Here is a 99,468-nt window from a genome sequence, read left to right on the forward strand (position 1 = left end):
CCCCGCCGCAATGCGGCGGGGCTTCTGCGTGCCACTGGATGGGGTGTCAGGCGGAGGCATTGCTGTACTCCGGCTCCCCGGTGTCGAGGACGCGGAGCAGGGACGCGGTGACGACGCGTGTGCTGCGGCCGATGCGGAGCACTCGGCAGGGGAACTCTCCGCGGCGAACCAGGTCGTAGCCCTTCGCCCTGGAGAACCCGAAGGCCCGGGAAGCATCCTCGACACTGCCGGTTCCGGACCAGGTGGCGCGGATGTGCGAGGGGCTGTACTGGGCGTCCGCGTCCGGTATCACTTTGTTCTGGCTATGCATGTGTGGTTCTTCGGTTCCCTTCGAGATTGGCTTCGGTCGCGGAAATATCCCCGAACGCAGTGACGTTCCCCTCGGGCAACGTGATCACTGAGGGGGAGTGGTGAGCCTGAAGCTGTTCAACACAGTGGGCGGCGTGAGTGAGGTCATTCCGCGGCTGGCTGTGGTCGAGGCGGATGTGCAGGACCTCGTCGAGGCGCACATGGAGGCGATGCTGGGCGTGAGGTTCCTGGCGAGCGAGTTCGTCATCGACTGTGTCGAGGGCGGGCGGATCGACTCGTTGGGCCTTGACGAGAACGGGGCGCCGGTGATCGTCGAGTACAAGCGCGGCACCGATGCCGGTGTGATCAACCAGGGCCTCTACTACATGGCCTGGCTCGTGGCCCATAAGGACGCTTTCCGGAATCTGGTCCGCGACCGGCTCGGGGCCGAGGCTGCGTCCCAGATCTTGTGGAGCGCGCCCAGGCTGATCTGCGTAGCCGGCGACTTCACCCGCTACGACGCGCACGCCGTACGCGAGCACCGGCGCAGCATCGACCTGGTCCGCTACCGGTACTTCGGCAGCGACCACTTCGGCCTGGAGACCGTGGCCTCGGTCACGGGGCACCCGGCCAAGGCTCAGCGGGTACGCCGACGCGCGCCTGGGGTGCCGCCCGTCCGGCAGCAGGGCAGTGCCATGGCCGAGCTGGCCAAGGCGGTCGACGAGGCACTGGTCGGGCTCGGGGACGGCGTCACTCGGGTGCAGCGCAAGCAGTACCGCGCCTACCGACGGCTGCGGAACTTCGCCAGCGTCTGCCCGCCGCAGCAGACCAAGGTCCTCGCCTATCTCAAGGCAGACCCGAAGGAAGTCGACCTTGTCCCCGGCTTCACCCGGGACGTGACGGGGCTCGGCCACCACGGTACGGGTGATCTGGAGCTGCAGCTGCGTACGGAGCGGGACCTGGAGCGTGCCCAGGACCTGTTCCGCCTCAGCTACACGGCGGCATAGAGATCTCTTGCAGGAGCACCGACGGAGTGTGGAGTTGTGGTGTGTCGTCGTGACGCGGCCTTTCGACGTGACGGGCAGGGAATGGCGGTGGACCACTAATGGTCCGGACGATCCCCGGTTTTGCTAACCGGGGATCGTCTGCTATGTATCGCCCTGCACCCCGGCGGGCGCTTCGCGCGGCGCGATTTGGACGGGCAGCGCCTTGCGCTCTGTGCGTTCTGGCGCAAGGGGAGAGCAGGCGACCGCTGAGAGGAGTCCGCGTGCTGAGCCCCCCCGCGTCAAGGACCACGCTTCCCGCCGCAATAGGTCCGTCGGCGCGTATCGTTTGATCGACGTCTGAGTCGAGAACACGAAGTCAGGTACATGGTGGTGACCGAACGCCTGCGCTGGGCCGATCTACCGGGAGCGGCGGTCCGGGCCATCGAGGAGAAGATCGGGCCGATTGTCGACGTGACACCTGTTGAAGGAGGGTTCAACAGCGAGATCGCCGTGCGTGTGGATACCGCCAGCGGACCGGTGTTCGTCAAAGGGCTGCGCCTGGAGCACCCCCGGGGCTGGACGCAGCGCCTGGAGGCTCAGATCGCCCCACTGACAGACGGCCTGGCACCCCGGCTGCGCTGGCGCCTGGAGATAGCCGGTTGGGATCTCCTTGGCTTCGAATTCGTCAGCGCGCGACCCGCGGACTTCTCCCAAGGATCACCGGACCTGCTCCTGCTCGCTGACGCGCTTACTGCCCTCGGCCGCCTCCGGGCGCCAGATCTCGATCTCAAGCGGGCCGAGGACCGGTGGCGGCCGTATGTCGAGGAGGTGGATGTACTCCGATTCTTCGCCGGAAACTCGCTGTGCCACACCGACTTCAACCCGGAAAACGTGTTGGTTGCTGATGGCCGGGTACGGCTGGCCGACTGGGCATGGGCCACAGTAGGCGCACCTTGGATCGACCCTGCCGTCTGTGCGATCTGGCTGATCGCGACCGGCAACCAGTCCCCGCGTGAGGTTGAGGAGTGGGCCGCGCGAATTCCGGCTTGGCGCACCGCGCCGGCAGAAGTCATCGCCGCCTTCACGGCAGCCAACGCCCGGATGTGGCAGGAGATCGCCGAGGGCACATTGGGCGACTGGGTATCGAGCTTGGCTGCAGCGGCGACGCAGTGGGCGCACCATCACCGCACGGCCTGAGCCCGGGAGTTGCCGAGGGCCCGCGCTGGTTCGGAGGGCCCTGTCTCGCCCGCTCGGTCAGGGGCGAGGGCGCCTACGGGGGTGATGCTCAGCACGACGAACAGCGCGCCCAAAGCCGTGAAGGTGCCGGAGATCAGGATGCTGAAGAGGCTTCCGCATAGGGGCGACCAGGTCCCGCCGGGGCCCATGGTGGTCGTGGTTCGGGCGGGGTTGCTGAGATGGTAGCGAACGGCGACGATGTCGCCTTGGGCGAGGAGTAAGGCGTCCTTCTCGAATTCAATGTTCTGGCCGTCGAGGCCGTGAAGCTGTGAACGTGGTGCCAGTACGTGTTGTCTTCGCTGCCTGCCTACGAGTATCTGCGTATGCAGCGGCCTTCCACGGCGATGCGGCTCACGATAGAGCGGAGGCGGCCGAGTAGCTGTCGCGACAGGAATAAGCGCAGTGTCCCGAAGGCAGCCAGGATGCCGAGGTCGACCCAGAACATCGTCATCTGCGCAGGGTAAGGGCTCACCTGCCTCGCCTGGGAAGCTGCGCGGCCACGGGAAACGCCGCTACCGGAGCGGTTGTCGGCGTGGTGCGGAGCGCCGGGCCATCAGCCGTTGCAGGGCGAACGAGGCGGGTACCTTGGCCCTCGGCCATTTCGAAGGTGATGTACTGCACCAGGGCTGCCGGGGCGTTCGCGGACAGCTGCAGTGCCCAGGTCGGCTGGTGGACGGCGTGTCCGCCCCAGATGGTCCATGCGGGAAGAGGGCTGTCGGCTTTCTGGGCGGCGAAGGCGTCGAACTGTACGCCGCCTTTCTGGGGGCCGGGAGCCTGCCAGGTGATGTAGCGCCCGTCGATGGTGTGCTTCCACTCCGCGTCGGTGAGGGGACTGGTCGCCTCGGTGATGGCGGTCTCTGTGGCGCTAGTGGAGAGATTGCGGCCCCATGCGTTCTCGGTAGCCACGGCATCGAGCAGGGCGCTCACGATCGCGGTCGGCGTGGAGGCGGTGGCCGTGCCGTGCCAGAGGCGGTCACTGACGGGGGTGTCGTAGGCCGCGAAGGTCCACTTGGTCTCTCGGCCTACGGCGACGTGGTCGAAGATCGCGCGAAGGGTCAGTGACTCGTGATTCGCGACGGTCGTGGAGTCCTCCCAAGTTCTGTACTTCTCCCACTCGCCCTGTTCCTCGAGGAACTTGTCCAGCAGCCCTTCATGGTCGCCGGGGTCGGCCGCGTACACCGGCACCAACTCCGTCTTAGACTCCGGCGGTTCCACCGGTGAGTCAGCGATGGTTGACTCTGAAGTCGATATGGCGGCGAGAGCCTGGGCGGCCTGCTGTTCCGTGTCGGTGGGCGGCGGCGGGCCGGGGCGGACGGCATCGCCGTACAGACGCTCGAAGTCGGCGATGGCCTCGCCGGGGGTGTCGTAGGAGCCGCTGACGACCCGCAGGTGGTTCTCGCCGTGGAGGTGGACGCTCTCGGCGTGCTGGTAGGTGCCGACGGCGACGGTGGTGTGGCCGTCGTGGGCGTGCAGGTGGATGGTGAGGCGGCCGGACTGGATGTCGTCGTGGATCTTCTGGGCGTCCGCGGACACGAGCCGGATCTCGTCACGGTCCAGCCAGGTCATCGGGTGGTTGGCCCAGGTCCACCCGGTGTCGATCTCCTCCTGCAGTTGGTCGCTGATGTCCACGGTGATGCCGGTGTCGCGCAGGAGGTTGGCGGTGATGTTGGCGTAGTGGGGCTCCTCGTGGTCGATACGGACGAGGAGCATCGTGTCGTCGCTGGCTGGCCTGAAGCCTTCCGAGGCGAGGGTGGCGCGGGCGGTGTGCAGCGTGCTGCCGGTGAGGGTGGCGACGACGGCGCTGGGGTGCTCAGGGTGCAGGGCGAGATGAACGTGTGCGTCGGGCGCGGTGTCGGGCATAGCGGGCTCGTTTCGCCGGTCCGGGCCGACGCGGAGGTCGGCCCGGACCGGGGGTTCTAGCGGGTGGCTCGGACAGGGACGGGAGCGGTCCGCGGCGGCGGCCCGGCCCGAGGGGCAGCCGGGGTTCGGGCCGGGCGGGCGGTACGCGGTACTGCTGGGCTGGTGGCCTGCTGCCAGCGGGAGCGCACGGCAGTGAGGTCGGCCAGGGCCCGCCGGCTGCCGGTGATCAGCTGGTGGGGGCTGTTGGCCGGATCGTCGGTGAAGGCGGCGATGCTGACGGCGACGGTCTGCGCTCGGGTGAGCAGAGCGCGCTGCAGGACCTTCTCGCCCCAGTGTTCGGGTGAGCCGACGGGCGTGGAGAGCAGGGCCAGCAGGTCGGCGGGGGCGATGTCGTGTGCGAGGAGGCCGCGGTGCTGGGCTTCCCAGAGCACGGTGATCGGGTCGACGGCATCGCCGCGGTGCGTGAGCGCGGTGAGGCACTGCCACAGCGCCGCGTGCAGGGGGAGGGCGAAGTCTTCGGAAACGAGCCAGCGCATCTGACGGGTCTCGGCGGGGTACGCGGTCGCGGTGGCGATCAGGAGGCGTTCCTCGTCGAGGGCCTCCTCGCTCGTGTCCCTGGCGGGTGCCGGCGGCAGCGCGGTGCGCGGCAGGGAGCCGGGGTGCGAGGCGAAGCGGCCGGAGAGGTCGTCGAGGAACCGGGCGAGGGCGTCGGCCTGCTGGACGGTGGTCTTCGCGCGGTGGGGCAGGGTGGTGTCCACGGCGGTCTGGGCCAGGCGTTCGGCGTGGATGCGCAGGCTGCGGCGGGCGTGGTCGGCGCGGATCATCCGGGCGTAGGTGGCCGCGTGCTGGGGCCAGGGGCAGACCTGGATGAGGGTGTGCAGATAGGAGGCGGTCAGCCCGGGAGCGTGAGGGCGGGCCGCGTCCAGGACGGTGTTCAGCCAGGCCGGGCTGGTGCGGTGCTGCTCGGCGTCGGGGGTCGGCGCCGTGCGCATGGGGCGGAACAGCTCGCCGTGCGTGTGGTTGGAGAAGTGGTCCGGATCCAGCGGGCCGATCTCGTCGAGGCGGTGGGGCTCCAGCAGGAGGGCGCCGAGCAGGGATTGTTCGGCGTAGTGCACGGGTGGGGGCGGCGGAAGGCCGTCCAGGTCGTCGTTGTCGTCGGAGGGGGAATGGGGCATCAGGCGGCCAGGGTGAAGTCGTCGGAGGTGAGGGACTTGCCGAGGTGCGGCGCGAGCAGGTGGGCGGCGAGGCGGGGCGGGACCGCGTTGCCGACCTGGCTGAAGATCTGGCCCTTGTTGCCTTGCCAGGGATAGTCGGCGGGGAAGGTCTGCAGGATGCCGGCCTCGGCGGCGGTGATCCGGATCGGATCGGGGGCCGGGTCGGTGCCCGGTGGTGTGGGGGCGAGCGGCTCGGCCTGCCACACGCACTCGTTGGCCCGGTGGCCGAAGAACAGGGTCCCGGCTGGCTCGTCGATGGTGCGGACGGTGGCGTTGGCCTGGTTGTTGTTGCGCAGGGTCCAGCGCCACGCCGTAGGTATCGCTCGGGCGGTGGGGTTCTCGGAGTGGACGGCCTTCTCCGCCCGGCCATCCGCTGCAGCGGCGGCCGAGTTGGCGGGCGGGTGTGGTTTCCAGGTGCCGCGGTCGCGGGCGTCGCTGAGGGTCTTGCGGGCGCCGGAGGGGAAGGGTTCGGGCCCGCCGCCGGGTCCGCCTCCGGCGCAGACGGTGGGTACGGGGCGGTCGGTGGCGCCCCAGCCCAGGGCTTCGGCCATGGATATCCAGCGGGCGCGGCCCGGACCGAACAGCGAGTCGGGCTCGGCGAGTTTGGCGTGGGTGGGGGGTGGTGGCGCGGCGGTCCGTGTGCGTGAGGCGAGCAGGATCGCCCGCCTCCTGGTCTGCGGCACTCCGTAGTCGGCGGCGTTCAAGACGCCCGTCCAGGCCGAGTACCCCCAGGTCCGCAGGATCGCGGCGTACTGTCGCCACAGGGGCAGCACGTCGGGGACCTCTTCCATCGCGACCCACTCCGGCTGGCCGTTCTGGTGCAGGGCGTGCAGGTAGCGCATGGGTTCGGCGGCGAGCAGGGAGCGTTCGTCACGGCAGGCGGCGAGCAGCTTGGCGCGGGTGTCCAGACCTTGAGCGAGGTCGGCGACGGCCTGGTGGACCAGGGGCTGGTCGACGAGCCCGAGGCGTTTGCCGGCCATCGACCATGCCTGGCACGGCGGGCTCGCGATCAGCCCGGTGATCCTGCCGAGGAACGGCCAGAGGGGATAGGTGGCGACGTCGGTGCGAATCGTCAACTGCCCTGCCGCGGCTCGGGTTTTGCATGCCCACTCGTCCCATTCCAGGCCCACGTCCCGTACGCCGAGCACGGTCAGGGCCTGGCTCCATCCCCCGGGGCCGGCGAACAGGTCGAGTATCAAGAGGTCAGCCCGAAGTCGTCCTGGACCGGCTCGGCTTCACCGCGGCAGGCCCACGGGGAGCAGCCGTCGATAACGCCCTCTTCCAACTCCTGGGCGTCTGCTTCACTGTCGCCGAGTTCCTGCTGCAGGGCGGCCCATTCGGCGGCGGTCACGTGGTCGATCGGCGCCTGGTCGAGCGGCACGCGCGAGCGGTGGAGGAACGCCTCGCCCAGCAGCCGGTTGCCGGTGGCATTGGCGCGTGCATTCCCCTTCCGGATGGCCGCATCGAAGGCCACCACATCCGCCCACTCCTGCGGCGAGGAGTCCCGGATGGATCTCCACTGAGCGTTTCCGTGAAATGGGCACCCAAGGCAGCTTGATTTCGGTGTGTCCGCCAGTCCGAGTGACGTCAAGTACCTTACGCAGTCGGCTCTTGACCAGCCTATATCGATGAGTGGATGGCGGTTGCGCATGTATTTGACGTCTGAGTCCTTGGCTCGGTGGAATTCGTCGGTCGAAATGCCGACCCACTGCTCCACGTAGACGTCTCTCGGGATGCGTGCCGGATAGGGGTACCCGAGGAGTTCGCGCACCTTCTTCTTCAGTGGCTTAATTTTGTACTCACCAGTACTTCTCTGCACTTCACTCTCACGGGTGAACGGGGGTATGTGGGTCGGCAAAGGGCCTCCGAGATGGATGAGTTGAGGGGGCGGGGTGGTGGTGGCGTCCGCGACCGCCTGACGCGTCGCGGGGCGCCGGTAAGATCGGCGCCCTCATGGGAAGTGCGATGCGAACTTCAAGGCGGGGTGGCGAGGGGCAGAAGTACGCGCTGACCTCGGACGAGGACGACACTGACTTCTGGGGGTCGGCTCACGAGGCCGAGGGGTTGTTCACGCCGCTGGCGGATGAAGAGGGAGCACGCCTAGTGCGCCTCGTGGGTTGCCTGCCGCAGGGCGGCCTACTGAAGAGCGTTGACCACGTCGGCGCTCGTCGTGCCGTGGCGGGGAACGCCTGGTTCGACCTCCTCGACGGCGACGGCGCCACCATGGGGTCCTACTTCGTCAATGAGGTCACGGTCGTCAGAGTCAAGCGATCCGCCCGTGGAGCCGGCCTCGTAGACCTCACGGTGACGCTGTGGTGCGAGAACGCCTTGCCTGGAGCGGAGCGGGTGTGGGACTTGATCCGTGCGGGGCACCTGACTCGCACTGGCATGTGGCACGATCTTGCGCCCGAAGACCGCCATGCGTGGCTGTCGGTGGCGCTGTGGTCTCGGGAGTACCAACGTCAGGGACGGCCCGACACTCCTGCAGGCCAGGTGTTCACCTTGGACGGCCGGCACATCGTCGACAGGGACAGCTTCTACTGCGCGATCGGCGAGGCCATCAATGGGCCGGGCGGCTACTTCGGCTGGAACCTTGATGCTCTGGACGACTGTCTGACAGGCGGCTGGGGCGCCACCGCTCCGTTCACCTTGCACTGGGATTTCTCGGCCGAGGCCAGAGCGCAGTTGACAGAGCGCGTGCCCACCGGCGATGGCGAGGTTTCGCTGTTCGAGCTGATCCTGGAGATCTTGGAGGAACGGGGCGTGAACGTCATCCTTCGGTGAGCGATGGTCCGTTCCAGGCGTCGGCATGAGGAGGGTCATTCCGACTCCTTCGGGCGGCGGCGTGCAGGAATGCCGAGGTCGACAGCGGGGCGCCGTGCCATGCGCTGGGACTCGTCGCGCTTGGAGTGGAGGAGGGCGAGGGTGAGGTTCAGTCCTTCGATCTCACCGGCCCAGCCCTCCCGCTCGGCCCTGACCCGGCGGGCGAGGAGGTCCTTCTCGAGTTCGTCGAGACGGGCCAGCATCTTGGGGTTGACGTGCAGCATCGGGCAGCGGATGCAGGCGTGTTCGTGCTGGCAGGGGGTTCCGTAGGGGCGTCCGCAGGAGCCGAGTTCGACCTTGCGCTTGTCGAAGTGCTCGGTGAATTCGTCCCACTCTTCGGTGCTGGCGGGGCGGTATTCGTCGCTGGGGCGGATCTTGCGTCGGTTGTCGAGGTGGGTGACGTAGTGGCGGATGACGTCTTCGTCGAAGACCGCGACATATCCGCGGGTGGTTTGGATGTTGAGGTGTCCGAGCAGGGCCGCTCCGATGTGGATGGGCAGTCCGCTGTTGACGAGTTCGGTGGCGAAGATCCGGCGGAAGTCGTGCGGGGTGAAGTGCAGGTCCCGGAAGCCGGGGTGCGTCTCGCCGAGCGACTCGCAGCGGCGCCGGATCATGTTGAGGACGGTGTTGGTGCCGATCACCCCGCGGTTGGCGCCGATGCGGCGCTGGAACAGAAACGGCAGAGGGGTGCTCCAGAGCTTGTCGTGCGGGTCGTAGCGGCTGACCAGCGGGATCGGTTGTCCGTCGCGGGTGTGGCGGCGGATGAGGCAGGCGATGACGTGGAACAGCTCGGGCGACATGGGGATGACGCGCTCGCGGTCGGTCTTGGACGGTGCGATCACGAGCAGGCCGACGACTTCGCCGCTGGGACGCTGGTATTGGCGGATGCTGAGGTGGCTGAGCTCGCACATCTCCTCGATGCGGATGCCGGAGTGCCGCAGCACCTCAATGCTGGCCCAGTCCCAGAACGCCGTCTCCTCATCGGTCGTGATGTGGATAAGCCGGCCGGTTGCCTCGTCGGTGACCTTGACGGGCGGTGTCTCGTGGCGTGCGATCTTTCGGTCGGACTCGGTCACGGTCCGCCGGTAGCTCGTGCCGTCCAGGACGAAGCGGATGCCGTCAGGTGTGCTGGTCGCCTGCTCCAGCAACCTGCGGGCGTGGTCGTAGCGGTTCTCGACGTGCTCGGCGAGGACTGGCAGAAGGGGCTGTCGCTGGCGGGTTCGGTCAGCAGTGCGCTCGTCGTGGCGGCGTCGGCGCTTGCCGACTCCTCGTAGTTCTCCGGGCGGGATGGGGCAGGGGACGACCCAGTGGGCCCATCGTTCGGGTTCCTGCGCGGCCCAGGTGTGCAGGTCGAGGTAGAGGCTGCGGACGGTGATGATGATGTCGTCCTGTTGCCGGCGGGGCTTGCCGTCGTCCCGGATGGTGATCGCTTGGCGCCAGGCCGCATAGGTCTCGGGGGTGAGGCGCAGGTCGGCTTGGTCGGGGTTGATCTGCTCGACCTTGCGCCAGAACATCGATCCCAGCAGGTAGCAGATGTGCGACAAGGTGGCGTAGTCGGTCTCGACCATGCGGCGGCTGCAGTAGTCGATCAGGAGTTGGCGGATGCCCTGGTTGCGGATCGGGTAGCGATCGATCAGGTCCTCGACGCTGAGCTGGCCGCGGGTGAGCGCTGCCCGCAGCGTGGTTGGGGTGTCGGGTGGGAAGTGCCCCATGGCGTGCAGGACGTTCCAGGCGCCGATCCCAGGGAAGACGACTTTCCGTGCCTCGCCCAGCCCGAGAGCGACTGCGGCCCGTCGGCTCTCGTGTCCGTGGTGCAGCATGGCTGCCGGAGTGACATCGGAGAGAGACACGCCCTGGACGGCGAGCAGGGCGCAGATGTCGTTGAGCGCGTTGCGCTTGTGCTGCCAGGACATGTCATGTGCCTGGACGCGGTCATGGAAGGCGTCGAGCAGCGGGTCGTTCTGCGCCTCGTGGAACGGAATGGCGAAGCTGGGGAAGGTCTGGCTGCGGAAGGCCCTCAGCGACGGCTGGATCACCCGCAGGCAGATCAGTGAGCGCAGGCCGGTGTTCAGGTCCCGGCCGTAGCCGAGCTCCTGGCTGAGGTCGCTGGAGTTGACGCCGCCGGGCGCGATCGGGCAGGCGTCCCATCGTTCCTGCCAGGTGGCCCCCGGGAAGTCGCCCAGGTAGTCGAGCATCGTCCGTGTCACCTGGACCCGCTTGCTGCGGGTGTTGGCTGACATCTGCCCGATGTCGCGTACCACTTCAGCGATGGTCTGCGCGGACGCCGTGCTCAGATCCCCGTGGGGCCGCGGGAGGGTGGCCGCGACTGCGGGTGCCGCTTCCAGGGAGCCGGAGATGAAGCGGCTGGGAAAGCTCAGTTCCTTGTCGGCGTATTCGTGCCGACGGGTGCGGCCCGTGGCCGGCAGGGAGGTCGTGGTCTCAGGCACCAAACACCGCCGCGATGTCGGTCGGGTCGTAGCCGACCGCGTAATGGGTGGGTGTGCGCGGCTTGGCGTAGTGCGCGGCCATCACGTCGAAGAGTTCCTCGACGCGAACGGTCAGGTAGCGGTTGGTGGTCTGGATGTTCGCGTGCCGAAGGACGGCCTGGACCTCCTCGAGCTTGAGTGTGCCGCCGTTGGCCATGCGGTAGGCGGCGGTGTGCCGCATGTCGTGGAGCGACCAGTTCGTCCCGAGCTTGGTGTTGGCCCGCTGGATGACTCGGCGCATCGCCCAGTAGCTCAGTGGGCGGTCCTGTCCGTGCCGGGTCCGCCAGACCGGCTCGTCTGGGGGAGGAGTTCCGCACTGATCGAGGTAGCTGGCCAGCCTCAGGAACGCGGCCGGGGAAGCGGGCACCGCCTCGCGGGCACGGGTGCCCTTGGAGATGACGTAGATCTTCTGGCCGGACCAGTCGATGTCCTTCAGGCCCACCCCGAGGAGTTCTTCCGCCCTTGCGCCGCTGGAGACGTAGAAGTCGAGCAGAGCTCGGTCGCGCTCGCAGCCCATGGCGGCGAACAGATCGTCCCAGAGCAGATCTGGGATGGACCGCGGCGGCCGGTCGGCAACCTTCTGCCGCAGCCGTGCCCTGCCCAGCACGGGCGCCGGTTCCAGAGGACTGCGATGCCCGAGCACCCGCCGACGCTGCGGCGAGGCCGGCACTGGGTTCACGACCGGCCCGCGGCCCTGATGGCCGTGGAACTCGTAGAACCCGCTGACGACCGACAACGCATGGTTGATCGTTCGCGGCGCGTACCCCGGGCCCAGACTGGCCTTGCCTGTACGGATATTCACGGCTCCGGCTGCGCTGCTCTGGGGCGAGCGCCGCTGACGCTGCGGATTACGGGCCGATCGAAGCCATCCCGTAAGGACCGCGACTTCGGCCTCCGTCGCCTTCTCCCATGCCGTGCCCAGCAGCCACAACAGCCGGAACCAGCGCAGGAGACCGTAGGCGTAGCTCCGACCGGTCAGCGGGCTACAGTCGCCCAGGGCCAGGTCTCGCAAGTACACGGTCACCGGCTCCACTTCGCTACCAAAGCCGTTGACGACGATATACGGAGGGTGCTGCCCCTCGGCTGGAGCAACTGCCCCGGCCGAGGGGACGACAGCACGTCCCTCCATCAGTTCCTGTCGGATATCCACTCCACACTCCTTGATCGCGTGAGTCGGTCACGCGATCAACGAGCCTGAGGAGGTGCAGATAACGGAGCATTGGCGCCTGGTCATCCCGGGCTTGCCGTCCTTGTTCAGGATGTAAAGGGGCATTGAAGCGAAGCGGTGTTGCGGGTCGAGGGCGTCTTTTCTGATGTTTCCGGAGGAGACGCGCAGGATGGGGATTCCGGCTGGTGCGGCTATGTCCCGCTCCAGTCGGTCGAGGTGCCGATAAACGGCCTGCGGCTCCCATCCGGTATCGGCGAATATCGCGTAATCGACCTTGGGGAGAACGCCCTTGGCGGACAGGGCGAGCATGACACTGGATTGAACTCCAGCACCTAGAGAAATGCACTTGAAGGCGGGGGGTTCGGAGTCGGGAATGGTGCGTCCTTGAGGGGTGAGGCAGGGGATGGGGGAGGGTCAGCGCCGTGGGGGTGCCGGAGACGGCGCGGTGGGCGGCACGAGCACGGCCGTCGCCGACAGGGCGGCGCCAGGAGGCGCGGGGATCCTGCTGATGCCGCCGGCGAGTTCGTGCACCGCGGTGGCGGCGCTGCCCAGTTGGGCGTGAACGTCGCGGGGCAGCTGGCGCCAGTGGGACCAGTGCTGGGCCCAGGTGAGGATGTCGGCCGCGCTGTGCAGCTGGCCGGAGAGCCGGACGAGGGCTGCTGCCTGGTGGCCGGCTGCGGCGCGCGGGGACCGGTTCAGCTCCTCCCACGGCTGCGGTCGGGTGGCTGCTGCGGCTTCCAGGCCGTGAAGCCGGGCGTGCAGCAGTGAGCCGAAGGCCGTCGCGGTCGCCTCCCGCGCGGTGAAGCGCCCGCCGGTGCGCGGGTGCGGGCGAAAGCTCAGCAGGACGTCGTCCGGCGCGATGTCCGGCGAGATGAAGTCGGCGAGGGCGCGGGTGATGTCCTGCGGGGCAGGGTCGGGGCCAGGCACCGCCGTGGTCGGGGACGTCTGCTCCGCCGGGGTGTGGGGCAGGGCGAAGACGGGGCTCACGCGGTGGATCTGGTCGGCGAGTTGACGCAGTGATCCGTCGGCGTCCTGCAGCCAGGTGCGGGCGGGTGCCGGAACAGCGGACTCGGGCAGCGGGTGCTTCAGGAGCTGGGCTGTATGAGGCAACTGGGCGGCGAGGCCGTCGAGGACCGCCTTCTGTTGATGCTCACCGGCCTGGGCGAGGGCCCACAGTCGCAGCTCGTCCAGGTCGGTCGGTAGCGGACCGTGATCCGCCGTCGGGCCGTAGAACCGGGGGTGCAGGGTTGCGAGGTAGTGGTGGATGGACCCGCCGCCACTGCGGTGGCCGAAACGGGAGGCGACCCGCGGGCGGGCTCGGTAGCCGATGAGGACATCTCGGATCGCGATGTCGGGCGTGACCATGTCGGCCAGAGCACGGGCCAGTTGGTACGGGGTCGGGTGAGCGGGGAGCGTATGGATCTCCAGCGGGAGCGAGAAGGCGGGACTGCACGACCGGGGCGCGGCAGGCAGCGGTAGGGCCGCGCGTCAGCGGGAGCGCGCGGGTGCGGAGGCGGCCTTGACCTGTGCCGGGCGGGCGGTCGTCAGGGCGGGGGGCCGTACATGGCCGAAGCTGGCCGCCAGGGTGCGGCAGCCGTCGGCGGTCAGGTGAACGCGTTCGTCGTGCAGGATCCGTGGGGTCTCCTCGCGGCCGGCGAGTCCGCGTGTTTCCAGGGAGCGGATGGTGCTGATGCTGATCCGCAGATCGTCGCGGCTGACCCTGGGCTTGTCGTCGTGGCGGTCGATCGTCACGAAGCCCTGGGCGACGGCACGCAGGGCGGTGTGCTGCGCGGGCGAGAGGTCGAGCAGCTGGTCGGCGGGCAGGAGGCGTTGGCGCCGCATCTCGGTGACCAGGAGTTCCGCGGTGGCCAGGGCGTCATCGGCGCCGAGGGCGGTCAGGTCGCGCACGAGGGCGAGGCGGTCTCGCACCTCGGATCGGGCTTCCTTCGGTGTCAGGGGCGGGCCGTCCTCGCTGGGGGCGCCCACGCGGGCGTCGTCGAGGATGTCCTCGGCGTCCAGGAGGTGATCGGCCGCGTCCAGGGCGAGATGGGCGAGCTGCCGGATGCGCGCGTAGGCGGAGCGGATGCCGGGGCTGTGGTACATCCGCTGGTGGTTCAGCGCGTCGACGATGTGGAGCGCTGAGTGGGCCAGGTGCTGGGTTCGGGGGATCTGCTTGCCGACCGCGGTCGCGGGGCTGGTGCCGTTGATCTCCATGATGGCCAGGGAGTTGAGGGCATCGTTGTGCCGGTTGTAGTCGCCGGCGAGTGCCAGCAGCGCCTCGGGCGCGGAGAGTTGGGCGGTCATCGGGGCGGCTCGGGATTCCAATCGGTGCGGGGCGCCTTCAGCGCGCAGGTGGGTGGGAGCTGCTCGGGGTGTGTCTTGCTAGTTGCGGAGGTACGGGTGCCTGGAGCGGATCCAGGTCCGCAGGGGCGGTGTCCGTCATCGCCGTGATGCATGCACCGCAGGCGGATTGGGCGTCGGCACCGCCGTCGTGGTGGACAGAGCGGCTGGGTGGTGCTGGGCCAGGGCGCGCTGTCCCTGGTCGGTGACCGCGATCTCCTGTCCGACGAGCAAGGACTTGCTCGTGTCGGTGGTGACGAGGCCGCGCTTGGCAAGGGCCCGGAAGGTGGCGATGGAGATGCGGGCGCTGTCCTTCGCCGCGACCCGGGTCACGCTCAGTCCCCGCTGCTGAACCCTCTCGTAGAGGCGTCCCTCTCCCTGGGCCAGTGACTTCAGCGCCTTGTACTGGGTGTCGTTCAGCCGGGGCCCGGCCTGGTGCTGGGCGGCGTGTGGAGGGCGGGGTGCGGCGGCCGGGAGGCTGCGGCTGATGCTGGTGGCGAGGTAGTGGCAGGCGGTCGCCCCCACGTCGAGCTGCAGGGCGGCGTCCTTGAGGTGACTGTTCATGCGGGGGATGGCCTCGGCATGGCGAGCCGCGCGGACCTGGGCGTCGTCGGCCGGATACCGGTCGAAGGGCGCCCCTTCGTACGGGTTGGCGGAGAGGGCCTCAGCAAGGTCGGTGCAGGCCAGGGAAGCGCCGGCGACGGTGGCGGACAGGGCCTCCAGCCCGGCGCGGCTGCCGGTGACGCTCGTGTACGTGCTGTTGTCCAGCGCCGTCAGGTGCCCGAGTGCGGTGGCGGTCAGTTCCTGGGCCTTGAGCAGGAGCGGCGTGATCTGGTGCAGTGCATCCGTACCCGGGGAGTAGGAGAGGTCGCGCACGCGGTCGTGCAGTTCCTCGAATCCCTGGGCCAGGGTGCGCAGTTGCTGCATCTGTTCGCTCAGGTCGAGCGGGGGCATGGTGCTCCGGAAGGGGGTCAGCGGCTTCGGGCGGCCGTCTGCGTGCTGGTCACGGGGCGGGGCGCGGGGCCCGGCGGGGCGGCCGGGGGCAGGGTGAGGACGGTGGCGAGGACCGTGGCTCCGGTGGGGGTGAGGCGCACGCGGTCCTGGGGCGGCCCCCCGATATAGGCGGGCGCTGCGGAGTTGGCCTTGCGAGCGATGAGGTCCTTGGCTTCCAGGGACCGCAGCGTGCTGATCAGCACGCGTGCCGTGCGGTGATGGACGTACTGCCGGTCGGCCGAGCCAGTGACCACGACGTGGCCGCGGGCGATCTCGTGCAGAGCCGTGTGCTGCGCGGCGGAGAACGATTCCTCGGGCGGTGGGGCGTTCCTCAAGCGCCTTCGCCGTATCTCCCCGGCCACGCGCGTCGCGCTGTCCAGGACGGCTTCGGGGGCCAGAGCGGTCAGCTCGCGGGCCAACTGGGGGCCATGGTCGGCGGAGGCCGTGCTCAGGTAGGCGAGCTGTTTGAGCCGGACGACGGCGTCGGACAACTCGGCGCTCTCATAGAGCCGTTCCTCGTGAATGGCCTGGATGACCGCGAGGGTCTCAGCGGCCAGGTTCTGCGCGGCAGCGACGTGTGTCGCCGGATCGGGCTCGGCGCTGGCGGCGAGCAGCAGGTCGAGCATGTCGTTGTGCTGGGTGTAGTGGTCGGCGAGGGCGAGCAGACGCTCGACGGGTGTCGGCGGTGGGGGCACCTCGAACAGCAGCGCGTCGGCGGGTGGCTCGGTCATGTCCGGGAGCGGTGTCGAGGGGCGGATGCGGCGGACGGCGCCGGCGCGGTGGTGAGCAGCGGCGGTTCCGCCGGAGGTTGCGGCGCGGACGCGAAGGAATCGAGGACGGCGTCGACCTCCGCGATGTGTCTGGTGCAGGCGAGGGCCTGCTGGTTCGTTGCGGGGTGGGTGATGGCCCGCAGCGTGACCTCGGGGTCACTGTTGCCGCACTCCAGGCAGCAGCGATGGCGGGGGTTCCAGTCGTCGGGGACGTCGTGGATCTGTGGCATAGGCGGTTCCAGGTGTGCTGACGGGCGGTGCGCAGATCGGGATGGACGGCACGTGAAGCCGAGCGGTTGAGGGAGAAGGGCGAGGTCTACGCGGCGGTGTCGAAGTCGGACTGCTTGGGGGCGGCCTTGGCGACGGCCCGGTCGGTGATGCCCTTTGAGGCGCGTGCGGAGGCGGCGGACAGTTCGTCGGCGCCGGGCTCGAGGTACCAGGGGCGCAGGTCGAGCATGGCTGCGCGCATGCCGGTGGCGAAGCACAGGGCGGTGCCCTTGGGCAGGGCGCGGATGGCGTCGGCGGCCAGGATGCGTTCCTGCCGCATCGACACCGAGGTGCTCTTGCCGGATTCCGAGTGCGAGGTGGAGGTGGTCTCCACGTCGTGGTCGCCGATCAGTCGGGAGAGCTTGTCGGCGAAGTCCGGGTCGTCGATGCCGGAGCCGATCACCTTGATCGTGGAGGCGGACCACATGGCGTCCATGCCGGCGTCCCCCCAGACCTTCTGGCCCTGGCGGTAGCTCTGCAGGATCGTGATGGGGATGATCCCGCGGCTGCCGAGGTGGGAGTACAGGTCCGGGAGGTCACTGATCTTGCACACGTTCGCGGCCTCATCCAGGATCGCGAGCATCGGCGGGTCCAGGCGCCCGCCGGCCCGCTCGGCCTGCGCGGTCGCGGCCCGCATCACGGAGTCCGCGCACGCGGCGATCAGGGCGCTGGCTCCGCCGCCGCCGTCCTTGGACAGCAGGTACAGGGTGTCGGTCGAGGTGACGAACTCCTCCGGGCGGAACTCCTCGACGTCCTTCTGCGGGGTCACCCACGCGGCGATCTCCGAGTTCAGCAGCGCGGCGGCGTACTGCCTCGCGGTCTCGTAGATACCGTCGCGGGTTTCGGGCGGGCCTTCGACGGTGCCCTTGAGCTGGGAGGCGACGGCGGTGAAGCCGTGGTCGCGCAGGATGTCCAGTGGCGTGCGGTCGGCGGGGAAGGCCAGCCACTGCATCACGTCGGTGATCGGGCGCTCGTCGAGGGCGGCGGCGAGGAACAGCTGGGAGAGGATGTTGGATCCGGCCTTGGACCAGAAGTCGCCCTGCTGGGAGGCGTCCACGCTGGCGGCGAGGAAGTGGCCGGCCAGGCGGCCCGCCCCGTCGAGAGTCTTGGCGGTGGCCAGGGGGTTCCACCACATCTCGCGCTGGGCGTGGGCGATCTGCTGCGGGTCCATCGACCAGGTCCGGCCGACGGCTGCCCGTGCGTCGAGCGTGGCGGTAAAGGCATCGCCCGCCGCCTTGTTGGAGGTCAGCAGGACCGGGCCGGGCGCATTCAGGATGGAGGGGATCGCCAGGGACGTGGTCTTGCCGGAGCGCGGCGCCATGATCGCGACCGCGACGTCCTCGTACCCCATGCGCACCTCGTACTTCGTGCCCTGGAGGTTGCCGAGGAGGATGCCTGTGTCACGGGCGTCGATGTGCTTGGCGTCCTTCAGGCTCGGGCGCAGCGAGCGGGCTTTGGAGGTGATGGCCTTGGACATCAGCGGCGCGATGTCCGTGTGCTTGGCCATGCCGTCGATGCGCTTCTTGCGCCCGCTGCTGGTGCCCTTGTGCCGTTTGTAGAGCACGGCGGCGGTGATACCGAGGGCGAGCAGCATGGCGCCGGGCAGAATGCGCGTGCCGATCAGGAGGGACGTTTCTCCCAGGTCCGGCCAGAGCTGCTCGGGGTGCAGTAGGGCTTGAACGGGCTGGTAGGGGGCGCAGGGCTCGGAGCCGGTGGTCCAGGCGGTGATCTGGCCGCCGAGCCAGGCGAGATTGGACAGGGGGACGCCGACGGCGATGGCCCCAAGAAGGATCTTGAAGGCGATGTCGGTCGCGTCGGTGGACTTGGTGGAGGAGGGCTGGGGCAAGAGGGCGGTTCCAGAAGGGGAGTTGGGTGCTGGCGGGGTCAGCGGGGCCGACGGGGGGTGGGCACGTTCGGCGGGGCGGGCGCAGCGGCCGGTGGCGGCGGGGTGCGCCGCTTGGCGAGGGAGGCGGTGCGGCGTTCCAGCGCGAAGGCGAGGGTGTCCGCGCTGACCCGGCCGGAGCTGGTGCGCCCTTGGGTGGAAGCCAGGTGGGGGACGCGGTGCGGTTCGCGGACCAGGGGCGTCTCGTCGGCCAGTGCGCCGAAGAGCGCCGAGACGAGGTACGGCGGGGTGTCGCCGTCCACGTACGCGCGCCAGACCGCGGGGAGCTGATGGACGGAGGTCTCGACGATCCAGCTGGCGGTGCGGCCGTCCTCGTGGACAGTCCGATCGACGCGGGCCAGGCCGTCGGGTGCGGCCATGCCCTCGGGGGAGATGAGACCGCCGTGGCGGCGGGGCGCATGCCAGCCTGCGGCGCGCAGCACCGCGTACGGGTCGCCGGACGCTGTCGGCGGTGGGACGGGGGCGGTGAGGGCATCGGTGACCTCAGCGATGATCTCGACCGGAGTGTGGGCGTCGAAGGTCATCGACCAGGCCCGCTGGTCACCGTGGTGCGCGTGGCGCAGGGTCCACCACGGCTCGGCCGGGTCGGGGTCGGGGGCGATGCGCAGCTGGGCGAGCTGGTCGGGGCTGGTCAGGATGACCCGGGGCACGAGCGGGTCCTCGGCGGTGCTCCAGTGGCAGGCGCGGTGCAGCGGGACGGTGACCCAGGTGGGGTCGCCGGGGCCGGCGAGGTAGCGGGGGGCGACCAGGACCACGTCGATGTCGTGCGGCACGCCGGTCACCTCCGGACGACGTAGGACGGCGGCGTGCTGAGAGCTGCCGGGCGTGCGTGTGTTGTGGCTGAGGTCAGAGCCGGTGAGCGAGGCGGGAGGTCCTGGGCGGCGGCCTGGATTTCGAGGAGGGCCTTGCCGTGGCTGGACCAGTCGTCGAGGTAGGACCAGGCTTCCTCGTTGCGTTCGGCGAGCGCGTCGTCGTACGCGAAGCTGCCCGGCCGGGCGTTCAAGGGCAGCGCATCGCGGGCTTCGAGCCATTCGTGCTGCAGCGTGCCGAGCTGCTTGAGGGCGTAGTCGAGAACGCCCAGCTGCCAGGGCCAGCGGGACTGAAGGTGCGCGGGGTTGAGGTGCTGCACCTGCACTTCGGCGGTGGCCAGCAGTTCCTTGGCGAAGGAGCGGACGCGGTTGAAGGACCGCCAGGTGTCCGCGTCGCGTTTGACGGCGCGGCGGCTGTGCTCGGCGTCGTCGAGGGGCCAGCCGTCAGGGTCACTGTGCTCCTCGCGCCAGGCGTCGAAGTCGGCGAGGATCTGCTCGCTTTCGCGCAGGAAGGCGGCGAGCTGCTGCAGCCGCTGGCGGTGGATCGCATCGGGCGTTTGGGCAGGTGGGGACAAGAGCGCTCTCAGACGGAAGACGGATAGGGGGCGGTGAGCCGGGCGGACGTGCCGCCCGGCTCGGTCAGCGGATCCGGCCGGCGCGGGGCGCTGGCGGGGGAGTGGCGGGAGTGGCCTTCAGCTGGTCCTCGCGCGTGGCAGCGAGCGGTGCGGCCTGGGGGCCGAGCTGCTCGCGGGCCAAGGCGTTGATGTCGAGGACGGCCTGGCCGTGGTCAGCCCATCGGTCGAGATGGGGCCGGGCTTCGGCGTAGGACTCAGCGAGCAGCGCTTCGTGCGCCGTGCCCCCGGTGCCGTCCGGCAGGGCGTCGCGACGGTCGATCCAACGGCGGTGCACGGCGTACAGCTGCTGGGTGCTGGTGCGCAGCTGTCCAAGCTGCCCGGCGAAGTGCCGCGTCTGCTCGGAGTCGGGCAGCTGGTCGAGTTGCTGCTGCGCGGCATCCACCAGGGTGTCGGCGTGGTAGTACACCGTGCCGAAGGCGGACAGGAGGTCCGAATCCCGTTGGGCCTGCCGGCGGGCGTAGGCGACTTCGTCGTCGGGCCGGCCCGTGTCGGGGTCGCAGTGCTCGTGTGAGTAGGTAGTCCACCGGGCGTGGATCAGCTTGCTGTCGCGGAGGTACCGGGCGAGTTGGTTCAGGTAGAGCTGGTGGGCGTGTGCGGGCGGTGTGTACGTGGGCAAGGCGGGGTCCTGGGGGAATCGCGCGGGCCCAGGGGCAGGGGAGCCGGGCGGGTGGGGCTGCCTGGCTGTGTTCACCGGCCCCGGGCAGCGGCAGAGGGAACCGCAGCGGGAGGCGGGCCGCCGTGCGTGGCCAGCGCGGCGGTGCGGCGGGCCTTCCGGGCGGCTGCGCGGACGGCTTTCAGCCGGGCCTCGTGCGCGGCGGCGAGCTCCTCGCCCTGCGGGCCGCGCTGTTCCTGGGTGACCAGGTGGGTGTGCGGCACGTCGTACATGCCGCGCTGGACGGGCTCGTCGCTGGCCAGCGCGCTGGTGAACGCGGCGATCAGGTGGGGCGGCATCTGGTCGTCGAGGTAGGCGTGCCAGATGCGGCTGAAACCCCCGCCGCCGTTGGGCACGGCGGCCTGGGCCCGCCAGTGGAAGGACTCGTACGGCTCGACGGCCCACCGCTCCAGGCTGAGGATGCCGTCGGGGTGGCGGGCGATCTCATTGCCGCGGTCGTCGCGCTCGTAGGACCAGCCCGCCGCGGTCAGCGGCGACCAGATCGGCGGAGCCTGCTTCGGGGCGGGCCCGAGCAGCGCGTCGGTGAGGTGGGCGAGGATCTCCACGGGGGTGTTCGCGCCGAACTCGCTGTACCAGCGCCGGCCGTCTGCTTCCTGGCCACGGACGCGCCACCATGCCCCGTACGGTTCGGGGTCGGGCTCCAGCACCACGGTGTGCCGGTAGTCGGGGCCGACCAGCAGGACGTGGGGGAAGGCCGGGTCGGAGCGGTTCGCCCAGCCCGCGGCCCGCAGTGCCTGGGTGATGTGCCGCGGATCGCCGCGTCCGGCGAGATGGCGGGGCTGGGTCTCGAACCAGATGATGTCGTGCGGGGAGTTGGCCCGGGTGGGCAGGTAGGGATCGTTCATCGCTCCGGGGCGCCGGTCTGCTTGCGCAGCCGCTGGACGTCCCAGTGCAGAACATGCCAGTCCGTGGCCTCCTGGGCGGCTTCGCGGAAGGCTTCCGTGCTCAGACGGAGTTCGTCGCTCAGGGGGAACGCGGCCTGCTGGCCGATGAGGTGTTCGCTGCAGCGCAGGATGTTGCCGAGCTGGATCGGGACGCCGTCGTCCTCGTCGAGCAGCGGCGCGAGCAGCGGCAGTACGTCGTGCAGCGGGGGATGCGTACGGAGGTAGGCCGCGAAATCGGCGAGGGTGCTCGTGGCCTGATGGATCTGGCCGGGGGTGGGGGCATCGGATGCGTGGTGGGGCAAGTCGGGGTGCTTTCAGTGCGAGGACAGGGGCGGCCGGAGGGCCAGGGGCCGGTCAGCGGCGGGCTCGGGAGCCTGCCTGCGCGTACGGACCGGCGGTGGGCGTCTGGCGTCGGGGCCGGGTGGAAGCCCAGGAGTTGCGGGCCCAGGTGGCGGCGCGGGCAGCGCGGATGCGGGTCTGCTGCCAGGCGGACATCTCGTCCGGCCGCACCGACACGGACGTGGTGCGGATGCGGGTGGACGGCGGTACATGTCCACGCGGACGGATGACCTGCTGCGGGTCGGACAGCGCGGTGCTGAATGCCTGGATGAGGTGCATCGGTGTGCTGCTGGTGAAACTGGCGTCCCAGACGCGTCCGTGCTCATTGCGGGCCCCGGCCCACCACAGTGCCTCGCCGGGCTTGGACTGGTGGAACTGCATCCAGGCGCCGCCGTCGGGGCTCATGGCGGTGAAGTGCTGGCCCTGCTCGGTCTTCCAGCGCTGCTCCTGCAGGGGCGCCCACACGTTGGGCGCGTGCGCGGAGCGGGGGCGGGTGAGCGCGTCGGTGAACCCGGCGACGATCTCCACGGGCACCTGGCGGGTGAACGTGGCGTGCCAGGCTTCCTGGCCGGGGGCGGCCTTCCCGGAGATCGTCCATCCGCCGGGCTGGGTGAAGGGGTCGTATCCGATGCGGACGGACTTGTCGGGGCTGTCGAAGACCAGCGGCCCGCCGGTCTTGGACTTGTCGTGCCAGCCGGAGGCGCGCAGGAACTCGCTGACGTAGCGGATGTCGCCGCCGCCGGCGAGGTAGCGGGGCTCGACCAGGTAGTGCTGTTCGGCCTGCTGGGCTCCGGGGCCCCAGCCGGTCCACTGCTGCTTCTTCACCGGCTCCTCCTGACGACCATGGCGGAGGCGACGGGCTTGGGCGGTGTGGTGCGTGCCGTGGCCGGGGGTGTCCCGAGCTGCTTGATGGCGTCGGTGTGCTCGTCAAGATCCGTGCCGACGCGGTGCAGTTCGTTGGCGGACCGGCCCATCGCGAGCCACACCTCGGGCGGGAGCATGCCGCGGTGGGCCTGGCCCTGGGCGAACCGGGAGCCGGTCTCCACCAGGTGGGTCACCCCGGTCACGAGTCCGTCTTCGAGGTCGAAGACCTCGCTGAGGATCTCGGCAGCCTGGCTCGGTGTGGCCTCGGTGAGGTATTCGTCCAGGACCCTCAAGCGGAAGGCGATGTCTCTAGCGAGGTGTACGGGGGAGTTGGACGGGTCGGTCATGGGCCTCCTGGGGCAAGGGAGAGGGGCGGTCAGCCGCGTCGGCCGAGGCGGCGGGCTTCGCTGAGGGTGGCTTCTGGCCGGGCGCCGGCCAGGGGGATCGGGCGCTCCGTGCTGCCGACGGCGACGGCGCGCAGGTAGTGGCGGAACAGGGCTGCGGCCAGGCGCGGCTTTCGCGTGGCAGTGATGGGCGGGGGCGTGTGGTCGGGTGTGGGGATGTGCGGTCTCTCTCGGGCGGCGGGGCCGGCCCCTATGCAGGGGCCGGCCGAAGAGGGTGGTCAGGGGGATCGACGGGAGCGGCGGCGTCCTGCGGCGGGTCGTGTCGCAGGGGCTGGGGCCGGTGGCGACGGCCGTGTCGCGGCGCGGGCGGCTTGGTAGGCGGTGCCGCCGAAGACGGTGTCGATGGAGATCCGGTATCCGGCACCGGTCAGCAGGGGGACGGCGCGGTCGGCCATCTGCTTCATGGCGATCTCGTCCCAGTGCTCGGGGACTTGATGCCACTCGTCGTCTTCCTCGGGTGCGCAGTGGCGGTCGAGGCCGAGGCCGTCGAGCAGCGCCAGGAGGTGTTCGGGGGCGCCGGTGCGGCTGTCGACGTAGATGGTGCCGTCGCGGTGGTAGATCAGTACGTCGACGTCGTGCTCGTCGGCGAGCGTCATGGGTGGGGGCTCCGGGGCGTGGTGGTTCACCGCCGGGCAGGAGTGGTGCGGCTGGGGGCCTTGGCCGCGGGCCGGGTGCTGGCTGGCTGTGCGGCGGTGGGGTGGCGGTGATTGCGGATGTCCGCGACCGCTTCCTGGTAGGCGGTGGGGTCGAAGAGTTCGTCGGGGATGTTGACGACATATCCGGCCAGGAGCAGAGAGGGGAGGGCCCGGGTGGCGGCCTTCTTCTGCTCGGCCTCGCTGAGATGGCCGGGGACTTCGTGCCAGGTGTAGACGGGTCCGGCCGTCACCGTGGTCTTGCGTTCCAGGCCAAGCGCGTCGAGCAGGGCCAGGAGCTGCTCGGGCGCACCGGTGGGGGTCTCGGCATAGATCGTGTCGGTCAGGGGCTTTCGGTAGATCTCGACGTCGGTGCCTTCGTCGTCGGCTCTGTTGCCCACAGGCGGGGCTTCTCCCTTCTTCTGGGGGCTATCGCCGCCGGGCGGGCGACTTGGTCGGTGCCGCGACAGGGGCGGTGCCCAGGGCGGGCTTGGCCTGCGGGAGCCGCACGCTGACACCGATACCGAGCCGGTCCAGCTGCGCTGCTGCCTGCTGGATGGCCTGTGACTGTGCGGTGGTGTCCTCGCCGGGCAGCACGAAGATGTCCCTCTCCGTGTCGTAGACGCAGCCGTTGGCGGTGAGGATCTGGGCGGCGTCGGCCCGGTCGGGCTTGGTGACGTGGAAGTCCCGGCCGCTCAAGGTGATCACCACGAGTTCCGGGGGCGCGGCCGGGGTGAGGCGGGCGGCGTTGTCGCGGACCTGGGCGAGGGCCTTGTCGTAGCGGGGCAGCAGGTCGGTGGTGATGTCCGCGGCGGCTTGGACCGGGTCGTCGGGGACGGCGATGCCGTCGGGCTCGCGTACGGCGTGGAAGGCGTCCGCGGGGAGGTCGGCCGGGGCGATGGCGCCGACGAGGAACTCCTCGCCGCTTCGGGGGCGCGCGATGACATACAGGCGGGAGCCATCGTCGCGGGTGAGGACCGCGTCCTGGTCCAGAACGTGCTCGGCAATCGCGTGGGCGACCAGGTCCATGTCCCAGACGTGTTCGGCGCGGGCGAACTGGTCGGGGTAGTGCGCGTGTATCTGGTGCTCACTGGTCCAGTTGCCGGGGAGTTCGTCGGCGAGGGCGATGGCGAAGGACGCGATATCGGGGGCGGATTCGTGGTCGTGCATGGGTTCCTCGGGGATGGGGGTCAGCGCCGCCGTCCGGCGGGCGCCGGGGCAGTGGGCGGCGGGCTGGGCGTGGTGGTGGTCCGGGGCGGGGGCGGGCAGCCGCAGACGGCGGAGGCTTCGCGCTCGGTGGGGCCGACTTCGGCGCTGCACACGCTGCGCTGCGGGTGCGGTTCGTGCCGGTCGGCGAGGTCGGCGCGCACCCCGGCAAGGTCGGAGCGGATGACGTCCAGGCGGCCTTCGACGAGGTAGCGCAGACGCCCGGCGGTGGCGATGTCGGCTGCTCCGCCCAGGCCCAGGTGGAACTCGATCGTCGCCGTGAGGACGTCGTCGAGGGCGGCCAGGACACCGTCGTGGGCGGCGGTGAGTTCGGTCAGCGCGTCCGCGACCTCCTCGGTGGTGGTCGCCTGGCGGATGCGTTCGGCCTGGTGGGCGACCACGGCGCCGATCGGGAGGTACTGCGCCTCGCGACGTTCGGTCTCGAACGCCGCATCGCAGTCGACGTCGTACTTGACGGCGCGCAGCCGTGCCACGGCCCGGGTGGCCAAACGTTCCTCCTCGGCCTCGTCGAGGCCGGTGGGCAGCCGGTGATAGCGCTCGTGCACACGGACGACGGGAACGAAGCCGGTGCGCTCCAGGATGCTGTGAGCTTCCGGGTCGCCTCCGCGAGCCAGGACTTCGCCGGAGTGCACGTCGCGTTGCAGGGTCAGATAGCGGTCGGCAATGGCCAAGGGCAAAACTTTCTCGGGGTGTTCAGCGGGAGCGGCGCGCGGGCGCCGGGCGCGGAGCGGCCGGCACATGGGTGGCCAGGGCGGCGCGCTGGTTGGCGCCGGGCAGATCCGCTGCTATCGCTTCCAGGTCCTGCTGGATGCCGTACAGACGCCGGGCGATCCACTCCAACCGGTGCCCCGCGTCGGGCCGGTTGGGGGGGGCACGCTCCTCCCGGGGGTGCGCGGCCTCCTCCACCCGGCCGCGCACCGAGGCGATCGGCCCGTTGGTCTCGTCGGCGAGCTGGCACATGAGCGTGGCGAGCTGGGCGGCGACGAAGGGCGGGGACTGGTCCTCCGATGCTCGTGGCAGCGCGGGGCGCGCTGCGGGCAGCATCGCGGTGAGCGGACGCCCCTGCCGGGGCTGCGCCGGGACGAGGTCGAGATCGTCCTCGATGCGCCGGCACTCGTCCATGAGAGCCTGGTGCAGCAGGTGGGGCTGGCGGGCCCAAACGCCGTCGCTGCGAATGAGGTTGGCGATGATGTCGAGGCGGCCTGGCTGCGCCTGGAGAGCCACCCAGCGGCACGTTTGCCCGGCCCCCGGAACGGTGAGGCCGGTGACGCGGGCCAGCCGCTGCGCGATCTCCGCCCACTCCGGCGGGTGCAGGGCCCGGTCCGTGGGATGCAGCCGGACTGCCAGGTGGAAGATTTCGGGGTCGTTGGCGCCTGGCCCGGCAGCGTAGGGGTGGAGGCTGACCGGTTCCAGGAGATGGTCCTCCCAGTCGGCGAACATCCACTCCTGCGGACTGCCCTGGGCGTAGCTGTGCTCGCTGTGCGAGTGGGCCACCACCACCTCGCCCAGTACGTCCTGTTCGGCAACGGGGCGGCCCAGAGCGGCGGAGAGGGGGATGGAGGGGAAGTGTTCCGCCTCCAAGACGTGGGCGATCACTGGCCGTTCCCACGGTCGGCGATGTGCACCAGCTGGTTCAGCGCGGTGGTGGAGTACCAGCCGCAGTCGATCACGGTGCCCGCGTCGGCGAACTTCGGTATCAGGTAGTCCTCCAGGGCGCGCAGGTAGATGAGGCAGTCGGGGCAGCGCCGCGAGAGGTGGACCAGGTAGCGGGGGTGGGCGGTGACGAAGGTCTGCTGCCCTCCGTTGGGGTCGCGCAGTCGCCATCCGTCCTCCTCGGTGGGCGTGTGCCAGGACGGGGCCACCACCGTCATGGCATCCCCCCACAGCTCCCCGCCGGCGACGCCCTTGAGGATGACGACCTGGTCGCCGGGCCGGAAGTGGCCGTGGGTCATGTCCCTCTTGGGCGTGAGGATGTCTTCGGGAACGTACGGCGGGCGGGCGGCTTGGGGCACGAAAGGGGTCCTTCCACGAACGGCACGGGCGGCGGTGGAAGGACAATGGTCCGGACGATCCCCGGTTTTGCTAACCGGGGATCGTGGGGTATAACGCGTCGCGCGGTCCGGCCCGCAGCTTTCGCCCGGACCCTCAGCGGAACGGGTTCTCGGTGCCGAGGTCGGCCTCGGTGGCGGCGTCGAGAAGCTCGGGAAGGTCGGTTCCTTCGGCGTCCCTTTGGTCGATCCACCACCCGGCGCGGCTGATCGTGCGGATCTTCTCCTCGAGTGCGGCCCAGTCCGCCTCGTCCCAGGTGCCTTCGGTGACCAGGGCGGTGTAGGCGGCGGTGACCAGCTGGTGGCGGGAGCGTTCGCCCCAGTCCAGGGCCTTCTCGGGGCCTTCGAGCGGGGGCATCTCGAACTGGGTGGCCCAGTCGGCAGCGGCCTGCTGTTCGGCGGCGCGACGGGCGGCGAGCCACTCCTCCTTGCTGGCGCTGTCGTTGTCGCGGGCGGCCTTCCAGCAGTCGGTGCAGTCCTTGGAGGCGAGCCAGCGGGCGAAGGAGGCCCGCTTGTCGGCGGGCCGGTCGGACAGATCGTGCAGCTGGGTGTGTCCACAGCTGTGGACAACTTCGAATGATGTGCGGACTGCCATGTGGTTGTTCCTGCTTTCTGTCTTCTGCGTCGTCTCAGCGGGTCCTGCGGATGGCGTCTGTGGCCGCCTTGGCGATGGCGGCGGGAGCGCTGGAGGGCCGGGGCAGGTGCAGCAAGGTGGTCCCCGGCAAGTGCTGGGACTTCGCGGTGAGGGTGAGTTGGAGTACGGCGCAGCCGGCGGTCGTGAGCTGCTTGACGCGGGTGACGGCTTGAGCGGTTTCGTCGCTGCCGTAGTGGGCGTCGGTGACGATCACGAGGAGGCGGCCGGCGCCGGGGCGGCTGAGTTCGAGGCCGTGGTCGAGTGCGTCGATGGCGTCGCCGAGGTTGTGGTGGCCGCCGTTGGCATCGAACGTCGTCACGCGCTCTGGTGCGCGGTGGGTGGGTCGGGTCAATGCGGTCAGGTGCTGGTCATAGGCGATGGTGGCGGTGCGGGAGTCGGGGTCGGTCAGGGCTGCTGCGCGTGCCACGATCCAGGCAGCGGAGGCGACGGGCGCGCAGGCGGCCCGCATGGAGCCGGAGACGTCGACGGCGATCCCCACACGCAGCGGTGGGGTGGGGGAGTTCCGGCGGCGGGTGTGGGTGAACGGTTCTGCGGTGGGGACCGATCCGGCCGCGCGCTGAGCGTCGCGGGCGAGGGCCGCGCGCATGTTGAGGCGGCCGGGCGGGGTGGGGCTGGTGGTCCGCTCCTCGGTCCGCTCGCGGTAGGCGGCGGCACGCAGGGCGCGGCTCAGGCGCGCGGCGGCACTCTGCTCGGCGGCGGTGGGCCTGCGGGTGCCGGTGACCGGGTTGCCGTAGGGCGCTGGTGTGCCGTCGGGGTTGACGGTGGTGCCACGGGTGTTGAAGACCGACTTGGCGGTGGCGGCGGCTCTGCGTCGCTGGTCGGCCCGCTGGGCGCGGTCCTGAGCCTGCGCTTTGGACTTCGCGGCCGTGGCGTTGGTCGCTGCGGCCTGTGCCGCGAGGTCGGCGGCGTCGGTGGCTGCCGCGTGGTCCATGACGACGCCCACGGCGCCGGACAGCAGATCGGTGAGGTTCTCCGGTACGGGCAGGGCGGGGGCCGCGGCGTCCAGAGCGTCGCACCATTCCTTCGAGTGGGCGAGCATGGTCGTGGCGTCGTGGTCGGCGCACTGGTGCGCTGCGCTCCAGATGCGGGTGAGTGTGGCCAGCAGGGGCGCGCCCAGCACCTTTTCGCACAGATCGGCGACGGCCCGGGTCTCGCCGGCGTCCAGGATGCCGACGTCACGGCGGCCGAGGATCAGAGCCGCCACGGCGGCGGCCTGCTCGATGCCCTGGAGGGTGGGGTGCGCGATGTCGGGCATGACCAGGGTTCGGGCACTGGTGCGCAGGTACGTGCGGTCCGTGGGCCGCGTGATCAGATGCGCGCCTTCGACGCGGCTCTCCTCCAGCAGGAGCGCGGCCTCGACGACACGGGGGTCCGCTCCGGCAGGCGCCGTCCAGACGGAGTGGGCCGCGTGCGCGGCCTCGTGGACGAACACTCCCCAGGCGGCGGGATACCGATCCTCGTCGCCCACGATCCGCGGATGGATCTCGTGGGGCTTCAGCGGGGCGAACAGGCCGGCGTCGAACTCGACCTCGCCCAGCGTGGGGAAGAACGCGGCCGGCGCGCCGCTGCGCGTGCCGGGGCGGCAGGTGACGAGGAGGTCCTGGCGGCCGGAGAGGTCGACCAGCCGATCGCCGAGTTCGGCTCCCACGCGCAGCCACGCGGCCGGGGAGGAACGGGGCTGCGCGGGCGGGGCGCCGTCGTCGTCCCAGCGCGCGAGGTCGGCGTCGTCGTCCGGCGTGGTGGCGGGGGACTGGACGTGGTGGTGGGCGCTCATCGCGAGCGGCCCCGGTGCGCGGAGCCGGTGCTGCCCGGGGGCTGCCGGGCGGCCGAGGCGGAGAGCTGCTTGCCCAGGGTGAGGGGCGCGACCTCCTTGACGCCGACAGCCTTGATGACGGCAGCGGCGACGGCGTCGCGATCCTCCACAGGAGCGATGCCGACCAGGTTCGCGAGCGCGGCCTTGGTGCCAAGGACGGCCTCCGTCTTCTGGTAGCTGAGCAGTTCCCGCAGTTGGGGGGCCCAGCCCAGCTCGCCGAGTTCGACCTGGTGGGCGAGGTGCCGGGCGACCCGGACCACCCGGGCATCGATCCTCAAGGCCAGGGCGAGGTCATAGTCCGTGCCGATCTGGATCTGCACGCTGAACCGGCTCGCGAGCGCCTCCGTCAACACCGCGCCGTGGACGCCGGGATTGTGGCCCGCCACCACGTAGAAGCCCGGCTCGGCCTTGATGGTCTCGCCCTTGTGGGCCTTGACCTGGATCTGCCTGCGCCCGTCCATCGCGGGATACAGCGCCGCCAGCACCTTCGGTGAGATCAAGGTGGCATCGTCGATCAGCAGGGCGCGGCCCTCGGTCATCGCGGTGACCAGCGGACCGTACTGGAAGACGTAGGCTCCCGCGTCGTCCTGTGTGTACTCGCCGATCAAGTCGCCGACCGTGGTGTCGCCGTCACCGGCGACGGTGACCAGGTCCGGGAACGCCGCCTCGACCAGACTCGTCTTGCCGGTGCCCGGAGGGCCGTAGAGCAGCACCGGCACGTCGGCGTCGCGCAAGCGATTCAACGCCTCGACGTCGGGCAGATCAGCCAGCTCCCGAGGGTGGTAGAGCTGGCCCCCCGCGCGGCGGATCGGGCCGGTCTGCCTGGGCGTGGCTGCTGCGGGAACGCTCGTGCGGGCCGTGGCCGCCTGAGCGCGGGGAGCGTGGGTGCCCGGTGGGCTGATCACAACGGTCTGCGCGGCGGCGGCGGTTTTCGCGTTCGCGCGGAACTCCGGTTGCCCGGTTCCGCTTTGGTCGGCCTCGCCGCGTCGCACCAGGGTGAGGGCGGCGTTGCGGACGGCGCCGTGGGAGTGGCCCAGCTGCCTGGCCATGTCCCCGATGGTGAGCGTGTCCGCCGGCCGGTCGGCCAGCAGCCGGGCCACCTTGGCCCGTAGTTCGCCGCCCTTGGTGCGCGCTGGCCTGGTAGGCGTTCCGGGTGTGGTCAAAACGAGGCCCCTTTCAACAGGCGCGGGTGCGGGCGGGGTTGGCGATGCGCTGGAGAGGCCAGCCGCTCTCGGAGCGGATCACGGACGGCGCCGACATCGGAGACCGGGCCAACTGGGGCGTACCGTGGGCGCTCACCGGCCGACCGAGGGCTCGGTCCAGGTGCACCCGATGGCCGGCGACGGGCAGCTCGCTGGCTGCCGAGCAGGCCCGTGCGTCCGCTCCGTACCGGGTTCCGTCGCCCGGCAGGCGCAGCTGGGCGTCTCTTCGAAGCCGTCCTGGAGCAGGATCCTCCGGGCGGCGGCGTTGTAGCCGGTGGTGGTGATCTCGCCGGTGATGGTGTGCCGGATAGGCATGAACGGTTCTGCTGGTGGTTCGGGCAAGGCGGATCTCCTTGTAGGTAACGGGTGTTCAGCGGGCGGCGTGAGCCGGTGTGCGGCGGTGCCTGCCCCGGCGGCGAGCGGTGGCGCCGAGGACGGCGAGATGGCGGCGTGCGGCGAGCAGGACGGTGAGGGTGAGCACGGCGCCGGCGGCGGGAAGAGCCGGGCTGATCAGGGGGTGCTCGGCGAGCGCGCCGGACAGGGCGGTCCCGGCGGCCTGGCCGGTGCCGACGGCGGCGATCAGCCAGGCGTACGCCTCGGTGGTGGTGCCGGGCGGGGCGAGGGCGTCAACCGTCAGGAATGCCGAGGTGATCACGGCGGTGAGCAGCAGACCCGGTACTGCCGTCAGCACGATGGCCGAGATGGGCCCGGTGGCGGTCATCAGCGGGAGCCATCCGACGGCGAACAGCAGGGCCGCCGAGAGAAGTTGCGCGGTGAGCGTGCCGGGCCAGGTGCGCCGTCCGTACAGGAAGCCGCCGACGAGGCTGCCGGTGGACAGCGCGGCGGGGATGAGCCCGGACAACAGGTCCATCCGGAGCTGGTCGGCGAGGGCGACGGCCCACACGTTCATCGCTCCCAGGGCGAAACCGACGCCGCTCACTGCGACGAACAGCCACCGCAGCCCCGCGTGCGTGAGGGGCCCGAGCGTCCCAGTGCGCTGGGGTGCGAGGGCCGGGCGCCAGCGGCGCGAGGGCGCGGCGCTGAGCACCACGGCGGCGCCGAGCAGTCCGAGCGCGGCGCTCACCACCATCGCGGTGCGCGGTCCCGCCGTCGTGGACAGCACGGCGACCAGCGGGGGCCCGGTGACGTAGATCAGTCCCTGGGCGCCGGTGTCGAGCGCGAGCGCGGCCCGGCGCCGCGCCTCGTCGGGCAGGACTACGGGCCACAGGGCCCGCAGTCCTGCTTCCAGCGGCGGGGTGCTCAGCCCGGCGAGCGCGACAAGAGCGGCGGCCAGGCCGGGCCGGGCGGCGACCTCGACCACCGGCAGGGCCAGCAGGCAGACGGTGGTGAGCAGGACCGCCGTCGCGGTGACCAGGGTCTGTCCGCGCCGGTCGACCATCCGGCCCAGGACCGGCTGCCCGAGGGCAGAGGCCAGCCCGTACAGCGCACACAGCAGGCCGCCCGTCTTCAGCGATCCGCCCTGGTCGGCGACGAGGAGGAGGATCGCGACGGGAGCCATGCCGTTAGGCAGTCTCCCGATCAGCGTGCCGAACAGCAGGCGGGCGACGTGGCGTTGTGCGAGCAGTGGGCCGGAGCCGGTGGTGGAGGTCAACGCGTGCTTTCTGGGGTGAGGCACCCCGGGGCCGGAGTTCTAGCGGCGGCGGGCAGGGCCAGGCGCTGGGGGCGCGGCCGGTCCGGCGGGCGGTGTGGTCGGCGGTGCCGGGGGCGTGGGGAGGACGTGGAAGACGGGGCGTGGAGTGCGGTGGGGTGGCAGGACGCCGGCCCCGAGGCTCTCCGCGGCGGACTCGATCTCCTCCGTCAGCGCGCCCAGTTGCCGCGCGAGCACGGAGAGGCGGGCGGCGGAGTGCTGGCCTTGCTTCGTCTCCAGCGCGTCGGCGAACTTCGCGGCCCGGTCCAGGAGTTCGGTCAGGCGGGGCAGTGGACCGCGGGAGAAGCCGGAGTCGTCGACGGCGTCGAGCAGGGCCATGTAGACGTCCCCGGTGTGCCGCGCCTCGTCGACCTGCCGGACCAGCTTCGCAACCGGGGCCTCGGCTGCGGGAGCCTGGGGTGTGAAGGGAGCGATGTCCGGGTGCAGGACCCCTGCGGGTACTGCGGGCGGGGCTGCTTCGATGGCCTTGTTCACGGTGTCGTAGTGGCCGAGGACCCGCATCTGCTCGCTGCCGAGTTCGCCCGCCAGGACCACCACCGTCTGCTCGCCTTGCTCGACGAGATACGCCAGCGTGATCAGCTCGTTGCCGGCGCTGTACCAGACATCGGTCGTGTCCAAGTCGCCGCGCCGCCACGCTGCTTGCGCACGGTCCTGCCAGAGCTGAAGTTCTTCGCCGGCCAGGGGCGGGGCGACGGGGCGGTGCTGTCCGGCGAGGTCACCGATGATGAAGGACCTCTCGGCCCAGGCCAGCACGTAGGGCCACAACTGGAGGTGACGGACGCGGGAAGCATCGGGCTCGTCCTGGTCGGCGGGCGTGGAACGGATGCGGTGGATCTGGTCGGCGGCGTGGGCCATGTCGTCGATCAGCTCGCGCCAGGCCGCATGGTGGCGGGCCGGCGGCATGGCGTCCACGGCGCTCCGCGCGGCGGCCAGCAGCGTGTTCGTGTGTGGCAGTACGTGGCGCTCGAACGCCTCGGCGCCGTCCTGGCGCCTGCCGCGCGCAATGACTGCTGCGGCGTGCGAGGCGTCTGCAGCGTCGGCTGCGTGGGACCAGGCGCGCTCGTAGCGGCTGTGGATCATCGCGAACTGCGTTTGAAAGGTATGCAGTTCGTCGAGGGCAGTGCCGAGATCGGCGGTGGGGGTGTCGGTGATGAGGTGCTCCGGGACAGGGGGCGCGGTGGCGGCGTGTGGGGTTCAGCGGCGCACGCCGTGGGCGGTGGCTACTGCTGGCGGGGGCAGCGTGGCTGCGGTCAGCGCCTTGGGCGTTGCCGGGGTGATGGGTGCAGGGGGTGTGGCGGCGTGGGCCATCTCGATCAGCTCCTCGCCGTCGATGAGCCACAGCGCTCCCGCATCGGCGAGGGCCTCGGGATCCGGGTCCTCCAGTTCGTCGAGACTCAGGCCGTCTTCCATGCGATCGAGGAAGGTGGCCTGCTCGGTCGAGAGCGGCGTGTTGGCGCGCAGGGTGGCGATGAACGCGGTGGCGTGTGTGCGGAACCTGTAGAGCGCCGCCTCCAGGTCCACGGTGTCGTACGTCCCGGGCTCGCCCTCCTGCGCCCAGCGCAGGTCCTCCTCTGCTTCGTCGAGCCGTGAGAGATAGACGGCCCGCTCGTAGTCGGGCAGCAGGCGTGTCTGGATGAACCGGGCGGCGAGGCGGGCGTCGGACGCGATGACGCTGCGCGGAGCAAGACCTGTCACGCGGACGTAGTCAGGGCTCGGGGTCAGGGCGCCGACGACGTACGAGCCGTCCGAGGGCCGTTCGGCGAGCAGCAGCTCGGTGCCGCCGCCGTCACGGAGGATCGCCGCGAAGCCCAACCCGCCTTTCTCCAAGAGACCGTAGAGCGCGCCGGTCTCCCACAAGTAGTCCCGCAGGTAGTACTGGTCCTGCTGCTCTCGCAAGGGTTCGACGGCTGCCATCCAGTGGCCGGGCAGCGCGGCCACGATCGCCTCGGCGATGTCGCCGAGGTAGGGGCGGGGGTGAGTGGTCACGGTCACCTGGCAGTCGCGGGCGGCCTGGTGGAGATGCGTGAGGGCTTGGCGCGCCTGGGCCTGGTCATCGAGCGCCAGGGTGTGGATCTGATCGTGGTTCTGGGTGAAGCCAGACAGGTCGAGGGCGGTCTCGGCCCACCTGCGGCCGGTCCCGCTCGCCAGGGCGATGATCTTGTCGCGGGTGCTGAGGTACAGCGTGATCTTGGCGGATGGGGTCATGGTGCCTTGTGTCGTCAGGGTTCAGCGTCGGTGCCGCTGCGTGGAGTTGGACGCGGGCTGCGGCGTCATCGCGGCTCCGGTGCGCGGTGGCCACCAGTTCACCGGCGCGCGGTGCCCGGCGGCGGGGAGCAGGTTCGGATCGAGGTCGACCTGGTAGCCCGCGGCGCTGAGCATCTGGGCGGCCTGGGTGGCCTTCTGGTTCTCGCGCTCCTGGCCGGTGTCGAAGTGCAGCCGGATCCACACGCCGCGCAGGGTCGGGCGAAAGATGAACCCCGCGCGGTCGAGGATCTGGGCGGCGAACTCGTCCACGGGGCCTTCGACTTCGACCTCGCCGCCGCGTTTGCGGGCGATGCGGATGGGCTCGGTGCTCATGCTCACCGTCCCCTGCCCGGCCCGACGCCGTGGGTAGGTCCGGCGACGGGGACCGCGGCCGGTTGCGCCGAGGGCTGCGCTGGGGCGGTGGACAGCGCGGGGGCGCGCTGCGGCGAGGTGGCCGCGGCGGCCTGGGCGATGCGCTGGCGTCGCTCGAGCAGCCCGTTGCGTACGTACGGGCGGGCGGGCGCGGGGGTGATCGCGGGGTCGAGCGAGTAGTCGGCCTGCACGGCGAAGCCGTGTCGGCGCAGGTCCTGTACGGCCTGGCGGGTGCGGCGCTGGCCGTCCTGTTCCGGCTGGGTGAGCCGGTACAAGCCCGGCAGGTCGGGGACGGGCTCGAACTGCTCGCGGGTGAGGAACCACTCGGCCAGGTGCGGGGTGACCGCGGCGGTGGGGGCGGCGACGAAGCCGTGTTCGGGGTGGACAGCGAAGTGGAAGTGGTCGGACAGAAGGCGGATCCTTTCTGCGGGGTCAGCGGTGCGCCGCGGAAGACCGGGGCAAGGCGTGGGGTGCAGGGCGGGCGGTGAGCAAGCGCGGGCTCGGCGCGGCCAGCGCCACCGGTCCGCCCGGGACGGCGGCGCGGGCCTGGCGGTCGAACGCCTCGCTGTCGGCGAGCCAGGTCTCGATCGCGGGCAGGGCGGCGAGCCCGAAGCGGCTGCGGGCCTGTTTCCACCCGTCGACGGAGAACAGGACGCCGCTCAGGGCCTTGTCCTCGTCCCGCGTGTCCTGGCTGTCGGCGAGCGCTGTGCGCAGACGCTCCAGCGCGGCGGCGTCCTGGGGCCAGGGGGTCATGGCAGGGCGGCACCGGCTGAGCAGGACGGGAGCGTGCTCAAGGACGTCGCGGAAGGAGAGCCAGGCGAAGTCGGCGAACGTGCGCTCCATCTCGGGAATCATCCGGGCGTCGGCGAGCGGTACGCCGTCGCTGTAGCGGCCGGACGCCTTGATGGCCTGCAGGGTCTCGTACTCGGCCCGGATGCGCTCCAGCGCGCGCAGGACCGTGTCGAGCCGACGCTGGTGCAGGGCCCGGCTGTAGGCGGGCAGGAACGAGGTGGCGACGGCGCGAGCTGCGAGGTCCGGGTCGCCGGGCAGCACCATGCTGCGGGGCGCATTCGGCTCCTCCCAGTTGTCGTCGTACTCCTCGGTCGCGAAGGCGCCCAGGAGGTATCCGCTGCTGTGCCCGGGGCGTTCAATCAGCAGAAGCTCGGTACCCATCACGTTCTTGAGGACAACCGCGGCGGGCACGGGGTCGTGGAGCAACGCCTGGAGAAGGTCTCCGCTGTCCCACAGCGGGCCGATGAGGTCCTCTTGCACCACGGGGTGGTAGTAGAGCTCTAGCTGCGCGCTCCAGGTTCCCGGCAGCCGGGCGGCGAGGTCGTCGCCGAAGTCCGCGAGGTAGGGCCGGGGGCTGGTGGTGATGGTCGCGCCGTGCTCGCGGGCGCGGTGCACCAGGGCGCTGGCCATTTGACGGGTGGCCGGCCAGCCGACCAGTGGCGCGGCGAAGGCGCCGCCGGGGATCCGGTGGAATCCGGCTTCTTCCAGGGCGCTGGTGGCTCGGCGGTGCTCCTCGCCGTAGGGGATGGCGACGAGCCCGTTGGCGCGGCTGGTGCTGAGGATGATTTGCGTGGGTGGTGTGAGCGACATGGGTCCAGGTGGTCAGCGCGCAGTCCGTGACACGGCGACCGCGGGGGACGGGGATGGAACGGGGGGAGGTGTCACGGGGGCCGTGGCCAGCCGGGGCTGTTTGGCTCTGCCACCGGTCTCCGTGTGGAGCTGTGCAGCAGTGGCGAGCAGCCGGGTCCGGGCTGTGCCGCACTTCTCGGCCGCGATGATCCGCAGTGCCTTGGGGTCGCCTCGCAGGTGCGAGGTCTCCACCCCGGGGAATGGCCTCCCGGTAGAAGCCGGTCGACACGCAGTCCAGGGCCTCGGTGAGGTGCCCCATGGCGCTGGTGATCGCGGTCATCGCCTCGGCGAGCCGCATCAGAGTGTGGCGCTCAGGGAGGTGGACCGTCTCGGGGTCGGCGAAGCGCTCTTGCGCGCGTTCGCCGGCGTAGGTCAGGTGATGGGCGAGAAAGGCGATGTCGTCGGTGAGCGCCGCTGCGTCCACATCCGCATGCGTGGTGGGAAGTTGAGCGGCGACGTCGTTGAGACGCCGGGCGAGGTAGTCCAAGGTCGCCTGGGTGACGCCGGAGGCCATCAGGACACCAGCTCCTGCCCGCCCGTTTGCGCGTGCCGCAGCGCGGAGCGGAGTGCACGGCCGTGCCGGAAGGCGAAATCGCGCGAAGGACCCCGAAGACTGCGGTAGGCCACAGCGCCGCCGGCGGTCATCTGGGCGGAGTGCTGCCGGTAGAAATAGACAACGTGCGGAAGCAGTTCGCCCGCGGCAAGGTTGGTCACGCCGTTGACCATCAAGAAGTCTTCCCCGGCGGGAAGCCCGCCGTGTCCGCCCGCGGCGATCACGAGGTCGGTCCGGGCCAGGAGCATGGTCTGGCCGAGCGGGATCTGGGCCTCGGGACTGGTCCAGTACCCGGTCACGTCACCGGGCTGGTGCACGCCGGGCGGCGTCGGGCAGCGCCAGAGCGTGGTGGAGCCGTCTTCGTGCAGGTCGGCGCTCCAGCCCGCCACCCAGCCCAGACCGGTCTCGGTGATCCTCTGGTGCCGGATGGCGAGGCTGTCGTCCGGCACGAGATCGTCGTTAGTCGCGGCAGACCCCGTGTCCCACACAGGTCGTGTCGCTTTACGACGGCCTAGACGCTCGTTCCTGCTCGGATGCCAGGTGAACCATGGTGTCGCTTTCGGGAGGCCAACTGCTCCTGGCAGTGTGTCAGACGTCACGCTCTCATGGGTGACGCGCTCGTGAGCACTGACTCCTGCGGCGGCACGTCGTGTACGGGATGAGCACTGCTCGTGGGGGCGGATCAAGAGCGGAGCGTCCCGGCGGGCTTCGTCTCGTGGTCGTCGTGCGTATCGCCGGACGCCTTGAGTTCTGCGCCGGGTAGGGCAACGAGAGTGCGCGGATGGTGCGTTGTGAATGAGGGCTCCGTTGGTGTCGTTGAGGTGGGTGTGCACCAAGGATCGGGGCGGATCCCCGGTTTTGCTAACCGGGGATCCGCGGCTATATATGGGAACGCGTGCGTCAGGAGCGGCCCGTGATCCTTAGCGCAGGATCTGACGTGGATGTCCAACCCGCTGGCCTGGCTCGCAGGACTCGTCCAGTTGCGCGGGCAGATGATTCGTCTCGCTGATGACGGGTGGGCCGCGGGGTGTCTCCCTGACCGGCCGCCTGCGGTGATTGCACACGGCGGATCCGGTGGCCTCCCTCATCAGGTGAAGGTGCGTTGAACTTCGGGGCCGGCCCGCACCACCTGTAGCTGTCAGGGGAGCAGGTTGTCCAGGTCGGCGTGCCGGTGGACGACATCGTGGGCGACGTCGTGGAGCGGGCGGTTGTGGGTGAAGGCGTAGGCGCGAAGGCGGATGAGGGCCTGGTCGAGGGGGATGCCGAGTAGGACGGTCAGGGCGCCAGTGGCCTGGTGGACGACGGCTCGGTGGAGGGACAGCGGCTGGTCGCTGCCCATGTCGTGGATGCCCTGGGGGGTGGTGAGCATCGCGGTGGCGCCTTCGGCGAGGGCGAGGAGGCCACTCATCTGAGGGCGGGTGAGCGGGCCGGGAGTGCTGCGGTGTCCGGTCAGGGCGCCGAGCCGGACGGCGCCCAGGTTCAGGGGGACGGCGTGGACGGCGCGCGGCGGCTGGTCGCGGGTGGCGGACAGCAGGGCGGGCCAGCGGTCCTCGGGCACGGTGTGCAGGTCGGGGACGAGGACGGGTTCACCGGTGCGGGCGGCGTCCAGGGTGGGGCCCTGGCCGAGGGTGTACTGCAGGTCTTCGAAGGCGATCCCGGCGGTGTCGGCCGCGTCGTACCAGACCAGTTCGAGACCGGAGGTGTTGAGCAGGCCCAGGGTGAGGCCGTCGAGGCCGAGCGCGAGCGCGCAGGAGGCGGGAGAGAGCGCGTTCAGGCCCTGGCCGGCGTGGGTGGCGGCGGCCAGGAGCGCGGGGATGTCGGGGGCGTCTGGGGGCACCGCGGGCAACTCCTTGGCTGGGTGCGGTGGAACGCCGGTGGCGCGGGCCGCAGGACGTAGGGGCAAAGAGCGTCACCGGTGCTGCGGACCGTCAGGGGAGAGCGAACTCATCGGCGGGCACGCGGCCCTCGATGACGTGCTGGCACAGTCGGGTCAGTGACGTGCGGTGGGCGCGCGCGTAGGTGCGCAGGCGCTCGAAGGCGGTGTCGGGTGCGATATTCAGGCGGGCCCCGAGGGCGCCTTTGGCCTGTTCGATGATGATGCGGCTGTTGAGTGCGGTCTGCAGCTGGCCGACGCGTTCGGCCTGGTCCTGGGAGAGGCGCTGGTGCAGGATGCCGATGGTCGCCGCGTCCGCCAGGGCCTGCCCCAGGCGCAGGCTGGCCGGGTGGAGGGCTTCGGGGCGGGAGTGGAAGAGGTTGACCGCGCCGATGACCTCTTCGCGCAGGCGCAGCGGGAGCGCGGCCACGGTGGCGAATCCGGCCGTGCGGGCCGCTTTGGTGAAGCGTGGCCAGCGTTCGGCGGTGGCGGGCAGAGTGAGGTCCACCGGGCCAATCTGTTCATGGAGCTGGCAGCTGTCTTTGCTCGGGCCCTCGTCGAACTCGATCTGGGCCTCCTCCAGTTGGTGGGCGGCGTGGGTGGAGGCGGTCACGTCCACCAGGCGCCCCTGGACGTCGACCATGATGACCCCGATCGCGGTCACGTCCAGCAGCTCGAGCATGCGGTCGGTCAGCACGTGCAGGAAGTCGACCAGGTAGAAGCCCTCTGTCAGGGTGTCGGCCAGCTCCAGGAACGCTCGCGCGAGGCGTTCGTCCCGCTCCCACTGCGCCATCGCGCCCACCCCCCTTGTTTCGCCTCGTATCCACCGTCGGCCAGGGCGAGATTCCGGTCCGGCGCCAGTATCCCGCGCGGCGTCCCTGCGCGGAACCAAACGATCCGATGTGCGGCGCGTGAGCGGCCGGTCGATGTGCCGCCCCGTGCAGCGAGAGACCACAGACCACCGTGGCGCTTCCGGGGAAACGGCGCCGTGCCCTTCGAGGACTGCCGGGAGCTGAGCTGGCACACGCACGGCGAAGGTACCAGCTACCCTGCCGCTGCCATGTCCGCGATGCCGTACACGCAGGCATATCCCGGCTACGCTGCGCCGCCAGGGGTGAACTGTCTTACGCACGAAAGGAATTACCCCCGCATTCCGCCTGCCGGCCGTCGGCGGGGGTGGCAGGATCGAGGCAGCCGACACGGCCGATTGGCGGCCCCTTCCTGCCGGGAGCAGCCGACACCGCATCCGTGCTCCCCGTCGCGGCTCCCGGCGGGCCGCCGCTGCTGTCCGTCTCGGGCTCCCGCCGCCGCCCCAGACCCTGGCTGCGGGAGGAGCCCTCCCGCCCTCGGACGGTGACGGCGGGAGGGCCCGCACGCCCCGGATACCTCATGTGCCGCTGCCGCTGCCCATGATCACGCGGGAATGCTCGATCGGTGCTCATGATCACGCGGAAGTGCTCGCGAAACTGCGGAACCTAGATCTGTGATTTCTGCGCGAAGGGCTGCCAGGTGCTTGCCGTGACGCCACGCGAATTGGCGAGCTCGGGACTCCATCGCCGGATATGAGGGTTGGGCGGTCATCTGTTCCGGGTGCTTTCGGTAGTGGTAGACGACGGTGGGCAGAAGGGCCCCGGAAGCGGTGCCCGTAATGCCGACTAGATAGGCGTAATCCTCCCCCTGCGGGAGGGCCGCGTATCCGCCGCTTCCGCGGATAAGGTCGGTTCGGGCGAGGAGAGTGGTGGGCCCAATAGGGATGGTGGCATCGGGATTTGGCCAGTAGCCCCACACGTCTCCGGCCTCATGGAACCCGGGGGGCGTCGGGCAGTGCCATGTCGAGACAGCACCGTCGGTGTGAAGGTCTGCAGACCAGCCGGCGCACCAGCCGAGGCCGTGCTCGCGAGCGTGCCGGAGTCGCGAGGACAATGATCCTTCCGGCAGGATGTCGTCGTCATCGGCTGTGGTGCACCAGGGTGCCGAGACCTCGTTCAAGGCGAAGTTCCGGGCTGCGCCCGCTCCGACGGCCCGAGGTAGAGGGACCGTCCGGACGCGGGGGTCGTCGCGCAGGGGCGCGGGCAGCTGCGAGATCGGGACACCGTCGAGCGCTAGGACCCACTGCCATTCCGCGTCCTGCTGTTCTAGGCTGGCATGCAGCTCCAGCAGGTACGGGATGCGGTCCGAGCGCAGCCGGGTCGGGGTTATGACGGCGACGTCGGCGTGATGAGAGACGGTCACAGCGGCTACTTCCTTGTTGGGTCGGGGATTGCGTCAATAGGTCGGAGGGTCCCCGGATTCGGGAACAGGGGAACCCCTGATTCCGGTGCCTGTGGCGGCTTCGAGAGTGCCAACGAAACCGGACATGAGGCGGAACTTGTCTAGGTGTTTGTCATCGAGCGGTCCTGGCCGACCCTCTCCAACTCGGCCAGGGAAATTGTCCAGGGGTGCGGTTGTGGATAAATTCCGCAGCTGTGCCACGCATTCGCGGGTGAGCCGGTGACCGGCAGTGCCGGCGATGGAGCGGTGGAGATCCGTCATGCCGGGACGGTAGGCCAGCAGGTGCGGGGCGGCCGGTGGTTGCACGCCGACGTCCCGGGGGGCGACACCGTGATCGCGGTGCACGGCCCGCACCACGGATCCCTCAGTGCGCGAGCGGGCCCGCACCGGACCGCTCACCATTGCCCGGTGACCGGTCAACTGCACGGTTCATAGGGCGCCGTGCGGTCCGCGGCGGCGGGCAGCGCCCGGACGTTGGCGCCGTCGGCGATCTGCTGGCGGAGGCGTTCGATCTCCGCGTGCTGGGCGGCCAGCCGGGAGATCGCCAGCTGCTTGAATCCGGTGAGCTCCTCCAGGAGCGTGTCTCGGTCCGCGACACGTTTCTTCAGTTCTGCTCGCTCGGCCTTCAGCCGCTCGATCTGGGCTTCGCGCGGGTCGACGATCTGCCCGGCCTGCTGGAGTTCGTGCACCCGGCGCTCGAACTCCTCGGCCAGGTGCTGGTAGGCGCCGGGGCGGGGGGTGCCGTCGCGGTTCTTCTTCGGGTAGAAGCCGGTGCGGGTCACTCCGGCGACCACGGCGAGCGTCTTGAGGTCGGTCTTGCCGCCCGGCGGCAGGTTCCCGCTCAAGATCCGCTCCATCGCGTTCCGGATCGCGGCCTCGTTGCGGGCCTTGTCCTCCTCGGTGAGCCGAGCCATCACAGTCCTCTCTCACGCGGCCGGGGAAGCGGCGTCGATCTCGGCGACCACGCGCAGGGCGCGGTCGCGTTCGGGCAGGAGCCGCTGCTTCTCGCCCTTGGCCACCCTGGGGCTTTCGACGAAGGTCTCGATGGTGGTGACCTGGCCGATCCAGATGGGTCGGTGCCGCTGGTGGTGCGTGGCCTGCGGGCATCGGGCCGAGTCGCACATGCCGATCAGCGGCTTCGTGGCGTCGGGGGTGCCGGCCAGCTTGAGGCACAGGGCCTTGGACGGGTCGCGGAACCAGCAGAAGTTGGCCGGGCCGACGTGCAACGTCTTGGACTGCTTGCGTAGCAGTCCCTCCAGGTGCCGGTCGTCCTGAAGGACCTTCGGGTCATGCTGGGCGGCCTCCTGAAGCTGGGCGTCGACGTGCTGGAACGCTTCGATCAGGCTCCGTGCGCCGGGGCCTGCGGGCCTTTGGCCCGCCTTCATCTCATGGAACGCCTCCACCGTGAGCCGGAGATGCACCTCTTCCTCGGCCTCCTCGGCCTCGGCCAGGAACAGGCGCTGCGAGCCACCAGGTCGCGCGGCATACCCCTCGGTCGTGGCCACAGAGATGTGCTTCAGCGCGATCTTCGCGGCCAGCAGACCGCCGGGGCGCTCGGCGATGGACAGAGCCAGGGTCCGGCGCAGCATCCGGGCGGAGATCGGGCCTTCCGGGATGACCGGCAGGCCCCAGTACTCCCGGTTCCCGGTCTCCTCCAGCCACTCCCGAAGCCGATTGAGGCGCATGGAGAGGGCGATCTCACCGAACAGGGCGCTGCCAACGGTCTTGCCGGTCAGCCGCTCGGCCAGGCCGACCGTGCGGTGCACCTCCTCGATGACCACCCACTCGTCGGGCACTCCGCCCATGCCCTTCCCCTTGATCAGCCGTCCGGCGAGCCGGTACCGCGTCTTGCCCGCGACCTGGGCGGTCCGCCGGCAGCCGACGTTGAGCTCGACCAGTTCACTGTTGCGCATGCCGGTCAGGGCACAGGTCACCACGAGACACGCCGTCAGTACGTTGGCGATCAGGCTGTCGACCTCGGTGTCCGTCAGGGGTCCGGTCCACGCCACCGGCTGGCTGTTGTCGTGGCGGCAGATGGCGGGGGCCTCACGCGCCCAGGGGCCTGCGAAGCCGACGGCCGTGGCGAGTTTGGTCAGGAGCGGCACGACGTGCGGGCGCAGGTACACCGCGCTGATGTCCCGGACGCCGACGCGATGTGAGAGGTGATGCCAGGCGAGGCGGTTCAAGATGCCCAGTTCCTGGCTGGTGCGCAGCTTGGTCACGGCGCCTTCCGGGAGCGGCTCCCCGGCGGCGCGCATCTGCCTGATGACTTTCCGCAGAGCGGGCACATGAGCCACGTTGCCGAGCGGCAGTTCCTTGCGTTCGGCGGCCGTCGCCCGCATCTGCTCCGCCACGACGGCAAGCTGCGGCCCGACCTCGTTGACGAGGTAGAGGCAGGTGGCCAGCAGCGGCTGGAGGATGTGGTCGGGGGCCACCGGTGTCCGGTTGCCCCGCAGCCACTTGGTGCCGACGATCTCCAGGGTGCTCCGCCCGTTCCACGGCACGAAGCCCGCACAGTAGCTGTCCGTGGACAGTAGTTCGCCGTACAGGGTGAGGAGTTGAACGACTCGGACGCTCTCCGCGAGGGTTTCCGGCTCCACCTGCTGCCGCGGCTTTCCCGGCGCGGGCACCCACCACTGCTGCTCGTCGATGAAGCGGTCGCAGTGCTCCTGCGTGACCTCCTCCAGCGAGGTGACGCCCTCTCTGGTCAGCCAGTTGAACCAGTCGGTGAAGCGGTTCAAGAACCGCCGGCAGGTGCGCGGGCTGCGGAACTTGCGCAGCGCGAGGGAGCAGGCCGTCACGCTCTCGTGGTGCGGGGCGAGCAGGGCGAGCAGGACTTCTTTCGCCACCACCCGCCAGGACGTGTTGATGATCGGCGAGAAGTCCCAGAGGAGTTCGTACGCCCGGACCGAGCGGGCCTTGTCCGCCAGCCCGCGCAGATCCCACAGGTCATCCTCGAACCGGGACCGTACGGCGCCGGGCAGCAGCCGCAGGCCGGCAGTCTCGCACACTGTGCAGTCGGCGAAGGCCGACACCGTCCGCCGGGAGATCGTGCGGGGCGCGCGGAGCGGGCGCAAGAGCTTCACTGGGTGGCCTCCTCGGGGCGGAGCGGAATGTCGCTGTCGTCGTCGGCGACCTCGAGGCCGCCCTTGGCCCGCGCCTCCTCGGAGAACTTGGGCAGGATCTCGTGGGTCAGCCGGTGCGCGTAAGGGCCGAAGACGCGGATGTAGTGTTCGACCTGCATCTGCCGGAACTGGCGGGCGAAGAAGGCGTCCAGGCGCAGCAGATTGCCTGCATGCCGGGGCAGGAACACGGCCAGCGGGCACAACAGGCACACCCAGGGCCGAGCCGGGCACGGCTTCCCGGCCGGACCGTGCAGGCCGGCGAGCTGGTCGGCGCAGGCCGCGGTGAAGACGTCGCGTTCCCCTCCGACCAGTTCGGCGATGGTCGCCGTGTCCAGGCCCAGCCGCTTCACCTCATCGGGGAAGTCGGCGGCGAACTGGGCGGCCTGCTCGGTCGTGAGCACCACTGGGGGCAGCGCTTTGCGCAGGATGTCGGCCTGCCCGTCGTTGATGATCGACTCGATGCTGTCGAGCTGCTCCGGATCCGTCGGGGTGGCGTAGTGGTCGCCTTCGGTCCGCGGACTGTGATTGGGGTCGATCAGCGTCCGGCCGGTCCAGCCCCGCCGAGCCAGACGCTCCTCGAAGGTGGCGCGGATCCTGCCCCCGTGAATGACGAGCCGGGCTCCCTTGTCGTCGACGAGTCCCTCCTCGCGAATGAAGGTGCGCCGATCGCGGCCATTGCTCGCGGCACCGGCGATCTCGCTCGTGGACTCGATGCACCCGATCCACAGCTCGTCCCGAAGGTCCGCATCGGCGAAACGGCGCAGTTCGGCGGAGTGCTGCAGCCACTGCTCCAGGAGGCGCACGGCGCGAGCGGTCAGAACCGAACTCTCCTTGGTCGTGCGGCCCTTGAAGTACGACAGCAGGATCGTTGCGTCCCCTGCCCATTCCACGTCGCCTACGCCGAGGTCCGCGATCCCGTCGGGCACCACGCCGCAGTACACGCCCAGCAGGGTCTTGTAGGCGACCAGTACCTTCCGGGCCGGGAAGAGGTCCTCACGTACCTGCCGTACGAGCTCGTAGGTCGCGATGCGGAAGGTCCTCCGCTCCCCGGGGCCCTTGCCGTGATGGCGAGCCTTGAAGTACTCGACGTAGTTCGTGGTGTAGCGCATCGGACCGCGCCGGAGCATCAGCCGGGCGACGGCTTCAGGGGTGTCCTGTGCACCGTCCAGGAGGTCTTGAGCTTCGTTCGCGGCGGCGAGAGCTCGCTTGTGGCGAGCGAAGCTCTCGTTGACAACGCGTCGGCAGGTCTCCTCCAGTTGCTCCCACTCGCCGTCGGAGTACGCCTCGTAGGTGCCCAATTCCGGCCGGATCTTCAAGGGCTCGCCGTCGAGGAAGTCACACACCTCGGTGCGCAGGCTCCCCGTGGCGTCGTGGAAGTCGGTGAGCAGCCGACGGGTGTCGCGCTCCTTCACATGGTTGGTGGACATCCAGTAGCGCACCAGAACCGCGCGGGTCAGATCCGCGGCCGAGCCTGCGAAGCCTGCCTTCGACAGCTCCCGGACCATGTTCCGCAGCGAGACACCATAGCCCTTGGCAGTCGTCTTCCTCGTGATGCCCCCGTGAGGGTGCGCGTTCGCGGCTAGTCCGACCGCGAGATCCCGGGCCAGAGCACGGTTGGGCAGTCCAGCGAGCCGCACAGTCCACTCACTGCCGTCGGCGAAGACGAAGCGGACACCCAACGGCTCGTCAATGACGATCGCCGGCATCAGCCGTCCACCTCGCCGGTGAACTCTGCGGCAGCCTCTGCCTCTGCAGCGCGGTTCCGGCGGGTGAGGGTGCTCTCGTAGAGCTCCTTGTAGATCCGGGACACGTCCAAGCGCGCGATATATAGCTCCGTGGACGTGACGCTCCAGTGACCGAGCAGGTCACGCAGGATCATCATGGGCTCGTGCTTGCGCAGCCACAGGGCGAGCGCGGCGTCCTCGTCCGTGTCGTCGACCAGCTGCGCGATCCTCCGATAGCGGCCCTTGACCAGCTCCTCTAGGGTGCGCATCGCCATCGAGTGGCGCAGCCGATGCGGGGCGGTGGTCGGAAACCGGGGCTCGTATCGATCTCGGATCCGTGCAGAGGTCCGGCGGAAGACCGTCGCCCAGTCGACGAAGGGCTGGCCGGTGGACTGCAGACCGACCAGCGGAGACTGCCCGTCCGGGGTGACCAGGCACAGCCGTTCTTGCGGCCGCAGGCTCCGCCACGACTTGCGTATCCCGTTGAGGCGGGCGCCCTCCCAGTCGGGTTCCTCGACCAGCAGCGGCTCGCCGAGCCTCCACGGTGGCCGCCAGGTGAACCCCTCGGCCGACGCGGCACGGTCGAGATCGATGTACTGGTGCATGGCGGCCAGTTGTGCGTAGTGGACCCACGTCACTCGGTCCTTCTCGCCCTTGGTGATCGCGTACGCGAGCGGGAACTGCACCGGCAGCTGGGTCGGCCGCGGCGGAAGGGGCGGCACCTCGTAGGTCGTCAGGTGGGTGAACTCCTTGCTGCGGAGCCCGCTCGACAGCACGTAGTCAGCCATCGCCGAGTTCCGCGCGGCCTCCCGCGGCCGCCGGTAGCGGAGGTCCGGTTCACCGTCCGGCCCGAGACCGGCCAGCGCCCGTACGAACAGCTCGGAGAAGTCCTTCTCCAGGTGCTTGATCGTGGTGTGGGGGCGCGGTCGGCGGAGCGTGGCGAGGTTCCTCTTGGTCTTGACCACGGAGCCCTGGGCCATCCTGCAGCCCATGCGGTAGGTGAACGGCACCGCGTCCACGACGGCTGCCTCGTCCTTCGCCCAGTTGTAGAAGGCGGACAGGATGCCGACGTGGAGGTTCCATGTGGTGTGATCCCACCGCTCCTTCAGCGAGCCAGCGAGGCGGTACTCGGCGTACATGCTCAGCGCCGACCGTAACTCCTGGCGGCTGCCGAACGGATGGACACCGCGGCCCTTGAGGAACGTGAACCAGTCGCGCAGGCAACCCGCGCTGTTTTGCCATGTCCGCACGGCTGGTGACCCGTTGACCGGCAGCTCACGGAGGTACCAGTTCCCCACGGCGGCCGGCCGCGGCGCCCCGGGCCCGTCCTCGAAGAGCAGGTCATCGTCGAACAGGACCGGCATCCGCTCACGAATCATCGGCTGGCGCGCCAGGTCCCAGCTCTCCCAACCCGCGGACGAGAAGCTGATCATCTGCATGGCTGGAGACCCTAGGTATCCGACAGGAGGACGTGCAACAGACTGTCACGGCACACTCCGGGCTGGGACGAAGGAATGCGACACAGCCGTTAAGCAGGGACTTCGTCGTCGTCCATGTAGCACACCAGAGGGGTACGGACGGTGCGCAGGCCCAGGTTGCGGGCGGCGGCAGCGCCGACCGGGCGGGGCACTTCGACCACGCGGATGCGGGCATCGGCGGCCAGCGGTTCGGGCAGGAGCGCGGGGTCGGCCCCGTCGAGGATGAGGACGGCCTCCCACGGCACGCTCTGGCGGGTCAGGCTGGTGTGCAGTTCGGCGAGGTAGCCCAGGCGTTCGGGCCGGAGCCGGGTGGCGATGACGACCGTGATGTCGGGGCGGGAGTGCGAGGACAGGATGTTCTCCAGAGACGAAAGAGGCAAGGTCAGCGGTGGGCGGCGGACCGGGGGGCCGGTACGGCAGGTGTCGGAGCGGCCGGGGCTGGCCGGGTGCGCGGTGGTCGGCTAGCGGGCACCGGATGGCCGGGGAGCCACAGGTACGGGCTGTCGCTGAACCGGGTGCGCGGGTCGGTGTTCCAGTCGACGATCGGCCCGCGGTCGGCCGCGTACAGGCTGATGACTTCGATCCCGGCGGGATGCAGGACATAACCCCAGGACAGAGAACTGGAGTTGGCCTCGGTGATGACCTCGCGCTGGGGCGGGGAGCCGTCCGAGGCGATGATGTCGTCCATCTCGCGGCTGGGCCATCTCTCCCCGCCAGTCAGCTTCTTGATCAGCGACTTGGGGGCACCGTCGAGGAGGTCGGTGCCCAGCTCGTCCCAGGCGATGGCCACCTGGTCGATGAGGTGGACGCTCATAGCCTCGACGTCGCGGTCGAAGCGGTGCTGGTAGGCGGCCAGGAGCAGCGGAAGGCGACCGCTGGGGTAGCCGTCGAAGTGGACGTATATGCCGGTGTAGCCGGTCTCGGTGGGGCGGGCGATGCAGGAACCGGTGGACAAAGGACCTCGAAGGGGCGGTGGTGGTTAGCGGTGGGCACTCGGACGGGTCGGCGCCGTGGCAGGTGCGGAAGCGGACGACGAGGGCGCGCTCGGCATGGCGCGAGGCGGCCGGGTGGCGGGCACCGCCCGGTTGGATGCCCACAGGACCTGGTGGTCGCTGAACCGGTGTCCCAGGGCACGACGGGGCCGGTGCCGTCCTGGCGTAGAGGGATGACCTCGATGCCCAGCTGGGGGTGGAGCACGTAGTCCCAGTCCAGGCCGCTGGTGGTGGTGTCAGTGACACGGACGGGCAGAGCATCCGGGGCGCGGGATTCGTTGAACTGCCGCCCCGGCAGCGTCCGTGGGGAGGTGAGTTCGGCGCGCAGGGGTTGCGGGGCCGCCGACGAGGAGATCTGCGCCGAGCGATGACCAGCCGATGGGTACCCGGTCGATCAGGTACTCGGTCAGGGCGTCGATGTCTCCTGCGAAGCGGTGCTGGTAGGCGGCGAGGAGCAGCGGGAGATGGCCGCTGGGGTAGCCGTCGTTGTGGACGTATACGCCGGAGTAGCCGGTCCCGGCGGGGCGGGCGATGACAGAGCGTGTGGACAAGTGGCCTCAGAGGAGTGCTGGTTATCGACCATGCGTCGGGTCAGGCGGAGTTGTGCTTGAGAGAGGGCCGTCACCAGGCGGGGGCCGACGAAGAGGGCCACGACGCCACCCGCGAAGTGGAGGGCCACGGCACCCTCGGGCGTCGGGCCGCCCCAGGCCGGGTTCGGGTAGGGGGCCCAGCCCCAGATGGGGTACGTGAGGTTGCGGGCGCAGACGATCAGTACGCCCGCGGCGAGCGCGAAGGCGAGACCGCTCAGGAGCAGATCGACGAAGAAGTAGCCCAGCGTGCGGCCGAGTCGTCCCCGCCCCTGGCCGGGCTTCATGCGCATCCCGAAGAACCACCGGGCGCGTGCCCGGCCGAAGGCGCCGGTGCAGGTCACCGCGAGGGCGGTCGCCACGAGCGCGCCCGCGATCCCGAGTTGTGGCACGCCCTCCTCCTGGCTGATCCGCAACGCGTTGACCACGACGAAGAACCAGGCAAGGCCCAGCGGTGCCAGCAGCGCGTGCAGCATGTGCCGCCAGGTGACGGCGCGGAAGGGCACGCGCACCAGGTCGGCGACGAAGCCGCGGGGGCTGCCGCCCGGCGCGGAACGCACGGTCGTACGGGACATGAAGGTTCTCTCCTCCGGGGAGCGAGGTGGTTCAGGGGGCTCAGGATGGTTCCGGAGACTCAAGGCGATTCGGGAAGTCCGAGGAGTGCGGAAAGCCGTGCGGGGTCGGCTCGCCGTCTGTGTCGCTTCAGGGCGTCCCGGGCCCACCCCGCGAACCCTTGCCGGGGGCAGGTCCGGTGGGAGGGGCGGGCGGAGCCGGGGGCAGAGCGGGCGCCGTGCTGGCCGGGTCATGGGCCGGCGCCTTCGGTGCCGGTGCGGGGTCGTAGGCGGCGCGCAGGATGGCCAGGTCGGCTCTGTGCGCGAGGGCCAGTGCGTCAAGGCTGCGGCTGGCTGCTGCCATCAGCATCTTGGGCGGGGACTCTGGCTCCGCTCCGCGGTTCTGGCCGCGCCATCGGGCGGCGGCCAAAAGGTAGTCGCTGACCGCCTGGAGCACGGGTTCGGCCGCGTCCAGGAGGTGCTGGGTGACGGCGCTGGCCTGCGCTGGTGTCTCGGCCGCGGCGAGTGCGTGGTGATACGGGGCGAGGTCCGGGCCCGGCAGGGGGGTGTCCGGCAGCGGGTGTTCGCCCAGGAAGGGTTCGGCATCCCGTTTCGCCCAGCGGAGCAGGTCGCGTTCGGTGGCGGTGCCGTAGCGGGCGGCGGCGATCTGGTCGGCGTCGCGGCCGACGTTGTCGTACAGCTCGAAGTCGGGGTCGGGCACGGGCAGTTCCAGGTCAGGTGCGGGGGAAGGTGGCGCTACACGCGGGGCAGGGACGGGGAGTTGACGGGCGGGCCGGAGGCGTCGGTGCGGGCGCAGGTGTAGGCCAGGAGCGTGGCGGGCGCGGCCTTGGCGGGGACGGTGGCGGCGTCGTTGCAGACGAATTCGTAGCGGATGCTCGTGCGCGGGATGTCGTGCAGCCAGGCCCGGTCGTCCTTGCCGGGGTTGAGTTGCAGCCCGGAGCGGGCGACCGCGTCGGTCTGGGTGTGGGTGTGGGAGAAGAAGACCAGCGCGCCGCCGTCGGTGGTCTTGAGCGCGTACGCGTCGCGGTAGCGGTTGGCGGCGTCGGCGAAGGTGCTGGTGCCCTGGCTGCCGTACTGCTTGACGGTCTCGTCGTGGACCTTGATCTGCTGGCTGCTCGCCTTGCTCGTGGCGAAGACCTTCTTCCCGGAGTTCTGGCCGCCGGTGGCGAAGTTGTCCAGGATGCCGCTGCGCAGCAGGTCGGCTCCCGCGGGCAGGTCCTTGTTGCCGTTGGCGGCGACGGCGGTGGCGTATCCGTCGGCGTCCAGGGCGACCTTGGGCAGGTCCGTGCCGTACAGATCGGCGACGGAGACCATCTCCCACCGCTTGTGCTGCGGCTGTTCGGCGAAGACGGTGAGCCGGTCGGGGGCCTTGCCCTTGGTGCTGGAGAGCGCGGCGGCGAACCAGCGCGCCTGCCCGGATGCGATGCGCGGGATGTACAGCTTGGCGCTCTTGGTGTCGTACGCCCACGGCTTGTACGCCTTGCGCTCGGACTTGGTCAGGCCCTCGGTCTCCTTGTACTCGGAGACCGACATGGCATACAGGGGACCGTCCTCGATGGTGTCGAGCAGGTCGCGGTCGCGGTCGGCGTTGGCCTTGTTGTTGACCGTCGCATACCGGTCGATCTCGGCGAGGGCCTGCTGCTTGGTCAGCGCGGGCGGCAGCTCCCGCTCCTTCTCGGCGCTGGCGGACGGAGCGGGGTTCTTGGCCTCGGGGCTGTCGCTGCCGCTGTCGCAGGCGGTCGCGGCCAGGGCCACGCAGGCCGTGGCGATGGCCAGGGGGAAACGGTGGAGGGGGCGGCGGATGAGGTGCTCCTCAAGACGGGGGTGGTGGGTGATCCGCCTCTAGGGTCCGGACAATCCCCGGTTTCGCTAACCGGGGATCGTCGGCTATGTTGCCGCCTTCACCCGCGCGGTCACGCGGGCGCGAAGCTGCCCCGCAGCGGGGTATCGCGCGGTGTCTGCGCAGGTCAGCGGAGGGTTCTAGAGGCGGTCGGCGGCACGGGAGCGGGCACGGGCCGTGCGGCAGGTGTCCGGTTGCGGTGAGCGGGCGGAGCAGTTGGCCCACGCCGTGCCCCGGATGCCGCCGCGACGAGCAGGTCGGCGTCCCGGTGCAGGTTGCCGGCCGCGTCGGCCAGGTGCCGGTGGGCACTGAACAGCCGGTCGTTCAGGACCGCGCGTGCCGTGTCGATGGCCTGGGCACGTTCGGGGGTGCGTGGGCCGGCACTGATCTCATGGAGGCGGCCGATCTGGGCGACGGCCTCGCCCAGCTTGGCCAGCGCCCAGCCGAGAGGATCGGCCGCCCGCGTCATCAGGGCGACCTTGCGGTGGGCCAGGGCATCTGCCGCGCGAGGATGCTGCTTCGCCGCCCGGCCGTGGACGGCGGCTTCATGCGCGAGCGAGGCGAAGACGCCCGCGATGACGCGGACTTGGTCCTCCACTTCCTCGCTGATGCTGGCGAGCGAGTGAGTGGACTGCGGGGCCGGCAGATCGTCGGCGGCATGGTGGATGCGCTCGGCCAGCGAGTGCAGGTGCGCCGCCTGCTCCAGACCGGCGAGCAAACCGGGCGCCTCTGGCGCTGTCACCGGGTGCGACCAGGCGTGGGCAGCACCGCCGTCGGCAGCCCGATACTCGAACCTGTGACGGTCGCCTTGGTGGCCTGGCGCGCGGGGGAGCGGGGGGCCAGGGCACGCATGCGGTCGACGGCGACGTGCAGGTCTTCACCGAGCCCGCGCAGGGTGGACGCGGCGTCCTCCAGGTCGTAGTGGAGGTCGAACCCGTCGTCGTGGTCGGCCTCCTTGGCCTTCTCGGCTGCCGCTTCGAAGAACTCGGCAAGCCGCTCCAGCAGACCGTCGGTCGGTTCCAGGACCTGGTCGGCCAGGGCAGCGGCGTGCTCGTAGGACGTCGTGCCGTTGAGCTGGTCGGTGAGCGCGAGGACCTGGCGGCCGTATACATAGCGGCCGTCGGGATCGGTGGGGGTGGTGATGTCCGCGGCGGGGACCGCGGGGGTGGCGGAAGACGTGGACAGGTGGGATCTCCTGAAAGCAGGGTCGGGCCGCGATACCCGGCGGGGTCTAGCGGTGTTGGGCGGCGGGTGTCGAGCCCGGCAGCGGGGCGCGGGTGTTCAGCGCGGGCCGCGCGGCGGGAGGCGGCGGGCTGTGCCGGAGGTTGACGCCGATGCGGTGGGCGGCGAGCCGCTGTGCCACGGCCTGGATGCGCAGGGCCTGGTCGGCCTCGCCGTGCGCGGCGGGCAGGAGGAAGGCGCCTTGGTGCGGGTGGTACTGGAAGCCGTGGACGTAGAGCGTGGTGCGGGCCTCTGCCGGCACCGTCGCGTACGGCGTGCCGAAGGCGCCGTCGGCGTACCGGGTCAGGGTGAGGACCTGGTCGACCTCGGGGGGTGCGGGGCGCAGCGGGGGTTCGGGCTGGGCCTGCGCGTTGTGGTGCACGGCGGCCAAGGCGCGCTGGTAGCGCGGCAGGACGCGGCGGCTGACCGCGACGGCGGCGCGCAGCGGGTCGTTGCCGACCTTGATGCCGTTGGGCTCGTCGACGCCATGGAAGTGGTGGGACTTGAGGCCCTCGTCCGGGGCGAGGGGGACCACGAGGAACTGGTCGGGATGCAGCGGACGGTCGATGACGCACAGCCGTTGACCGTCGGGTCCGGTCAGCTGGGCGTCGTGACCGAGGACGAACTCGCTGAATGCCCAGCTGACGTGGCCGTTGTCCCAGACCTCGTCGTCGAGAGGGAACTGGTCGCTGTACGCGTCGTGTTGACGGTACGTGCTGTGCCAGTCGCCGGGCAGGCGGGCGGCGAGCGCCTCGGCGAAGGAGACGAGGTCGGCGCGGGAGACGGGCATGGGCTCCTTGGAAGAGAGGGGCAGGGTCACCGGCGACGCGATGGGCGGCCGGGTGGAGCACTGGGGGCGGCCGGGCGGATCGGGGCCTGGCCGGCGTGATGCGCCGGTTGTGCGGTGACGTCGCCGAGGGCTGCCACCTGACGGTAGACATGGAGGACTTCCTTGAGGCGCTCGATGGCGTCGGCGCGGCGCGCGGCCAGGATGTCGATCTGCGTGGCGCTGTTCTGCAGGACTCCCACCGAATTGATCTGCGCCTTCCCGGTAGCGACGCGCGTCAGAGTGGAGGCCGCGTGCTGAGCGGCGTCGATGAGCTGTTCGTGTACGCGGTCCAGATGACGGGCAGCCACGACCACCAGCCAGGCGACGACGTCCTCGGTGGAGTCGGCCGTGTGGAGTCGGCCGAGGCGCTGCGGCGAGGTGCCGAGGGCCTCGACCACCATCTGGGAGCCGACGGCGGCAGGGGACGGGATGCTGGGTGGGGTATCCATCAGGCGTGTGGGCCGGGAGTGTTGAGAGAAGCGGCGAATAGGCCCGGCCTCGTGAGGCGCCGCACGTTCGAACCGGTCATGGCTCAAGTCCATCGGCTTGGGCGGTGTGCTCCTCGCTCCAGCCGAAGACCACACGTTCCAGGTCGAGGAGGTAGAGGACGTCCCGGTGGGCGCGGAAGGCGTCGAGGCGTTCGTCGGCGTAGTCCTGGACCTCGTTGTCGGCGTTGTCGACGCGGGCGCGGTTACGGCGGGACAGGCGTTTCCACTCCAGCAGATCGGAGTCGGTCGCGCGGGCCATCCACACCCAGATCCCGTTGCCCAGCTTCACGATGTCGGTGGGGTGAAACAGCGAGCTGGTGGGGCGGCGGCGGGGGTTGCGGTGCTCGCCGAATGCCGTGACGAGACTCTGGGCGAGTCGCTCCATGGCGGCGGCCTGGATGTGCGGGTCGAGGTCCCCCCGGGCGAGCTGGTCGCGGACGGCATCGATGAGGTCGCGCTTGCGGAACCGGCCGTCGGTGTCGGTCAGAGCGACAGCGGTCTGCTCGACGATGTGCTGGAGCCGGATTTCGGCGGTGGTCGTCACGGCAGGTCACGCTCCTGCCAGACCTGGTCCATCTCGGCCAGCGCCTGCCTGGCATACGCGATGGTCTCGCGGGTGATGGGCGCGCCGCTGGCGTAGGCAGGGTCGTACCGGTTGAACGTGCGGGTGCCGCGGGCCTGGGCGAGCGGCGGGACCAGCTCGTCCAGGAAGCGGGTGGCCACCCGGCGCTGCCGCTTGTCCTCTTCGAGGCGCTCGGTGCGCTCTGCCCATGCGCCGGTCAGAGTCAGGGCGCCCTCGACGACCCGGTCGGCCAGCTCGGGGTCCTCCTCCCGCAGGCGGGCGAGCTGGACCTCGGCCGAATTGGCCTTGGCCTTGTTCTCCTGGGCGATGGCGTACGCCTCGTTGAGTCCGGTGGCGCCGCTGATGACCGGGTCCACCAGGTCGGGCGCGTGCTGGAGTACGACGTTCGCCTTGCCTACGGTGCCGAGCGAGATTCCCAGCCGTTCACTCAGTGAACGGGAGGACTGTTCACCCGGTGAACGCTCGCCCTGTTCACTGAGTGAACAGGCTTTGGCTGTGATCATGGCCATCTGGCCCTTGGTCAGATTGCGCCGGTGGATGTTCGCGGACAGGGCGTAACTGTCGGGGTCCCCTTCGTGAGTGGTGTACGAGGGAGCGATGCCGGCGATCTCGCATGCCTTCAGGCGGTTGCGTCCGTCGATGACCCGGCCGCCGGCGTCGAGAACGACGGGGTGTAGCAGGCCGTGTTCCTTGATGTTGTCGGCGAGGGCCTTGAGGTCGTCCTCCTCGAGTTCGGGGAAGAGCAGGATGGTCGGATGGAAGTGGATAGTGGGTCTCCTGAAGGGCAGAGGGAGGGGGATGCTCGGCGGGCTGGACGGGGAATGGCCTTTCAATGCATCCGGGCATCCGTGTCAAATAGGGTCAATTCGTACGGGTGGAGAAGGTGTTGGACGATGAAAGATCGTCCGGCGACCTTCCATAGGCCGCGGCCTCGGTTGAGGTGGGAGATGGCGTCGCTCTCCACCGAGGTGAGTCCCAAGAGCGCTGCTGCGGCGTGGAGTTGGTCGGTCTCCTGGCGGTAGATGATGCGCGTGGAGCAGTCGGCGAGCAGACCCTCGGCGAGGGCGCGTCCGCGGGATCCGGCGTCGCCCGCCGTGAGTAGGTCGGACAGGCGGTGGATGACCATCAGGTTGGCGATGCCCAGGCCGCGGCTGAGCTTCCACTGGGACTGCATGCGCGCCAGCAGGCCGGGGTGGCGCATCAGGCGCCATGCCTCGTCGTAGACGATCCATCGCCGACCGCCGTTCGGGTCGGAGAGCGCGGACTCCATCCAGGCCGAGGCGCAGGTCATGGCGAGGACGAGGGCGGTGTCGTCGCCGGAGCCGCCCAGGCGGGACAGGTCGATGGTGAGCATCGGCGAGCTGGGATCGAACGCTACGGTGCTCGGGGCGTCGAACATGCCGGCCAGGTCACCGTGGACGAGGCGGCGCATGGCGTGGGCCAGGTCGCGGGAGGCATCGCCCAGGCGTCCGGACATCATGCCGCCGGCGGTGTCGAGTTCGTCGGGGCTGTTGAGCATGGTGGCGATGTCGCCGAGCAGCGGGGTGCGTCCGTTCGCGGCGGCGCGGGTGACCACGGCGTCCAGGGCGACGTCGAGTCCGGTGTGCTCCATCGGCAGCAGGTCCCGCCCGAGCACGGTGCGGGCCAGGGAGCCGAGCAGCAGCAGGCGCCGTTTGCGGATCTCGCTCGCCCAGTCCGTCTCGGAGACCGACGGCGGGCGCGGGGCCGCGTCCAGGGGATTGAGCTTGCCCGGCAGCCCAGGGCCGAGCGCGATCGAGGTGCCGCCGAGCGCGGCGGCCACCGGGGTCCATTCCCCCTTGGGGTCACACGGCACATAGACCCTGTATCCGAAGGACACCGATCGCAGGGCGAAGGACTTCGCCAGAGCGCTCTTGCCCTGGCCGATCACGCCCGCGAGCAGCACGTTCGGGTTGGTGAAGCCTTCGATCTTGCCATACAGGGCGAACGGGTCGAAGCAGAAAGAGGCTTCGGCGTGCACGTCGCGGCCGATGTAGATGCCCTCGGCGCCGAGACCGCCTTCGGCGAGGAAAGGGTAGGCGCCCGCGACGGTGGCGGTGGTCATGCGGTGCGCGGGCAGTTTCAGCTTGCCGCCGCGTGCGGAGGCGGGGCCGGGACGGCCGCTGGGCGGGAAGAGGGGCTGCGGCATCTCCTGCTCGGCCGGTTCGGCGCCGGCCGGGTGCAGGGCGGCTTCGGCGCGGGCCTTGGCGGCGGCCTCGGCGAGCTGTCGGCGGGCTGCCTTGCGGCTGGCGCGGTCGGTGCCGTGCGGGGTGAACAGGGGAGAGGCCGAGGCGCGGCGGGCGCGCCGGGCGGGCCGGTGGGTCATGACAGGGCGGCTTTCAGGTGACGGCGTCGGGGAGGCGGGCGATCACACGACCGGGGAGGCGGTGGCCAGGGCCCCGGTGCCGGTGAGCGCGGCGAGAACGAGGGCGGCGGAGGTGGAGCGCTTGAGCGTGCGCAAGTCAGGGGCCTTTCGCGGAGGGGAGTTACTGGGCGCAGGTGGTGCTGTGGCCGTGCAGGGGGCTGTTGAGGTCGGTGGGGGTGGTCGTGCGGCGCACGAGGTGGCTGGCGGCGAGGTGGCGCTGGCAGATGGTCAGCACCGGGGGGCCTTCGGGGAGTCGCTCGGGATGGCACTCCTCCTCGTCCGCAGGCGTCTCATGGACGGTGGGCAGGAGGTGGAAGGCGTCGTGGAGGGCGGCGCCGGCCTGCCACAGGCGGGTGCCGGCGGTGGCCAGATGCCGTCCTGCCGCCGGGTGCGGAGACCGGGTTGCTGCCTGGAGTTGGTCGACGAGGCGGTGCAGGGAGATCAGGTGCGCGTGCAGGACGTCGAGGTGGGTGCGGTCCGCGGGCACCGGCGCGGTGGCCGCTTCGGCGGTGAGGGTGCGGGTGTGGTGGCGCACTCCGGCACTGGCGGCCCGGAGATAGGGGTGCGCGTCGCCGACGGGGTTGGCTGAGGTCAAAGGGGAAGATCCTTCCTGCCTGTGCGGCAGGGCACGGGCCCCAATCGGGTGGGGCCGAGGTGGATTACAGGGCGGTGCGGGCCAGGGGCAGCGCGCCGAGGGTGAAGGCGTCTGGCTGCTGGTAGAAGAGGCGGCGCAGGTCGACCTGGGCGGTGACGGCGGCGGTCTCGATCTGCGCGCACGCGGCGTCCAGCAGGGTGTCGGTCTCGGCGGAGACGGTGAGCAGGCCGGTCAGGGCGACGTCCGCGTGTCCGGCGATCAGCTGCCGCTCGCGGGTTTTGACGTCGGCGTACTCGACGCTGTCGGCCTCGGAGTCGACCTGCCCGCGCCGCGAGCGCTCGGCGGCATCCGAGATGATCGCGGCCTTCCTGCGCTGGACGTCGCGCATCGCGGACTCGAGCCCCTGGGGCACGTATATAAGGGACAGGCTGCGCCGCACACCGGCGGTGAACATCAGCCCGTGCAGGAACCCGGCGCCGGTCTCCGTGCGCGGCCAGTCCTCGACCCAGTACGTGGCGTGCCGCGCGGAGTCGGTGGCCACCCGGTCGTACTCCTCGACCTGGACGACGGGCCCGGCGGCAGCGGGGTCGGCCTCGGCGCGCCCGCTCTCGGACCACTGCTGCAGGCCGGAGAGCGCCTTGGGGTCGTAGGCGGTACGGATGACGGCGGCGATCTCGCGGGCGGTCAGCCAGCCGGTCACCATCAGGCCCGCGCTGCGGGCGGCCTGGGCGATAGCGCTGGTGGTCTGCTCCATCACCGTGAATGCCCCGGGGAAGCCGCCGCCGGCCTGACTGATCAGGCGCTTGGCGGCCTTGAGGTCCAGGGAGATCGCTAGGTACGCCTCGTGCGGGGCCGCGGCCGGTCCGGCGGAGGCGACCAGGTCGGAGTACACCTGCCCGGCGACCGGGGTTTCGGGGCGTCCCTGCTGGGCCCAGTGGCGGGCGAGGGTGTCGCCGCTGTCGGGCACGGTGCGCTCCAGGACCTGCACGGAGGCGACGTGCCCGGTCCGCGCGATGCCCGCCAGGGCTCGTCCCCACCCGGACACGTTGTGGTTCTGCGTTGCGGGGTCGAGCAGGGCGAAGGCTCTGCTGGAGACGCGGGCGACGGCGGTCAGAGTCTGACTGTGCGGGTCGTGCACCGCGGCGGCGCCATTGGCTGAATCCGAGGGCGTGACGACGCGCAGGGAGGCGGCGGTGCCGGGCAGGTGGAGGGTGCCGTCGTGGCGGGGACGGGTGACCGGCCGGGCCAGCCACAGGGTCTGCCCGTTGCGCCGGCGCCGGGTGAAACGGAGGACGATCGGTGCCCAGTCGATCAAGGACCGGCCGTTGCGGCGGATGGCGACCAGCGCGGCGACCGCGGCCCACAGCGGGGCGAGCACGATCGCGCCGAGCAGTCCGGTGCCGACGACGGTGACCAGCAGCAGCGCCAAGGCCGAGGAGACAAGGACCAGTTGGGGAAGGGTGAGGCCGAGCAGGATGCCGCGCTTCGACCTGTGGGGGAATTTGACCGTAAGGGGGGTGATCGAGAGTTCAGACAAGGGCCGTTCCGGTGGTGCGCGGGCGGAGCCGGAGCGGCACACACGGGGGCGTGGTGCGTGCCGCTCCGGGGTGAGGGGCGGGGTCAGATGCCGGTGGGCGGAGGCGGCGGAGGCGGTGCGCCGGCGCCGCCGGCACCGGATGAGGAAGCGGAGTTCGGGGCCGGGGGCGTGCCCTGCGGCGGAGGGGTGGACGAGCCCGCCGGGTTGGACATGAACCCGCCGCCGGACGGGGAGCCCGAGCCTGAGCCGGGTCCGCCCTGGCCGGGACCACCGCCGAACTGGCCGCTGGTGTCATCGCTGGGGCGTGTGGGCGGAGGCTGGACGGCCTTCTCCAGCCCGTCCTTCATGCCCTGGCCGCCGGAGGAACCACCGGAGTTGCCGGAGTCCTGGCCGCTGCCGCCGGTGGGGTTGGCGGCGATGTCGCCGGGGAAGCCGCCGCCGGGCACCGAGTCAGGTCCCTGCGGGGCGGCGCCCGCTCCGGCTGCCGCGCCGCCACTTCCGGCGGTGGCCGCCATCGCGGCGGCCTTGCGGCCTGCGCGCTCGGTGTGCTGCTTGGCGAGCTGGGCTCCGGCACCACCGGCTCGGTGTATCGATTCTCCGTCAGTGCCTTCTGCGGCCCAGTGCACGAACTTGAAGGTCGCGTACGGGCACAACAAAACCAAGACCATGATCACGATGCCGGACATGACGTCGGCGAGCGCGCCGAGTCCGTCTTCGGCCTCGGTCTTGCCCATGGCGGCGATGCCGAGCACGAAGATCACGGTCATCAGGAGTTTGCTGACGACGAGGGTGGCGGTGGCCTCGATCCAGCCGCGCCGCCAGCGGCGGGCGACTTCCCAGCCGCCCCCGGCTCCGGCGAAGACCGCCAAGGTCACCATCACGAGGATGCCGACCTTGCGGACCATCATCACGCACCAGTAGAGGAACGCTCCGATAGCGGCTCCGATGGCGGCGAAGACCGCGACGAGCCAGCCGAGGCCGGCGAGCGCCGGGATCTGGCTCACCTTGACGATGCGCCGCACGGCCGATTCGATCGACAGGTTGGACGCCTTGAACAGACCGTCCGACAGAGCGTCCACGACTTCGATCGCGACGGTGGTCAGCGCGATGGCGCTGAAGGCGAAGATCACGCCAGAGGCGGTGCCGGTGAACGCCTGGCTCAGGGCCTGGCCATCGCGTTTCATCGCGGCCCGCACCAACTGGGCGCAGAAAGTGGCGACGAGGATGACCAGGCCGATCGGCAACAGCATCTCGTAGTTGTCGCGGAACCAGCCCGCGTTGAGGTCCACCTTGGTCGTGGCGTTGACGGCCTTGGCGGCCAGGTCGGCCGCTGCGGCGGCGAGTTCGCCGGACGACTTGGCCATCCAGTCGCCGATGACCTTGCCCGGATCGCTGGCGAAGTCGACGGCACCCTTGGCGGCACCGGCGATGCCGCACACCTTGTCGGCAAGGGGGAGATTGCAGAAACCCACGGGAAGTCGGCCTCCTTTCGTGTCTCAGGCGCGGGTCACTGCGTGACGTTCGGGGCGATGGCGGCCAGGGTGCAGTCGTGGCCGGGGCGGCACTGGACAGCCAGGGTCACGGCGCGCTCCTCGGCTCCGCCGCCGCCCTTCTTCCAGCTCAGCTGCTGTTTGCCGTTGACGGTGACGACGTAGACGTACGCCTCGGTGATCGCGGACGGATCATCGGCCAGGGCCTGCTTGAACGCGCCCGGGTAGTGGCCTTCGGCGACCTTCGCGGTGGCGTGCTGCTCGTTGTCGGCCATACGTGACCACAGGGTCGGATCCGGCACTTGGGCGTTCACCGAGGTCCAGTCGGCGTACTTGGTCTCCTTCGTCATCCACGCGCGCATCCCGGCCAGCTGCTGGTCACGGGTGGTGTCGCGGGTGTCGTAGGACCACAGCATCGCCGCGGCGGCCTTGGCGAAGGCGACCGGCTCGGCGATCTTCGGCGGCTTGGGTACCGACCCCGTGCCCGTGCCGGGCTTCGGCGCCTGCTCGGAGGGCGAGGTGCTGCCGGCGGCGGACGGTGAACCGGTCTCGGAGTGCCCGCCGTCGTCGCGACCGGCGAAGAACGCGACGGCGGCGGCCAGGGCCAGCAGGACGGTGAGGGTGATCGCGACGATCGCGATGCGGCGGTTGGCCGACCAGCCGACGCCGTAGGAGGACAGGGAGAGGGAGCGGGAACGTTTCATCAGTGGACCTGCGACCCCAGGGCGCTGAAGAAGGCCACGATCCCGTTTGCGGCACCCAGTCCGAGTGCGGCACCGGCGGCGACGATGGCGCCCTTCTTGCCGTTGGCCTCGGCCTGGTGGCCGCCGGTGTGGTGGCCCCAGGCCCACACGCCGAGCGAGACGGCCAAGGCCCCGACGACGGCGACGATGCCGAACAAGTTGATCGAATTGACGACGTTCTTCAGGACGGCGAGGCCGGGCAGGCCGCCGCCCTTGGGGGAGACGCCTGGGTCGTAGGCGAGCTGGATGACGCGGTCTGCGAGAGGTATGGGCATGGGGTTGGCGGGACTCCTTGCGTGCGCAGGCCGGATGCGGCCCGGCGAAAGGGGGAAGAGAAGATGGGGGAGGGGCGCGAGCGGCGCCGAGAGAGTCCGGCCCGGCCCGCGTGGTGCGGGTTCTCGGGCGGCGGACGGCGTCAGAGGACGCGGCGGACGGCGAGAATCGCCCAGTCCTTCAAAGGCGTGATGCGTACCGGTTTGCCGGTTTTCGGGGCCTCGATGACGAGCCCCGCACCCATGAACATCCCGACATGTTCGGGACGCTGGGCCGTACCGCGGCTGAAGATCAGGTCGCCGGGCTGCAGCTTGTTGGGCGAGATGGCCTTGCCCTCGTTGACCTGGGTGTACGTGGTGCGGGTCAGTTTGATCCCGGCCTTGGCGTACGCCTGCTGCATCAGACTGCTGCAGTCGCAGCGGCCCATCGGGTCAGGGCCGTGCGCAGCCGTGCAGCTGCCGCCCCACTGGTACATCGTGCCGAGCTGGTGCATCGCCCAGTCGATGGCCTTGCGCGCCTTGGGGTCGGCGTCCTTGGGGATCGTGTAGCCCTTGGGCACGCTGCCCTCGGGAATGCGCCCGTAGGAGGAGCCGTCCTCGGCCGGACCGCAGCCGGAAGCCGGGGAGTCGGTGTCCTTGGACTTGTCGCCGTCCTTGGCGAGCTTGTCCTTCTCCCCGTCGGGGAAGGTGGCGGCGATGGCCTTCTGCAGGGCGGTGGCCAGCGGCTCCCACTGCGCGTACGCGTCCGGGAAGCCCGACTTCTGCACGGCCTGGGCGGCCTGCGTGACGGTCATCTGTTCCCAGCCCTTGACCTTCAGCAGCGCCTTGTAGAACCGCTCCGAGGCGTACACCGGGTCGCGGATCTGCTGGGCGGTGCCCCAGCCCTGGCTGGGCCGTTGCTGGAACAGGCCCAGCGAGTCGCGGTCGCCGGAGCCGAGGTTGCGCAGCCGTGATTCCTGCATCGCGGTGGCGAGCGCGACGATCTGACCGCGCTTGGGCACATCGAGGGAGAGGCCGGTGGCGACGATGGTCTGGGCGTTGGGGACCTGCTCGGCGGGCAGGGACAGGCCCTCGACCTTCACGTCCTTCCCGGACGCTCCGTCGAGGATCTTGGTCACCTGTTTGGTGACGGCGTCGGTGTCGACGTCATGCAGGCAGTCGCTGAAGGAGCTGGTGGTTTCGGCGGCTTCGCTGGAGGCGGCGGCCACCGTCATGGCCGTCCCGGCGAGCAGCAGGGGGGAGAGGAAGACGACGCCGATGCCGGCGGCTATCGCCTTCAATCCGGCACGCCTCCCGGCGGCGGGGATTCAGGCAGGGGAGGGTAGGGAGTTGTCACAAGGGCGTCCTTGAGGGGGAAAGTCCCGGCCGCGCGGGCGTGCTTGGGGAAGGCCGCGGCGGCCGGTGGTGGGTAGATCGGGGCCCCGACGCACGCGGCGAGTTGCACCTCGCTTCTGCGTGCGTCGGTCAGGTTCAGGTGTGGCCAGGCATGGCGGTCCTCGGTTCGTGAGGGCGGGCGGAGTGGGGAGCCGTCGGCGGGATCTGCCGGGCTCTAAAACAGTAAGCGCGGATCCCCGGTCGGCGGCATAACACTCAGTCAGAAAACAATTCCGCAGGAATTTCGCCCAGCGACACCGCTCCACCGGGAATCGTGCCCTACATTGATGACTCCTCCCCCTCGCGCCCCGCTTTGCGGCCCCTGGGCATCTTCATGCCCGGTCTCGGCCCGCGGGGTTCTGTTCGAGAGTCGGAGCGTTCTACCTACCTGTCATCGACCCGAATTGGGGTATCCCCTTTGCCTTTTTCCCTGCATCAGGGCGACGCGCTGAGCGTCCTTGCCGAGCTTCCGGACCACTGCGTGGACTCCGTCATCACCGACCCGCCGTACAACAGCGGCGGCCGGACGGCCAAGGAGCGCACCAGCCGCAGCGCGAAGCAGAAGTACACCTCCGCCGACGCGCAGCACGCACTGCCGGACTTCACCGGCGAGAACATGGATCAGCGCAGCTACGGCTTCTGGCTCACCCAGATCATGACCGAGGCGCACCGGCTGACCAAGCCCGGCGGCACCGCGCTGCTGTTCACCGACTGGCGCCAGATGCCGACCACGACGGACGCCCTGCAGGCCGCCGGCTGGCTGTGGCGCGGCGTGCTGGCCTGGCACAAACCGCAGGCCAGGCCGCAGAAGGGCCGATTCACCCAGAACTGCGAGTTCATCATCTGGGGCTCGAAGGGCGCCATCGACGGCTCCCGGAACCCGGTCTACCTGCCCGGCCTCTACTCCGCATCGCAGCCCTCGGGCAAGAACCGCCAGCACATCACGCAGAAGCCGGTGGAGGTGATGCGCGAACTGGTGAAGATCTGCCCCGAGGCCGGCACCGTGCTGGACTTCACCGCCGGATCAGGGTCCACCGGCGTTGCGGCCCTGCTGGAGGGGCGCTCGTTCATCGGGGTGGAAAAGACCCGCGAGTACGCCGAGGTGGCCGCAGACCGGCTGACCCAGGCCGTGCAACAGACCCTGTCCCAGGACGACTTCGGCCTGTCCGCCTAGGGACTTCCCGCTGCCCGGCACGGGGCGAGAGCGGACTGCTGGTTCGCCTTTCCCCGCGCCGCGCGATGCGTTATAGCACCGGATCCCCGGTTAGCGAAACCGGGGAATCTCTGGATCGTGGAGCCGTCATTCCCACGCCATCGGCCGCGGCTTCAAGGAGAACCATTTCGTGCCCGAATCCATAGACCTCCCCGACGACGGGGAAATGGACCCTGTCCGGCTCCCGGACTCGAACCTGGAGAGCGTCGAGGCCAGCGTCCGCAAGCTCATGGAGCAGCAGGCCGAGCAGGCCCGGCAACTCGACAGCCTCTCCGCACCACCGGACCCCTCGCCCTTCGCGGCGTTCGGCATGCCCAGCCTTCCCGGGATGCCCGGAGCGCCGATCCAGGCGCCGCCCGAGCCGCGCCCGATCCTGGAACTGGAGGGCGAGGAGTACGAGGACGAGCTGGACGCGCTCACCGACTGGGTCGACGACTACCTCATCCGCATCTACGGCGCCGAGGTCACCACCGCGGCCCCGTGGTGCAAGCAGTGGCAGGAACACGACGACGTCGTCGCCTGGCTCCACGCCCTGTGGATGGCCTACCAGCAGCACAAAGACCCCGAAGCCGGGCCGTCCGGGATGTTCGTGTGGCACCGCGACTTCCTCACCCACTGCCTGGCCCATGTGCGCGCCCCCGGCGGACCGCTCTCGGCCTGCCAGACCGACCCCGACCGCGACGCACACCGCCTGCTGCCCGGCCCCACCTCCTCGATCCGCTCCGCACGCTCGGCCTCCGCGGACCAACCGGAGCCCGGCGAGCCGGACCAGGCCGCATGAGAGGGCCCGAACACCGGCCCGCCTTCGGCCTCTCCTTCGACCCGCGCGCCCTGACCGACCTCCTTCAGGCCCCCGGCGACATCCGCGACCTGGCCCTCGCCCAGCTCCAGGACGTCGTCAACGCCAAGCAGTTCGGCCCCAAACTGATCGGCGAACTCGCCGACTACCGCAAGCTGTACGTCGATCACCGCAAAGCCTGGCGCATCGTCTACGCCCAGCGCCCGGCCCCGCCGGAGGCGGCGCACCGCACCGAGATCCATGTGGTGGCCGTACGCCCGCGCGACCGCCACGAGGTGTACAACGTCGCCCGCAAACGCCTGGGCATCACGCGCCGCCCGGTGAGCGCGCTCGCCCATGCCGCCCGCTCCCGCTCCCCGCAGCTTGAGACGCGCCGCGACGTCCCCAAGCCGGGCCCGCCGCCGTACGCGATGCCTGGCCTTCCCCGACCCGCCCTGTCCCCGACTCCGAAGGACCGCACTCTTTGACGACCCACTTCCCCTCCGGCCTCGACGACCTCACCGCCACCCTCGCCGGCCTCGACATCCCGCAGGAGAACCCGCACCACCGGGCAATCGTCGACACCTACCGCCGAGTTCAGCAGCTGGACGCGCAGCTCCTCGCCGTTACCGTCGGTGAGCCGACCGGCTGCCTCGCCGACACCCACGAGCAGCTGGAGCAGCTCACCGACGTCCTCATCCTGCGCATGCTGGCCGGCGCCGAGCTGACCCGCCTGCTGAGCATCCAGTGCTGCTGCAAGCCCGTCGCCGGTGACGGCGAAGCGGACACCGCCGACGACGAGGCGGACTGCCGCTCCTGCCCGGACACCGAGCACACGATCGTCCACGCGTGTCTCGACGTCTTCGCCGCTGAGGGCAACCCGGACGCCATGTCCTCGGCCGATCTCACCGACCGCCTGCGCCAGTTCCCCGGCATGGCGGAGAGCCGCTGGTCGTACGCCGAACTCACGCCACTGCGCCTGGGCCGTCTCCTGGCCCCGTACGGCGCGCGCCCACGCAACGTCCGCTTCGGCACCCACCAGCTCAAGGGATACCTGCGCAGCTCCCTTGAGGCCGCGCTGCCCGACTGCTCCTGCTGAGGCACCCCGCCCTCACCGCCCTGCGCCGCGTCAAGGCCGAGGACTTCCCGCTCGTCGACGCCTTCCACCAGCGCTGTTCCCCCGCGCACTTGCTGCGCCGCTGGGGCCGTACGCACCTGCCGCACCGCACCCTTGGCCAGCTGCTGGCGCATGCCGACTGCTGGCTGGGGCTCGGCGCCGGCGACGAGCCGCTCGCGCTGGTGTGCACGGGTCCCGTCAGCCGGGAAGCGGGCGTCTTCGACCTCGGGCTCCAAGTCGCCGACGCCCACCAGCGCCGGGGCATCGGCACCGCGCTGGCCCGCCACGCCGCCCAGCACGCCCATGCCCGGGGCGCCCACACCCTGAGCACCTACACCGAGGCATCCAACCGCCCGATGCTCCGCCTGCTGAGGCGTCTTGGTCCCATCCGCGAAACGCGGCACGGACCGCATCTCGCCGTACGCCTGCATCTCGGCGTGAGCGGCCTTGCGCACCGGACCTCGCCCCACCCCAAGGAACCTCTCTATGCCCCGCAAAGCTCCGGTCGAGAAGGCTCTGACCCAGCTTGACCACCGGATCGAGGCCGCCGTGGGCCACAGCATCGACCGGCTGTGGCAGCACCGCGACCGCGACCTGCTCGACGAACCGCACACGCAGCTGGTCGACGCCCACCGGGCCCTCGTCCAGGCCGAGACCAACGTGATCTTCTACCGGTCCCAGCTCAACAGCCTCTCCTCCGGCGAGTACCCGGTCGATGCCACGCTGTTCGAGCGCATCGACCGGACCGTCGGCCTGCTGGAGGACGCGGCCCGCACCCGGGATGAGCGGCAGGCCCAGGCCATTGCCGCGCTCGAGCCCGTCGAAGCCGCCGCCCGGGACACGGCTCCCCGAAACGTGCAGGACCTGCCCGCGCCCGACATCGCCGCGCTGCTCGCCATCACCCAGGGCGCCAAGCTCCACCAGAACCTGCTGACGCAGCAGGTGTACGTCGTCACCGCCTCCGGCACACGCATCCCCTACAGCCAGCTGCAACGCCTCGAAGAGGACCGCCTGGTGGTGCGCGACACCTCCCACCCGGTCACAGCAGGCCAGCCCGTCACCCTGACCGACACCGGCCGCGCGGCCCTGACCGCCCCGCGCTCGCCCAGGGCGCCCGGCGCCGTCCCCGTGCCCCGGCCCGGCACCTGGCCCGCTGCCACCCCCGCCCGCCGGTGAACCCGCACCGCTCCGCGTGCGCCCCTGTCCCCGAAAGCCCCTATGCCCTCATCCCCGGACTTCCGACTCGACGGCTATGACGCTGTCAACGGCCGTGTCGCCGAGCAGTTCTGGCAGCACATCGACATTGAAGCAACTGAACTCACCGTGCTCGCCGAGTACCACACCGACGACGAACGGCACAGCTACTACGTTCTGCACAACGCCGCGGTGACCTGGGGCATCCCCGGCGAGCCGCAGCTCGTAGCCCTCCACCTGCAGCGCGACGTGGCAGCCCGCACCTTCCGCTTCCAGCACGAGCAGCTGCCCTTGGTGCCCATGGCGCAGAGCTGGCTGATCGCCCGCGGCTGCCCGAAGGACGCCATCGGCCTGCGCCCTGACATGGGCACCGACGCCGCCGACGAGGCCACCAAGGCGCTGGAGGACCGCCTCACCTCCGACGGCGACCACTTCGCCCTCGTCACCAGCTACACCTCGGACGACGACCCGGACCGCGTGCAGATCACGGTGCTCCTGGCCGCCATCGACGAGAAGGCGCCGCTGCGGTTCCGGGTGCTGCTGGAAGAGGTCGACACGGAGCACTGGACGCACACCCTGCGCGAAGGCGGCTTTGCGACCTACGAGCAGGCCACCGCCTGGTGGCAGGCCCACTGGTCCGGCGAAGACGTCCCCCTGCCGACCGCCCAGACAGCGACCCGGCACAGCGCACCGTCCACGCTGCCCGGCCTTCCCGTGACCCCCGCGCCGCGTAGTGGCCCAACTCGCTGACGAGAAAGGCGAATTCGCGCTGCATCCGGGCCTTCTCCGAGGTGAATCCGTGAGGCGCCGGCCCCGGTGAAGGGCGAAACATAGCAGCACATCCCCGGTTAGCAAAACCGGGGATTCTCCGGACTCTTGAACCCGACCCGCCCGGCGTCAGCCCGGGTGTGGATCCGTGTTCCGTTCCCTCTCCCTCTGGAGGTCAATTCCCCATGCGCTCAACCCGCATAGCCGTCACCGCCGCCGTTCTCGGCGCGCTCGCTCTTCCGCTCGTCGCCGCCACGTCCGCGAGCGCCGCCCCTGCGCAGGCTCCGGCCACTGCGCTGGTCAGCGGCCAGTGCGACCGGCTCGGCCCGTGGAAGGTCGGTACGAAGGCCGTGACGATCCGCTCCAAGACGTCGGCCAAGTCCACCGCCGTCGGCGTGCTCTATGCCGGCCACAAGTTCACGGTCCACAAGACCAGCGGCAACTGGCACTACATCACCGACAAGAACACCGGCGTAAAGGGCTGGGTCTCCGGCTCGTACGTCTATCGCGAGGTCTACACGTGCCTCCACTAGGCACCGCACTCCGGCGAATTCACCGGATTCCGCCACCTTCTCCCGGCCGTCGCGGCTGATCAGCACAGCGCGCGTTCTTGTCTCGCCCACGCATTTCCAAGGAAAGGAGCCACATCGTGCCCGACGACGCCGATGACGTGATGGGCGTCATCACCCAGCAGATCGAGGCCCGCTTCCAGATGCCGCTGGCCGACCTGCGCCGGGCGGTGGCCGCCGCCCCGCACGCCAACAACGACGCCACCGTCGTCGTGAAGTGGTACGGAATGCTCACCGAGGCCCAAGAGGTACTGGAGAAGGCCGAGGACGCCCTCGTCGCAGCCCTCGACAGTGCTCCCGGCGAGGTGCTGGACGAGTCGGTCATGGCGCTGGCCCACCAGGTCAATGCCGCCGTGGCGGTGCGCGACGGGCGGGCGATGGTGGTGCGCCACTACACCGACCCGAACTCCCTGGGCCGCAGGGGACCGGGAGCCTGGCGGGGAGCCGAAGCAGCCCCCCGCCGCAGCCCGGCCCTGCAGACCGCACCGGCGCCGAACACGCCCACGCCGTCCGTCCCGGTGCGAGGAGCGGTGCGGTGAGCGTCGCGCGCAAGCCCTCCAGCCAGGACGAGGCACTGGCCCAAGCCTTCGGCGCCTCGCTGAGTGAGCTGTACGCGCAGGCCGCGGGCCCCGAGGCGTCCGCCGCCCTGACGCGCGCCCTGGAGCTGCGCTCCTGGCTGGCGGTGGCCGAGGAACAGGTCGCCCGGGTCCGCGACCGCATCCACGACGCCACCGCCGCCGACCGCGACATGGGCGAACTGTCCGCCGACGACCTGCGGTTCGACGCGCAGTGGATGGAGGCGGCCCTGTCCGCCCGCGACGGATACGCCACCGCACTCAGCGAGCTGCTGTGCACCATGCCACCGCCCGCAGCACGCCCCGCGCGGCCGGTGCAGCTCGCCCAGCCCAGGCTCACCACCACGCTCCCGCCCGCCCCGGCACCCGCGCGTGCCGGGGCGGTGCGGGCCCGCCGACCGTGAAAGCCCCCGATTGCCCCACACCACCTCCCAGACCATCGCCGAACGCATCGAGGACCTGTACGGCCAGCCGATAGCCGCCCTCGAAGCCCACGCCGACACCCACCCGACCGGCACCATGCTCGCCGCCCTGACGAGCAGCCACACCGATCTGCAGCTCGCCGAGCGCAACATCACCTTCCAGCTCCAGCGGCTGCGTGAACTGGCCCACCCAGAGCGGGAGATCGGCAAGTTCGAAGCAGGCCACCTGCTTGACTGCGCCCGCCGGATCGCCGAATCCGTCGCCACCCGGGACGCCCACGCCAAGACCGTCAGCGCCGTCCTCGCCGGCCTGCACCGCGTCCCCGCCACACCACCCCCGCCGTCGGCGGCCCCCGCCGCACCCGCCTCCGCCGCGGCGCCCGCTGCCACCCGCACCCGCTGATCCACCCGCCCCGCCCTAGGAGTTACCCCCTTGGCCACCACCGGTCTGCCCCGCTCCACCCAGGTCGACGTCGCCCGCGTCACCGAGTCGCTGGAGATGATCACCCCGCTGTGGAACGTGTGGATCCTGATGACCCTGTCCACCCAGCCCCTGCGCTACGCGGAGATCAAGCCGCGCCTGCCCTGGCTGAACGACGGCACACTCCACCCCAAACTGCGCAAGCTGTCCGACGCCGGGCTGGTCGAGCGCACCGAAGTCACCCAGGGCCACGTCACCTACGGCCTGACCGGGCGGGGCGCCGACCTGCTGCCCGTCCTGACCGTGATCGCCGCCTGGGGCGAGAGTCACCTGGAAAAGCCCCTGGTGAAGAACAAGGACACCGGGAAGCTGGAGCCGCTCGCCACGGTCGCGCCCGCGCAGAACATCGAAGACACCCTCACGCTCATCGGCCCCCGCCACGCCACGCCGATCCTGTGGGCGCTCAAGGAACGCGGCGCCTCCAGCGCCAAGGCGCTGTCCGCCGCGGCGATGCCCAGCTACCGGCTCAGCAACGTCTACCCCCAGGTGGACCGCCTGGTCTCCGACGGCCTGGTCCGCAAGGACGGACGCGCCTACGAACTGACCGCCAACGGCCACGCGCTCGCCCCCGTCTACCGGGCTCTGAGCACCTGGGCCAAGGGGCGCCCACTCGCCGACGCCGACACCCACCCCCTGTGGGGCCAGGCCCCGGCGGCCAAGCAGGCGAAGTCCGGCCCGTGGCTGACCACTCAGCCTCGCGTACCGGCGCCCGCCACTCCCGTGCCCGCCGCCACGGCCCCGGCTCTGTCCACTCAGTCCCCGGCCGCGCCGGCCACCGCCTGGAAGGGCGGCGACCTGTTCTCGCACCAGATACCGGTGCGCCCCATCGTCCTTCCGCAGGCAGGAGGTCCGCGCCGATGAGCAGCCTCGCCACCACCGACCACCCACAGGCGCGCCGGGCGATCCGGGCGTTGTCCCTGCCCGCACTGATCCGCCTGGTCACCGAGATCGACGACAACGGCCCCATCAGCCGCCGCCGCGGCAGCCTGCAGAGCACCTTCGACGATGTGGCCATCAACCAACTGCGCCACGCCATCGACCGGGCCCGCGAGTTCGGCCTCGTCTACGGCGATGAGCACGAACGAGTCCGCTACCGGCTCACCGACAGCGGCGAGGAACTGGCCGAGGTGTACGACACGGCCGCCCGCTGGGCCCGCACCCACCAATTCCCCACGGTGGCCAGTGACTTCGTCACCCGGGTCCAGCGCACCCTCGACCTGCTCGGCCACGCAACGGCTCTCGCACACGGCGCCGCCCGCCTCGGCGAGGCAAGCGGACTGGCGGTCCCTGGAGGTGCGGTCCTCGACCGGGAGGCCATCGCCGCCCTCGACGGCCCGCGGAACGTACTGACCGCCTGGCTTCAGGCGAACGCGTCCGTCCTGCACCACACGGCCCTCCACTCCTCCCACGCGGCGGATGAGTGGGAGCCCGCTGCGTGAGATCCCGTGTCGGACCCCGGCATGCCCGCCGACCGGTCCCCACCCTGCTGCGCGGCATCTACCTGCCCCGCAGCATGGACGCCGGCGCCTTCGCGATGACGACGTACGGCATCCCGCTGCTGGTGCTCGCCACCACCAACTCCGCTTCCCTGACCGGGCTGGCGTTCGCCCTGGAGTGGGTGCCGCGCCTGGGCGCGTTCGCCGTCGCCGGAGCGATGGTCGACCGCCACGGCACCACCCGCGTACTGCGCACAGCCTCAATGCTGCGGGCCGCGGTGGTCGTGGCCGCCGCCCTCGCGCTGCCGCAACTGGAGGCCGGGCTGGCCACCACGGTCGCCGTCATGCTGCTCGCCGCCTCGACCGGCGTGCTCACCGAGTTCTCCTACATCGCCGCCGAGACGGCGGGCGGCGTCGCCAGCCGCCAGGCCGGAGACCAAGCCCACCGTGTGCAGTCGGTCCTCCTGGGCATCGACCAGGTCGGCACCCTGGCCGGCCCTGCCGTCGCCGGCCTGCTGCTGGAGCGGGCCGGGGCGGCCGGGATGCTGGTCACGATCGCCGTCTTCTCGCTGCTGGCGTCCGCCCTCGCCCCTCGGCAGCACGCCACCAGGACCGAGATGCCACAGCCCGTCCTTGCGGGGCTGCGCACCGGATGGACGACGCTGCGCTCGCTGCCCGCGTTGGGCTGGCTGGTCTGCGGACTGACCCTGTCCAACCTCGCCATCGGCCTGCTCCAGGCCGCGGCCCCCGTGATCGTGGTGAAGGAGTTCGGACACTCCAGCGCGGACGTGGGCCTCATCTGGTCGGTCGCCGCCGTCGCCTCCCTGATCACGGTCGCGGTGTGCCGCCGCGCGATCGACCGCTTCGGCCTGTGGCCCGTCGGCGCGCTCTCCGCCACCGTCGCGGCCTGTGGGTGCCTGGCCGTCTCCGTCACCCACACCTACACCGCCTACCTCGTGCTGATCGCGGTGCTCATGGCCGGCGAGGGCGGCATGACGGTGGTGCTGCGCACCCTGCGCTCCCACCTCATCCCGCAGCAGGTGTTCGGCGCCACCCTCTCCCTGACGATCCTGCTGCTCCTGATCCCGTTCCCGCTGGCCGGCGCCCTGGTCGCCACGGTGCCACCCGCCCTACTCGGCCATGTGATCACCGCCTGCGCGGTGCTGCAGGCCCTGGGCCTGGGCCTCGCCTTCGTCCGCCTGCGCACCCTCCCCGGCCTTCACGCCCGTCTCGCCTGACTCCCTGCCCTTTCGCCCTGGAGATCCACCCCCATGCCCATGCCCGCCGCCGCCCAGACGGTCATACCGGTCGCCCGCCCCTCTTCCCGTGCAGGGGCCAGGCCCACCATCACCGACCAGTTCCTCGCCTTCGATGCCGAACACCCCTACGTCTACCGGGCCCTGGAGAGGCTGACGGCCGAACGGCTGGCCGCCGGGGCCACCCGCATCGGGCTTAAGGAGCTGTTCGAGGCCCTGCGCTGGCGACTCCCGCAGGGGCTGCGCGGGCTCAACAACAACTACACCGCGCTGTATGCGCGGCAGCTGGTCGCGGACCACCCCGAGTGGGCCTCCGTCTTCGAGCTGCGCCGCCGACGCACCCCCTGAACCGGCCCCGCCGTGCCCGAACTGCCCCTTAGCTGCTTCCTTTTGGAGAGTCCTTGCCCACCATCCTTGTCGTTTCCGCCGCCGGTCCGGAGGCCGAGGTGTACCGCGGCTACTGCCTCGAAGCCGTCGCCGCCCGGTACGACGTCGTCCTGATCACTCCCGCCGCGCCCACCTGGGAGCGGGAGTTCATCGCGGACTTCGAGATCGCCGATCCCGACGACGCCCAGGCGCTGACCGCGGCCGGGCAGGCCCTGGCCGGGCGGCACGAACTGGCCGGGGTGGCGACGTGGACCGAGTGGTACCTCGTCCAGACCGCGCGCCTGGCACGGCGCCTGGGCCTGCCGTCGAATAGCCCCGAGGTGATGGGGGCCGCACGCAACAAGGCCAGTGCCCGCACCCTGTTCGCCCGCCACGGCGTGCCCTCGGCCGCCTCCATGACCACCCGCTCCCTGCTGGAGGCCGCCCTCGCCGCCGAAACGATCGGCTACCCCGTCGTGCTCAAGCCTGCCGCCCGCGCAGGCAGCATCGGCGTCATCCGCATCGACCGTGCCGAAGAACTCCCCGGCGGCTTCGCGTTCGCCTCCGCCGGCGCCCGCGACGGCATCGAGAGCACCAAGGTCCTGGTGGAGGAGTACCTGGATGGCCCCGAGGTCTCCGTCGAGTGCGTCACCCACCGCGGCCACACCACCGCCGTGGCCGTCACCCGCAAGAGGCTCGGCGAGGCCCCGTACTTCGAGGAAGTCGCCCACAGCGTGGACGCCGCCGACCCCCTGCTCGACCAAGTGGCGCCCGTCGCCACCGCCGCCATCAAGGCGCTCGGCATCACCGACGGCGTGAGCCACGTCGAGATGCGCCTCGTCAACGGCCGCCCCCGCCTGATCGAGGTCAACGCCCGCATCGGCGGCGACATGATCGGCCACCTTGTGAAACTCGCCACCGGCGTGGACCTGGCCCGCGCCGCCGCCGACACCGCCTGCGACCAGACCCCCGACCTCACCCGCACCCGCCACAGCGCCGCCGCGATCCGGCTGCTGTACCCGAGCGCCTCCGGCACCCTCACCCACTGCCACCTCGACCCAGGCTTCGCCGCCCGCACCCCGTGGCTGGAGCAAGTCACCTTCCAGCGCACCGTCGGCGACACGCTCCTCCTGGCGCCCGCCGGCGACATGTTCAGCGCCCGCGCCGGATTCCTGATCACCACCGGACCCACGGCCGAGACCGCCCAGGCCCGCGCCGACGAGGCCCTCGGGCACCTGACCCTCGCCGTCGAACCCCTGCCATCCACGTCCGTCGCGTAACTCGCGCGCTCCTCCTGCGCCCTTCACGACGTTCGTCGCGCCCCGCCCGCTGAACAGGAACCACCACCATGCCTCAGCCCTCTCACACCGCACCGCCCCAGCGGCGCTCGCTGCGCCTGAACGACGTCGCTCACATGGGCGCCGCGACACTCCAGCCACTCCTGCAGGACAGCTTCCGCAACCTGGTCACGGCCGCCATCGCGGACGCGACCGGGCACCTGCCCTGCAGCTCCCGCAAACTGCTGCACGGACCGCACTTCCGTGACGACCTCGTCGACGCCCTGCGCTGGGCCGAGGGCGAGATACAGGTCGCCTCCGAACGCATGACCTGGACCGGCGACCCGAGGGCCGAGCGCACCCTGCGCCAACTTCAGCAAATCCGTACCGCCCTGGCCCAGGCCCGCGCCGAGGAAGCCGACCGGCGCCGCACCGAACACCACGCCTCCGCCGGACACCAGGTGGACACCGACTCCGCCGCCACGGCCTGCCTCTGGCTGCGCAGCGCCTTCCCCGACCGCTTCGAGCAGCTCCTCGCCCAGGAATACGCCGCGGCCCAGCTCGAGCCACCCGCCCACCGGCCCGCTCCGGCCGACGTGTTCGACGCCATCGAGTGGGGCGCGAGCGAGGGATACCTCTTCGCCACCATGACCCCGGCCGTCCACGACCTGCTCACCAAGAGCCCCCTCGCCTTCCGCAACACCGTCGCCGCCGATACGCGCGAACAGGACGAGCGCACCATCGAACTGCGCCACCCCCTCCTGCTGCGCCGCTGGCGCACAGCGCTGGACGAACTGGCCGAGATGACCGCCCCGCTCGCCGGGGCCACCAGCGCCACGCAGCTCGGCCCGCTCACCACCGACCTGGACGCCATGCCGCGCCAGGCCGCCTTCGCCGTCCTCAACGCCCGCCGGTTCCTTGTCGCCGTCCACCAGCGCACCGCCGAGAACACCCGCCTCGCCCGCCAGTACGCCCAGACCATCACCCAGCGCGAACAGGACGAGCCCGACCATGCCGCCCACCGTCGCGTCTTCGACCAGGCCCTGCACCGGCTGGCCGACGAACACCCCGGCGGCTACGACCACATCCGCCACCGGCTGCGCCCCTTCGAGACCAGCCCCGGGCACCTGGATGTGTCCGTCCTGAACTCTGTCCAGCGCGGTGCACTCAAGCGCCAGGTCCTGGCCGAACTCGCCTCCACCCCGGCGCTCCCGCGCCTGTCCACGGCCGTCGCTCCGCCGAGGCCGACCACGCCCACTGTGCGCCCGGCAGCCGCCCGCTGACCTTCCACCCGACCCCGACGGATGCCCCGATGACCGAACTCACCCCGATTGAGGGAGATGTCTACGTCTCCCCGCGCTACCTCGCCGGCCTCGGCGGGATCGGCGACCCCAGCTTCGAGCCCGTCAAAGAGTGGCCGCACCACCACCTCGACGACGGACCATGCCAGCTCCTCATCACCTCGCCGGACCACCGCATCAAGATCGGCTGGTTCGGCGACGACTTCGACGTGTGGAAGATCAGCGCCGCCCAGGACGCAGTCTCCGCCTCCCGCTGGTCGGCGAGCATCAGCGACACGATGCCGCCCGAGATCGTCCGCGACTTCATCCACGCCCTGGCCGACGAGTGGGATGAGGACAGCGAGAGCTTCCTGGCGGACCGCTCATACAAGTGGACCGATGCGGTCCAACCTCTGCTGGACGCGGGCTGGGAACGCAAGCCGCTCGCTGGCGGCTTGATCGAGATCGTCTCACCGGACCAGCTGGCCGGCGCGAGCATCGACGTCGTCAGCGGTGATCCCGATGCCGAAGTGGTGACGCTGTGGGCCGGGCCCGACGCACGGAGTTCTCGTGCCCAGGCGAACTTCACCGCACGCACACCGAAGAGGCTGATCGCCGCCATGGCGGCCTCCTTCGTCGCACCGGCCCCCATCGCCCGCTACCAGGCCGACCTGATCCCCCGGCTCGCCCAACTCGCCCAGCTCACCTCCGTCGAGCCACTGAAGCCTCCCGCGCCCACCCCGCTCGACGTCCAGCAGACCGCCGCCGCCCGCCGCCGCCCGCCCGCGCTCGGCACGCGCAGCGTCCCCCGCTGGAGCACCACCACACTCCCACCGGCCGTAGCCGGTGCCGTCCTGCCCGCCCGCCGCCGCTGAGGACCCGCCCATGTCGACCGACCCCTTCACCAACCTCAGCCCCGACCAGCAGGTGAAGGTCCTGCCCCGTCACCTGGCCGGCCCCGGACCCGTCGACCTCACTACGGTCTGGCCCCTCCCCGAGGACTGGTCCGTGCACCAAGCCGACGACGGAGCAGCCCTCGCCACCAGCCCCTGCCTGCGACTGGTCGCCAGCCTGGCCCCCGATGCCGACAGCCCGCGCAGGGGGAAGTGGACGGTCACCGCCAATCGCGCCCCGTTCGGCCCCGCAGCCTGGCAGGTCACCTTCGATGCCACCACCCCCGTCGAGCTGCTGCACGACTTCCACAGCGAACTGGTCGACCTCTACCTCGAAGACCGCCAGAGCGGCCAGGACCGACTGCTAGAGGACAACACCCCGCCGCAGGAGGCGTACACGCAGCTCCTCGCCCGCGGCTGGAGCCACGAGATCAAGACCGACGGCACCCAGTTCTTCCGTGATCCCGAGTCCCTCGGCGTCGTACGGCACCGCTACGCCATCACCGGCGCTGACTCACCCACCTGGTCGGCCTCGGGCGGATACCCGAGCGAGCCCTACTGGCGCGCACGCTTCTCCTACGGCACGCCCACCACGCTGGCCGCCGCCTTCACCGCCTCCCTGGTCTCCACGGAACCGGTGAGCCGCGCGCTGAAGGACGTCCCGTTCCACACCCGCCGCCACCTGTACGTCGCGGCGACGACCCCGGCGCAGCAGACGTCCGTCTCCTCGCCGTTTCCCGCGCCCCCTGCGCTCCCCGGCCCGAGCCGGGCCCGCTGACCAACCAGCAATTCCGCCCTATACCTGGAGAGCTCCTACTTGCACACCCGATCCGCCCGCCTTCTGCCGACTGCGGCCCTCACCGTCGCTGCCACTGTGACCGGATCCCTGGCCTGGGCCCCTACGGCCTCCGCCCAGACCCCGGATCCGACCCCGTCCGCCTCCACTACCCCCGCCCCGCGCAATGCCGCCGAAGGCGGAGGCGTCGCCATCCTCAAGAAGGACCCGGGCGGCGACATCCTGTCCGGCGCGTCCTTCACCCTCTACGACGCCAAGGGCAAGGAAGCCGGGAGCGGCAAGACCGACGCCGAGGGCCACCTGGCCTTCACAGACCTGGCGCCGGGCGTCTACCGGCTCAAGGAAGTCTCCAGCGGCAGCCCGCTGCACGACGTCGTCGAGGACCAGGACGTCATCGTCACCCCCGACACCGACGCCCCGCTCACCATCATCGACCCGTTCAAGCCCGCCTCCGTCCTGCTGAAGGCCAAGGACGACAAGACCGGCAAGCTCCTGCCCGGCGCCACCGTCAATATCGGCACCGGCGACAAGACCCTCCTTACCCTCACCACCGGCGACAAGGGCACCGCCACCGCCAAGCTCCCCGTCAACAACCGCACCGGCACCGACTTCTGGGCCAAGGAGACGAAGGCGCCCGCGGGGTATGACCTCTACAAGGGGCAGCGCGAGTTCAAGGCCAAGCCCGGTGACCCGGTCACCGTGACGGTCACCAACGCCAAGACTCACACCACCCCGCCGAGCCCCGACCCCACCGACAAGCCGACCGACAAGCCGACTGAGAAGCCCACCGACAAGCCCACCGACAAGCCGACGGAGAAGCCGACGTCCGGCGGCTCCGGTGACGACGGCACGCCGGAGCCGACACAGAAGCCGACCGGCTCCCCGGCCTCCGACGAGACCGCATCGAGCACCACGGCCCCCGAGCCCGACGGCTCCCTCGCCCACACCGGCGCCGACGCCACGCCGTGGCTGCTCGGCGGCGCCGGAGTCCTCCTGGCCGCCGGCGGAGGCGCACTCCTGGCCGCCCGCCGACGCCGTACGGACGACTCCGACAACGACACCTCCACCGAGAGCTAACAACACGCCCCTCGAATACGGCCCCCGGACTTCGCTTCGCGAATCTGGGGGCTTCGTCGTGTCCAGCGCAGGCAATAGTCTCCACCCATGACTCACGCGCGGATGGGGTTGGTGGAACTGCTCACCGACCCCCACACCTGCGACCACCACTCTTGTCGACATGTTGCTGTGATGTGGTTCGAGCCCTGCGCCGGCCCCGACGACGGCCGCCGCTTCTACGCGTGTGAAGGTCATGTGGGGCTGTTCGCCCAGAGTGTGGCTACGGCGTCGGCGGCGGCCGGAAAGGTCGTCTGAAAGGGGCGACGGGCGTCGGACCCAAGCGGTGAACCTCGATCGATCACAGCTTCGTCCCTCCGTGTGATTAGGCTGCCGCGGTGACCGAGTCCTTGCCGTTCCCCGGCGACCCCTCCGAGCTGCACCTGCGCATCGGCTACGCCGACATGCTGAGTGACACCCCCCACGCGGACGCGCTGGAAGAGTGGAGCGTGGAGATCCTCCACCGTCGCCGGGTACACGACGGCAGCCGTTGCCCAGCGGCACCCCGTGCGTGCGAAGCAGAACACTGCCCGGCGCACACCGTGAGCGACAGCGCGGCCGGTTCGATGACCTTCTTCCGTGTGCACCTTGACCGCGGGCGCAACGCATACGCGGCCATGGAAGAGGAGTCGGAGGACCTCTACGAGATCGCCCAGGTCCTCCTCGACCCCGCCACCGGCTACTACACGGACGAGGTCAGCGAGCTGCTGGAGTACAGCGGTTCCGCCCTGCTCGTCATGGACCGCGTCACCTTGCGCGAGGAATGGAGGGGGCACGGCCTGGGCGTGATCCTCGCCGCAGAGGCCATCTTCCGGCTCATGCCCGGATGCCGAGCCGTGGCGTGCTCGCCCGGAGTCTCCGACCTGAGCGCGGACAGCCTGCGCAACGAAGCCGAATGGCACCGCGTCACGGCCAAAATCGCCAGAGGGTGGCAACGGATCGGGTTCCTCCCGTACCGGGACAACGTCTTGGTCCTGTCGCCCACCTCGCTCGTCCTGGAGGAGCAGCGAGGCCGGCTCCGCCGCAGGCTCGTGGAACTCGGGGCCGCCTGGTCGGCGGCAACACGCGCGTAGGCGACGGCTCGACCGTGTCTGCCCGGTGCCTGCGGCAGCCGCACTCGGCAGTTGTCCTGTGCCACCTTGAGCGATTGCCATCGAAGTTGAATCGACATCGCCCCTGTTTAAGGCGCCGTGTTGCCGGTGCCCAGTTCGGGGTCGTCGGCCATGGCACGCAGCATCGCGACGGTTTGGGTGTCGGTGAGTGCGGCGCCGGTGGCCCGGCGGCGGGCGTCATCGGCGAGGCCGAGTTCGGCTTCGAGCGCGAGCATCGCAGCGGGTGTATCCGTGGCGGGTGTGCCGTCGGGTTTGTGGCCGAGGCAGATGAGCGGCGCCGGCAGGTCACCGCAGCGAGGGCAGCGCAGGTCGTCAGGGATGGGCTCGGGCATCGTGTCTCGGTCTCCTTGGCCTAGTCGGTGTGCTGTGCTCACGCTGCCCTCCGGTCGCCGTGACCGAACCAACATTGACGGGACAATGCGCTCGCCCATGTTTCTTGTCGACGGCGCCTGAATCGTGACCCACTGTCGACGGTTGAAAAGTGACCCCCATCCGTCGATCGGACTCTGAGAGCAGAGTCTCGTGTCGCTCTCCTTGGGACATCTGTGCGATGCCCCAAGGAGAACTGGTTTCAGTGGCCCTTCTCGCGTAGCTCGGCGGCCTTGTTGTTCAGCAGGTCGGCCTGCTCACGCAACTCGGTCGCTGTAGCGTCCATGGCGTCCGCACGCTTCCGAGGGTCTGTGATGTCGTTAAGGGACTTGAAGTTGACATGCCAGTGGTCCCATTTCGAGCCGGAACCGGTCTGCCATTCGAGCTCCAGGGGGTCGGACATGACTTCCTCCTTCCGTGACACGTGTGGTGGAGTGACTGTTCCCCTGTCCGGCCTGCGGGGTAACAGCGGTTCAGTCGTTGTTGGTGTTCTCGGCGGGTGGGACGCGTCCGAGGTCGCGTCCGCGCATGCGGAAGCTGTCTCCGCGGAGGCTGATGACCTCGGCGTGGTGGACGAGGCGGTCGATCATCGCGGCGGCGACGGTGTCGTCGCCGAAGACCTCTCCCCAGCGACCGAAGGGCTTGTTGCTGGTCACGATCACGGACGCGCGTTCGTAGCGGCCGGAGATGAACTGGAAGAACAGGTTGGCTGCTTCCGGTTCGAAGGGGATGTATCCGACCTCGTCGACCTATGCGGACATCCGCATAGGTGGACGACATCGGGCTCCTGCCCGTCTCGCCCGACGCCGCCGAGGGCTTCTACCGCCTGGTCGACGCCGCTTACGAACGACGTTCAGTCGCCGTCAGCAGCAACCTCCACCCCTCCGGCTTCGACGAGATCATGCCCAAGACCCTGGCCACCGCCACGGTCGACCGCCTCATGCACCACGCTCACATCGTCGTCACCCAGGGTGACAGCTACCGGCTCACCGAAGCCACCAGCGGACAGGGGGTGAAGCCCTTCAGCTGATCACCACCGACCCGCGGGCGGGGCAGTATCTGGCCGCCAGCGGGGAATCCTGCACGACCGCCAGTGGGAAGAACTACCGGCCGCGAGCAGGGAGTTCAAAGCGACCGTTGACATGTGGCGCCTGGTGGTGCCGACAGCCGCTCACCGGCGGTTCCGGCTGGTCCTCCGGCGGCGTTCCAGGAACTGGATGAGGGCCAGCCAGAGGTCGCGCTTGTGCTCGGAGTCCTGGGGGACGACGGCCTGGACGAAGAGGATCGTGCCGGGCGTCACGATCGCGAGCCCCACGGCGATGGCGACCGCCCACCAGGGGGCGCCCACGAACGTGAGCGCGCTGATCGCGGCGCCTCCGCCGAGCACGGTGGCGCCCGTCACCCGCGTCGCGCCCGGCCGGGGAGCTGGCGGTACGGGGGACGGCTCCGGCTGCTGCGTCGGGGGGCTCATCAGACGGCCGTCTTCCTGGCCTTGGCCTGCGCGCGGGTGCGGGCCCACTCAGCTTCGACCCCCGGCGGGACGTACAGCTCACCGCTGCGCCTGCGCGTCCTGACCTGGCTGCGTAGGCGGTAACGGGCGTTCTCGACGTCGCCGACCTTGATACCGAGCATGGCGGCTATCTCGCCCTGGCTGAGGCCGTCCACGGTCAGGTTCCACACCGCCCGGTCGCGCGGCTTGAGCCTGTTGATCATGGCGGTGAGGTTGTCGCACAGGTCGCCGACGTCCTCGGGGACCGGCTCAGGGCCCGTCTGCCCGAGCGCGTGGGCGAGGATGCCACCCCCCATCTGCACGGCGTGCAGGAGGAAGCGGTCCGTGCGCTCGGCTCGCCAGACGTAGAAGACCCGGGGGAAGACGAGTCCGCACCGGCCGTAGAAGTACGACGTCAGGCGCGAGGCCCTGCCGTCCTTGCCGCGATTGTGGGCGGGGTCGTACCCGCCCATCTTCAGGAGCCGGGGGAAGGTCTCCATGGCAACGCTGAGCGACAGGATGGCCAGGTGCTCACGGTCCGGGGCACCGCGGTACAGCGCGGCGCGGTCCTCGTCCGTCATCGCCAGCGGCGTCTTCGACTTCGCGGTCAGGCGCATGAGCTTGTCCGTCCGGCGCATCACCGCGCACAGGCGACCGAACGCGTAGGCGTACAGCTCCTCAGCCATCTGCTGCCAGGCCGGGCCCCGAAAGCCCGCAGCGACCACGTCGGCGACGCGGTCCACGTCGCTCTGAACATCCTCGGGCAGGTCCTGCCCGTCGTCCTCGGTGCTGCCCCGGGCGGCGCCCAGGGCCCCCGTTTCGTTGAAGCGCATAATCTTCCTTGTCTTCGCGTCCACATGACCCAAGGGTCGAAGCTGGTTCTAACGTGTCTGTCGCCTCGTCTATGCAGAGCGGGAACGGATTTCCTTAGAAGCGCCGCCCGCGTCATAGCCGGACATTCAATTGCCCGTCCAGCAGCGGCCAATTGCGGGGCGGCAATGTCAACGAAACCGTGTCCGACGGGTGTCCGGACAGCACCCCGGCACGGTTGCGGCACTGTCCGGACGGATGCCGGACGCGGCCGGACAGCGGTACCGGACGCCTCTACGCTGGGCGGGCACAGACGCGCCACCGGAGGTTGCCGTGACCGCAGTTGAGGACTTCGCCCACCATCTCCGCCAGTTGCACGCCGCGGCGGGCGTGCCCTCCACACGGCACATGGCGGCACGGACCGGGTACGGCAAGAGCACGATCAGCGAAGCCTTCGCGGGGCGCCGCCTGCCCACCTGGCAGGTCGTGGAAAAGCTCGCCGCCGCACTCGGCGCAGACGCAGACGATCTGCGTGATCGGTGGGTTGCGGCCCGGGGACGACCGGCCACGGTGCAGCCGGTACCCGACTGGCTCACCTCCGTGCGCACCAGTGCCGACATCCCCGAGATCGTCACCGGCCTGAGCCTTGAGGACGCGGTCGCGGTCGCGCCGAGCGACCCGAAGCGAGCCATCGCATCGAGCTGGGAGGTCTTGCGTGTGTGCGCCCTGCAACTGTCGCACTGCTACTACGGCGACATCCCGGGAAGCTGGTCATCGAACGTCGTAGCGACCTATCAGCGGGCCGAGAAGGGCGGACTGCTCCCCGCCGGCGTCGCAGCCGTCGCCCACACGGTCCACTACCGCCACGTCGAAGCCCAATTCCCTAGCAAGAAACTGCCGAGCACGGCCGAACTCTTCCAGATCATCGTCCTCGCCTACCGGCTGGCCTGGCAGGCACGCGACATTGTCGAGATCTACGAGGAGACCGGCAAGTCCCAGCCGTAGGGCTTCACTTCCCCCAACGGGCCACCGAAGCGCGTCCGTCACCGTCACAGTGACGCGGCCCTTTTGCGGGCGGAGGCATGCCGGAATCGGCAGGGCTCGGTTCGATGTCAACGGACAGCAGTTCGCCGGGGGCAGACAGGAAAGATCGCGAAAGGACTGGTGGAAGCCGCCAGGAGCATGTCAACGTAGACGACCTTCCCCGAAACCCCAGGTCAGAGAGGTGATGCCAGTGACCGTGGACGCGTCCACACCCGGATTCTCCACCACCACCGAGGCACTGCGGCTGTGTTCGTGGCAGCTGGGGCCAGGCCAGCCGACGATGGTCACCGACCTGTTCAACGCGGAGTTCTTCCACCTTGTCGTGGACGACCGGGCCGATGTCCATGTCAGTAGCAAGGACGGCCGCTTCTACCTCGGATGGTTCCCGCTGGGGCGCCCCGGCACCGACGGCGACGGCTGGACGCTCGCCGTCACTGGCACCGCCAAGGTCCCTGGCTACCGGATCCGCTTCGACACCGAAACGCCGGCGGAGATCGTCGCGGCCACGGTCCAGCGCGTGCTGGCCACCTCCCGGCCGCTGTGAGCCCACTGTCGGAGCGCGGCTCGCAGCTGCCGCTCACGTACGGCACGTACCCTGCCCTCGGCCCCTGGTGGGGCGCCCGCTACTGCAAGGAGAACACCTTGGCCCCGGAGCTGACCGTCGGCGACCTGCTGAAGAGCCTGTCCGCCAGCGACCGCGACGTGGTGGTACGTCTGTGGACCAACCCCTTCGCCCGCACGGCCCGTCGCCTGGGCGGCGTGGTCCCCACACGCGACGACGCCGACCGGCCGGTGGTGTTCATCGCCGAAGCCAAGGACGCCGAACCGCTCGGCACACAGCCCGAGCCGACCGTCGGCGACCTGCTCGACCAGCTGTCGGCCTGCGACCGCACCGCCGTCGTGCAGCTCGCCCTCAACCCCGACTTCCCGATGGCCCACCGCGCGGGCCCCGTTGCCGCTGCCCACGACGAGAAGGGCCGACCCGTGCTGTTCCTCACCGAGCCGGAGGAGGCCGAGCAGTTCGGTCCCCTCCTGCCGCACGTCGCGGTCGCGCTGACCTGGCACGAACCCACCGAGGCCCCGCCGCGCCGACGGCGCGGCACCCGCCCCAGCGACGGGCAGTGAACCACCCCCGAGCCCACGGAGGCGCCCCTGCACCCGCACCATCCCTCTGACTCCTCCTACCCCGCCGCCTCGCCAGCCCCAGTGCACTGGGTCACCCCGCGTCATCTGGCCGGCGACGACGACGCCCTCGCCGAGCGGATCGGCGACACCCTGACCGGTCTGGGCTGGCGCATGTGGCCGACTGCCCGCGACACCCTGCTGTATGTGAGCCCGGACGAGCTGCGCGGCGCCGAATGGATCCTGGCCAGCAGCCCGTTCACGCTCGGCGGTCTGCGGGTGGCCCTGCAGATCTCCGCCCGCCCGGACACCGCCAGCGCCCTGGTGCAGTGGAACGCCTACTTCACCACCGGCGTGCCGCACGAGGCACTGCACGACTTCCTCGTCGCACTCGACGCCAGCGCGGTGCCCGATTCCGGCTTCGAGGAGCCCGGGGCAGTGGTCACGGCGCTGAGCGCGCAGGGCTGGATCCGCGACGTGGACCGCCCCCGCACCGCCGCCACGGACCCCGGCTTCGCCTCGCACGTCTCGCTCGAGATGCTGCCGGACCTGATCGCGGACGCCGACCTGCGAGAAGACCTGATGGGCTGGCAGGCATGGGCCGAGCCCACGTTCGGCGCCCCCTACCTGTGGTGCGCGAACTTCAGCCCGAGCGTCCCCAACGAGCTGGTCGCCATCTTCGCTTCCTCGCTCGCCTCCCCGGTCCCGGTGGCACGCCACCGGCTGCCGCAAAGCGCGGAGAAACGCCTCACCATCGTCCACCGCGGCTGACTCGGGGCCCGGCACGAACGGCGCCACGCCGTTCGCGTGCCGCGTCCCGCCTCAGCTCCTGGAAGGGGTGTCCTTGACGAACTTCCCTGCTTCCGGTGCGCAGCGCTGCGAGTGCTGCGGCTCCGTCGGCTTTCTCGCCCGCAACCGCGACCTCGCCCATGCGCCCGCCTGGTGCATCGGCTGTCACGAACGGGCCGACACCACCCAGGCCCGCGCGGGCCATCCCTGCGAGGACGGCTGCGTCCTCGCCACCGACCACGACGGCCTGTGCGCCGTACGCGCCTGACCGCCTTCTCCCGCCGCCTACCTCACGGAGGTCTCTTGTCCCTGCCGCTGATCCGGCTCGCCATCGGCCGTACGAACGGCACCGCCCACTACGGCGTTCTGCTCGACGCCACCGTGCCGCTGACCGTGTGCGCCACCCACTCGCCTGACCTTCAGCCCATCGGCGAGAACACGGCGCACACCTTGTGCCAGCGCTGCACCCGCGCCTGGCTCATCCTCACCACGGCGCCGCAGCCCGGCGGTGAGCCGGAGTTCCGCCCTGCTGCGGGTGCGCGGAAGAGCGCCGTTGCGCACAGGCCGATTCCCGGGCACCTGCTCGGCTACTGCGGCAAGCCGCTCGACGACCGGTCGTCGACCACGCGCCACGTGTGCGCCAACTGCACCGCACTCAGCACCGCGCTCGACCGCTTCCGCCGCACCGCCGACGAGCTGGTGCTGCCCAGCGGGGAGCCGTGCCATGTGGACGACAGCATCCTGTGGTCCCTGAGCGGGCGGGGCAACCTCGTCACGGGCCACCGCCGTGATGCGCTTGTGGGCACTTCCTGGTGCGCGCAGCAGCTCGCCGGGCCCAACCCCGATGCCTCCAATGAGTGCGCGGCGTGCCGACGCATCTGGCAGGAGGCCGAGGTCACCCGCCAGACCTACACGCTTCCCCAGGCGCGTGAACGTGCCCGCTGGTGGCATCAGCGGCAGGAACACGACCTCGACGCCTTCGACGACCGGGCTGGCGCTCTGCAACCCGGTGACGCGTACGAGCTGTCGGGGTGCGCCGAGACGCATCACGTCGTGGCCGTGGCCGACCGTACCCGCGGGAGCCACGCAGATCTCGTCGTCTACCTGGCGACCGACGACCGGATCGCCGACGTACGGATACGCCACGACCGCCTGGTGGCCATCCAACGCCCCTCGCACGCACTCGACGCGCTGCTCCAGTACACGCCGCACGTCCCGTAGTTCACCCTGACCCATCCCAGCCCGGTGGCCGAGCCTCAATGGCTTGGCCACCGGGCTTTTGCCATACGGCGTGCCGCCTCAAGGCCAAGGTCTTCGACTCCACATCACGGACGCTCGCATGGCCGACGCGACGTACATGCGGCCGAGGCCAGGACCGCTCGCACCGGATGGTCCCTTCGCCAGATGACCACCGGGCACCAACTGGCGCCCAACACTGTGCTGGAGCAGGCACGGTCCGGGTGACTGTTGCTGCGCAACCGAAGGCCGACGCTCGCCTAGACGGCACTCAGCCCCGCAAGCGACACGTGCTTGCGGGGCTTTCGATACGCCTGCGGGCTAGGGAGCGGTCTTGGTGAGCGTCTTGTTCAGATGCGTGTTCGCCAGGCCCGGCGAGCCCGAGACGGCAACGGAGCCGTCCCGTTCACTGAGTGAACAGGACGGACGTTCACTCGGTGGACACTGCCGATGTTCACTGAGTGAACGCGGCTGAGGTTCGACTGCTGAGCGCCCCGGCTACGGTGAGGCGAGGAAGGCGTCCGCAGCGTGAGCGGGAGTGCTACACCTGATCTGACTGCTGCGCCCCTGCCCTCCATGCGATCGGCGGCTTCGGCCCGCCAGCCTCTTCGTCGGGCTGATCGCGGTCCTGCGGCATGCAGGCGAACTTGGCCGACGGCAGATCTTCTGCTCGCGCGCCACATGTTCCGGCGGTTGAAGGTGGCAGCTGCTCCCAGCGCAGACCAGGCGTAACTGCTGGACGCAGCCGGTCAGCGGCTGTCTCGGATCCTGCCCAGGGCCTTGTGCAGGTGGGCATCGACGAGGCCCGGGGAGCCGGACACGATCACCAGGACGGTGCCGGTGCGGATCGCCGTCTGCTTGACGACGGTGCGCTGCCCGCCCGCGGAGTAGGTCAGCAGTTGGCTCCACTGCTCCTCGCCGAGGTCGGGTGCGGTAGTCGTCTGGGTGGTCATCTCGATGGCGGTGCTGCCCGCGACGACTTGGTACTTCGGGCAGGAGGCCATCGCATCGAAGATCTTGCAACCCCGGGGAATTGCATCTGCTGCATGATCTACAGAGGTGTGACCTGGTGGCCTGCGGCCTTGATCCTCCCAACTGGCTGTCGGTCAGGAGGCTTTGACTTGGCTCGTTGTGCAGCTGCTTGCATTTGGTGCATGATTCGAGCACTCGCTAGTGGGGGTGCGCATGGTGCGGACGGGATTGAGCGATGCCTCGGCAGGGCTGGTCCTGCTTGATGGCGTCGCGCTGCTGCACCCCGAAGACGCCGTATTTGAGGCGATGCTGGAGGGGTGGGCCAGGCAGCAGCGGGGCGGGCGCCGGCTCCAGCCGAAGACGATCTCTGACCGGCAGCGTGTGGTCCGGGCTTTCGGTGCGTTCGCCAATGCCTATCCGTGGTGCTGGTCGGCGGGGGACATCGACGACTGGACGACGCATCTGATCGCGGAGTTGAAGCGGGCGGAGTCGACCATCCGTAGCTATCAGACCGCGGTGCGACTGTTCTGCGACTACGTCACCTCGCCGCACTACCAGTGGCCGCAGGAGTGCGTGGCCCGGTTCGGCACGCACCCCGTTCAGGTCTGCCATGAGTGGAACACCGCCGCGCACCTGGTCGATTACGAGGCTGACGCGGATCGGCGTCCGATGACGCGTGAGGAGATCCAGATCTTCCTCGACCATGCGGATGGGCAGGTGGAGCGGGCGATCCGGCTGGGTCGCAAGGGGGCCCTGGCGGCGTATCGCGATGCGACGGTGTTCAAGACGATCTATGGGTGGGGGCTGCGGTGTACGGAGACCTCTCGGCTGGACGTCACCGATTTCTACCGCAACGCCAAGGCGCCGGAGCTGGGTCGGTTCGGCTCGCTGCAGGTCCGCTACGGCAAGCGCACCAAGGGGTCGCCACCGCGGCGGCGCATGGTGCTGAGCGTCATGCCCTGGGCTGTCGAGGCGGTCGAGGACTACGTGTCCAACGCGCGTCCACGGTATGCGGCGGCTCGCGAGAAGCCGGCGCTGTGGTTGACCGAGCGGGGAGGCCGACTCCAGGTCCGGGAGATCGAGGAGCGGTTCGCCGACTACCGTGATGCGCTGGGGCTGGACAAGGACCTGGTGCCGCACTGCCTGCGCCACAGTCATGTGACCCATCAGATCGAGGACGGCGCGGACCCGGCATTCGTTCAGCGTCAGGTCGGCCATCGCCACGCTTCCACGACCGCGATCTATACGGGCGTCAGCGGGGACTTCATGAACACGATGATGCGCAAGGTCTTGGACCGTGCTCTTGAGGGCGGCCAGTAGGGAGATGACGTGACGGCGAAGCTGGACTACCGCTGGCATCTGCGGGAGCTGATGGCCACCCGCGGAATGTTCTCCACCACCGATCTGCGCCCCCTGCTGGCCGAGCGGGGCATCGACCTGTCGCCCAGCCAGACCTACCGCCTGGTGGTGGAGCGGCCCGAACGTCTCAGCCTGAAGACGCTGATGGCGCTGCTCGACATTCTCGGCTGCGCGATGGACGAACTGATCGAACCTGTACCCGCCGCCGGGCGGCGCCGCCAAGCGGCGGCCGGCGGCGATGGACCTTCCGGCGATGATCCTGGGATCGGCGATTTCCGCCCGCGCCGGGCCCGGATCGTACGCGAGTAGGGAACTGTCGTGGACGGTCAGGAACTTCCGCGGTACGCCACCGAGCCGGAAGCGGTCATCGTCGAGACCGTGCGGCGACTCGAGCCCGGACTCGACGCGCACGAGGTGGAGGCGGTGCTGGTGGCGGCGATCAGCAAGCGGCCTCAGCGCCGTGACCTCGCACGGGTGCTGCAGGCGGATCCCGCCCTGCTGACCTCCGGCCGCCCCGAGGGACCGCGAACCGTCGAGCGGTTGATCCGCGCCTTGCGGGAACAGGGTGCCCAACGACTGGAGTTACCGCGGTGCGGGGACTGCCACAAGGACCGTCCTTTGGTCGGCGTCGGCGACGGGCTGCGGATCTGCAGCCGCTGTCAGGGCCGTCGGCTCAACCACGCCAACCCCTGTGCCATCTGCGGCATCAAGGACTTCGCCGCCCGCGACCGCGAGGGCCGGCCCCGCTGCCGCAATCACCCGCCCGACGCCGGGCGCGACCCGCTGGAGGCGATGGTCACGCTGATCGAGGCCCTGTCAGTCGGGCTCGAACGCAGGTTGATCTGTGAAGCGGTCCGCTCGGTGGAGCGCCGCCGCAACGGCCAGCGCCGTCTGCTGTGGGCCTTGGAAGACATTCCCGACCTCCTGAAGGGAAGGGGCGCCCTGGGCCCACCCAAAACGGCCGCCCTCGCCCAGGCACTCGTCGATCGCGGAGCCGTCGACGTCACCGTCCCCGCCTGCCCGATCTGCCACCGGACCGTGCGGCTCGAGGTGCCCGGTGAAGGGATGCGCTGCTGCACCGAATGCTGGCACGCATCCCGCCCCCAGACGTGTGTCCGGTGCGGTAGATCCCGGCCGGTGGGCGGCCGAACCCACGATGGTGCGCCTCTGTGCCGGAGCTGCATCCACACCGATCCCTTCAACCACCGAGCGTGTGTCCGATGCGGCGCCGTGCGGATCATGGTGGAACGAACCGAGCACGGTGGCTTATGCGGCAGATGCCGCCAGCTGCCGCAGTCCGTCTGCTCGGTCTGTGGCCGCACGGCGCCCTGTCATTTCGCGAAGAGCTCAGTGCCGCTGTGCGAGCCGTGTTCGGAGATGGCGAAGCCTCGCGAAGTATGCGCCGGGTGCGGCGCCGCACGGCGCGTCAACTCCCGTACAGCAGAGGGCCGTCCACTGTGCGGTCACTGCGGACAGAAACCCGTGCCGTGCTCAGGCTGCGGCAAGCTCTACCGCGTCTCCAGCCGCAGTCCGGACGGCGAACCACTGTGTGCAACATGCTGGAGCAAACACCCCGCAGCCCGCAGACCCTGCACCGAGTGCGGCACCGTGGACAAGCCGTACCACCAGGGCAGGTGCATCACCTGTGTGGCCCGCGAGCGCCTGCACCGTGTCCTGACCGGATCCCGGCACAGCATGCGACCGGAGATCGAGCCGGTCTTCACCGCCCTACTGCGAACCCGGCCCGGGTCCCTGCTGCGGTGGATTCGACCGGCCTCTGCCCGTCACATGATCCTGACGACCTTGGCCGAGGGGAACGGGCCGATCACCCACGACAGCCTGGACACCTTCCAGCCCTCCGTGACCATCCGGCACCTGCGCGCGGCCCTGGTGGCCGGCGGTGCCCTGCCGGCCCGGGACGAATTGCTCGCCCAACTCGAGGCATGTTTGCCGAAGATCCTCGCCCGCGTCGAGGCTCCCGACGAACGGCAGATCCTGCGGATGTACCTCACATGGGGTCCGCTGCGACGCCTGCGTCAACGATCCGCGACCCAGGCGGTCACCTACGCACAGACCGTCGGCGTCCGGCACGAGATCAAGACCGCGGTGCGCTATCTGCACTGGCTGCACCAGCAAGGCAGCACGCTGGGCGAATGCACCCAGGACCATCTCGATACCTGGCTGGACGAGGGAGCTCACCACAGAACGCTCATCCGCAGCTTCCTGCTCTGGACCAGCCGACGCGGACACACCCGCCCCCTGGAGGCACCCGCCTACACCAACGACTTCGGGCAGGAAGTCATCGCGCAGGATCACCGCTGGAACCTGGTCCGCCGCCTCATTCACGATGACAGCCTGGACACCGTCGACCGGGCCGCCGGCCTTCTCCTGCTGCTCTTTGCCCAGCCCACCAGCCGGATCGCCCAGCTCACCACTCACCAGGTCACTGACCAAGGCGACCTGGTGGCCCTCCAGCTCGGCCGCGAGCCGGTCATCCTGCCACCGCCCCTGGACGGCTTCATCCGCCACCTCGTCGGCCGTCGCCAGGGCCGCGCTGTCACCACTCCACTCGATGAGTCCCCATGGCTCTTCCCCGGCGCTTACCCAGGTCAGCCCCTGACCTCCTACTCCCTGGCCGCACGCCTGAAGGCTCTTGGCATCCGCTGCCAAGTGGCACGTCGCTCGGCCCTGATCGAGATCGCCTCGGAACTCCCCGCGTACGTCATCAGCCGCCTGCTCGGTTTCCACCAGCACACTGCGGATCAGTGGCAGCGAGACAACCAAGGCTATGGAGCCGCGTACGCGGCAGAGCTCACCCGACGCTGAACCGCCGGGCCCGACATGCCTGCCGCAGGACGAAGCGCGCGGTGTTCCTCGGCCTGACTGTTCGTCCGCAGCCCTACCCGCACCGGTCGGGAGCAGTCGGCGAGGCGGGATCGTGCTGATGCCCCGGCGGTCGCTCTCTATCGGCGACGGCGGGTTCCAGTGCCGTGTCCGTGGGCCTCGAGCCCATATGTCCTCCACGGGCAAGGCCCGCCCGTATCAAGCCGACTCGGCTCGCCGCTCCTGACGATCGAGGCGCGCACGCCAGCAGGCGGTGAGCGCGCTCTACTGTGCGAGGGCGAAGCGCGGTAGCGTGGTGGTGACTCCGTGGATACCTCCACCAAGCACATCTCCATTTTGATGCCGGTGTTCGGCGACGATGTGTAGGGGAAGAGAGAGACCGAACCTTCGCCAGCGGAAATCGCGGCCCCGTGCGGCCGACGTTCACACACCGCGTGGGCGGCCTGTTGTCCGACCGGCGTGAGCAGCTCGGGACTGCGGGTGTCTCGCGGGGTGTTCGATTGGGGAAGGGGCGGTGTAACCGCCATGCCCGAGATGCCGCATGAACAGCGGCTCGCGTCCGCGTTCGTGGAGCTCGCGGATACTTTGGTGCGGGACTTCGACGTGATCGGATTCCTGCACACGCTCGTCGACCACTGTGTGGACCTGCTGGATGTGGCGGCGGCCGGTGTGCTGCTGGGCATCCCGCAGGGCCATGTGGTGGAGGCCGCCGCCTCCGACGTACGTACCCGCGCGCTGGAGCTGGCCGGCGTCGAATGGGACGAGGGCCCGTGCCGTGACTGCTTCCATGACCGTGCCCCCATCGACGATGTGCGCCTGGACACGCAGGCCGCAGCTGCCCGCTGGCCCCATTTCGCGCCCCGTGCGGTGGAGTTGGGCTTCACCTCGGTGGTGGCGGCCCCGCTGCGCTGGCAGGAGCAGGTGATCGGCGCACTCAACCTGTTCCGCGACCGGCCCGGCCCCCTCGATGCCGGTCAGCTGAGCCTGGCCCAGGCCCTGGCGGACACCGCCACCATCGGCATCCTCCAACAACGGACGGTCCACAAGCAGATGACTGTCATCGCACAGCTCCAGTACGCGCTGGACTCCCGGGTCATCATCGAACAGGCCAAGGGCTATCTCGCCCACCGCCACCGCAGCAGCGTGGATGACGCCTTCACCCAGATGCGCAGCCATGCCCGCAACCACTCGGTCAAACTCACCGACGTGGCCCGCCAGGTCCTCAACGGCACCGCCGAAACCAGCCTGCTGGATCCCGAAACCTGACGTCTTCGCCAGGCCCGGTTTGGGAGGATCTCGGGGACGGGAGATGCCATGCGGTATCCGATCGCGGCCTCGCTGATGCGCGCCCTGGACGCGCATCACGGTCCGGGGCTGCCCGCCCTGCCGCTTGAGGAAGCAGGCCGGGAACTCGGCTTGGACGGACTGGCCTTCTTGCTGGCCCCGGGCGGCACGTCCAGCGAACTCGTGCAAGCCTTTGGCGAGCACACCGCCCCCATGGAAGACCTACAGCTGACCCAGGGCCAGGGCCCCAGCCCCGAGGCGGCCCAAAGCGGCACCATCATCCTCATCCCCGACGTGTCCGCCCTCGATGTCACCCGCTGGCCCGGCCTGCCCGGACCGGTCCTGGAGCTGGGCATACGTGCGATGTTCGCCTTTCCGCTGCGCATCGGGATCATCTCGATCGGGGTCCTGACCGGGCACCGCACCACGGCTGGTCCGATGAGCGCCGACCAGCTCACCTCTGCGCTGGTCCTGACCGATCTGCTCGCCCAGTACCTGATCCAACGGGCCGCCGATCCCGGCGACGGGTACAGACTCCTGGAGGACACCGGCCTGCACTTCGCCGAGGTCCACCAGGCCACCGGCATGCTCGCCGCCCAACTCGGCATCGGCTGCGCCCAGGCCCTGGCCCGACTGCGCGGCCACGCCTTCCGACACGACGCCCCCCTGCTCACCATCGCCCGCCAGGTGCTGGCACACCGGCTGCACCTGGATGCAGACGACGCCAACGACAGCTGACCCGGAGCCCCTATCGGACTCCTCTGCCGGGTACTACCGTGGGGCTGTGCGGCCCTGGTCCCCGGTCGACGGTCGTCCCATTGCCTCCCGAACGCCTTCCGGGCTCTGGTTTCCGCAGCCCGCCGCACCGGTCGAGGCACACCACCCGACAGCCCCCGCGGCGAGCACACGCCGCGCCCGCACGAGCGGGCATGTGAACCCGAGACAGCAGTGGGCAGTTGAACCGCCAAGCAGTATCTGCCCGCTGTGTGTGAGGGCCGCCGCCGCAGGCATGGGCCAACTTCGGCGGCGGCCACGAGTGCGGGAACGATACGGCTCCCCTCCGTGCAGTCCTCGCACCCACCGTCCTCACGGCACCCGGGGTGCGCGGGAGTTCACCCCGGCTCGAACGAACCGGGAGGACGAAAGGCCGGAACCGCCGTGAGTCGGCGCATGCGCGGCTCCGGCCGCCCAAGCAGTCATCTGGGAACTTAAGGCCCGGGTCCGGGGGCCGAAGCAACGGGGAACACGGCCCTGTGCTTCTCCGCTACCTCGCATGTTAGAACCAGCCGGGCAAGACGCAACAGCGCGCGAACCAGCCGCGGTGGCAGAACGCCACCCTGGTCACGGCGGGGAACTCCTCCGGCAGCAGCAACTGGGACCTGCCCGTACGCCGGCACCGGCAGCAACCATCGGATGCCCTCACGCTGATCCACACCACCTCACGCGGCTACCCGCGGGCGGACAACAACCTCGCCTTGCAGTCCCTCGTCACCACTGACAAGAATCTCGTCGGCGAAGCCGCCGCCCGCGCTTCCGTGAGCAAGGTGGTCGTCGGCTGAGGGCCCTGCCTCCGCAACCGGCATCACGACCTCGGTTCCGGGCAGACGCTCCCCATGGCGGCGGAAACAGGGAACGTGCGGCTGATCGCCCTTTGCGGAAGTGCCGCAGAACTGCCGCGGACAGCAAATGAGTTGATTGAGGAGAGTCACCGGCTCCGGGAAGAGACCTATCGGCTCAGGCGTCGACACGTCCGCAGCCGCAAGGACCTCTGAACCGCCGACGCCTTGCTCGATAGGAACGACACCTTAATGACGATCCTCCCACGGCGGGGCATCGTCATCAGAGCCCACCGGGACGCACCTCGACAGATGGCTCGGCATTCCTCACGTTCCCATAGCCGGACTTACCAACACGACGCCGTCGGAGAGCTTGTGCGCGGCGTCGCTGTAGAGCTCCTCGCTCACCTCGCTGCCGCTGGCGCCGTACGTGAACGAGGTCTTCGCCTTGCGCGGGAAGTCGAGGCTTCCGCCGGTCGCCGCGTCCCCGCCGAGCTTCTCCAGGGCCGGACAGCCGATCACCGAGACGTCGTCGTTGTGCCGGGCGTGCTCCGCCTTGCGTACGTAACCCTCGCCCAGGTCCTGCTCTGTCAGGAGCCGCTTACTCAACGCGGCCGAGGACAGCGGCGCGGCCCCGGCGGCGTCGCTTTCACCGCGGGGCGAGGAGGCTGCATCCCGTGGAGTCCCCGAGGAGCCGGAGGCGTCGTCGGAGCAGCCCGTCATGACGAGGGAGGTGAGGGCGGTCAGGACGAGGGCGGTCGTGGTGTGGCCACGCATGCGGAACCCCTTTGATGTACGGCGCGGACGGTCTGATTTGGCCGACACGCGATCCGCTGCCGGCGGGTAGGGGTTGCGGGGTCAGTGGCCCAGGTGACGCAGGCCGTCGTCCAGTGTGGGGTGGAAGTGGTCCACCGGACCGGAGTTGCGGTTGTACCAGGCCGGGTCAAGGCGCGGCTCGGCGGTGTTGTGACCGGCACGGCAGCGCAGCCAGATCGTGTCGTCGCGCATGCTGAAGACGATCCAGTCCCGGTACGCGCCGCACTGCGGGCACTCGCGTACCTCATCGTCGATGACGAGCGGCTGCTCCCAGCGCATCATCAGTCCCTCGACCTCGTGGCGGGAGGGCATGCGAAGGTCCGGCGGCGGAAAGTCGGGCACTTCGCCGATGCCCTGGGCGGGCGGCGCCGGCTCGGCGGCCGGGCTGGCGAAGTCGGGCGCCTGCCAGGTCGCGTGCATCTGCAGCATCGCCTGGCCGGCGCGCTGGGTGTCACGGAACTCGCGGTCCGCGCGTCGTCGAAACATTCGTCCCCCTCTTCGTCGTTCATGGGCCACACGGAGAGTGCCCCAGGCTCCTGACCTGCTGCAACTTGCGGATTCAGGAATCATCTCGGCTTCCTGGGCCGGGTGTTGCGCCCGGTGGAGGGCCGCTTCGGCCGCCCGGCGCTCTGCGGCGTGGCGGTGTCGGCCTCGGGCATGGCGGAGGCGTCGGCGGGCAGGCCGGCCAGGCGGCGCAGTCGCCAGACCAGGACGTCGCTGACCGACTCGGCGGTGTCGAGTTCGCGGCGTGCGACGGCCTCGGTGAGCAGGGCGGCGGGCTCATACCCGACGGCTTCAACGTCGGCGAGGGTGGCGGCCAGCGCGTGCCAGCCGGGCTCGGTGAGGATCTGCTCGGCCAGTTCCGGCACGGCCTGACGCACATGGGCCGCCTGGCGGCGCTGGAGCGGTTGGGAGAGGCGGCGGCCACGGTGGTGTAGCACGGCCATCGGGTGCTGGGCGGCGGACTGGTAGGCGGCGCGCAGGTGTTCGGCGGCCTGGCGGGCGGCAGCGGCCTGCTGGGCGTGGTTCATCTTGCCGTGCCAGTGGGCGGCGGCGATGACCAGGAAGGCGACCATGTCGATCACCATGGCGGTGGTGGCGCCGTCCTCGCCGCGTCCCGTGGCGGGTCCGCCGTAGATGAGGTCGCGGGCGGCCTGGCGCAGGGCGCGGTCGTGCCCGCGCTCGGCTCGGACGTGGGAACGCGAGGCGCGCTCGAAAGCACGTGCCGCCTCTTGGAGTTGCTGGCGGGTGTGGGCGGCGGACGTCTTGGCGAGGGCGTCGAGGACCTCACCGGCCGCCGCGATGAGGGCTGCGGCCTGACGGTCGTCGCCGTGGTCGATGATCACGATCGCCTGCCAGGCGGCGGCTGCCGCACGGCGTCGTGCCCGTGCCGGACCGCTCGGCGCGCTGGCGCGGTCGTCCGGAACCGCGGCGGCGTCCTGCTGGGCGGCCGACCAGCGTTCGCGGATGCGGGGCAGGGAGAGGTCGGGGGCGAGCGTGGAGCCTGCGAAGTAGACCGGCTCGTTGTCCTCGTTACGGTCGTCGGTCAGCGCGACCTTGTAGCCGAGCAGGTCACCGGAGGGCGCGCGGCGCTTGCGGACGAGCAGCCCGGCAGCGGCCAGCCGGTCGAAGAACTCCTCCTCACCGGTGGCGCCGGCCACGGCCCGGCGGACGGTCTCACGCAGTTCCTCGCGGGCGGTCCGCTCCCTGCCCTGGCGCTCCGCCTTGTGGCGCTCCGCGCTGGTGGGCCGCCGGGCGGCGGTGCCGTCGCCCGCGTTGACCAGGGTCAGGCCCAACTCCTTCTCGATGAGACGGCATTCGGCCTGGGCCCGCATACCGGAGCGGAAGTCATCGGGGCGGCTTCCGTCCTCGCACACGAGGGTGGCGACGATATGGATGTGGTCGTCTGCGTGCCGTACAGCCGCCCAGCGGCAGCCGGGTTCCCCGTCGCCCGGATCGATGCCGGTGGCGGCGACAACCCGGCGGGCGATGTCCGCCCACTCGTCGTCGGACAGGGTGCGGTCGCCCGGGGCGGCGCGCACCGAGGTATGCCACACGGGCAGGGCGGGCCGGGAGTGTGGAGGGAGGGCCTCGACGGGCTGGTCGATGAGCCCCGCCAGATCCTGGAGGGCGCGGTGGAAGTCGGCGCTGCGGCCGGGGTCGGGCGCCAGGCCGTCGAAGGACGCGACGAGGTGCGGGTCGACGTGCTCCTCGGCACGCCCGGGGCCATACAAGTAGTAGAGGAGACCGGCGGTGTCGTCGCCCGGGTCGTTGATGCTGGGAATCATGCCGGGTTCATGCCGAGTTCTGCTGGCGGGCGATGAGCTGAGAGACGGCCTCCTGGACGCGGTCGGCCGCCGCGCGGACAGCGGAGATGGCCGACTCGAGCTGGGGCGCGTCGGCGCCGGAATTGAGCGCTTTGACGGCCTGGTTGAGGTTGCTGCCCGCCCAGCCGAGACGGCGGCGGGAGTCGAACAGAGCGGTGATCACTTCGCGGTCGTCGGCTATCTCGGCGGCGGTGCGGTCAGCGTCGCGGGCGGCGCGCAGGGCGGAGCGGGCGAGGAAGCCGGCGACGGACAGATTCGACTGGGCGGCGGCGGACTTGATCAGGGCGAACTCTTCTTCGTTGAAGCGTGCATTGGGCTGGTGCAGACGCTTCTTCTCACGCGGCTGGCGCGGACGCTGACGGGCGCGCGGTGCGGCGGACGAGCGGCGACGGCGGCGGTTCGCTTCGTTCTTCCCCCCAAGCTTCGGTCCGCCCTCGGTCGAAGCTTGCCGGACCTGCGCCCCCTGGTGCAGGTCCGCTCCCGCCCCCTTCGGGGCGGGGTCGGCGGAAGCTACGCTTCCGCCCCAACTTGCTCCCCGCGCGAGGGAGTTGGTCACCTCCTCGTTGGGGGAGTGGGGCGGCGTGTTGTTCGGGCGTGTCATCGGGTGCGGTTCCTCGTGGTGCGGCTGTGGTGCTGGATCTGGGCGGCGAGATCGACCATGGCGCCGGGGCCGTCCAGGACGTGGACAGGGGCCTCGGGTGCGCTCTGCACGAGCCACTGACCGTTCGGGGCCAGGACGGCGGAGTGCAGGAGGCGGCGGCGGACCAGGACTTCCGCCCAGGCGCTCGCTTCGGCTGCGGTCGGGGGCGATGTACGGGAGTGGCGGGAGCGGATGGCGGGTCCTCCAGGGCCGGGGCGGTGGCCGGCACCGGGCCGGGCCACCGCGTCGGGGGATAGGGCGTTTGACCTGCGGTTATCGCCTGGTCATCCGCATATCGGGCAGCTGTTGAAGTGCCGGCCGAGAGCTTTCGCCATGCGGGACTTCACGGCGAGGGCATTCGTCGCGCTCATCTTCGCCGCCTTCGTTCCCGCGCTGCGCTGGGAGTGGTTACGCAGGAACGTGATGTCCCGCTCGTAGCCGCTCTTGATGCGCTCGAAGCGCTCGCAGGTCTTCATCGGGCCCTCCTCGTGTCTCGGGGCAGGTGAGCGAGCGTCGGGTCCGCGTACAGGGCGGCCTGGAGGTCGCTGAACAGCTCGTTGCTGACGGTGATGTTGGCGTTGCGCAGGTGTGGTCGGATGGCCCGGCGGGTCATCCGGCCTTCTTTGAGGGCGGCTTTGCGGGCGACCTCGACCTTCGCTTCCCACGGGACTTCGTCCTGGTCCGCGGGCTTGGTCCGCGGGTCCGGCGCCGAGGCGCCGTGGTCTGTGCTCCGTGCACCTTGCGGTCCGCCTGCGGAGCCGCCCTCGTCCTGGTCCGCCGGTAGGTCCAGCGGCTGGTCCGGTGCGGGGGTGGTCCGTTGGTCCGCAGCCGTGGCGTCGCGGTCCGCAGGGGCGGAGTCGGCTGGTTGGTCCGTGGTCCGCGTGTCGTGGTCTGCGGTCTGCGGGTGCTCGTGGTCCGGCATCTGGTCCGCCGGGGCGCCCTGGCCCGCGCTCACCGGGCCAGACCCTTCGGCCGGTCCGCGTACGTGGTCCGCCCGCTCGTGGTCCGCCAGACCATGCAGCCCTGGAGCCGCTTGGCCTGCGGCGTTGCTGGTCCGCCCCTCCCTGTCGGCCTCCCGCGGACCAGCGGCGATCAGCTGGTCCGCAGCGGTCACGTCGTGGTCCACGACCTGGTCCGGCTGGTCCGGTGCGGGGGTGGTCCGTTGGTCCGCAGCCGTGGCGTCGCGGTCC

Annotated in this window: 108 protein-coding genes and 4 pseudogenes; 37 read left to right on the forward strand and 75 right to left on the reverse strand. The window is 70.4% G+C overall.

Going from position 1 to position 99,468, the window contains the following annotated elements; genetic code table 11:
* Positions 1 to 46: 46 nt before the first annotated feature.
* The gene (locus ACFWZ5_RS04115) at positions 47 to 310 is read right to left on the reverse strand and encodes a hypothetical protein (RefSeq protein ID WP_384890119.1); all 264 of its coding nucleotides are present in this window, start codon (positions 308 to 310) and stop codon (positions 47 to 49) included.
* A gap of 97 nt (positions 311 to 407) precedes the next feature.
* Between ACFWZ5_RS04115 and ACFWZ5_RS04120 the strand changes: the two genes are divergently transcribed.
* Together ACFWZ5_RS04120 and ACFWZ5_RS04125 are read left to right on the forward strand one after the other, a co-directional pair.
* A complete protein-coding gene (locus ACFWZ5_RS04120; protein ID WP_384890121.1) occupies positions 408 to 1,295 on the forward strand; it encodes a transporter in 888 nt (295 codons plus the stop codon).
* Between the two features lie 363 nt (positions 1,296 to 1,658).
* Positions 1,659 to 2,471, forward strand: a complete 813-nt coding sequence (locus tag ACFWZ5_RS04125) for a phosphotransferase (protein ID WP_384890123.1) — start codon at positions 1,659 to 1,661, stop codon at positions 2,469 to 2,471.
* Positions 2,472 to 2,978: 507 nt separating this feature from the next.
* On the opposite strand, the gene ACFWZ5_RS04130 is transcribed toward ACFWZ5_RS04125, so the two are convergent.
* Genes ACFWZ5_RS04130 through ACFWZ5_RS04145 form a run of 4 tightly spaced genes read right to left on the reverse strand, consistent with a single transcriptional unit; the run spans position 2,979 to position 7,061 of the window.
* Positions 2,979 to 4,370, reverse strand: coding sequence for a DUF317 domain-containing protein (locus ACFWZ5_RS04130; protein WP_384890125.1), 1,392 nt, complete (start codon positions 4,368 to 4,370; stop codon positions 2,979 to 2,981).
* Between the two features lie 56 nt (positions 4,371 to 4,426).
* Positions 4,427 to 5,545, reverse strand: coding sequence for a DnaB-like helicase N-terminal domain-containing protein (locus ACFWZ5_RS04135; protein WP_384890127.1), 1,119 nt, complete (start codon positions 5,543 to 5,545; stop codon positions 4,427 to 4,429).
* Positions 5,545 to 6,783: a DNA cytosine methyltransferase gene (locus tag ACFWZ5_RS04140; RefSeq protein ID WP_384890129.1), complete on the reverse strand. Its 1,239-nt coding sequence runs from the start codon at positions 6,781 to 6,783 to the stop codon at positions 5,545 to 5,547. Before ACFWZ5_RS04140 ends, ACFWZ5_RS04135 begins: the two co-directional genes overlap by 1 nt.
* Positions 6,780 to 7,061, reverse strand: a complete 282-nt coding sequence (locus ACFWZ5_RS04145) for a hypothetical protein (RefSeq protein ID WP_384890131.1) — start codon at positions 7,059 to 7,061, stop codon at positions 6,780 to 6,782. The genes ACFWZ5_RS04140 and ACFWZ5_RS04145 overlap by 4 nt, the downstream gene beginning before the upstream one ends.
* A 476-nt stretch (positions 7,062 to 7,537) precedes the next feature.
* Here ACFWZ5_RS04145 and ACFWZ5_RS04150 point away from each other — a divergent pair, with 476 nt between their 5' ends.
* A complete protein-coding gene (locus ACFWZ5_RS04150; protein WP_384890133.1) occupies positions 7,538 to 8,368 on the forward strand; it encodes a barstar family protein in 831 nt (276 codons plus the stop codon).
* Positions 8,369 to 8,403: 35 nt separating this feature from the next.
* On the opposite strand, the gene ACFWZ5_RS04155 is transcribed toward ACFWZ5_RS04150, so the two are convergent.
* The 57 genes and pseudogenes from ACFWZ5_RS04155 to ACFWZ5_RS04435 form a co-directional block, all read right to left on the reverse strand.
* Entirely contained in the window at positions 8,404 to 10,854 is a 2,451-nt protein-coding gene (locus ACFWZ5_RS04155; protein ID WP_384890135.1) for a tyrosine-type recombinase/integrase, read from the reverse strand.
* Positions 10,847 to 12,043: a tyrosine-type recombinase/integrase gene (locus tag ACFWZ5_RS04160; RefSeq protein ID WP_384890137.1), complete on the reverse strand. Its 1,197-nt coding sequence runs from the start codon at positions 12,041 to 12,043 to the stop codon at positions 10,847 to 10,849. The genes ACFWZ5_RS04155 and ACFWZ5_RS04160 overlap by 8 nt, the downstream gene beginning before the upstream one ends.
* A gap of 63 nt (positions 12,044 to 12,106) precedes the next feature.
* Positions 12,107 to 12,370 (reverse strand): annotated as a pseudogene (locus ACFWZ5_RS04165) (hypothetical protein); the annotation flags it as partial.
* 105 nt (positions 12,371 to 12,475) lie between these two features.
* Positions 12,476 to 13,426, reverse strand: coding sequence for a hypothetical protein (locus tag ACFWZ5_RS04170; protein WP_384890139.1), 951 nt, complete (start codon positions 13,424 to 13,426; stop codon positions 12,476 to 12,478).
* Between the two features lie 123 nt (positions 13,427 to 13,549).
* The gene (locus ACFWZ5_RS04175; protein ID WP_384890141.1) at positions 13,550 to 14,365 is read right to left on the reverse strand and encodes a hypothetical protein; all 816 of its coding nucleotides are present in this window, start codon (positions 14,363 to 14,365) and stop codon (positions 13,550 to 13,552) included.
* A gap of 135 nt (positions 14,366 to 14,500) precedes the next feature.
* Positions 14,501 to 15,355, reverse strand: coding sequence for a hypothetical protein (locus tag ACFWZ5_RS04180; protein ID WP_384890143.1), 855 nt, complete (start codon positions 15,353 to 15,355; stop codon positions 14,501 to 14,503).
* Between the two features lie 17 nt (positions 15,356 to 15,372).
* The gene (locus ACFWZ5_RS04185; protein ID WP_384890144.1) at positions 15,373 to 16,125 is read right to left on the reverse strand and encodes a hypothetical protein; all 753 of its coding nucleotides are present in this window, start codon (positions 16,123 to 16,125) and stop codon (positions 15,373 to 15,375) included.
* Positions 16,122 to 16,394, reverse strand: a complete 273-nt coding sequence (locus ACFWZ5_RS04190) for a hypothetical protein (RefSeq protein ID WP_384890146.1) — start codon at positions 16,392 to 16,394, stop codon at positions 16,122 to 16,124. Before ACFWZ5_RS04190 ends, ACFWZ5_RS04185 begins: the two co-directional genes overlap by 4 nt.
* 86 nt (positions 16,395 to 16,480) lie before the next feature.
* A complete protein-coding gene (locus tag ACFWZ5_RS04195; RefSeq protein WP_384890148.1) occupies positions 16,481 to 18,277 on the reverse strand; it encodes a TraM recognition domain-containing protein in 1,797 nt (598 codons plus the stop codon).
* Between the two features lie 38 nt (positions 18,278 to 18,315).
* Complete coding sequence (locus tag ACFWZ5_RS04200) at positions 18,316 to 19,107, reverse strand: DUF317 domain-containing protein (protein WP_384890150.1); 792 nt, start codon at positions 19,105 to 19,107, stop codon at positions 18,316 to 18,318.
* A 5-nt stretch (positions 19,108 to 19,112) separates the two neighbouring features.
* Positions 19,113 to 19,718, reverse strand: a complete 606-nt coding sequence (locus tag ACFWZ5_RS04205; protein WP_384890152.1) for a hypothetical protein — start codon at positions 19,716 to 19,718, stop codon at positions 19,113 to 19,115.
* A gap of 64 nt (positions 19,719 to 19,782) precedes the next feature.
* A complete protein-coding gene (locus ACFWZ5_RS04210) occupies positions 19,783 to 20,394 on the reverse strand; it encodes a hypothetical protein (RefSeq protein WP_384890154.1) in 612 nt (203 codons plus the stop codon).
* Positions 20,395 to 20,465: 71 nt separating this feature from the next.
* Positions 20,466 to 21,296 (reverse strand): DUF317 domain-containing protein, encoded by an 831-nt coding sequence (locus tag ACFWZ5_RS04215; protein WP_384890156.1) that lies wholly within the window; start codon positions 21,294 to 21,296, stop codon positions 20,466 to 20,468.
* The gene (locus ACFWZ5_RS04220; RefSeq protein ID WP_384890157.1) at positions 21,293 to 21,637 is read right to left on the reverse strand and encodes a hypothetical protein; all 345 of its coding nucleotides are present in this window, start codon (positions 21,635 to 21,637) and stop codon (positions 21,293 to 21,295) included. The genes ACFWZ5_RS04215 and ACFWZ5_RS04220 overlap by 4 nt, the downstream gene beginning before the upstream one ends.
* A gap of 52 nt (positions 21,638 to 21,689) precedes the next feature.
* Positions 21,690 to 22,499, reverse strand: coding sequence for a DUF317 domain-containing protein (locus ACFWZ5_RS04225; protein ID WP_384890159.1), 810 nt, complete (start codon positions 22,497 to 22,499; stop codon positions 21,690 to 21,692).
* Positions 22,496 to 22,885 carry a hypothetical protein gene (locus tag ACFWZ5_RS04230; RefSeq protein ID WP_384890161.1) on the reverse strand — a complete coding sequence of 130 codons (390 nt, stop codon included), beginning with the start codon at positions 22,883 to 22,885 and terminating at the stop codon, positions 22,496 to 22,498. The genes ACFWZ5_RS04225 and ACFWZ5_RS04230 overlap by 4 nt, the downstream gene beginning before the upstream one ends.
* Positions 22,886 to 23,160: 275 nt before the next feature.
* The gene (locus tag ACFWZ5_RS04235) at positions 23,161 to 23,538 is read right to left on the reverse strand and encodes a hypothetical protein (RefSeq protein WP_384890162.1); all 378 of its coding nucleotides are present in this window, start codon (positions 23,536 to 23,538) and stop codon (positions 23,161 to 23,163) included.
* A gap of 26 nt (positions 23,539 to 23,564) precedes the next feature.
* Positions 23,565 to 23,975 carry a hypothetical protein gene (locus tag ACFWZ5_RS04240; protein ID WP_384890164.1) on the reverse strand — a complete coding sequence of 137 codons (411 nt, stop codon included), beginning with the start codon at positions 23,973 to 23,975 and terminating at the stop codon, positions 23,565 to 23,567.
* A gap of 28 nt (positions 23,976 to 24,003) precedes the next feature.
* Positions 24,004 to 24,744, reverse strand: a complete 741-nt coding sequence (locus ACFWZ5_RS04245) for a hypothetical protein (RefSeq protein WP_384890165.1) — start codon at positions 24,742 to 24,744, stop codon at positions 24,004 to 24,006.
* Between the two features lie 20 nt (positions 24,745 to 24,764).
* On the reverse strand, positions 24,765 to 25,472 hold the full coding sequence (locus ACFWZ5_RS04250) for a hypothetical protein (protein WP_384890167.1): 708 nt from the start codon (positions 25,470 to 25,472) through the stop codon (positions 24,765 to 24,767).
* Between the two features lie 22 nt (positions 25,473 to 25,494).
* On the reverse strand, positions 25,495 to 26,397 hold the full coding sequence (locus ACFWZ5_RS04255) for a relaxase/mobilization nuclease (protein WP_384890169.1): 903 nt from the start codon (positions 26,395 to 26,397) through the stop codon (positions 25,495 to 25,497).
* Positions 26,394 to 26,753 (reverse strand): hypothetical protein, encoded by a 360-nt coding sequence (locus tag ACFWZ5_RS04260; RefSeq protein WP_384890440.1) that lies wholly within the window; start codon positions 26,751 to 26,753, stop codon positions 26,394 to 26,396. Before ACFWZ5_RS04260 ends, ACFWZ5_RS04255 begins: the two co-directional genes overlap by 4 nt.
* Before the next feature lie 193 nt (positions 26,754 to 26,946).
* Positions 26,947 to 27,444, reverse strand: coding sequence for a hypothetical protein (locus ACFWZ5_RS04265; protein ID WP_384890171.1), 498 nt, complete (start codon positions 27,442 to 27,444; stop codon positions 26,947 to 26,949).
* Positions 27,445 to 27,478: 34 nt separating this feature from the next.
* Complete coding sequence (locus ACFWZ5_RS04270; protein ID WP_384890173.1) at positions 27,479 to 29,278, reverse strand: hypothetical protein; 1,800 nt, start codon at positions 29,276 to 29,278, stop codon at positions 27,479 to 27,481.
* The gene (locus tag ACFWZ5_RS04275; protein ID WP_384890442.1) at positions 29,275 to 30,417 is read right to left on the reverse strand and encodes an AAA family ATPase; all 1,143 of its coding nucleotides are present in this window, start codon (positions 30,415 to 30,417) and stop codon (positions 29,275 to 29,277) included. The genes ACFWZ5_RS04270 and ACFWZ5_RS04275 overlap by 4 nt, the downstream gene beginning before the upstream one ends.
* A gap of 195 nt (positions 30,418 to 30,612) precedes the next feature.
* Positions 30,613 to 30,834: a hypothetical protein gene (locus tag ACFWZ5_RS04280; protein ID WP_384890175.1), complete on the reverse strand. Its 222-nt coding sequence runs from the start codon at positions 30,832 to 30,834 to the stop codon at positions 30,613 to 30,615.
* 55 nt (positions 30,835 to 30,889) lie between these two features.
* Positions 30,890 to 32,131, reverse strand: coding sequence for an MFS transporter (locus ACFWZ5_RS04285; RefSeq protein ID WP_384890176.1), 1,242 nt, complete (start codon positions 32,129 to 32,131; stop codon positions 30,890 to 30,892).
* Between the two features lie 39 nt (positions 32,132 to 32,170).
* Positions 32,171 to 33,268: a hypothetical protein gene (locus ACFWZ5_RS04290; protein WP_384890178.1), complete on the reverse strand. Its 1,098-nt coding sequence runs from the start codon at positions 33,266 to 33,268 to the stop codon at positions 32,171 to 32,173.
* A 114-nt stretch (positions 33,269 to 33,382) separates the two neighbouring features.
* Positions 33,383 to 34,393 carry a hypothetical protein gene (locus ACFWZ5_RS04295; protein WP_384890180.1) on the reverse strand — a complete coding sequence of 337 codons (1,011 nt, stop codon included), beginning with the start codon at positions 34,391 to 34,393 and terminating at the stop codon, positions 33,383 to 33,385.
* Positions 34,394 to 34,414: 21 nt separating this feature from the next.
* Entirely contained in the window at positions 34,415 to 34,765 is a 351-nt protein-coding gene (locus tag ACFWZ5_RS04300) for a hypothetical protein (RefSeq protein WP_384890182.1), read from the reverse strand.
* Positions 34,766 to 34,767: 2 nt separating this feature from the next.
* On the reverse strand, positions 34,768 to 35,079 hold the full coding sequence (locus ACFWZ5_RS04305; protein WP_384890184.1) for a hypothetical protein: 312 nt from the start codon (positions 35,077 to 35,079) through the stop codon (positions 34,768 to 34,770).
* Positions 35,080 to 35,236: 157 nt separating this feature from the next.
* A complete protein-coding gene (locus tag ACFWZ5_RS04310) occupies positions 35,237 to 36,406 on the reverse strand; it encodes a hypothetical protein (protein ID WP_384890186.1) in 1,170 nt (389 codons plus the stop codon).
* 552 nt (positions 36,407 to 36,958) lie between these two features.
* A complete protein-coding gene (locus ACFWZ5_RS04315; RefSeq protein WP_384890188.1) occupies positions 36,959 to 37,447 on the reverse strand; it encodes a hypothetical protein in 489 nt (162 codons plus the stop codon).
* A gap of 689 nt (positions 37,448 to 38,136) precedes the next feature.
* The gene (locus tag ACFWZ5_RS04320) at positions 38,137 to 38,835 is read right to left on the reverse strand and encodes a GAF and ANTAR domain-containing protein (protein WP_384890189.1); all 699 of its coding nucleotides are present in this window, start codon (positions 38,833 to 38,835) and stop codon (positions 38,137 to 38,139) included.
* A gap of 91 nt (positions 38,836 to 38,926) precedes the next feature.
* On the reverse strand, positions 38,927 to 39,664 hold the full coding sequence (locus ACFWZ5_RS04325) for an ANTAR domain-containing protein (RefSeq protein ID WP_384890191.1): 738 nt from the start codon (positions 39,662 to 39,664) through the stop codon (positions 38,927 to 38,929).
* A gap of 620 nt (positions 39,665 to 40,284) precedes the next feature.
* Positions 40,285 to 41,103 (reverse strand): glycosyltransferase family 2 protein, encoded by an 819-nt coding sequence (locus ACFWZ5_RS04330; protein ID WP_384890193.1) that lies wholly within the window; start codon positions 41,101 to 41,103, stop codon positions 40,285 to 40,287.
* 455 nt (positions 41,104 to 41,558) lie between these two features.
* Positions 41,559 to 42,056, reverse strand: coding sequence for a hypothetical protein (locus tag ACFWZ5_RS04335; protein WP_384890195.1), 498 nt, complete (start codon positions 42,054 to 42,056; stop codon positions 41,559 to 41,561).
* Between the two features lie 12 nt (positions 42,057 to 42,068).
* Entirely contained in the window at positions 42,069 to 44,228 is a 2,160-nt protein-coding gene (locus tag ACFWZ5_RS04340; protein ID WP_384890197.1) for an integrase, read from the reverse strand.
* The gene (locus ACFWZ5_RS04345; protein WP_384890199.1) at positions 44,225 to 45,973 is read right to left on the reverse strand and encodes a hypothetical protein; all 1,749 of its coding nucleotides are present in this window, start codon (positions 45,971 to 45,973) and stop codon (positions 44,225 to 44,227) included. Before ACFWZ5_RS04345 ends, ACFWZ5_RS04340 begins: the two co-directional genes overlap by 4 nt.
* Complete coding sequence (locus ACFWZ5_RS04350; protein WP_384890200.1) at positions 45,973 to 47,430, reverse strand: site-specific integrase; 1,458 nt, start codon at positions 47,428 to 47,430, stop codon at positions 45,973 to 45,975. The genes ACFWZ5_RS04345 and ACFWZ5_RS04350 overlap by 1 nt, the downstream gene beginning before the upstream one ends.
* Positions 47,431 to 47,519: 89 nt before the next feature.
* A complete protein-coding gene (locus ACFWZ5_RS04355) occupies positions 47,520 to 47,849 on the reverse strand; it encodes a glycosyltransferase family 2 protein (protein ID WP_384890202.1) in 330 nt (109 codons plus the stop codon).
* 2 nt (positions 47,850 to 47,851) lie between these two features.
* Positions 47,852 to 48,424, reverse strand: coding sequence for a hypothetical protein (locus tag ACFWZ5_RS04360; protein WP_384890204.1), 573 nt, complete (start codon positions 48,422 to 48,424; stop codon positions 47,852 to 47,854).
* Positions 48,425 to 48,867: 443 nt separating this feature from the next.
* A complete protein-coding gene (locus tag ACFWZ5_RS04365; RefSeq protein WP_384890206.1) occupies positions 48,868 to 49,623 on the reverse strand; it encodes a hypothetical protein in 756 nt (251 codons plus the stop codon).
* A 127-nt stretch (positions 49,624 to 49,750) separates the two neighbouring features.
* The gene (locus ACFWZ5_RS04370) at positions 49,751 to 50,320 is read right to left on the reverse strand and encodes a hypothetical protein (RefSeq protein ID WP_384890208.1); all 570 of its coding nucleotides are present in this window, start codon (positions 50,318 to 50,320) and stop codon (positions 49,751 to 49,753) included.
* A 35-nt stretch (positions 50,321 to 50,355) separates the two neighbouring features.
* Positions 50,356 to 51,375, reverse strand: a complete 1,020-nt coding sequence (locus ACFWZ5_RS04375; RefSeq protein ID WP_384890210.1) for a hypothetical protein — start codon at positions 51,373 to 51,375, stop codon at positions 50,356 to 50,358.
* Between the two features lie 212 nt (positions 51,376 to 51,587).
* Entirely contained in the window at positions 51,588 to 52,178 is a 591-nt protein-coding gene (locus ACFWZ5_RS04380; protein ID WP_384890212.1) for a hypothetical protein, read from the reverse strand.
* A gap of 513 nt (positions 52,179 to 52,691) precedes the next feature.
* A complete protein-coding gene (locus ACFWZ5_RS04385) occupies positions 52,692 to 53,471 on the reverse strand; it encodes a hypothetical protein (protein WP_384890215.1) in 780 nt (259 codons plus the stop codon).
* A 26-nt stretch (positions 53,472 to 53,497) separates the two neighbouring features.
* Positions 53,498 to 53,959, reverse strand: a complete 462-nt coding sequence (locus ACFWZ5_RS04390; RefSeq protein WP_384890217.1) for a hypothetical protein — start codon at positions 53,957 to 53,959, stop codon at positions 53,498 to 53,500.
* A 76-nt stretch (positions 53,960 to 54,035) separates the two neighbouring features.
* Positions 54,036 to 54,542: a hypothetical protein gene (locus tag ACFWZ5_RS04395; protein ID WP_384890219.1), complete on the reverse strand. Its 507-nt coding sequence runs from the start codon at positions 54,540 to 54,542 to the stop codon at positions 54,036 to 54,038.
* Positions 54,539 to 55,414 (reverse strand): ParB/RepB/Spo0J family partition protein, encoded by an 876-nt coding sequence (locus ACFWZ5_RS04400; protein WP_384890221.1) that lies wholly within the window; start codon positions 55,412 to 55,414, stop codon positions 54,539 to 54,541. Before ACFWZ5_RS04400 ends, ACFWZ5_RS04395 begins: the two co-directional genes overlap by 4 nt.
* Complete coding sequence (locus ACFWZ5_RS04405; protein WP_384890223.1) at positions 55,411 to 56,925, reverse strand: ATP-binding protein; 1,515 nt, start codon at positions 56,923 to 56,925, stop codon at positions 55,411 to 55,413. The genes ACFWZ5_RS04400 and ACFWZ5_RS04405 overlap by 4 nt, the downstream gene beginning before the upstream one ends.
* Positions 56,926 to 57,085: 160 nt before the next feature.
* On the reverse strand, positions 57,086 to 57,559 hold the full coding sequence (locus tag ACFWZ5_RS04410; protein WP_384890225.1) for a DUF6238 family protein: 474 nt from the start codon (positions 57,557 to 57,559) through the stop codon (positions 57,086 to 57,088).
* A 64-nt stretch (positions 57,560 to 57,623) separates the two neighbouring features.
* Positions 57,624 to 59,096: an SCO6880 family protein gene (locus tag ACFWZ5_RS04415; RefSeq protein WP_384890227.1), complete on the reverse strand. Its 1,473-nt coding sequence runs from the start codon at positions 59,094 to 59,096 to the stop codon at positions 57,624 to 57,626.
* 83 nt (positions 59,097 to 59,179) lie between these two features.
* Positions 59,180 to 60,568, reverse strand: coding sequence for an ATP-binding protein (locus tag ACFWZ5_RS04420; RefSeq protein WP_384890229.1), 1,389 nt, complete (start codon positions 60,566 to 60,568; stop codon positions 59,180 to 59,182).
* A gap of 35 nt (positions 60,569 to 60,603) precedes the next feature.
* Entirely contained in the window at positions 60,604 to 61,290 is a 687-nt protein-coding gene (locus ACFWZ5_RS04425; RefSeq protein WP_384890231.1) for a hypothetical protein, read from the reverse strand.
* Complete coding sequence (locus tag ACFWZ5_RS04430) at positions 61,290 to 61,604, reverse strand: DUF6112 family protein (RefSeq protein WP_030359178.1); 315 nt, start codon at positions 61,602 to 61,604, stop codon at positions 61,290 to 61,292. The genes ACFWZ5_RS04425 and ACFWZ5_RS04430 overlap by 1 nt, the downstream gene beginning before the upstream one ends.
* Positions 61,605 to 61,744: 140 nt before the next feature.
* Positions 61,745 to 62,881: a C40 family peptidase gene (locus tag ACFWZ5_RS04435; RefSeq protein WP_384890233.1), complete on the reverse strand. Its 1,137-nt coding sequence runs from the start codon at positions 62,879 to 62,881 to the stop codon at positions 61,745 to 61,747.
* 512 nt (positions 62,882 to 63,393) lie between these two features.
* On the opposite strand from ACFWZ5_RS04435, the gene ACFWZ5_RS04440 reads away from it, so the two are divergent.
* From ACFWZ5_RS04440 to ACFWZ5_RS04545, 22 genes are all read left to right on the forward strand, one after another.
* The gene (locus tag ACFWZ5_RS04440; RefSeq protein ID WP_384890235.1) at positions 63,394 to 64,149 is read left to right on the forward strand and encodes a DNA-methyltransferase; all 756 of its coding nucleotides are present in this window, start codon (positions 63,394 to 63,396) and stop codon (positions 64,147 to 64,149) included.
* A 205-nt stretch (positions 64,150 to 64,354) separates the two neighbouring features.
* A complete protein-coding gene (locus ACFWZ5_RS04445) occupies positions 64,355 to 64,969 on the forward strand; it encodes a DUF4913 domain-containing protein (protein WP_384890444.1) in 615 nt (204 codons plus the stop codon).
* The gene (locus ACFWZ5_RS04450; protein ID WP_384890238.1) at positions 64,966 to 65,454 is read left to right on the forward strand and encodes a hypothetical protein; all 489 of its coding nucleotides are present in this window, start codon (positions 64,966 to 64,968) and stop codon (positions 65,452 to 65,454) included. Before ACFWZ5_RS04445 ends, ACFWZ5_RS04450 begins: the two co-directional genes overlap by 4 nt.
* Positions 65,451 to 66,065: a DUF3631 domain-containing protein gene (locus ACFWZ5_RS04455; RefSeq protein ID WP_384890240.1), complete on the forward strand. Its 615-nt coding sequence runs from the start codon at positions 65,451 to 65,453 to the stop codon at positions 66,063 to 66,065. Before ACFWZ5_RS04450 ends, ACFWZ5_RS04455 begins: the two co-directional genes overlap by 4 nt.
* Before the next feature lie 20 nt (positions 66,066 to 66,085).
* Positions 66,086 to 66,613 (forward strand): GNAT family N-acetyltransferase, encoded by a 528-nt coding sequence (locus ACFWZ5_RS04460; RefSeq protein WP_384890446.1) that lies wholly within the window; start codon positions 66,086 to 66,088, stop codon positions 66,611 to 66,613.
* A complete protein-coding gene (locus tag ACFWZ5_RS04465; protein WP_384890242.1) occupies positions 66,570 to 67,259 on the forward strand; it encodes a hypothetical protein in 690 nt (229 codons plus the stop codon). Before ACFWZ5_RS04460 ends, ACFWZ5_RS04465 begins: the two co-directional genes overlap by 44 nt.
* Before the next feature lie 42 nt (positions 67,260 to 67,301).
* On the forward strand, positions 67,302 to 68,027 hold the full coding sequence (locus ACFWZ5_RS04470; protein WP_384890244.1) for a hypothetical protein: 726 nt from the start codon (positions 67,302 to 67,304) through the stop codon (positions 68,025 to 68,027).
* Positions 68,028 to 68,230: 203 nt separating this feature from the next.
* Positions 68,231 to 68,578: an SH3 domain-containing protein gene (locus ACFWZ5_RS04475; RefSeq protein WP_384890245.1), complete on the forward strand. Its 348-nt coding sequence runs from the start codon at positions 68,231 to 68,233 to the stop codon at positions 68,576 to 68,578.
* A gap of 116 nt (positions 68,579 to 68,694) precedes the next feature.
* Positions 68,695 to 69,153 (forward strand): hypothetical protein, encoded by a 459-nt coding sequence (locus ACFWZ5_RS04480; RefSeq protein ID WP_384890247.1) that lies wholly within the window; start codon positions 68,695 to 68,697, stop codon positions 69,151 to 69,153.
* Positions 69,150 to 69,593 (forward strand): hypothetical protein, encoded by a 444-nt coding sequence (locus ACFWZ5_RS04485; protein WP_384890249.1) that lies wholly within the window; start codon positions 69,150 to 69,152, stop codon positions 69,591 to 69,593. The genes ACFWZ5_RS04480 and ACFWZ5_RS04485 overlap by 4 nt, the downstream gene beginning before the upstream one ends.
* Positions 69,594 to 69,603: 10 nt before the next feature.
* Positions 69,604 to 70,014 (forward strand): hypothetical protein, encoded by a 411-nt coding sequence (locus tag ACFWZ5_RS04490; RefSeq protein ID WP_384890251.1) that lies wholly within the window; start codon positions 69,604 to 69,606, stop codon positions 70,012 to 70,014.
* Positions 70,015 to 70,044: 30 nt separating this feature from the next.
* The gene (locus ACFWZ5_RS04495) at positions 70,045 to 70,953 is read left to right on the forward strand and encodes a winged helix-turn-helix transcriptional regulator (protein ID WP_384890253.1); all 909 of its coding nucleotides are present in this window, start codon (positions 70,045 to 70,047) and stop codon (positions 70,951 to 70,953) included.
* Positions 70,950 to 71,531: a hypothetical protein gene (locus ACFWZ5_RS04500; protein WP_384890255.1), complete on the forward strand. Its 582-nt coding sequence runs from the start codon at positions 70,950 to 70,952 to the stop codon at positions 71,529 to 71,531. Before ACFWZ5_RS04495 ends, ACFWZ5_RS04500 begins: the two co-directional genes overlap by 4 nt.
* Entirely contained in the window at positions 71,528 to 72,766 is a 1,239-nt protein-coding gene (locus tag ACFWZ5_RS04505; RefSeq protein ID WP_384890257.1) for an MFS transporter, read from the forward strand. The genes ACFWZ5_RS04500 and ACFWZ5_RS04505 overlap by 4 nt, the downstream gene beginning before the upstream one ends.
* Positions 72,767 to 72,799: 33 nt before the next feature.
* Positions 72,800 to 73,132: a hypothetical protein gene (locus tag ACFWZ5_RS04510; RefSeq protein ID WP_384890259.1), complete on the forward strand. Its 333-nt coding sequence runs from the start codon at positions 72,800 to 72,802 to the stop codon at positions 73,130 to 73,132.
* 62 nt (positions 73,133 to 73,194) lie between these two features.
* Positions 73,195 to 74,430, forward strand: a complete 1,236-nt coding sequence (locus ACFWZ5_RS04515; protein ID WP_384890448.1) for an ATP-grasp domain-containing protein — start codon at positions 73,195 to 73,197, stop codon at positions 74,428 to 74,430.
* A gap of 68 nt (positions 74,431 to 74,498) precedes the next feature.
* Complete coding sequence (locus ACFWZ5_RS04520; RefSeq protein ID WP_384890261.1) at positions 74,499 to 75,710, forward strand: hypothetical protein; 1,212 nt, start codon at positions 74,499 to 74,501, stop codon at positions 75,708 to 75,710.
* A 29-nt stretch (positions 75,711 to 75,739) separates the two neighbouring features.
* Positions 75,740 to 76,582: a DUF317 domain-containing protein gene (locus ACFWZ5_RS04525; RefSeq protein WP_384890263.1), complete on the forward strand. Its 843-nt coding sequence runs from the start codon at positions 75,740 to 75,742 to the stop codon at positions 76,580 to 76,582.
* Positions 76,583 to 76,592: 10 nt separating this feature from the next.
* Complete coding sequence (locus tag ACFWZ5_RS04530) at positions 76,593 to 77,378, forward strand: DUF317 domain-containing protein (protein ID WP_384890265.1); 786 nt, start codon at positions 76,593 to 76,595, stop codon at positions 77,376 to 77,378.
* A 39-nt stretch (positions 77,379 to 77,417) separates the two neighbouring features.
* Positions 77,418 to 78,473 carry a SpaA isopeptide-forming pilin-related protein gene (locus ACFWZ5_RS04535; protein WP_384890267.1) on the forward strand — a complete coding sequence of 352 codons (1,056 nt, stop codon included), beginning with the start codon at positions 77,418 to 77,420 and terminating at the stop codon, positions 78,471 to 78,473.
* 87 nt (positions 78,474 to 78,560) lie between these two features.
* Positions 78,561 to 78,767, forward strand: coding sequence for a hypothetical protein (locus tag ACFWZ5_RS04540; RefSeq protein WP_384890269.1), 207 nt, complete (start codon positions 78,561 to 78,563; stop codon positions 78,765 to 78,767).
* A gap of 80 nt (positions 78,768 to 78,847) precedes the next feature.
* Positions 78,848 to 79,582 (forward strand): hypothetical protein, encoded by a 735-nt coding sequence (locus ACFWZ5_RS04545; protein WP_384890271.1) that lies wholly within the window; start codon positions 78,848 to 78,850, stop codon positions 79,580 to 79,582.
* Positions 79,583 to 79,689: 107 nt separating this feature from the next.
* On the opposite strand, the gene ACFWZ5_RS04550 is transcribed toward ACFWZ5_RS04545, so the two are convergent.
* The 3 genes and pseudogenes from ACFWZ5_RS04550 to ACFWZ5_RS04560 all read right to left on the reverse strand — a co-directional run.
* The gene (locus tag ACFWZ5_RS04550) at positions 79,690 to 79,953 is read right to left on the reverse strand and encodes a hypothetical protein (RefSeq protein WP_384890272.1); all 264 of its coding nucleotides are present in this window, start codon (positions 79,951 to 79,953) and stop codon (positions 79,690 to 79,692) included.
* A gap of 239 nt (positions 79,954 to 80,192) precedes the next feature.
* Positions 80,193 to 80,393 (reverse strand): hypothetical protein, encoded by a 201-nt coding sequence (locus ACFWZ5_RS04555; RefSeq protein WP_384890274.1) that lies wholly within the window; start codon positions 80,391 to 80,393, stop codon positions 80,193 to 80,195.
* A 70-nt stretch (positions 80,394 to 80,463) separates the two neighbouring features.
* Positions 80,464 to 80,739 (reverse strand): annotated as a pseudogene (locus tag ACFWZ5_RS04560) (ATP-binding protein); the annotation flags it as partial.
* 20 nt (positions 80,740 to 80,759) lie between these two features.
* On the opposite strand from ACFWZ5_RS04560, the pseudogene ACFWZ5_RS04565 reads away from it, so the two are divergent.
* Positions 80,760 to 81,020: pseudogene (locus ACFWZ5_RS04565) on the forward strand (ATP-binding protein); the annotation flags it as partial.
* A gap of 141 nt (positions 81,021 to 81,161) precedes the next feature.
* Here ACFWZ5_RS04565 and ACFWZ5_RS04570 read toward each other — a convergent pair.
* Positions 81,162 to 81,461: a hypothetical protein gene (locus ACFWZ5_RS04570; RefSeq protein ID WP_384890275.1), complete on the reverse strand. Its 300-nt coding sequence runs from the start codon at positions 81,459 to 81,461 to the stop codon at positions 81,162 to 81,164.
* A complete protein-coding gene (locus tag ACFWZ5_RS04575) occupies positions 81,461 to 82,312 on the reverse strand; it encodes an RNA polymerase sigma factor (protein WP_384890277.1) in 852 nt (283 codons plus the stop codon). Before ACFWZ5_RS04575 ends, ACFWZ5_RS04570 begins: the two co-directional genes overlap by 1 nt.
* Before the next feature lie 310 nt (positions 82,313 to 82,622).
* On the opposite strand from ACFWZ5_RS04575, the gene ACFWZ5_RS04580 reads away from it, so the two are divergent.
* The 6 genes from ACFWZ5_RS04580 (at position 82,623) to ACFWZ5_RS04605 (ending at position 86,465) form a co-directional block, all read left to right on the forward strand.
* Entirely contained in the window at positions 82,623 to 83,294 is a 672-nt protein-coding gene (locus tag ACFWZ5_RS04580; protein WP_384890279.1) for a helix-turn-helix domain-containing protein, read from the forward strand.
* 223 nt (positions 83,295 to 83,517) lie between these two features.
* On the forward strand, positions 83,518 to 83,877 hold the full coding sequence (locus ACFWZ5_RS04585; RefSeq protein ID WP_384890281.1) for a DUF317 domain-containing protein: 360 nt from the start codon (positions 83,518 to 83,520) through the stop codon (positions 83,875 to 83,877).
* Positions 83,874 to 84,458 carry a hypothetical protein gene (locus tag ACFWZ5_RS04590; protein ID WP_384890283.1) on the forward strand — a complete coding sequence of 195 codons (585 nt, stop codon included), beginning with the start codon at positions 83,874 to 83,876 and terminating at the stop codon, positions 84,456 to 84,458. The genes ACFWZ5_RS04585 and ACFWZ5_RS04590 overlap by 4 nt, the downstream gene beginning before the upstream one ends.
* A gap of 81 nt (positions 84,459 to 84,539) precedes the next feature.
* Positions 84,540 to 85,226 (forward strand): DUF317 domain-containing protein, encoded by a 687-nt coding sequence (locus ACFWZ5_RS04595; protein ID WP_384890285.1) that lies wholly within the window; start codon positions 84,540 to 84,542, stop codon positions 85,224 to 85,226.
* 73 nt (positions 85,227 to 85,299) lie between these two features.
* Positions 85,300 to 85,512 carry a hypothetical protein gene (locus ACFWZ5_RS04600; protein ID WP_384890286.1) on the forward strand — a complete coding sequence of 71 codons (213 nt, stop codon included), beginning with the start codon at positions 85,300 to 85,302 and terminating at the stop codon, positions 85,510 to 85,512.
* A 35-nt stretch (positions 85,513 to 85,547) separates the two neighbouring features.
* Positions 85,548 to 86,465 carry a hypothetical protein gene (locus ACFWZ5_RS04605; protein ID WP_384890288.1) on the forward strand — a complete coding sequence of 306 codons (918 nt, stop codon included), beginning with the start codon at positions 85,548 to 85,550 and terminating at the stop codon, positions 86,463 to 86,465.
* Positions 86,466 to 87,229: 764 nt separating this feature from the next.
* Here the strand turns inward: ACFWZ5_RS04605 and ACFWZ5_RS04610 are convergent.
* Entirely contained in the window at positions 87,230 to 87,484 is a 255-nt protein-coding gene (locus tag ACFWZ5_RS04610; RefSeq protein WP_384890290.1) for a hypothetical protein, read from the reverse strand.
* Between the two features lie 181 nt (positions 87,485 to 87,665).
* Between ACFWZ5_RS04610 and ACFWZ5_RS04615 the strand changes: the two genes are divergently transcribed.
* From ACFWZ5_RS04615 to ACFWZ5_RS04635, 5 genes are all read left to right on the forward strand, one after another.
* Positions 87,666 to 88,772, forward strand: coding sequence for a tyrosine-type recombinase/integrase (locus tag ACFWZ5_RS04615; protein WP_384890292.1), 1,107 nt, complete (start codon positions 87,666 to 87,668; stop codon positions 88,770 to 88,772).
* Positions 88,773 to 88,781: 9 nt separating this feature from the next.
* Entirely contained in the window at positions 88,782 to 89,120 is a 339-nt protein-coding gene (locus tag ACFWZ5_RS04620) for a helix-turn-helix domain-containing protein (RefSeq protein ID WP_384890294.1), read from the forward strand.
* Positions 89,121 to 89,129: 9 nt separating this feature from the next.
* On the forward strand, positions 89,130 to 91,637 hold the full coding sequence (locus ACFWZ5_RS04625) for a hypothetical protein (RefSeq protein WP_384890296.1): 2,508 nt from the start codon (positions 89,130 to 89,132) through the stop codon (positions 91,635 to 91,637).
* Positions 91,638 to 92,180: 543 nt separating this feature from the next.
* Entirely contained in the window at positions 92,181 to 92,921 is a 741-nt protein-coding gene (locus ACFWZ5_RS04630) for a GAF and ANTAR domain-containing protein (protein ID WP_384890297.1), read from the forward strand.
* 48 nt (positions 92,922 to 92,969) lie between these two features.
* Positions 92,970 to 93,677 carry a GAF and ANTAR domain-containing protein gene (locus ACFWZ5_RS04635; protein WP_384890299.1) on the forward strand — a complete coding sequence of 236 codons (708 nt, stop codon included), beginning with the start codon at positions 92,970 to 92,972 and terminating at the stop codon, positions 93,675 to 93,677.
* A 1,145-nt stretch (positions 93,678 to 94,822) separates the two neighbouring features.
* Here ACFWZ5_RS04635 and ACFWZ5_RS04640 read toward each other — a convergent pair.
* The 7 genes and pseudogenes from ACFWZ5_RS04640 to ACFWZ5_RS04670 form a co-directional block, all read right to left on the reverse strand.
* The gene (locus ACFWZ5_RS04640; RefSeq protein ID WP_384890301.1) at positions 94,823 to 95,272 is read right to left on the reverse strand and encodes a hypothetical protein; all 450 of its coding nucleotides are present in this window, start codon (positions 95,270 to 95,272) and stop codon (positions 94,823 to 94,825) included.
* An 81-nt stretch (positions 95,273 to 95,353) separates the two neighbouring features.
* A complete protein-coding gene (locus tag ACFWZ5_RS04645; protein WP_384890303.1) occupies positions 95,354 to 95,797 on the reverse strand; it encodes a hypothetical protein in 444 nt (147 codons plus the stop codon).
* Between the two features lie 80 nt (positions 95,798 to 95,877).
* A complete protein-coding gene (locus tag ACFWZ5_RS04650; protein WP_384890305.1) occupies positions 95,878 to 97,599 on the reverse strand; it encodes a mobilization protein in 1,722 nt (573 codons plus the stop codon).
* A gap of 7 nt (positions 97,600 to 97,606) precedes the next feature.
* Positions 97,607 to 98,239 carry a plasmid mobilization protein gene (locus tag ACFWZ5_RS04655; protein WP_384890307.1) on the reverse strand — a complete coding sequence of 211 codons (633 nt, stop codon included), beginning with the start codon at positions 98,237 to 98,239 and terminating at the stop codon, positions 97,607 to 97,609.
* Positions 98,236 to 98,520, reverse strand: a complete 285-nt coding sequence (locus ACFWZ5_RS04660) for a hypothetical protein (RefSeq protein ID WP_384890309.1) — start codon at positions 98,518 to 98,520, stop codon at positions 98,236 to 98,238. Before ACFWZ5_RS04660 ends, ACFWZ5_RS04655 begins: the two co-directional genes overlap by 4 nt.
* A 42-nt stretch (positions 98,521 to 98,562) precedes the next feature.
* Positions 98,563 to 98,754, reverse strand: a complete 192-nt coding sequence (locus ACFWZ5_RS04665; protein WP_384890310.1) for a hypothetical protein — start codon at positions 98,752 to 98,754, stop codon at positions 98,563 to 98,565.
* Positions 98,751 to 99,468: pseudogene (locus tag ACFWZ5_RS04670) on the reverse strand (hypothetical protein); the annotation flags it as partial. The gene ACFWZ5_RS04665 and the pseudogene ACFWZ5_RS04670, both read right to left, overlap by 4 nt.

This window comes from Streptomyces sp. NPDC059003 (genome assembly GCF_042740445.1).
Lineage (GTDB): Bacteria > Actinomycetota > Actinomycetes > Streptomycetales > Streptomycetaceae > Streptomyces.

Coding starts and splice junctions, on each gene's coding strand:
- ACFWZ5_RS04115 (WP_384890119.1), bottom strand. CDS start 310: ATGCATAGCCAGAACAAAGTGATACCGGACGCGGACGCCCAGTACAGC.
- ACFWZ5_RS04125 (WP_384890123.1), top strand. CDS start 1,659: ATGGTGGTGACCGAACGCCTGCGCTGGGCCGATCTACCGGGAGCGGCG.
- ACFWZ5_RS04130 (WP_384890125.1), bottom strand. CDS start 4,370: ATGCCCGACACCGCGCCCGACGCACACGTTCATCTCGCCCTGCACCCT.
- ACFWZ5_RS04135 (WP_384890127.1), bottom strand. CDS start 5,545: ATGCCCCATTCCCCCTCCGACGACAACGACGACCTGGACGGCCTTCCG.
- ACFWZ5_RS04150 (WP_384890133.1), top strand. CDS start 7,538: ATGGGAAGTGCGATGCGAACTTCAAGGCGGGGTGGCGAGGGGCAGAAG.
- ACFWZ5_RS04170 (WP_384890139.1), bottom strand. CDS start 13,426: ATGGTCACGCCCGACATCGCGATCCGAGATGTCCTCATCGGCTACCGA.
- ACFWZ5_RS04175 (WP_384890141.1), bottom strand. CDS start 14,365: ATGACCGCCCAACTCTCCGCGCCCGAGGCGCTGCTGGCACTCGCCGGC.
- ACFWZ5_RS04180 (WP_384890143.1), bottom strand. CDS start 15,355: ATGCCCCCGCTCGACCTGAGCGAACAGATGCAGCAACTGCGCACCCTG.
- ACFWZ5_RS04185 (WP_384890144.1), bottom strand. CDS start 16,125: ATGACCGAGCCACCCGCCGACGCGCTGCTGTTCGAGGTGCCCCCACCG.
- ACFWZ5_RS04190 (WP_384890146.1), bottom strand. CDS start 16,394: ATGCCACAGATCCACGACGTCCCCGACGACTGGAACCCCCGCCATCGC.
- ACFWZ5_RS04215 (WP_384890156.1), bottom strand. CDS start 21,296: ATGAACGATCCCTACCTGCCCACCCGGGCCAACTCCCCGCACGACATC.
- ACFWZ5_RS04230 (WP_384890161.1), bottom strand. CDS start 22,885: ATGACCGACCCGTCCAACTCCCCCGTACACCTCGCTAGAGACATCGCC.
- ACFWZ5_RS04235 (WP_384890162.1), bottom strand. CDS start 23,538: ATGACGCTCGCCGACGAGCACGACGTCGACGTACTGATCTACCACCGC.
- ACFWZ5_RS04245 (WP_384890165.1), bottom strand. CDS start 24,744: ATGCACGACCACGAATCCGCCCCCGATATCGCGTCCTTCGCCATCGCC.
- ACFWZ5_RS04260 (WP_384890440.1), bottom strand. CDS start 26,753: ATGACCCACGGCCACTTCCGGCCCGGCGACCAGGTCGTCATCCTCAAG.
- ACFWZ5_RS04265 (WP_384890171.1), bottom strand. CDS start 27,444: ATGGCAGTCCGCACATCATTCGAAGTTGTCCACAGCTGTGGACACACC.
- ACFWZ5_RS04270 (WP_384890173.1), bottom strand. CDS start 29,278: ATGAGCGCCCACCACCACGTCCAGTCCCCCGCCACCACGCCGGACGAC.
- ACFWZ5_RS04280 (WP_384890175.1), bottom strand. CDS start 30,834: ATGCCTATCCGGCACACCATCACCGGCGAGATCACCACCACCGGCTAC.
- ACFWZ5_RS04290 (WP_384890178.1), bottom strand. CDS start 33,268: ATGATCCACAGCCGCTACGAGCGCGCCTGGTCCCACGCAGCCGACGCT.
- ACFWZ5_RS04295 (WP_384890180.1), bottom strand. CDS start 34,393: ATGACCCCATCCGCCAAGATCACGCTGTACCTCAGCACCCGCGACAAG.
- ACFWZ5_RS04300 (WP_384890182.1), bottom strand. CDS start 34,765: ATGAGCACCGAGCCCATCCGCATCGCCCGCAAACGCGGCGGCGAGGTC.
- ACFWZ5_RS04310 (WP_384890186.1), bottom strand. CDS start 36,406: ATGTCGCTCACACCACCCACGCAAATCATCCTCAGCACCAGCCGCGCC.
- ACFWZ5_RS04325 (WP_384890191.1), bottom strand. CDS start 39,664: ATGGCGCAGTGGGAGCGGGACGAACGCCTCGCGCGAGCGTTCCTGGAG.
- ACFWZ5_RS04335 (WP_384890195.1), bottom strand. CDS start 42,056: ATGGCTCGGCTCACCGAGGAGGACAAGGCCCGCAACGAGGCCGCGATC.
- ACFWZ5_RS04345 (WP_384890199.1), bottom strand. CDS start 45,973: ATGCCGGCGATCGTCATTGACGAGCCGTTGGGTGTCCGCTTCGTCTTC.
- ACFWZ5_RS04350 (WP_384890200.1), bottom strand. CDS start 47,430: ATGCAGATGATCAGCTTCTCGTCCGCGGGTTGGGAGAGCTGGGACCTG.
- ACFWZ5_RS04365 (WP_384890206.1), bottom strand. CDS start 49,623: ATGTCCCGTACGACCGTGCGTTCCGCGCCGGGCGGCAGCCCCCGCGGC.
- ACFWZ5_RS04385 (WP_384890215.1), bottom strand. CDS start 53,471: ATGCCCGTCTCCCGCGCCGACCTCGTCTCCTTCGCCGAGGCGCTCGCC.
- ACFWZ5_RS04390 (WP_384890217.1), bottom strand. CDS start 53,959: ATGGATACCCCACCCAGCATCCCGTCCCCTGCCGCCGTCGGCTCCCAG.
- ACFWZ5_RS04405 (WP_384890223.1), bottom strand. CDS start 56,925: ATGACCCACCGGCCCGCCCGGCGCGCCCGCCGCGCCTCGGCCTCTCCC.
- ACFWZ5_RS04425 (WP_384890231.1), bottom strand. CDS start 61,290: ATGAAACGTTCCCGCTCCCTCTCCCTGTCCTCCTACGGCGTCGGCTGG.
- ACFWZ5_RS04430 (WP_030359178.1), bottom strand. CDS start 61,604: ATGCCCATACCTCTCGCAGACCGCGTCATCCAGCTCGCCTACGACCCA.
- ACFWZ5_RS04445 (WP_384890444.1), top strand. CDS start 64,355: ATGGACCCTGTCCGGCTCCCGGACTCGAACCTGGAGAGCGTCGAGGCC.
- ACFWZ5_RS04450 (WP_384890238.1), top strand. CDS start 64,966: ATGAGAGGGCCCGAACACCGGCCCGCCTTCGGCCTCTCCTTCGACCCG.
- ACFWZ5_RS04465 (WP_384890242.1), top strand. CDS start 66,570: ATGCCCCGCAAAGCTCCGGTCGAGAAGGCTCTGACCCAGCTTGACCAC.
- ACFWZ5_RS04470 (WP_384890244.1), top strand. CDS start 67,302: ATGCCCTCATCCCCGGACTTCCGACTCGACGGCTATGACGCTGTCAAC.
- ACFWZ5_RS04475 (WP_384890245.1), top strand. CDS start 68,231: ATGCGCTCAACCCGCATAGCCGTCACCGCCGCCGTTCTCGGCGCGCTC.
- ACFWZ5_RS04500 (WP_384890255.1), top strand. CDS start 70,950: ATGAGCAGCCTCGCCACCACCGACCACCCACAGGCGCGCCGGGCGATC.
- ACFWZ5_RS04510 (WP_384890259.1), top strand. CDS start 72,800: ATGCCCATGCCCGCCGCCGCCCAGACGGTCATACCGGTCGCCCGCCCC.
- ACFWZ5_RS04520 (WP_384890261.1), top strand. CDS start 74,499: ATGCCTCAGCCCTCTCACACCGCACCGCCCCAGCGGCGCTCGCTGCGC.
- ACFWZ5_RS04525 (WP_384890263.1), top strand. CDS start 75,740: ATGACCGAACTCACCCCGATTGAGGGAGATGTCTACGTCTCCCCGCGC.
- ACFWZ5_RS04530 (WP_384890265.1), top strand. CDS start 76,593: ATGTCGACCGACCCCTTCACCAACCTCAGCCCCGACCAGCAGGTGAAG.
- ACFWZ5_RS04540 (WP_384890269.1), top strand. CDS start 78,561: ATGACTCACGCGCGGATGGGGTTGGTGGAACTGCTCACCGACCCCCAC.
- ACFWZ5_RS04550 (WP_384890272.1), bottom strand. CDS start 79,953: ATGCCCGAGCCCATCCCTGACGACCTGCGCTGCCCTCGCTGCGGTGAC.
- ACFWZ5_RS04555 (WP_384890274.1), bottom strand. CDS start 80,393: ATGTCCGACCCCCTGGAGCTCGAATGGCAGACCGGTTCCGGCTCGAAA.
- ACFWZ5_RS04570 (WP_384890275.1), bottom strand. CDS start 81,461: ATGAGCCCCCCGACGCAGCAGCCGGAGCCGTCCCCCGTACCGCCAGCT.
- ACFWZ5_RS04575 (WP_384890277.1), bottom strand. CDS start 82,312: ATGCGCTTCAACGAAACGGGGGCCCTGGGCGCCGCCCGGGGCAGCACC.
- ACFWZ5_RS04585 (WP_384890281.1), top strand. CDS start 83,518: ATGCCAGTGACCGTGGACGCGTCCACACCCGGATTCTCCACCACCACC.
- ACFWZ5_RS04610 (WP_384890290.1), bottom strand. CDS start 87,484: ATGGCCTCCTGCCCGAAGTACCAAGTCGTCGCGGGCAGCACCGCCATC.
- ACFWZ5_RS04615 (WP_384890292.1), top strand. CDS start 87,666: ATGGTGCGGACGGGATTGAGCGATGCCTCGGCAGGGCTGGTCCTGCTT.
- ACFWZ5_RS04630 (WP_384890297.1), top strand. CDS start 92,181: ATGCCCGAGATGCCGCATGAACAGCGGCTCGCGTCCGCGTTCGTGGAG.
- ACFWZ5_RS04635 (WP_384890299.1), top strand. CDS start 92,970: ATGCGGTATCCGATCGCGGCCTCGCTGATGCGCGCCCTGGACGCGCAT.
- ACFWZ5_RS04640 (WP_384890301.1), bottom strand. CDS start 95,272: ATGCGTGGCCACACCACGACCGCCCTCGTCCTGACCGCCCTCACCTCC.
- ACFWZ5_RS04645 (WP_384890303.1), bottom strand. CDS start 95,797: ATGTTTCGACGACGCGCGGACCGCGAGTTCCGTGACACCCAGCGCGCC.
- ACFWZ5_RS04650 (WP_384890305.1), bottom strand. CDS start 97,599: ATGATTCCCAGCATCAACGACCCGGGCGACGACACCGCCGGTCTCCTC.
- ACFWZ5_RS04655 (WP_384890307.1), bottom strand. CDS start 98,239: ATGACACGCCCGAACAACACGCCGCCCCACTCCCCCAACGAGGAGGTG.
- ACFWZ5_RS04665 (WP_384890310.1), bottom strand. CDS start 98,754: ATGAAGACCTGCGAGCGCTTCGAGCGCATCAAGAGCGGCTACGAGCGG.